The organism is Pseudomonas sp. MPC6 (genome assembly GCF_006094435.1).
Lineage (GTDB): Bacteria > Pseudomonadota > Gammaproteobacteria > Pseudomonadales > Pseudomonadaceae > Aquipseudomonas.
Map to the genome: position 1 here is coordinate 4,856,868 of NZ_CP034783.1, position 115,343 is coordinate 4,972,210.

A 115,343-nucleotide genomic window follows, 5' to 3' on the forward strand; every position below is an offset into this window, starting at 1 on the left:
ATGGCCACGCCGACCCGGACTTCCGGGCCGACGCCCAGCTCGATCAGTTTGTGGGCCAGGCGATTGGCCTGGGTGTCGAGTTCGGCGTACGTCAGTTGCTTGTGGGCGAAGGTCACCGCCAGTGCCGTCGGGTTTGCCGCGACTTGTTGGCTGATCAGCTCGTGAATGCACAGGTCCTGGGCAAAGCTTTCGTCTGCGCGATTCCAGTCATGCACGATGCGCTGATATTCGGTTTTTTCCAGCAGTGGCAAATCGCTGATGCGCTGCTGCGAATTGCTGACCATGCCTTGCAGCAGGTGCGTCCAGTGCTGCGCCATGCGCGCGATGGTGACAGCGTCGAACAGGTCGTTGGCGTAGGTCAGCGCGGCGTGCAGCTTGCCGCGCTTCTCATAAGTGTCCAGGGTCAGGTCGAATTGCGTGGTGCGCCCTTCCCACTCGATCACGCCCAACGCCAGGCCGGACGCAGTGCTAACGGTGGAGATATCCGCGACCTGCGGCTGGTGGTTGTACATCACCTGGAACAGCGGCGTGTGGCTGAGGCTGCGCTCGAGTTTCAGCGCTTCGACCAGGCGCTCGAACGGCAGGTCCTGATGGGCCTGGGCGCCGAGGGCGCTTTCCTTGATCCCGCGCAGCAACGCATCGACGCGGGTCTGGCCGTCGAGCTGGGTGCGCAGCACCTGGGTGTTGACGAAGAAGCCGATCAGGCCTTCGATGTCGGCGCGGTTGCGGTTGGCGATCGGCACGCCAACGCGAATGTCGGTCTGCCCGGTGTAGCGATGCAGCAGCACGTTGAAGGCGCCGAGCAGCAGCATGAATAACGTGATGTTGTGCTTCTGCGCCGTGGTGCGCAGCTGCTCGGCCAATTGCGCGTCGACCGCGAATTCGTAGCGGGTGCCGCGATAGCTCGGCATCGCCGGGCGCGGGTGATCGGTGGGCAGCTCCAGTACCGGGTGTTCGCTGCCCAATTGCGCCTGCCAGTAATCGAGCTGACGTGCCTGCTCCCCCGCCTCCAGCCAGCGACGCTGCCACAAGGCGTAGTCGCTGTACTGGATCGGCAAGGGCGCGAGTTGCGGCTGGGTGCCCGCCTCGAAGGCGTCGTAGCAGCGGATGAATTCGTCGATCAGCACGTTCATCGACCAGCCGTCGGACACGATGTGGTGCAGGGTCAGCAGCAGGACGTGCTCCTGCTCGGCGAGTTTGAGCAAGGTGACGCGCAGCAAGGGGCCGACTGACAGATCAAAGGGCAGCACGGATTGCTGTTCGGCTGCTTGGGCGACTGCCTGTTCGCGCTCTTTAGCCGGCAAGGCGCTGAAATCCACATGATCTATGACCAGCGGCGCGCTGGATGGCACTTGCAGCAAGGTGTCATCGGCCTGGCACTGGAACACGGTGCGCAGGGTTTCATGACGCGCCACCAGACTGGCGAAGGCTTGCTCCAGGGCAGACAGGTTCAACCGCCCGGTCAGGCGCACCGCGCCCGGCAGGTTGTACGCGCCGCTTTGCGGGTCCAGCTGCCAGAGAAACCACATCCGCTGCTGGGCGTACGACAGCGCCTGGCGATCGTCGGCCTCGACCCCGGCGGGAATCGGGAAGCGGGCGAAATCAACGCCCTCCTTGTGCAAGGCCGCAAGGAACATCTGGCGCTTTTCCAGCGGCAACCCGATAAACCGGCGAGCAAGTTTCAAGGAGTCTTCAGCATTCATTTCTGGGTATCCGGATCAGTGGCGGGAAGCACAAAGGTACGTCGTCCCTATAAAACGAATGCAGACCGGAAAAATTAGCGAATGAGAACAAGTATCAGAAAGGAGCTGGATTGTGGGTGGGCGGGGATGGCCCCCTGTAGGAGCTGGCTTGCCAGCGAAGGGGCCAGCACATTCAACATCGATGTCCACTGATCCGACGCCTTCGCTGGCAAGCCAGCTCCTACAGTGGGCGGTGGGTCAGGCGATATTGATGTCGCCTGGGATGGCCTCTTCGCTGGCAAGCCAGCTCCTACAGGGGTGGCGGCGGGTCGGGCATCAGAGATGCGCTCTGGGCTGGTGATCGAGGGGTCAGGCGCTGGCGGCCATGGCGTGCCGCCGATGATGAACTTCCAGCTGATCCTTGATCACCCGCAACACCTTGGCCTCGTGCTCATGGATGAAAAAGTGCCCGCCGGCCAGCATGTCCACGGAAAAACTGCCGCGGGTTTCCTTGCGCCAGCCGATCAATTGCTCGGTGGTGGCGCGGTCAGTCGTGCCGCCGAGCACGTGCACCGGGCACTTGAGCAACGGCCGCTGCACCGGTTCGAAACGCCCGCACAACAGGAAATCGGCGCGCAGCACTGGCAGCGTCAAGTTCATCAGCTCTTCATTGGCCAGGACTTCTTCGCTGGTGCCGTTGAGCGTGCGCAATTGCTCGATCAGCTCGGCATCGGTCTTTGGTTCTGCGAAACCCCGATCGTAGTCGGCCCGCATCGTCGGCGCAGCGGTGCCTGAAGCGAACAATGCCACCGGCTCCGGCAAGCCCAGCAAGCGCAAGGCATGGGCCATTTCACAAGCGAGCAATGCGCCCAGGCTATGGCCGAACACCGCATAGGGTGCCTTGAGCGTGGTTTTCTGTTCATGGGCCAGTTGCAGCGCCAGGCGCCGCATGTCGGTGTGCAAGGGTTCGCCAAACCGCGCGCCACGGCCCGGCAGCTCGACGGGCTGAAGCTTGAGCCACTGCGGCAACTTGCGCCGCCAGCGGCTATAGACCATGGCGCTCGCGCCTGAATAGGGCAGGCACAGCAATGTCAGCTGGGTCACCGGGCTTACCTCGATAGTTGTCTGTATAAGAGAACGGATGAGCGCCAGAGGAAATTAGTTGTACAAATCATCCTGTGGGAGCGGCGGTGCGACGATTCGACTTGCCCGCTTACAGGAGATTTTCGGTGAACACGAATTCGGGGAGCGACGCCGACCCCATGTAGGAGCCGGCTTGCCGGCGAAGACGGCGGCACATTCAGTAGAGATGTTTACTGACAGACCGCATTCGCTGGCAATCCAGCTCCTAACTTTGATCTCTATTTCAAATAACGATGGCTTTGGACTGCAGAACCGAGCACCACGGCCCCGGCCCCGATCGCCACCCAGAACCCGCTGCGGGCGCCAAAGGCATCCACCAGCCACCCCGAACTGGCCGCGCCGATCGCCACACCAATGCTCAACCCGGTCACCAGCCAGGTCAGGCCCTCGGTGAGCTTGGCCGGCGGTACGATTCGCTCCACCAACGCCATCGCTACAATCAGTGTCGGCGCGAAAAACAGCCCGGCCACGAACACCGCCAGCGACAACCCGAGAATGTTCGCCGCCAGCAGCAACGGCAAGGTGGTCACCGCCGTCGCCACCCCGCCATACAGGAACAACCGGGGCAACGGCACTTTCAAGCGCAACGCGCCGAACGCCAGCCCGGCCATGCACGAACCGACGGCATACACCGACAGCACAATGCTCGCCGCCGCCGGTTGCCCCTGCTGCTGGGCGAAGGCGACGCTGACCACATCGATCACGCCGACGATGGTGCCCATGGCGATCATCAACAGCACCAGCCATTGGATCTCGCTGGAACGAATGATCGAAGCCTGATGGTGTTCTTCATGGGGATGCACCGGCGGCTCGGTGGCGCGTTGCAGGACAAGCGCGGTGACTCCGAGCGCCAGCATCAGCAACGCCGCCAAGGGTCCGGCTTCGGGAAACGCCACCACGCACAACCCTACCGACAACGGCGGCCCGACGATAAAACAGACCTCGTCGAGCACCGACTCCAGGGCATAGGCGGTTTGCAGCTGGGGCTGACCGCGATACAACTCGGTCCAGCGGGCCCGCACCATCGCCGACATGCTCGGCATGCAACCGGCCAGCGCGGCGAACAGGAACAAGGTCCAGTTCGGCGCCTGCAGGCGGGTACAGAGCAACACCAGCAACAGCGCCCCGCCACCGACCAGCGCCGAGACCGGCAAAATGCGCCGCTGCCCGAAACGGTCCACCAGGCGTGAAACCTGCGGTGCGCAAAATGCCGTCGCCAGGGCAAACGTCGCGGCCACCGCACCCGCCAATCCGTACCCGCCCTGCAGTTGCGAGAGCATGGTGATCAGGCCGATGCCGGTCATGGAAATCGGCATGCGCGCGATCATCCCGGCCAGTACAAAAGCCCGGGCGCCAGGGGCTTTGAATAGCTCGCGGTAGGGGTTTGCCATGGGGTGCAGGTCTCGACAAGGGCCTGCAAGTTGCCATAAGGCCGATCGTGGGGGAAGCAGGTAATTGTTGGCTGAATGTGAACGCCTTGAAGATCAAAAGATCGCAGCCTGCGGCAGCGCCTGCTCCTTCACTTGCGTACCGCTGGATTGTGGAAAACGCCGGCCCTTGTAGGAGCCGGCTTGCTGGCGAAGGCGTCTTCATGGGCGCTGCAAGCCTCAAGGCCGCCTTCGCTGCGGTGCGGCGATCCGAAAAGCCAGCGCCTGCAGAGAGTCGGAATGCCAAAATTTTGTGAATAAACGCGGTCAATGCAAGCGCTGCCGCAGGCTGCGATCTTTTGATCTGCCGCTGAACTCTTGATGCATTTGCCCAGTCAGCTACTTAGGCCCTCAACTCAAGGTGCTGACATTTATGCAGCTTTCCCTCGACCAACAAGTCGCCCTGGTCACCGGCGCCAGTTCCGGCATCGGCGCCGCGGCTGCCAAGGCCTTGGCCGCTGCCGGTGCCGCAGTGGTGATCAACTACCATTCCCAGGCTGAACCCGCCGAAGCACTGGCCCGGCAGATCAATGATGAAGGTGGCCGCGCCATCGCCATCGGTGCCGACGTTTCCAAAGAGGACGACGTCGAACGACTGTTTGCGCAAACCCTTGACGCCTTCGGTTATCTGGACATTCTGGTGGCCAATTCCGGTATGCAGAAAGACGCCGCCACCGTCGACATGACCCTCGCCGACTGGAACCAGGTGATCGGTGTCAACCTCACCGGGCAGTTCCTCTGCGCCCGTGCCGCCCTGCGTATTTTCAACCGGCAAGGTGTTCGCGAAGGCGTGTCCCGGGCCGCCGGCAAGATCATCCACATGAGCTCGGTGCACCAGCGCATCCCCTGGGCCGGTCACGTCAACTACGCCGCGTCCAAAGGTGGCGTCGACATGCTGATGCAGACCCTGGCCCAGGAAGTCAGCCACCAGCGAATCCGCGTCAACGGCATCGCGCCGGGGGCGATTCGCACCGCGATCAACCGTTGCGAAACTGAAGGCGCCGCCGAGCGGGAACTGCTCAAGCTCATCCCTTACGGCCGGGTCGGCGAGGTCGAAGATATCGCCAGTGCGGTGGTCTTCCTCGCCTGCGATGCCTCCGACTACATCGTCGGCACCACCTTGTTCATCGACGGCGGCATGAGCCTCTATCCGGAGTTTCGCGGCAATGGCTGATCATCCTCTTGAACGACAAAGCGCCATCGACGCCCACGGCATCATCGGCGACATGCGCAGCGCGGCGCTGGTCAACGACCAGGGCAGCGTGGACTTTTTCTGCTGGCCGGAATTCGATAGTCCGTCGATCTTCTGCTCGCTGCTGGACACGCCCGAGGCGGGTATTTTCCAACTGGCGCCAGACCTGCCCGACGCCCGCCGCGAGCAGATTTACCTGCCGGACACCAACGTGCTGCAAACCCGCTGGCTCAGCGAGCACGCGGTGGTCGAGGTCACCGACCTGCTGCCCATCGGCGACAGCGAGGATGATCTGCCGGTGTTGATGCGGCGGGTGCGGGTGGTCAGTGGCCGGGTCACCTTTCATATGCGTTGCGCCGTGCGGCACGATTACGCCCGCGCCCAGACCCGTGCGCGCCTGGATGAACAACACGTGATCTTCGAGGCCAGCGATCAGCCATCCCTGCGCCTGACTTCGGATCAGCCGTTGCGCATTGATGGCAACGCGGCGGTTGCCGAATTCACCCTGGAACAGGACCAGCATGCCGAGTTCCTGCTCGGCGGCATCGACGATCCGCGTTTCAAGGAAGGAGGCGCCACCCTGTGCCTGGAGCGCACCCTGAAGTTCTGGCGCGACTGGTCCGGCCAATCCAATTACCGGGGGCGCTGGCGGGAAATGGTCAATCGCTCGGCCCTGGCCCTGAAGCTGCTGACCTCGCGCAAACACGGGGCAATCGTCGCTGCCGCCACCTTCGGTCTGCCGGAAACGCCTGGCGGCGAGCGCAACTGGGACTATCGCTACACCTGGATCCGCGATGCGTCATTTACCGTCTACGCCTTCATGCGCCTGGGATACGTCCAGGAAGCCAACGACTACATGCGCTGGTTGCGCGGGCGAGTCAGCGATTGCCACGGCAAGCCGATGAAAATCAACATCCTCTACGGCATCGACGGTCGCCAGGAGTTGCCGGAAACCGAACTGTCGCACCTGTCCGGCCATGGCGGCGCGGTGCCAGTGCGTATTGGCAATCAAGCTTATGATCAGATCCAGCTCGACATCTTCGGCGAACTGATGGACGCGGTGTACCTGGTCAATAAATACGGCGACGCCATCTCCCATGAGGGCTGGAAACACGCCGTGGAAGTGGTTGATCAAGTCTGCGAAACCTGGGAGCAAAAAGATGTGGGCATCTGGGAAATGCGCGGTGAGCAACATCACTTCCTGCACTCGCGGCTGATGTGCTGGGTAGCCCTGGACCGCGCCATCCGTCTCGCCTCCAAACGCTCGTTGCCCGCCCCGTTCGCTCGCTGGGACCAGACCCGCCAGGCGATCTACGCCGACATCTGGGAAAATTTCTGGAACGAGGAACGTGGGCACTTCGTCCAGCACATCGGCGGCACCGCCCTCGACGGTTCGATGCTGTTGATGCCGCTGGTGCGCTTCGTCAGCGCCAAGGATCCGCGCTGGCTGTCGACCCTGCAAGCCATTGAAAAAACCCTGGTACGCGACGGCATGGTCTACCGCTACCGCAACGAAGACAGCGGGATCGACGGCCTCGCCGGCACCGAAGGCGCGTTTGCCGCCTGCTCGTTCTGGTACGTCGAATGCCTGGCCCGGGCGGGTCAGGTGGAGAAGGCCCATCTGGAATTTGAACAACTGCTGAGGTTTGCCAATCCGCTGGGGTTGTATGCCGAAGAATTCGACAGCCATGCCCGGCACCTGGGCAACACACCGCAAGCGCTGACGCATCTGGCGCTGATCAGCGCGGCGTGTTTTCTCGATCGAAAATTGAGTGGGGAAAAGAATTACTGGCAGCCATAAGACCGCGTCGCCCCCTTCGCGAGCAAGCTCGCTCCCACATTAATCGCGAGTGAACACACGAGTTGAGAACACCTCGGAGCAAATGTGGGAGATTCTATGTTGCAGGGGAACCCTGCAACCTTAAATTCGGCTGGTATTCGCTTTGGTTTTTCATGAGTGCGAATGCCACCCGGCACAGCTTGCGGGCGAGAATGACCAGGGCTTGGGTTTTTGCCAAGCCTCTGGCCAGATAGGACTCATAATACGGTTTCCAGGTGGCGGAAGCCGAAGCCTGACGGTGGTTGAGGAGCACTGCAGGCGTCGGGCATAACATTCCCGAAGAAGCGCCCGACGCGACGGTCAAGGCATTACTGGATCTGCTTGAGCACTGACGGAAAAACGCTCGCGATAGGCCTGCGGCGTCACGCCCATGGCTCGCAGGAAACTGCGTCGGAGTGTCTCTTCACTGCCGAACCCGCACTGCATCGCCACCCGTTTGATCGGCACGCCGGTGTCGCTGAGCAAGCGCCGGGCGGTTTCGACCCGGATCAGTTCGATCGCCCGGGCCGGGGTCTGACCGGTGTCGGCGCGGTAGTGGCGCACGAAGCTGCGCTCGCTCATGCCGGCCTGCAGGGCCAGGGTCGGGATGCCGAGGTCCATGGTGAGGTTTTCGCTGATCCAGGCGTGAAGGTCGTCGAAACGGTTACCCTCCTTCTGCAAGGACAGGGTCACGCTGAACTGTGACTGGCCACCCGGACGCTTGAGGAATACCACCAGTTGCCGGGCGACTTCCAGGGCCATGCTGCGGCCGAGGTCTTCTTCGACCATGGCCAGCGCCAGGTCGATACCGGCAGTGACGCCGGCCGAGGTCCACACCGGCCCGTCGTTGATGAAGATCGGATTGGGTTCGACCCGCAAGCGTGGATGCTGCTGCGCCAACTGCTCGCAGCGGGTCCAGTGGGTCACCACCCGCCGGCCATCGAGCCAGCCGCTGGCCGCCAGCAAAAACGCCCCGGTACAGACCGATGACACCCGCCGACACCCCGCTGCATGTTCACGCACCCAAGCCACCAGCGACGCATCTTCCGCCGCGGCATAGACACCCCAGCCGCCAGCGATGACCAAGGTGTCACTGCCCCCATCGGGCAACTGTTCGGCCAGCAGCGCCAGCCCCGCGGACGACATCACCGCCCCACCGCCGCTGGCGATGACTGTCGGCGCATAGGGCGGCGGTAAACCTTTTTGGCCAGCAATGTCGTTGGCCGAGGCGAACACCTGCAACGGGCCGGTGACATCGAGCAGTTGCACCTTGGCAAAGGCGAGGACGCGGATGATTTTCGGCATTTTGGCGTAATTCGTGGGGTGATTGGCGTATGCGCCAAATCCTACGAGCCTAGAGTGAAGCCGTCCACCCACTTCAGGAGAAAAACATCATGACGTTGCAGATCGGTTTTCTGTTGTTCCCCCAGCTTCAGCAACTGGACCTGACCGGCCCATACGACGTGCTGGCCTCGCTGCCGGACGTGAAGGTGCATTTGATCTGGAAGAACCTGGTGCCGGTCACTGCGAGCACCGGCCTGGTGCTGAAACCGACCGTTACCTTCGACGATTGCCCGGCCCTGGATGTGATCTGCATTCCCGGCGGCAGCGGCGTCGGGCCGCTGATGGAGGATGACGAGACGCTGGACTTCATCAAGGCTCAGGCGGCTAATGCGCGTTATGTCACGTCGGTGTGCACCGGCGCGCTGGTGCTCGGCGCAGCGGGTCTGCTCAAGGGCAAGCGTGCCACGACTCACTGGGCCTATCACGACCTGCTCACACCCTTGGGCGCCATTGCGGTGAAGGACCGGGTCGTGCGCGACGGCAATCTGCTGACCGGTGGCGGGATCACCGCCGGGATCGATTTTGCCCTGACCCTCGCGGCTGAGTTGTTTGATGAGGACACGGCGCAACTGGTGCAGTTGCAGCTGGAATACGCGCCGGCACCGCCGTTTGCTTCGGGCAGTCCTGAAACGGCCCCGGGCAGCGTGCTGGAGCAAGCCCGGCAGCGGGCGGCCGATTCGTTGAAATTACGCGGCGAAATCACCGCACGAGCAGCCGCGAAGCTCGATCAGATGCCTGCACGCTGATCCATTCCGGCCGGCAGTCAGTCATGGCTGCCGGTGTTCCTGGGCCAGAGTGATGCACTGAGGACTTTCTGTCGGTCACAAAAAAACCCGCCGAAGCGGGTTTCTCAAGACCATACGACATCCTGTCTACGGCCATCCAGGCCTATGGTCGATCATCCGTGATCCTGAGTGCATCCTGCTACTCAGTTGATGGATCCAGAATAAGTGCATTGCCCAGGCATGAACAGAGGACATACCAGCACCCTGGTGTAAGCGATTGACCATTAAAGTCTAAAGTTCGCAGGGGCATTTCAAACGGACGAAAAAAAACCCGCCGAAGCGGGTTTCCCAAGACCATGGTCGACTCCCTGTCGGAAGCGTTCCTTGCGATGGTCGATCATCCGTGATCCTGAAGTACTTCCTGTGCTTCAGTTGATGAGGTGATAGTACGCTTCGGATCCAATCGGTAATAGACGACATCGTTACCATCGCGTGTAAGACATTCGCTATACCCACCCTGTCGAATAACCTTGAGCACTTCAAATAGCCACTTCAAATAGCGAGCATGGAAGCCGCGAGTTCCGCGACTTGCCGCTGACCTTGGGCAGCCAGGGCGTCCGGCACCAGCGCCCAGCGTTTCAACCAGGGTTCGAACATGCAGCGATCACTCTCCCTGATGTTCGCGAGCCTTGGCGGTGGTTTTCAGAAATTCTTCGATGTTGCTCATCTGCTCATCCCAGCCACGGCTGTCCATGCGGAATGCCTTGAGCCTGCGGCTCTGCGGTATGTGGTCAAACCCGGACTCGGTGACCTTGAGCAAGGTGCCCTCATCCATGTCCTCGAGCTCGAACTTCACCAATGTGGTGGGTTCCTGGGAATAATCGACGTCCGGTTCTACGGCATAGGGGTGCCAGCGAAACGAAAACACCCGCTCCGGCTCGACCCGCTCTACCAGTACATTCCACAGCAAGTGCTCATACCCGGGGTAGGTAATCTGCCCCTGGGTCCATTCGCCGGCGACAAAACGCTTGCCTTCCAGCGCCACGCCAAACCATTGGCCGAACGCTTCGGCATTGGCCAGCACACGCCACACGTGCGAACGCGGCGATTTGAGCAGGATCTTCCTTTCGATGCGATCTGATGCTGGATTCATAAGTCACCTCCTGTACTGAACAGTAGGCCTGTAAGACCACAAGACCACCCCTAAGTTGAATCAATCGGGCTGCGCAAGCAACCCTGTCTGTAGTATTCGGCTGCATTTACGGCGGTAAGTTCGCAATTTCCCTGCATTTCTCCCTTCAGCACAGGGGGTCTCTAGGGGTTGGCCATCTGCTTGGCTACACTGCGCTCTATTTCCATGCCCACAGCGAGAATCTTCATGCACCCACGCGTCCTTCTGGCGTTGACTCCTTTGCTGTTCGCCCCCCTTGCCCATGCCGCAGACTGCGACAATGCCGCGGATCAGGTATCGATGAACCAGTGCGCGGCGCAGCAGCACAAGGAGGCGGATAAGGAGTTGAATGCGCTTTACCAACAGATCACTGCGCGATTGAAGGCCAATCCCGAGAGCAAAAAGCTAATGGTGGGGGCGCAGCGAGCGTGGGTTTCGTTTCGGGATGCCGAATGCAGGTTTTCCGCCTCGGCGGTGGAAGGAGGCAGTGCTTATCCGCTGATCCACGGCAATTGCATCACTGACCTGACCAAGGCGCGGGTGGAGACGTTCAAGAATTACTTGAAGTGTCAGGAGGGGGATTTGGGGTGCCCGGTGCCTGGGCAGTAAGTTCTCGAGTGCTTTTGAGGACCTCTTCGCTGGCAAGCCAGCTCCTACAAGTTCTGCGTGATCTCTTGTAGGAGCCGGCTTGCCGGCGAAGGCGTCAGTGCAGTCGCCGCATCACCGGACAAATATCTGCGCAGTGGTGATCGCCATATCCCCACCCGGCAATTTGATGCTGCCGATCTGCTTCATGGTCTCGGGATCGAAGATCGCCACATCGTTGAACGTCCCGGCCAGGTAGATCTTGCTCCCGTCCTTGTTGAAGGAAATGCAGTAGTAGGAGTGATCCAGTGTCGCCGCCTGGAGCATTTTCTTCTGCTTGATGTCGTACTTGGCCAGACGGTTGAGTACGCCGAACATCAGGTTCGGATCCTTCGGTGAGCGCATGCCGCTGAAGTAGATTTCCGTCAGCGGGCCGAAGTCGGTGGTTTCGGTCTTGCCGGTTTTCAGGTCGATGCTGAACAGCCCGTAAAGGTACTCGGCGGTGGCCGGGTCCTGCTTTTTGTCCTTGAATTTCGCCGCGGTGTAGAGCAGCGAAAAATCATGTCGATACGTCTGCTGGTTCCACACGTAAAGCACGTCCGGCGCACTGTAGTTCGCGCGCTTCCAGTGACGGCTCGGAATCAGCACGTCGAACTTGCCGGTCTTGACATCGACCTTGTAGATATCCGCCCCCGCCACATACAGCGTGCCGTCGTCGCCACTCTGCATGATGGTCAACTGGCGGGGCGCAGGGAAACTGCGCAGCGGCTTGGCGTCCAGGCCGGCGTCGGTGGCGTAGACGTCCAGCCTCGGCTGTTGCACTTCGTAGCGATCGTTGAGCATCAGCGTCGGGTTGGCGATGGTGAACAATTCCTTGCCGTCGTGACTGACGGTGAAGGCGAACATGGACCTGGCTTTTTCCCCCGGCTTTTGGGTGATGCTGGCGTGGAACACCTGCTTGCAGCTGTCCAGTTCGACGCCGTAGACATCGGCGTAATGATTGTTCAGCACGTAGGCGGTCTTGCGGTCCGGCGACAACTGCACGCTGCCGGGACCAAAGGCGTCGGGCATCTTGCAGGTCTTGAACAGGGTGTCCGTGGCCAGGTCGATCACGTGCAGGTTGTTCGGGTAATTGGTGGTCACCATGTACTCGTGACCGGTTTCGAGCGCAGTGTTTTCATCCGCCAGAACGCTGAGCGAACAGGCGCTCAGGACGGCGAACGCGGCCAGGCCGCAGGCTTTGATGCTGTGCATGGGGAATCCTTCTTATCTGTCCGGCTGCTTTCTATGGACGATCATTTGTCTTTTGGAAAGACAGTCCCGAGGTTGCGCCAATTGTCGTTGGACGCCTGGGCATCCTTGTTCCAGTCCGGGTAGGTGCTCATCATGTCGGGCACCTGGGCCGGCCACCAGCAAGGGTCGGAGCAGCCATACAGGTCGGCTTCCATCGGCTGGCACAGCGACGACACGCCGCCAAAGGCGTCGATTTCCCAGCCCGGGTCGGTGGTCGAGGCACAACCGGCGACGGAACTCATCGCCACCACTTCTTCGATGCGGTTTTCGGCCGCGGCCTCGTCGAGTTTCAGCGCCTTGTTATTGATTGCCTTGAGATGTTTCATATCAGTGAGCCTTGCGCGGAGTGATGTAGCTGCTGATAAACGCAGGGTTGTGGGCCATGATCCGGGTGTAGACCTCGATGCCGAAGTCGACCCAGTCACGCATCAGTTCGCAGTAGTGATAGGTCGGGTGGGTCGGGTCGCCGTAACGGGCGTAACTCTCGTGGTAGCAGCCGCCGGAGCACAGGTTGCGGATCTGGCAGTCTTCGCAGCCGGTGTTGCTGCGGTCCAGGCGCTGGGACAGGAAGTCGTTCAGCTCGACCTGTTTCACACCGCTGTGGACGTTGCCGAAGGTCGGCAACGATGACCCGGTAAAGCGGTGGCACAGGTTCAGCTCGCCCTTGTGATCCACCGCCAGCATCTTCAGGCCCGCGCCGCAGGGCAGGGCTTTCTTGTGGCCTTCGTGGATGTCGGTGATCAGTTGGTGCAGGTTGGAGAACCCGATGTTGCGGTGCTCCAGTGCCGCTTCCAGGTAACGCCGACCGAGCCTCTTCATGCTGGCGAAGACCTCGATCAGTTCGTCGCTGGAGAGGTTGAAGGTACTGATGTCGCCGGAGGTCACCGGGGCAAACCCGACCTCGGCAAACCCCAGTTCGTTGAACAGGTGATCCCAGATGGTTTCGACGTCGGTGACGCCGGTGGTCAAGGTCACCCGCGCACCGACCGGGCGGCTGTTGTAGCGCGACAGCAGCATCTCGGCCTTGCGCCGCACCACGTCATACGTGCCCTGCCCGCCCACGGTGATGCGGTTGCGGTCATGCACGGTTTTTGGTCCGTCGATGCTGACCGAGAGCCCGAACCGGTGGGCATTCAGGTAGTCCACGGTCTCCTCGGTAAGCAACGTGGCGTTGGTGGTCATCACGAATTCGACGAACTTGCCCGCCTCGCGGAACCGCTTTTCACAATAGTCGACCATGTACTCGATCAGCTTGCGATTGCTCAGCGGCTCGCCACCGAAGAAGACCACGGTGAAACGCTCTTCATCCGGGGATTCGCGCAGCAGCATTTCCACCGACGCGACCGCAGTATCGATGTCCATTTTCTTGCCGGCCGAGGGCTTGTCGAGGTCTTCCTTGTAGCAGTAGGTGCAGCTCAGGTTGCAGCCGGTGTTGACGTTGAGCACCACGGTATTGATCGCCGTGCGCTCGACCCGCTTGGTGCCGATGTCCGGGGTCAGCGGCGAGCCGTCGCTGACCAGTTCCAGGGACATCAACTCGCGCAGGGTCTCGGTGATTTCTTCACCGTTGAAGCGCGCGGCCAAGCGCTGGATCAGGTCGTCCGAGGTACAGCCTGGGCCGCGCAAGGTGTCGATGATGGTGCCCGTCAGCTCATCGCTGGCGAACAGCGAACTGCTGGGGATGTGGAACAGCATGCGGTCGGCGTCGACGTGCACTTCGTGCAGGTTGCGTTCGACCAGATTCAAGATAGCGCCCATTGCAAACCTCCTGTGCAACCCCCGTTTGACGGGGCTTGCGGTCATTCCGAAAAGTGTCTGAAAACCGATGGAATCGGCCAACTCATGGAATGGGTGGATTGTTCCAGCGTTGCACGGTGACGATCATCTGGCCTTCGCCGGTCAGGGATTTCCCTGCGTCGTCGACAGCGGCGATCACCTTGAGGTTGCCGGCATTGTTGGTGGACATTTTGCGTTGCGGGTTCGGTCCGGCATCGCCCGGTGTGAACACGCCGGCGTCAGCCTGCATGGTGCCGGCAAACTTGACGTCTTCATCTTCCCTGGCCCGATCGTCGAAGGCTTCGACCGACCACTGCGCCGGGAACACGCCGATACGGAACGGCTTGCCATCGGTGCCCTTGCCCCAGGCTTCGGCATCGAACCTGCCCTGGACTTTCGGCGTCGAGCCACCGCCGTCCCCGACTCGCGCCACCGAGAATGCGGGCACGACCTTGACTTGGGCAATCTTGCTGTAGACCGACAGGGTCGCGCCTTTCAGCGTGCCGACGGTGACGTTGCGCAGGCCTGGCTGGGCATTGGCAGCGGCCTTGAGCCTGACTTTTATCCGTTCCGGGGTCTGCTCGACGACTTCGACCACTGTCACACCTTTGCCAAAGTCTGGCTTGCCGGTGAGACCGCTGCCGATCAGGGTGACTTCAGTCTCGGCGCCAGCCTTCAGGTAACCCGGCTGCACCGCCAGCAAACGACTGCTGCCCTGCTTGGCGGCGACAAAGTCGAGACCGCGCTCATCGTGCTCGGCCTCGAACATCCGGCCCTGCATCGCGTTGCCTTGGGCGGCGAACACCTGGCGCATGGTCACGCCGTCGATGGTCACGTTGCCACGCCATTCGTAGCCGGTGTAGAGAATCGCGCTGCCGTCGCCGTTGAACGGGCTGCCGTCGGCGTATTGGCCTTTGACGCTGACCTTGAACGTGTCTCCCGCATCGGCGGTGACGCTCATCACCCCCGCCAGCTCGCCTTTGCCTGGCAAGTGGCCACTGAAGCTCCAGTCGCCCACCAACGTCTCGGCTTTCGGCGCGCCGGCCTGCCATTTTTTCCAGGCCGGGTTGTCCAGCGGATAACGCTTGGCCAACAGCGGCACCATTTCCTTGCGGGCCAGGTCGAACCAGTCGCGGTCACGGGACAGGGCCTGGTATTCCAGGGACGGCCATTGGCCGAGATGGAAATTCACCAGACGCTCCCATTCCTGGGCCGGACGCCGTTGCAGGGCAACCCGCGCACCGGAGTGGCAGCGGCCGCACATCTGGCTGGTCTGGTCGTCGAATTTCTCGACGGTATTGAGCCGCCGCTCCAGCGCATAACGTACGCCGTCGGTCTCGCTTGGCGCCAGGCCTTGGGTGTCGGCCAGGTATTTGACCAGGGTGCGGCGGTCGTCATCGCTGATCTGCAAACCGTGCATGGTTTGCATCCGGGCGATGCTCATCAGCCAGCCTTCCGGGGTCTTGCGCTGGTGACTGATACGGCTCAGGGCATTGTCGGCTTCGGGGGTATGACAGCCCTGACAGGTTTCCTTGAGGATGGTCTGGGCGTCGCGAGCTGCCAGGCTGTAGGGCGAATGCAGCGCCACACAGGCCGCCAATGCCAGCAAGCTGGCGCTCAGGCCTGATCGGAGTTTTCTCTTCATCAACGTCGAACCTCGCACGGTGCTTTCTTATTTTTGTGGCTTCTCGTTTTTATGGTTTCTGCCGTCGGCGGCGGACCGCTGACGGAGGCAAGAGAAACGTCTGAGATGAGCAATACACGGAGCGTGCCAGCTTACCGATAACCTTTTCTATCAAGCAGTTACGTGAGGACAAGGCCTGCGAGTCGCGGCTGGACGAGATCGACGGCGTCTAATATCGCGACAGGTGTAGCACTCTGAGACAGCATAGTTGCCGCCGCCGGAACAGTTCATCGACCGACGATTGACGACAACCCGGCGCAGGTGCGAAATGGGTATTCACCGATTGCCGACAGGGGATACAAAATGGCAAGCATCACTGTCCTGGCGGGGGACTTTCTGCAGGGTGATGGAGAGTACAGGGACGGCGTTTTCACCCTCAGGACGGCGCTTCACCCGTGGCCCGGCATTACCCTGGCGCTCTCTTCATTCAAGAGCGTAGAAGTGGCCAACGAGGGCTCGATCAACAACATCAAGGATGCCATCGGCTTCGGCGTCGCCGGCGCCATGCTGCTCGGTCCCATCGGGGCCATTGCCGGTTTCATGTTGGCCGGCAAGGAAACCGAAGTGACTTTTCTGGCGACACTCAAGGATGACAGGAAGCTGCTCGCTGCCGTGAATGGCAGCACCTATGATGAGATTTACCGGCAGTTTTCCAGCTGATCGATCAGCGCAGGCCGCACCGGATCCCGACGGTGCGGCCTGACGCCCATTCAGATGCTATAGGTGGGGTGAATGCTTTTGTGCGCCTCGATTTCCTGTCGCAGTTCCGCCACCAGCGAGGCGATGGCATGGGGACTGTCCAGTGTCCACAGGGGCACATGGGTCGCCACCAGGTCCACTTGGCCAGTCATGCAGTCGCAGACCCGAATAGTCAGGGACTGGTCTGCCTCCATGACGCACGTGCACACGGCGGGCAGCATTTGGTGTTCGATGATGTTTTGAATTTCCAGGGTTGAAAGGAACATTACTACCTCCCTCGCGCCAGATAGGTTGCCGGATGAACGGTTCGTCATTTCATCCACCGAGCCAGAAAATTCTATTCCTCAATAATGAGACCCTCAAGGTCGCAACCCGGTTGCTCGTCGTCTCATATTGTCGCAATTTGCAACAGTCCCGCCGCCCCTCGATCCCTTTGAGTGCCCCTGAACCCCGCCGACAAAGGGCGGCCTGGCACTTTGCGGGCACTTGGCACAGCCATTGCGAAAGCGCTGTTCTCACGAACAACAAGAGGCCTCGCCATGTCCCTCCCCTATCTGCTTCCCGCCACCTCGGCATTCATCCAGCGCGCCCCGCGCATGCTTATCGGCGGTGACTGGGTCGAAGCCGCCGACGGTCAGACCATGCCCCTGCACAACCCGGCCACCGGCGAAGTGCTGTGCGTGGTGCCACGGGCCACACCTGAAGATGTCGACCGCGCCGTACTTGCCGCCCGCCAGGCGTTCGACGATTCGGCCTGGACCCGCACCCGGCCGCGGGAGCGGCAGAACCTGCTGTGGAAACTCGCCGACCTGATGGAGCGCGACGCCGAACTGCTGGCGCAACTGGAATGCCTGAACAACGGCAAAAGTGCCGCGGTGGCCCAGGTCATGGACGTGCAGCTGTCCATCGACTTCCTGCGCTACATGGCCGGCTGGGCGACCAAGATCGAAGGTTCCAGCGTCGAAGTGTCGATGCCGTTGATGCCCAACGATCAGTTCCACAGTTTCATCCGTCGCGAAGCCGTGGGCGTGGTCGGCGCGATCGTCGCCTGGAACTTCCCGCTGCTGCTGGCCTGCTGGAAACTCGGCCCGGCCCTGGCCACCGGCTGCACCGTGGTGCTCAAGCCCGCCGACGAAACCCCGTTGACCGCGCTCAAGCTGGCCGAACTGGTGCTGGAAGCCGGTTATCCCGAAGGCGTATTCAACGTGGTGACCGGCACGGGCATCACTGCAGGTTCGGCGCTGACCCACAACCCGCTGGTGGACAAGCTGACCTTCACCGGTTCCACCGCCGTGGGCAAGCAGATCGGCAAGATCGCGATGGACTCCATGACCCGGGTTACCCTGGAACTGGGCGGCAAATCCCCTACCATCGTCATGGCCGATGCCGACCTCAAGACCGCCGCCGCGGGCGCCGCCAGCGCGATTTTCTTCAATCAGGGCCAGGTGTGCTGTGCCGGGTCCAGGCTGTATGTGCAGCGCAAGCACTTCGACAATGTCGTGGCGGACATCGCCGACATCGCCAACGCCATGAAGCTCGGCAACGGCCTGGACCCGAGCGTCGAGATGGGGCCGTTGATCTCGGCGCGCCAGCAGGAGCGGGTTTACCGTTACATCGAAATGGGCCGGGAAAGTGGCGCGACCATCGCCTGCGGCGGCGAGCAGTTCGGGCCGGGGTTCTTCGTCAAGCCGACGGTGATTGTCGATGTCGATCAGAAGCACTCGCTGGTGCAGGAAGAAATCTTCGGCCCGGTGCTGGTGGCGATTCCGTTCGACGACGAAGCCGATGCGTTGCGCATGGCCAATGACAGCCCCTACGGGTTGGGCGCGAGCGTCTGGTCCAATGACCTGGCGGCGGTCCACCGGATGATTCCGCGGATCAAGTCGGGTTCGGTGTGGGTCAACTGTCACAGTGCCCTGGACCCGGCGCTGCCGTTCGGCGGGTACAAGATGTCGGGGGTCGGGCGAGAGATGGGGTATGCGGCGATCGAGCATTACACCGAGTTGAAGTCGGTGTTGATCAAGCTGTGACCCGCTATCCGAGGGAATGGCAACGATAACGCGTTCGACCTGAGCGAACGCGGCCCTCTGTAGGAGCGAGCTTGCTCGCGATGGTCTCAATGGCGACGCGTTTATTCAGGATGAACGCGTTATCGTTGACGTCCTTCGCGAGCAAGCTCGCTCCTACAGGGGGGGCGAGTTTGTTCAGGAATAACGCGTCAGAACGGCAGTTTCATCCCCGGTGGCAGTTGCATGCCCGCGGTCATGTTGCCCATCTTGTCCTGGCTGTTGGCTTCGATCTTGCGCACGGCATCGTTGACGGCGGCGGCGAATACCGCTTCCAGCATTTCCTTGTCGTCTTCGCTCAAGCCTTCGACCAGGCTTGGGTCGATGGTCACGCGCTTGACGTCGTGACGACCGGTCATGACCACGGTGACCATGTCGCCGCCGGCTTTACCGATCACTTCGGCGTTGGCCAGTTCTTCCTGCATCTTGGCCATTTTTTCCTGCATCTGCTGCGCCTGCTTCATCAGGCCGGCCATGCCACCCTTCATCATGGTAATCACCTCAAAGTACTTGGATAAAAACAGTGTCCAGCCGTTGGGGCCAAACGCCTTCAGTTATTAGCCCTGACTGACCAGGGCGTCGACAGGTTCAATAGTATCGTTACGGACCACCGCACCGAACTGCTGCATCATTTGCTGGATGAACGGATCACCATGGATCGATTCCTCGGCCTCGCGCTGACGATTGACACGACGGCGGGACGCGGCCTGGGCTGGCGTTTCCTGCTCGGGCTTGATCAGCTCCATGCTCAGGCTCAGCGTGCGCCCGTGATGTTGGTTCAGCGCATCGTTGAGACGACGTTGCTGGGTCGCGTTGAACAAGGCGCTGTGGGCCGGGTCCAGGTGCAACAGCCAGTTGTCGCCATCGACCGCGATCAGGGTGCAGTTGGCGGCGATGCTACCGGTCATGCCGGAGATCGGCAATTTCGGGAACAGCTCCAGCCACTGCAGGGCCAGGCCGGTCGCCGGCATGGCGGCCGGTTCCGGTTCGGGCTCCGGAGCCGGCTCGGCGGCATGCTCGCTGGCCAGCTCGTCCAGGTAACTGTAGGACGAATCGATGTCCGGCTCGATGTAATCCTCGTCCAGCGGCGGCTCGTCGTCCTGGTCCATGCCCGGCGTCGCAGCCTCGACTTCGCTCACGGAGGGTTCCGGGATCGGCGCAGCGGCCCACTCCGGGGCGTCCGGCACGACGCTGTCGGGCGTCGGTAGTGGCATCGGCGGCAATTCGGGTTGTTCAGCAGCCGTTTCCAGAACCGGTTCGACCGCGGGCTGCTGGACGACTTCAGGTTCTACCGGGTCGTTCCAAGGCAGGTCGACGACCGCCTCGACCGCTACCGCCTCAATAATCGGCTCCGGCACAACGATCGGTGCAACGGCTGCCTGCACCGGAGCTGGAGCTGGAGCTGGAGCTGGAGCAACTACCGGCGCAACCGGCGCAGAGACGACTGGTGCAACTGCCACAGCCGCTACCGGCGCAACCACTCGCGCGGCAGCCACTGAATGGGCGGAATCAACTGTGGCCTGGCTGATCCCTACTGTCTTTAGCGGCTGCCTCGGGGCGTCGGCGGTGTCTGCCGGCCGGAACGCGAGCATGCGCAGCAGGACCATTTCGAAACCACCCCGGGGGTCCGGCGCCAGCGGCAAATCGCGGCGACCGATCAGGCCCATCTGGTAGTAGAACTGCACGTCTTCGGCAGGCAGTGCCTGGGCCAGTGCCAACACCCGATCGCGGTCGCCGTGACCGTTGTCGACGCCTTCAGGCAAGGCCTGGGCAATAGCGACGCGGTGTAGCACGTTGAGAATTTCCGAGAGCACGCCGTTCCAGTCCGGGCCTTGTTCAGCCAGGTGACGCACGGCTTCGAGCAACGCCTTGGCGTCGCCCTCGATCAGCGCATGCAAAACGTCGTAGACCTGGCCGTGATCGAGCGTGCCGAGCATCGCCCGCACGTCGGCGGCCATGACCTTGCCTTCACCAAACGCGATCGCCTGGTCGGTCAGGCTCATGGCATCGCGCATCGACCCATCGGCGGCGCGGCCCAGCAGCCACAGCGCATCGTCTTCGAACGGCACGTTCTCGACACTCAACACGTGGGTCAAATGCTCGACCACGCGCTCCGGCGTCATGTTTTTCAGGGAGAACTGCAGGCATCGCGACAGAATCGTTGCAGGAAGTTTCTGCGGGTCGGTGGTGGCCAGGATGAACTTGACGTAGGGCGGCGGCTCTTCGAGGGTTTTCAACAGCGCATTGAAGGAATGGCTGGACAGCATGTGCACTTCGTCGATCAGGTAGACCTTGAAGCGCCCGCGACTCGGGGCGTACTGCACATTGTCGAGCAGCTCGCGGGTGTCTTCGACCTTGGTCCGGCTCGCGGCGTCGATCTCGATCAGGTCGACGAAACGGCCTTCATCGATCTCACGGCACACCGAGCACTCGCCGCAAGGCGTCGACGTGATACCTGTTTCACAGTTCAGGCATTTGGCGATGATCCGCGCGATGGTGGTCTTGCCCACGCCGCGGGTACCGGTGAACAGATAGGCATGGTGCAGCCGCTGGCTGTCCAAGGCATTGATCAGAGCCTTGAGCACATGGGTCTGGCCGACCATTTCGCCGAACGAGCGCGGACGCCATTTACGTGCAAGAACCTGATAACTCATCGAAAACCGTCGCAACTAAGGAACAGAAGCGGCTAATGCTAGCGGAGCAAGGCCGAAATTGCATCCGGTGTGCTCGTCTAATCTGGCTAAGATGCACTTCGAGGGCTTTTATCGGCCAGGGATTGTTCAGGACCGGAGCGTTTATGCGGCTCGCCTTGGGGGCATTACTGTTGATGAGCTGGAGTTCGGCGGGCGCCGAAGCGCCGCTGCGCTTCGTGTTGCCCGACAGTTGGGCAATGCCGATGGTCCAACTGGAACGCGGCCGCCCGACCCAGGGTATTTTGCATGACCACAGCTATAACTACCCGACCCGGCTTTATGTGGGTGCGGAGCCCTCCGCTGGCGAGGCGAACAAACGATAGGCTGTGGGAGCAAGCCCGCTCCCACATTTTGATCTTCTTAGGCCTGATAAATAGGTTCAGGCTGTCTGCTGCTGTACCCGCCATTGCAGCGGCGCAACATACCCTTGTACCCAGGCCGACACTTCCTCCGGCGGCATCGGTCGTGCGATGCAATGGCCCTGGGCAACGTCGCAGCCCAGCCGCATCAGCAATTCACCCTGCTCGATACTGTCCAGCCCCTCGGCGACCACTTGCCGCCCGAACGCCCGGGCCAGGCCGATGACTGCGGTGGTCAATGCCAGGTCATCTCGATCATGAAGAATGTCGCGGACAAAGGACTTATCGATATTGATGGTCTGGGTCCGCAATCGCTTGAGGTAACTCAGCGACGAATATCCGGTACCGAAATCCCCCAGTGAAAACCGCACGCCCAACGCCTGGCAAGCCTGCAGACAGGCACTGACATGTTGAATATTCTCGACCGCCACCGATTCGACAATTTCCAGGTCGAGCATCTGCGGTGCAACCTGGGCATGCCGGGCGAGCATCTCACCGAGCCGGTCGACGAAATCCGCCCGCTGAAAATGACGCGCCGCGATATTGATGCTCACCGGCCAGCCCTGCCCCGCCTGCTGCCAGCGGTGCAGCTGTGAAAGCACTTGATCCATGACCCATTCACCAATATCGATGATCAGGTCCGTCTCCTCGACCAACGGCAGAAAATTCCGAGAGGGCACCATGCCATCCTGAGGGTGTTCCCAGCGCAACACGGCCTGGAAACCGACGACCTCGCCGCGACGCATGCTCACCCGAGGCTGGAAGTGCAAACGCAATTCTCCCGCCAGCAGCCCCTGACGCACTCGCTCGATGGTCTGGTGCGTGACCTTGACTTCCCGATCCCGGTACACGTCGTATAGATGAAAACGATTGCGCCCACCCTGCTTGGCCAGGTACATCGCCTGATCGGCATGACGCAGCAGGGTTTCGGCATCTTCGTTGTCGTGGGGGAACAGCGTGACGCCAATGCTGGCAAACACATTGAGCTCTTTGCCAAGCAGCGTATACGGCGCCGAAATCGCGCCCAACACCCGGTTCAGTGCCGCGCGCATCTCCGGCAGATCACGCACGTAACGCAGCACCAGCACAAACTCGTCACCCGCCAGCCTGGCCACCACGTCTTCGCCGCGCACGATGCTGCGCAGTCGCTTGGCCACTTCCACCAGCAACAGGTCGCCACTGGCATGCCCGTAGCCATCGTTGACCGCCTTGAAGCCGTCGAGATCGACCATGCACACCGCCAGCGGGATGTTTTCCTGGCGCGAGAACTCGAGGGCCTGATCCAGCAAATCCGAGAGAAACGCGCGATTGGGCAGTCCGGTCAGCACATCGTGACCCACCCGCCATTGCAAGGAATGCAGCAGTTGACGTTTTTCGCTGATGTCGAAACGAATCGACAGGTAACGATCAACCTTTCCAGTAGCGTCATCGAGTACCGGCACCATGGTGCTTTCGACCCAATACAGGCTGCCGTCCTTTGCCCGATTGCAAATCTCGCCTTTCCAGACGCTGCCCAGCGCGATGGTACGCCACAGGCCAGCGAAGAATTCAGCCGAGTGCAGGCCCGAGTTGAGCAAACGATGGTTCTGCCCCAGCAGTTCCTCGCGGCTATAACCGGACACCGCACAGAACTGATCGTTGACGTAGGTGATCCGGCCGCTCAGGTCCGTCTCGGAAAAAATAGCGGCTGCATCCACCGCCCTGCGGTATTTCTCATCCATGAGTCAGGCTCGTTGTGGCTAGCGGTGGCACCGCTCGACCAGTGCAGGATGCCCGGAAGAGATGTTTTGTGATGGATTGCGCAGAAACACGTGGTCACTCCATGAACAGCGTTTGATGGCCCCGGACAGCCGAAGATCACCTAATCTGAAAGGCCGTGCGAAAGGACAAAAAAGACCAATTCAGCTAGCATTTCTACAAGGTTCAAGCGCGGCTTTGGGTCTGCCTGCTTGCCCTGAATGAGAACGCATGCTGGCTTTTTAGCATCGCGCCCGCGTTCAACAACAGGTCATCGAAAGTCTTTTCGGATCGGCAATTCTACGAAATGCATCACATTTTGCAAGATAAGGTGATGGATCATGCGGTTGTCATGAACCAAATCTATCGTTAAGTTCTTGATTCCAAATGGGAATTAAGCGATGCACATTTCAAGTTTGGGTCCAGCCATCCGGCGTTACCGCAAGGTCGCGGGGCTTACTCAGGCTGAACTCGGCGAAAAAACCGGTTTTGACCCCAAAACCATCAGTCGCTTCGAAACCGGCACCTATACCCCCAGCGTGGACGCCCTGTTCCTGCTTTCCGAGGTGCTGGGAGTGAAGCTGAAAGCCTTTTTTGCCGATCCGGGCGATGAAGATGAACAGCGGGCGTACCTGTTTGGCGTCATTCATAAAGCCAGCCCAAAGGAACTGGGAAAGCTGATTGCGGCGGTCGATCAGGCCTTGTCCAAGCCTTAGTGCCAGGAATGGAAAAAGGAGGCCGACTTGTTGGTTCGACAGGTCGGCCTCCTTTTTCAGGTATGACTTCAACAACCGGAAACGACAAAAGATCCGCCTGGACGATATCCATGGCAGAGCAACAGGAAAGTAGTTTTAAGCAGATAACGCGAGAGGGATTCGCGGCCCGTTAAGGTGGTAACCCCACCAGCCACACCCCGGCACACAATGTTCCCGCTGTGGCTGCTTCCTTCCGGATCTGACCAGGTTCACGGGTAATCGTTGCGGGGGGACCGATGGGGTCACCATAACGACACTCACCAGTTGGCGAGCCGCGCCATTGTACCTATCTGAGACGAAGTTACAACCGTTCGGCCAGATTAAAAAAAATGAGTCGGCTCAAGGACATGCAGTGAGCTTTAAAAAGATCGCAGCCTCGCTTCGCGGGGCGGCTCCTACAGGGAGCGGTATGCATCCGAAGGTTGCGATCGCCTGATCTATTGCGCCAACACCTCATCCGCCCTGCCCCCCTCCTGCTGGATCACCAGGTGGATGAAGTGCAGCTTGGCGATCACCGCCGGTGGCAGGACGAACGGATAGAAATCCGGCTGACCCATGCTGCGCGACAGTTCGTTGAGCATGCCGGCCAGTTCGATCCAGGCGTTGACGAAGGACAGGAACGCCGCGCCTCCGGGATGCTGCGGGTCGTAGAGGGTGCTGGAGGGAAAGGGCTGGTAGTCGAAGTCCAGTTCCCGGGCGCTCATGCCGAACCCCAATGCGGTGTCCACGGCGTCCATCATGTGCAGATAGTGCGCCCAGGTTTCGGCCCAGTCTTCCCACGGGTGCATGCTCGCGTAGGCGCTGACGTACTGTTGTTGCCAGGCGAGCGGCGCGCCTTGTTGATAGTGTTGTTCGAGGGCCTCGGCGTAGCTGGCGCGTTCGTCGCCGAACAGGCCGCGGAACGGTTCCAGCCAATGACTGTTGGCGATCAGCCGGTCCCAGTAGTAATGCCCGACCTCGTGACGAAAGTGCCCGAGCAGCGTGCGATACGGTTCGTGCATCTGCACCCGGACCTGTTCGCGATGGGCGTCGTCGGCTTCCTTGATGTCGAGGGTGATCAGGCCGTTGGCGTGGCCGGTGGTCGGGGGTTGGCCTTCGAGGTCGACGCCGATGAAGTCAAAGGCCAGGCCGCGCGCTTCATCCTGGTTTTTTGCAATCACCTGCAAGCCAAGGCTGACCAACTGCGCGACCAGGCGCCGCTTGGCGGTTTCGACCTTGCGCCAGCGTTCGGGGTTTTCGGCAATCGACAGGTCGGGAATGGTGTGGTTCAGGCTGCAGGCGATGCACAGCGCGTCATGGTCGTTGGCGGGGAGCAGCCAGTTGCAGGCAGCCGGGGAGTCGAGATTGGCGCAGCGGCGGAAGATACCCGCCTCGGGATCGGCGTCGAGCAGCCAGGTGTCTGCGTGCACGCCGGGCTGCAGCGAGGACAGGCGGCCCTGCTCGGGTTGATAACCCAGGGCCGCCGAACAGGCCAGGCACTGGCTGTTGCGGAAGAACAGCGACTGCCCGCACCGGCACTGCCAGACTTTGCTGTTGCGCGAGCTCTCGGCCATGAACGGCGCGGCGATGCGTGAGCTGAGCTGTTCGAAGAAGCGGTACATGGCGATCTCTCCCTGGGACTGGCCAAGACTAGATCATGAATGGGTATCGATCGTTCCCGATTTTTGTGAGAGGGCTGATATTGCTTTCGCTGGCAAGCCAGCTCCTACAGGGGGTTGGCGTTGACCACAATTCATCTGTACACCGGTGATCCCTGTAGGAGCTGGCTTGCCAGCGAATGGCATCACACGGAAATACCATGCTTGCCCAGGAACACGACAAACGCTTCTTCATCCAGCACCTTCAACCCCAGCTCATTGGCCTTGGTCAACTTGGAACCGGCACCCGGCCCGGCGACCACGCAGTGGGTCTTGGCCGACACCGAGCCCGCCACCTTGGCACCCAGGCTTTCGAGTTTGTCCTTGGCCACCTCGCGGCTCATCAGCTCCAGCGAACCGGTCAACACCCAGGTCTGCCCGGCCAGCGGCAAGCCTTCGACGACTTTTTTCTCGCTCTGCCAGTGCATGCCGAAATCGCTCAGCTGCTTTTCGGCGGCCTCAGCGAGCTGGCGATTAGCCGCCTGCGCGAAAAACTCCCGAACCGCATTCGCCTGCTTCTCCGGCAATGCCTGACGCATGTCCAGCCAGTCGGCGTTCATCACCGCCTCCAGCGAACCGAACTTGTCAGCCAGCTTCTGCGCCCCGCCCGGGCCTACCGAGGGAATGTGCAGCTTGTCGAGGAAGCCGCCGAGGGTGGTGCTGGCGGAAAATTCGGCGCCCAGCTCGCCCTGGTCCTGGATCTGCAGGCCGTGCTTGAGCAGTTCCTTGATCACCTGCTGGTTGTGCGCATCTTCGAAGAAGCTGTGGATCTCGTGCGCCACTTCCAGGCCGACATCCGGCAAGTAGGTGAGCACTTGCGGCAAGGCCTGCTGGACCCGCTCCAGCGAGCCGAGGGAGCGTGCCAGCACCTTGGCGGTCTCTTCGCCGACGTCGGGAATCCCCAAGGCGTAGATGAAGCGCGCCAGGCTTGGTTGCTTGCTGTCTTCGATCGCACTGAGCAGTTTTTTGCTCGACAGTTCGGCAAACCCTTCCAGGTCGACAATATCGTCGAACTTCAAGGCATACAGATCGGCCGGCGAACTCACCAGGCCTTCGTCCACCAGTTGCTCGACGCTCTTGTCGCCCAGGCCTTCGATGTCCATGGCGCGACGGGAGACGAAGTGAATGATCGCCTGCTTGAGTTGCGCGCCGCAGGCCAGCCGACCGACGCAGCGGTACACCGCGCCTTCGCTGATGGTCTCGCGCCCCTTGCTGCGCTTGACCAGTTGCGTGCGCTCGACATGGGAGCCGCACACCGGGCACTGCTCGGGAATCTGCACCGGCCGCGCGTTATCCGGGCGGCGCTCGGTGATCACTTGCACCACCTGCGGAATCACGTCGCCGGCACGCCGGATGATCACCGTGTCGCCGATCATCAAGCCCAGGCGCGCGACCTCGTCCATGTTGTGCAAGGTCGCATTGGCGACGGTGACGCCGGCCACCTTGACCGGTTTCAAGCGCGCCACCGGCGTCACCGCGCCAGTGCGGCCCACCTGGAACTCCACATCGAGCAACTCGGTGAGTTCTTCCATGGCCGGGAATTTGTGCGCGATGGCCCAGCGCGGTTCGCGCGCGCGAAAACCCAGTTCACGCTGGGAGGCAATGCTGTTGACCTTGAACACCACGCCGTCGATTTCATAAGTCAGCGCATTACGGCGCTCACCGATGTCGCGGTAGTAATCCAGGCATTCATCGATGCCGTACGCCAGTTTCAGTTCATGGCTGATCGGCAGGCCCCAGGCCTGGAGCTGCTTGAGATTGCCAATGTGCGTGTCGGCAATATCCGCTGAGATCTGGCCGATGCCGTAGCAGCAGAATTCCAGAGGACGGTTGGCAGTGATCTTCGAATCCAGCTGGCGCAAGCTGCCCGCCGCCGCGTTGCGCGGATTGGCAAAGGTCTTGCCGCCGACTTCCAGCTGCGTGGCGTTGAGCCGCTCGAAACCGGCCTTGGACATGAAAACTTCACCGCGCACCTCCAGGGTCGCCGGCCAGCCGCTGCCGTGCAGTTTGAGCGGGATGTTGCGTACCGTGCGCACATTGACGCTGATGTCTTCACCGGTGGTGCCATCGCCGCGGGTCGCGCCGCGCACCAGCACGCCATCCTGATACAACAGACTGACCGCCAGGCCGTCGAGCTTGGGTTCACAACTGTATTCCACCGCGGCGGCGCTGCCGAACAAGTCGCCGCTCGGCAGATCCAGGCCTTCGGTGACCCGGCGATCGAACTCGCGCATGTCGGTTTCTTCGAAGGCGTTGCCGAGGCTGAGCATCGGCACTTCGTGGCGCACCTGGGTGAACGCCGACAGCGCCGCGCTGCCGACGCGCTGGGTCGGCGAATCGCTGGTGATCAATTCGGGGTTGGCCGCTTCGAGGGCCTTGAGCTCGTGGAACAACCGATCGTATTCGGCGTCCGGAATGCTCGGCTCGTCCAGCACGTGGTAGCGATAGTTGTGCTGATCCAGCTCAGCGCGCAGCTCTAGAATGCGTTTGTTGGCGGCGGTCATGGGTGTTCTCTCATAAAGCAAAAGAGCAGCCGAGGCTGCTCAATCTGTTGAAGCGGCGGAGATTCATTGTAGGAGCCAGGCTTGCCGGCGAAGGCGTACGTGAGATCGCCTTCGCCGGCAAGCCGGCTCCTACAGATCAGCGCTTCTGGGTCAAGGCGCGGCGTTCGAATTCGACGATGCGCTGACGGTAATGCTCGATCGTCTGGGCAGTCAACACGCTGCGCTGGTCGTCTTTCAGTTCGCCGTTCAGTTCCTGGGACAGCTTGCGCGCCGCCGCCACCATCACGTCGAAGGCTTGCTTGGGATGACGCGGGCCCGGCAGGCCGAGGAAGAAGCTCACCGCCGGCGTGCTGAAGTGATCGATGTCGTCCAGGTCGAAAACGCCGGGCTTGACCGCGTTGGCCATCGAGAACAGGACTTCGCCGTTGCCGGCCATGCTTTCGTGGCGGTGGAAAATATCCATTTCGCCGAAGCGCAGGCCGCTTTCCAGAATATTCTGCAACAGCGCCGGGCCCTTGAAGCCGGCAGCGTCGCGGCAGATCACACTGATCACCAGCACTTCTTCGGCTTGCGGCTGCTCCCTGTCGCTGGTCGAGGCCGAGGCCTTGGTGTCGTCAGGGTAATCGTCGTCACGGCTGCTGAAGCTCGGACCGCCTTCCAGGTCCAGGTTGAGGTCACCCTGGGATGGCTCGCCGCGCTTGCCGCGCTTGGCGCCTGATTCGCGCTGTTCACGGGCCGGCATGCTCACCGACGGCAGATCGTGCTCGTCCAGGTGCGGTTCCTTATGGGTATCCAACACCCGGGGCGGGCCCAACAGCTCGGCACTGGTGTCCTCGTCAGGCAAATTGGACAAATTCCGGTCAAGACGGAATTTCAGTTTCCCCTTGCCGCCGCGCATGCGCCGCCAGCCGTCGAAAAGAATCCCGGCAATGACAATAATGCCGATGAGGATCAGCCACTCGCGCAGACCGATTTCCATGTAATCCCGTGCCTCTATAAAAAATGCTGAAAAATAAGGGGTTTACAGCTGGTAAACCGCTTTAAAACGTGGCGCCAACTCTATGTTCTGACAGGCGTTTTGCCCACGCATACGATAAATTGACATTAAACTAGCACGACCAAAGGCAACTTTACACCGTCTGTCTCGTGGCTTGCGCGAATATGTCGACTGGCCAGCAACCAGCGTCCGGTAATTCGTCCCGCTTCTGACGAATACCTGGGCTGCGTTGTCCTGCAAGCCCGCGACTCAGGCCTCGACCATCGCCATCGCCTCCTCGACATCCACCGCCACCAGCCGCGAACAACCCGGCTCGTGCATCGTCACCCCCATCAGTTGATCGGCCATTTCCATGGCGATCTTGTTGTGGGTGATGTAGATGAATTGCACCGTCTGCGACATCTCCTTTACCAGCCGTGCGTAGCGTCCAACGTTAGCGTCATCCAGTGGCGCGTCAACCTCGTCGAGCATGCAGAACGGCGCCGGATTCAACTTGAAGATGGCAAATACCAGGGCCAATGCGGTCAGGGCTTTTTCGCCACCGGAGAGCAAATGGATGGTGCTGTTCTTCTTTCCTGGCGGCCGCGCCATGATCGTTACCCCTGTATCGAGTAGATCTTCGCCCGTCAGTTCCAAATACGCGCTGCCGCCACCGAAAACTTTTGGGAAAAGGGCCTGAATACCGGCATTGATCTGATCAAAGGTATCCTTGAAGCGGTTTCGGGTTTCCTTGTCGATCTTGCGAATCACATTCTCGAGGGTGTCCAGCGCTTCCACCAGATCGTCGTTCTGCGCATCCAGATACCGTTTGCGCTCGGATTGTTGCTGGTATTCGTCGATGGCCGCCAGGTTGATCGCGCCCAGGCGCTGGATCCGCGCCGCGATGCGCTCGAGTTCCTCCTCGGCGTCTTTCTCGTTGGCCCCGGCCACCAGGGTGGCAAGCACGCCGTGCAGGTCGTAGCCGTCCTCGTGCAACTGATCTTCGAGGGCCTTGCGGCGCACGGTCAGGGCTTGCCATTCCATGCGCTGTTGCTCGAGCTGGCCGCGGATCAATTGCGATTGCTGCTCGGCCTGGTTACGTCGTTTTTCCGCTTCGCGCAATTGGCGATCGGCATCTTCCAGGGCGATCTGCGCAGTCTTGAGTTCTTCGTCGACGGTCACGCGCTTGTCGAGCAATTCTTCGAGCTTGAGGCGCAACTCTTCCAGCGGTGCCTCACCCTCCTCCAGATTGAGGCTCAGCTGTTCGCGTTTTTCGGTCAGGCGCTCGGCCTGCATTTCCAGCCGTTCCAGCGCCTGGCGCGTGGAATCGTGCTGGGCCTTGAGCGAACCCAGGCGCACCGCCAGTTGATGCGCGTGATCCTTGTGCTGCCGGGCTTCCTGGCGCACCCGATCGAGGCGCTCGCGCAGGCTGTCGCGCTGGGCCAGCAGCAACTCACGCTGCTCGGTATCGAGCGCCATGCTGTCGAGGGCGTCCTGCAATTGCAGGCGTGCTTCGCCGATATTTTCGTGCTCCAGCGCGCGTTGCTCGCCGAGCTCGACCAGCTCTTCGTCCAGACGGGTACGACGCAATGTCAGCTGCTCGACCTTGGCTTTACCGGCCGACAACTGGGCTTTCAATTCGCCCTGCTGGCGGGCTTCGTCCTGCAGCAGACGGCGCAGATGCTCGCGACCGTTTTCCTGCTGGCGTTGCTGGGCCCGCAGGTTCTGCAGGCGGGTTTCCAGGGTTTCCACCGTGGCTTCGCGTACTTCGCGCTCAAGGCCCAGGCGCTGGATTTCCTGGCCACGGGCCAGCACCCCACTTTCCGCTTCGCTGGCCCTACGCACGCGCAAGAAGTGCGGGCCGACCCAGTAGCCGTCGCGGCTGATCAGGCTTTGGCCGGCGGTCAATTGACTGCGCAGGGCCAGGGCTTGTTCGAGAGTTTCAATCGGTTTGACTTGCCCCAACCAGGGCGACAGATCGATCTGCGCCTCGACCTTGTCGAGCAGGCTGCCGGCGATGCGCACGCCATCGCTGGCGGGGCTGAGCAAGCGCAGATCGCCCTGGGCAAACCCGGCCAGGTCGAAAGCGGCAAAATCGTCCACCAGCACCGCTTGCAGATCGGCGCCGAGCGCGGTCTCCACCGCCAGCTCCCAACCGGCTTGCACCTTCAGGCCTTCGGCCAGGCGCGGGCGATCCGCCAGGTGCTGTTCGCGCAGCCATTCGGCGGTGCCGGTGCCGGGATCGAGCGCGGCTTGCTGCAAGGCTTCCAGGGAAGCGAGGCGCCCGTTGAGGCGCTGCAAATCACCCTGGGCCTGCTGCTGCGCCGACAGCGCTTGCTGCAGTTCCTGACGCAGTTGCTCCAGGCGTTCGACCTGGGCTTCTTCGCTGGCCTGCAAGTCTTCCAGGGTCGCTTCACTCGCGGCCAACTGCTCGCCGAGCTCGAGAATCGCCGCGTCTTCCGGATCCGCCGAGAGCAAGGCGCGCTCTTCGCCAAGGCGCTTCTGTCGATCGGCCAGGCGCTCCATGCTGGTTTCCAGCTGCTGGATCCGCGACTGCTGGACTTCCGCCTGCCGCCGGGGTTCGGCCGCCGTGAGGTTGAAGGTGTCCCACTGCTCCTGCCAGCCGTGCATGGTGGTTTCGGACTCTTCCAGCGCGGCGGCAGCCTCTTCGGCGGCGGCGCTGGTGACTTCCTGTTCCGGGGTGAGCATGTCCAGCTCTTCGCCCAGGGTCAGCAGCAACGTGCGGTCGTGGCCCAGATGAGATTCGGTTTCGAGGCGCGCGCGCTCGGCTTCCTTCAAGTCATCCTGCAACTGACGCAAGCGCTGTTGTCCGTGCTGGATACTCTGCTCGACCCGGGCGATGTCGCCGCCGACCGAATAGAAGCGCCCCTGCACCAGATTGAAGCGTTCGGACAGGTCGTGGTGCCCGTCACGCAGGCGCTCGATCGCCGCATCGGCATTGCGCTGCTCGGCCACCAGGGCTTCGAAAGTGATTTCCTGGGTGCCGATGATCGCTTCACGCTGGCCGACCTGTTCGTTCAATGCCTGCCAGCGCAGGGCCGACAACTGGGCCTTGAGCTGCCGCTCCTCGCCTTTGTATTCCTGATACTTCTTCGCCGCCTCGGCCTGGCGGTGCAGCCGTTCGAGCTGACGTTCGAGCTCTTCGCGCAGGTCGGTCAGGCGGGCGAGGTTTTCGTGGGTGCGGCGGATGCGGTTTTCGGTCTCGCGTCGGCGCTCCTTGTACTTGGAGATGCCGGCCGCTTCTTCGATGAAATTGCGCAGGTCTTCGGGCTTGGCTTCGATAAGCTTGGAGATCATCCCCTGCTCGATGATCGAATAGCTGCGCGGGCCGAGGCCGGTACCGAGAAAGATGTCGGTAATGTCACGACGGCGGCACTTGCTGCCGTTGAGGAAGTAGCTGTTCTGGCTGTCCCGGGTGACTTTGCGGCGAATCGAAATTTCGGCGTAGGCCGCGTATTCGCCGATCAAGGTGCCATCGGAGTTGTCGAACACCAGCTCGATGCTCGCCTGGCTCACCGGTTTGCGGCTGGTGGAGCCGTTGAAGATGACGTCGGTCATCGACTCGCCGCGCAAGTTCTTGGCCGAGCTCTCGCCCATCACCCAACGGACGGCGTCGATGATGTTCGACTTGCCGCACCCGTTGGGCCCGACCACCGCCGCCATGTTACTGGGGAAGTTCACCGTGGTCGGGTCGACGAAGGATTTGAACCCCGCCAGCTTGATGCACTTGAGCCGCACGCTTAAGCGTCCGTCAGGGCGGAAACCACCAGATCGCAGCTGCGCTGGGCGTAGGCCGTCAGCACCTCGCGGATCTGCGGAAAGTCACGGGCCAGCACGGCGGCGAGCAGGCGCTCGAACAGTTCGAGGAACTCGCTCATCGACGCCTTGCGCTGGTCCAGGGCGAGAAAATACGCACGGCTCATGGCCGGCTGCAGGTTCTCGACGGTTTCCTGCAAGTACGGGTTATTGGCAAACGGGTACGCGGCGCGCATCACGTTGAAGCTGTCATCGACGAAGGTGCGGATGTCCTGGCGTTCGTAGCTGGCGGTCAGGCGCTGCTGGATTTGCACGAACGGCGCCATGTCGGCCTGGACTTGCCAGCCGCTGGCTACGGCGTTGCCGAGCAGGATGTACAACTCGCTCATCAGCGTGCACAGGCTCTGCACCTTGTGCACGGTGAGTTCGGTGACGTGGGCGCCCCGTCGCGGCAGGATCGCGACCAGGTGGCGCCGCTCGAGGATCAGCAAGGCTTCGCGAACCGAACCGCGGCTGACATTGAGGGCCAGCGTGACCTTCTGTTCCTGGATGCGCTCTCCGGGCTTCATTTCGCCGCGAATGATGCGTTCGGCGAGGTGGTGAGCGATTTGCTCGGCGAGGCTGTCCGGCGCCTTGAACGTCATGGTTGTCCTTCAAACTCTTCGATTTGCACAAGCGGCGCAGTGTAGCGCAATTGATCCGTCAGGGCGGAGTGCCCGTCCGGTGGTTTTTGGCACGATTCAAGCAAAAAGCAGGCTGGCGAACGAGGGTCAATAATGAAGATAACCGGTCGTTGATCGACATTTGATAATTTTCTGACCTTTAAGTCAGAAAATCATTGACCGAAAAGTCAGACCTGCTAAATTCGGTTCATGTCGGTTAACAACAATAATGAGTCTGCGAGGCCTTCCGTGATCCAGTTTTTACTTAACCAGGAACTCCGTAGCGAGCACGCCCTGGACCCGAACCTGACCGTGCTCAATTATCTGCGCGACCATGTGGGCAAACCCGGCACCAAAGAAGGCTGCGCCAGCGGTGACTGTGGCGCCTGCACCGTGGTGGTTGGCGAACTGCAGACCGATGACGACGGCCGCGAGCACATTCGCTACCGCAGCCTCAATTCATGCCTGACCTTTGTTTCGTCGCTGCATGGCAAACAACTGATCAGCGTTGAAGACCTCAAGCACCAGGGCGAACTGCACAGCGTGCAGAAAGCCATGGTCGAGTGCCACGGCTCGCAGTGCGGCTTCTGCACCCCGGGCTTCGTCATGTCGCTGTTCGCCCTGCAAAAGAACAGCGACGCGCCCGACGCCCACAAGGCTCACGAAGCGTTGGCGGGCAACCTGTGCCGCTGCACCGGTTACCGGCCGATTCTGCAAGCCGCCGAACAGTCCTGCTGCGGCCAGCAGACTGACCAGTTCGATGCCCGTGAAGCCGACACCATCGCCCGCTTGAAAGCCATCGCGCCTACCGACATCGGCGAGCTCAACAGTGGCGACAAGCGTTGCCTGGTGCCGCTGACCGTGGCCGACCTGGCCGACCTCTACGACGCTTATCCACAAGCGCGTCTGCTGGCCGGCGGTACCGACCTGGCGCTGGAAGTCACGCAGTTCCATCGTGCCCTGCCGGTGATGATCTACGTCGGCAACGTCGCCGAGATGAAGCGCATCGAAGTGTTCGACGATCGCCTGGAAATCGGCGCCGCCACCGCCCTCTCCGATTGCTATGACGCCTTGAAGACCGAGTACCCGGACTTCGGCGAACTGCTGCAGCGTTTCGCCTCGTTGCAGATCCGCAACCAGGGCACCCTCGGCGGCAACATCGGCAACGCTTCGCCGATTGGTGACTCGCCACCGCTGCTGATTGCCCTGGGTGCGCAGATCGTTTTGTGCAAGGGCGAGACCCGCCGCACCCTGGCGCTGGAAGATTACTTTATCGATTACCGCGTGACGGCGCGCCAGGAAAGCGAGTTCATCGAGAAGATCATCGTGCCCCGCGCCAGCGTCGAACAACTGTTCCGTGCTTATAAAGTGTCCAAGCGTCTGGACGATGACATTTCCGCGGTCTGCGCCGCGTTCAACCTGCGCATCGACAACGGCGTGATTGCCGACGCTCGCCTGGCTTTTGGTGGCATGGCGGCCATCCCGAAACGCGCCAGTCACTGCGAAGCCGTGTTGCTCGGCTCACCGTTCAACCACGCCACCGTCGAACGCGCCTGCGCCGCACTGGCCGAAGACTTCACGCCGCTCTCGGACTTCCGCGCCAGCAAGGAATACCGCCTGCTCAGCGCGCAGAACCTGCTGCGCAAATACTTTATCGAACTGCAAACACCGCACATCGAGACTCGGGTGACCGCTTATGTCTAATCATCACGCCGTAGAGAAGACCCAGGCCGAACTGGCTGAACTGTTCGCCAAGGACCTGACCACCGGTGTCGGCCGCAGCGTCAAGCACGACAGCGCCGCCAAGCATGTGTCCGGCGAAGCGCAGTACATCGACGATCGGCTGGAATTCCCCAATCAGCTGCACGTTTACGCACGGTTGTCGGACCGCGCCCACGCGAAAATCATCAGCATCGACACCCAGCCCTGCTACGCCTTCGAAGGCGTGCGCATCGCCATCACCCATAAAGACGTGCCGGGCCTGAAAGACATCGGCCCGTTGCTGCCGGGCGATCCGCTGCTGGCCATCGATGACGTGCAGTTCGTCGGCCAACCGGTGCTCGCCGTCGCGGCGAAAGACCTGGAAACCGCACGCAAAGCCGCGATGGCCGCGATCATCGAATACGAAGATCTCGAACCGGTTCTGGATGTGGTCGAAGCCCTGCGCAAACGCCACTTCGTGCTCGACAGCCACACCCATCAGCGAGGCGATTCGGCATCGGCGCTGGCCAGCGCCGAGCATCGCATTCAAGGCACGCTGCACATCGGCGGCCAGGAACACTTCTACCTCGAAACGCAGATCTCTTCGGTGATGCCGACCGAAGACGGCGGCATGATCGTGTACTGCTCGACCCAGAACCCCACCGAAGTGCAAAAACTCGTCGCCGAAGTACTCGACGTGTCGATGAACAAGATCGTCGTCGACATGCGCCGCATGGGCGGCGGGTTCGGCGGCAAGGAAACCCAGGCGGCCAGCCCGGCGTGCCTGTGCGCGGTGATCGCGCACCTCACCGGCCAGCCGACCAAAATGCGCCTGCCGCGCGTCGAAGACATGCTGATGACCGGCAAGCGTCACCCGTTCTACGTCGAATACGACGTCGGCTTCGACAGCACCGGTCGCCTGCACGGCATCGCCCTGGAACTGGCCGGCAACTGCGGTTGCTCGCCCGATTTGTCGGCGTCGATTGTCGACCGTGCGATGTTCCACGCCGACAACTCGTATTACCTGGGCGATGCGACCATCAACGGTCACCGCTGCAAGACCAACACTGCGTCGAACACCGCTTACCGTGGCTTCGGCGGCCCGCAAGGGATGGTCGCGATCGAAGAAGTGATGGACGCGATTGCCCGCCACCTGGCCCTGGATCCGCTGGCGGTGCGCAAGGCCAACTACTACGGCAAGACCGAGCGCAACGTCACCCACTACTACCAGACCGTCGAGCACAACATGCTCGAGGAAATGACCGCCGAACTGGAACAAAGCAGCCAGTACGCCGAGCGCCGTGAAGCGATCCGTCGCTACAACGCCAACAGCCCGATCCTGAAAAAAGGCCTGGCGCTGACCCCGGTGAAATTCGGGATTTCCTTCACCGCCAGCTTCCTTAACCAGGCCGGCGCCTTGATCCACGTCTACACCGACGGCAGCATCCACCTGAACCATGGCGGCACGGAAATGGGCCAGGGTCTCAACACCAAGGTTGCGCAGGTGGTGGCCGAAGTGTTCCAGGTGGAAATGGACCGCGTGCAGATCACCGCGACCAACACCGACAAGGTGCCGAACACCTCGCCGACCGCCGCGTCCAGTGGTGCCGACCTCAACGGTAAAGCCGCGCAGAACGCCGCTGAAATCATCAAGCAACGCCTGGTTGAATTTGCCGCGCGGCACTACAAGGTCAGCGAAGAAGACGTGGAGTTCCACAACGGTCACGTGCGGGTTCGCGATCACATCCTGACCTTCGAAGCGCTGATCCAGCAGGCGTATTTCGCCCAGGTGTCGCTGTCGAGCACCGGGTTCTACAAGACCCCGAAAATCTACTACGACCGCAGCCAGGCCCGTGGTCGGCCATTCTACTACTACGCCTTTGGCGCGGCCTGTTGCGAGGTGATCGTCGACACCCTGACCGGCGAGTACAAGATGCTGCGCACCGACATCCTCCACGACGTCGGCGACTCGTTGAACCCGGCCATCGACATCGGCCAGGTCGAGGGTGGTTTCATCCAGGGCATGGGCTGGCTGACCATGGAAGAGCTTGTCTGGAATGCCAAGGGCAAGCTGATGACCAACGGTCCGGCGAGCTACAAGATCCCGGCGGTGGCGGACATGCCGCTGGATTTGCGGGTGAAGCTGGTGGAAAACCGCAAGAACCCGGAAGACACGGTGTTTCATTCCAAGGCCGTGGGTGAACCGCCGTTCATGCTGGGGATTGCGTCGTGGTGTGCGATCAAGGACGCCGTGGCGAGCCTGGGCGACTACCGGCATCAACCGAAAATCGACGCGCCGGCGACGCCGGAGCGGGTGTTGTGGGGGTGTGAGCAGATGCGGCAGTTGACGGTGGCGAAGGCTGTCGAGGCTGAGCCGGAGTTGGCTTCGCTCTAAGACCGAGGCGCCTGGATCGCCAGCAAGCCGGCTCCTACAGATCGGTGGTGAATCGCGGTCATGTGAACGACGCGACCCCTGTAGGAGCTGGCTTGCCAGCGAAGAGGCCCGAACAGACAACACTGATGTCGAGGTGAAACATGTACAACTGGATCGACGCCCTCGCCGACCTGCAATCAAAGGGTGAACCCTGCGTGCTGGTGACCATCATCGAAGAGCTCGGCTCGACGCCGCGCAATGCCGGCTCGAAGATGGTCATCAGCGCCACCCAGGCCTTCGACACCATCGGTGGCGGGCATCTGGAATACAAGGCCATGCAGCTCGGCCGCGAGATGCTCGCCAGCGGCAAGCAGGACACTCATCTGGAGCGCTTCAGCCTCGGCGCCAGCCTCGGCCAGTGCTGTGGCGGCGTAACCGTACTGCTGTTCGAACCGATGGGCCAGGTCCAGGCACAGATCGCCGTGTTCGGCGCCGGCCATGTCGGTCGCGCGCTGGTGCCGCTGCTCGCCAGCCTGCCCTGCCGGGTGCGCTGGATCGACTCGCGGGAAGCGGAATTTCCGCAACGGATCCCCCATGGCGTACGCCAGATCGTCAGCGAAGAACCGGTCGATGAAATCGACGACCTGCCCGCCGGCAGCTACTGCATCGTCATGACCCACAACCACCAGCTCGACCTGGAACTCACCGCCGCGATCCTCAAGCGCAACGACTTCGCCTACTTCGGCCTGATCGGTTCGAAGACCAAACGGGTGAAATTCGAACACCGCCTGCGTGAACGAGGCTTCGACAACGCCGTGCTGCAACGCATGCGCTGCCCCATGGGTATCGGCGAAGTCAAAGGCAAGCTGCCTGTGGAAATCGCCATCTCCATCGCCGGTGAAATCATCGCCACCTATAACGCCGATTTCGGCCAGCAGACGGCCAGCGCCGGATCCTCGATTGCCAAGCTGCTGCCTGCATCACGCCGCAGTCAGGCCACGAACCTGAAAGCGTCAAACTGATAAGCCTCATAACTAGAGAATGACCATGCCTCTGACTCGCAAAGCCTACCGCGCCGCCATTCTGCACAGCATCGCCGATCCCGCCGAAGTGGGGATCGAAGCCTCCTACGAGTATTTTGAAGACGGTCTGCTGGTGATTGATAACGGCAAGATCAGCGCCCTGGGTCACGCCAGCGAACTGCTGCCGACCCTGCCGGCCGACATCGAGATCACCCATTACCAGGATGCGCTGATTACCCCAGGCTTTATCGACACCCACATCCACCTGCCGCAAACCGGCATGGTCGGCGCCTACGGCGAGCAACTGCTGGACTGGCTCAACACCTACACCTTCCCCTGCGAAAGCCAGTTCGCCGACAAGGCCCACGCCGATGAAGTCGCGGACATTTTCATCAAGGAACTGCTGCGCAACGGCACCACCACCGCGCTGGTGTTCGGCAGCGTGCACCCGCAATCGGTGAACTCGTTCTTCGAGGCCGCCGAACAGCTGGACCTGCGGATGATCGCCGGCAAGGTGATGATGGATCGCAACGCGCCGGACTACCTGACCGACACCGCCGAATCCAGTTATGTCGAAAGCAAGGCGCTGATCGAGCGCTGGCACGGCAAGGGCCGTCTGCACTACGCGGTCACCCCGCGTTTTGCACCGACCAGCACCCCGGAGCAACTGACCCTGGCCGGGCAGTTACTGGGTGAATACCCGGACCTGTACATGCAGACCCACATCAGCGAAAACCTCAAGGAAGTCGAATGGGTCAAGGAACTGTTCCCGGAGCGCAAGGGCTACCTGGACGTTTACGATCACTACCAGCTGCTGGGTGAGCGCTCGGTGTTCGCCCACGGCGTGCACCTGTGCGACGACGAGTGCGCCCGGCTGGCAGAAACCGGCTCGGCCATCGCCTTCTGCCCGACCTCGAACTTCTTCCTCGGCAGCGGCCTGTTCAACCTGCCCATGGCCGAGAAGCACAAGCTGAATGTCGGCCTGGGGACGGACGTCGGCGGCGGCACCAGTTTCTCGCTGCTGCAAACGTTGAACGAAGCGTACAAGGTCATGCAGATGCAGGGGGCGCGTTTGAGCCCGTTCAAATCGCTCTACCTGGCCACCCTCGGCGGGGCGCGTGCGCTGCGCCTGGAAGACAGGATCGGTACGTTGCTGCCGGGTACCGATGCAGACTTCCTGGTGCTGGACTACAACGCCACGCCGTTGCTGAGCTATCGCTTGAAGCAGGCCACCAACATTGCCGAGACCTTGTTCGTGTTGATGACGCTGGGGGATGACCGGACGGTGTTGCAGACCTATGCGGCGGGGAATCTGGTGCATCAGCGTTAAGTTAATTCGAGCATAAAAAATCCCCCGCAATCGTTGGTTGCGGGGGATTTTTTGTGCTGTAGGAGCAAGCTTGCTCGCGATGGTCGTTAACGATTACGCGTGAAGCCTGACACCCCGTGGCGTCCTCAAGCCCATCGCGAGCAAGCTCGCTCCTACAGTTTGGCCACAGGCCGCCCCGGTTTCTTCGTCTGCAACAAATGCGAGAACACCGCATGCAGGTCATCCGACGCACTTTCCTCGTCAAGGTTGAGCTTGCTGTCGATGTGATTCATGTGATGCATCATCAAATCCACCGCCAGCTCGGCGTTGCGTGCTTCGATGGCGTTGATCAGCTGGGTGTGTTCGTCGTAGGAGCAGTGGGAACGGTTGCCGCTTTCGTACTGGGCGATGATCAGCGAAGTCTGCGACACCAGGCTGCGCTGGAAGCTGATCAAGGGGGCATTCTTCGCCGCTTCGGCCAACTTCAGATGGAACTCGCCCGACAGACGGATACCGGCACCCCGATCGCCACGGGAGAAGCTGTCGCGCTCGTCGTCGACCATCTGGCGCAATTCGGCGATCTCTTCGGCAGTGGCGTGCTGCACGGCCAGTTCAGTGATCGCGCGCTCTACCAGGCGCCGGGCCAGGAACACCTGGCGGGCTTCTTCCACACTCGGGCTGGCGACGACTGCGCCGCGGTTCGGACGCAGCAGCACGACGCCTTCATGGGCCAGGCGCGACAGCGCACGGCGGATGATGGTGCGACTGACCCCGAAAATTTCCCCCAGCGCTTCTTCGCTCAACTTGGTGCCGGGCGCCAGACGCTGTTCGAGGATGGCCTCGAAGATATGCGCGTAGACAATATCGTCCTGGGTACCGCTGCGCCCGGCTTTGCCTGCGCGCGGTTGTTTCTTTAGGGGCTGCAACTGTTCGTTCATGGGCACTCGAGTCGGTAGAACGGCGGCGAATTGACCGTGACTGTAATACGGCACAGTGGGTCACTGGCAAGTATCGCGTAAAAAACACGGCGATTGTACACAATGACCGGTGGCAACACGACTGTACGGCTGTTTGCCGCCTTGGCTGTATTGCAACGGTCCGTTACGTTTGAGTTTAGGCTTGATCGCAGAATCCGTGGTTTTCGCGATCCCCTGAAGGAGCTGGCTTGCCAGCGAAGGCGGCCTTGAGCCTTGCAGCGCCCATGAAGACGCCTTCGCTGGCAAGCCAGCTCCTACAGTTGATCGCGTTGCCCTGGATATTTTCGTACGAATAAGGAACACCGCTGTCATGACCGACGCCACGCACACGCAACTTCGCCCTTTGGCCGACACCTCGCCTTCGGCCATCGTCGCCGGCTTCATCGCGATGATGACCGGCTACACCAGCTCCCTGGTGCTGATGTTCCAGGCCGGGCAAGCGGCGGGCCTGACCAGCGGGCAGATTTCATCGTGGATCTGGGCGATCTCGATCGGCATGGCGGTGTGCTCTATCGGCCTGTCGTTGCGTTATCGCACGCCGATCACCATCGCCTGGTCGACCCCCGGCGCGGCCTTGCTGATTACCAGCCTGGGCGGCGTGAGCTACGGCGAAGCCATCGGCGCCTACATCACCTGCGCGGTACTGGTGACGGTCTGCGGTTTGACCGGCAGCTTCGAGCGCCTGGTGAAAAAGATTCCGGCCTCATTGGCCGCGGCCTTGCTGGCCGGGATTCTGTTCAAGATCGGCAGCGAAATCTTTGTCGCCGCGCAACACCGCACCGCGCTGGTGCTGGGGATGTTCTTCACTTACCTGCTGGTCAAGCGCCTGTCCCCGCGATATGCGGTGCTGGCGGCATTGCTGATCGGCACGGCGCTGTCGGGTTTGATGGGGTTGCTGGATTTCAGCGGTTTCCATCTGGAACTGGCGACGCCGGTCTGGACCACGCCGCACTTCTCCCTGGCCGCGACCATCAGCATCGGCATCCCGCTGTTCGTGGTGGCGATGACGTCGCAGAACATGCCGGGCATCGCCGTATTGCGCGCCGATGGTTACACCGTGCCAGCCTCGCCACTGATCACCACCACCGGCATCGCCTCGTTGCTGCTGGCCCCCTTCGGCTCCCACGGGATCAACCTGGCGGCCATCAGCGCAGCGATCTGCACCGGGCCCCACGCCCATGAGGATCGCCAAAAGCGCTACACGGCAGCCGTCTGGTGCGGGATTTTCTACGGGATCGCCGGGGTATTTGGCGCCACGCTGGCGGCACTGTTTGCCGCATTGCCTAAAGAGCTGGTGCTGTCGATCGCCGCGCTGGCGCTGTTCGGGTCGATCATCAATGGCTTGAGCATTGCCATGAGTGAAGTGAAGGAACGTGAAGCGGCGCTGATTACCTTCATGGTCACGGCATCGGGATTGACGCTGTTTTCCATCGGGTCGGCATTCTGGGGGATTGTGGCGGGGGTGTTGACGCTGGTGATTCTGAATTGGCGTAAAGCCTGATCCTTGTAGGAGCGAGCTTGCTCGCGAAGAACCCGAGGACGACGCGTTCATCCAGACAGCACGCGTTATCGTTAACGTCCATCGCGAGCAAGCTCGCTCCTACAAAAAACACATAAAAAAAACGGCGACCCTTGGGTCGCCGTTTTTCATGACATCAAGCTACCGGATTGATCGGCTTTTCCGGGTACCAGACGTCGATCAGCGGGCTGACAGTCGCTTCGGTCAGTTCGCTGCGGCCCTTGAGCCAGGCTTCAACAGCGGCACGCTGCTCTTCGGACACCGAGCCACGCTTCTGCAGGCAAACCAGACCGAAGTCGTCGCCGCCAACATAGCCCAGGCCGTTGGCTTCCATGGCTTCTTTGAGGAATGCGTCGAGGAAAGCATCAATGGCTTCATCAGCCAAATCTTCTTTGAAATCCAGGTTCAGCTCGAAACCCAGCTCTTGAAATTCATCGACGCACAGTTTTTTGCGCAGACGCTGGGAACGGTTAGTCGCCATTGGAACAATCCTCATAAGTAATAACGGGCGGCACTTTAGCAGTTTAAACCGCCGATTGCCCGTCTCTCGGCGGCGCCACGCCTACCGTCGGTAAAAAATAGCGCAATTGAAGGCCTGGCACGGCACAAGCCGCTACAGCTTGGGGCATAATGCCGACACTTTCATGACCACTGAGGGAATTCATTTTCATGCCCTCGTCTTTTTCCCCTCGCCTGTAGGGTTTTATTGCACATGATCAAGTCTTTGCGCCCATTGTTGCTGGCCGGTTTACTGCTTCCCCTGGCCTTCCCCGTTTCCGCCGCGTCAATCAACACCGGGCTGTCGCCCAACGTCGAAAAGGCCATCAAGGCCAGCAAAATGCCGAACAGCGCCCTGTCGCTGGTGATGATCCCGCTCAACGGCCCTGGCATCCCGACCATTTACAACGCTGACGTCTCGGTCAATCCGGCCTCGACCATGAAGCTGGTCACCACTTACGCGGCCCTGGAAATGCTCGGCCCGAACCATCAGTGGAAAACCGAGTTCTACACCGACGGCACCCTCAGCGGCGGCATCCTCAACGGTAATCTCTACCTCAAGGGCGGCGGCGACCCCAAGCTGAACATGGAAAAACTCTGGCTGCTGATGCGCGACCTGCGCGCCAACGGCGTGACGCAAGTCACCGGCGACCTGGTGCTGGACCGCAACTTCTTCATGCAACCGCAACTGCCCGAGTTCAACGACGACGGCAATGACGACAACAAGCCGTTCCTGGTCAAGCCCGACTCGCTGCTGGTCAACCTCAAGGCCCTGCGATTTGTCGCGCGCAACGACAATGGCCGGGTGTTGGTGTCGGTGGAGCCGCCGATCGCCAGCATTCGCATCGAAAACCAGGTCAAGGCGATCAATTCCAAGCAATGCACCGGGGGCGTTAGGTACAACCCGGTCACCCAGGCCGACGGCAGCGTGACCGTGACTGTCGGCGGCCAGCTGGGCGATGGCTGCAGCTCCCAGACCTACCTGTCGCTGCTCGACCACGCGACCTATACCGCGGGTGCGGTACGGGCGATCTGGAAGGAGTTGGGTGGCAGCATTCAAGGCAAGGATGTGCTGGCGCCAACCCCGAAAACCGCCAAGGTCCTGGCCCGCGCCTTCTCGCCGGACCTGGCGGAAATCATCCGCGACATCAACAAATACAGTAACAACACCATGGCCCAGCAGCTGTTCCTGAGCCTGGGCCAGAAATACCGCACCGACGCCGACGGTGACGACGCCAAGGCCGCCCAGCGTGTGGTACGGCAGTGGCTGGCGAAGAAAGGCATCACCGCGCCGCACCTGGTGATGGAGAACGGCTCCGGCCTGTCCCGTGCAGAACGTGTGAGCGCGCGGGAAATGGCGGCCATGTTGCAAGCCGCATGGCGCAGCCCGTATTCCGCCGAGTTCATCAGCTCGATGCCGATTGCCGGCACCGACGGCACGATGCGCAAACGCCTGAAGACCACCGCAATGCGCGGTGAGGCCCACGTCAAGACCGGCACACTGAACACGGTACGGGCGATCTCCGGCTACAGCCGCGACATCAATGGCAACACCTGGGCGGTGGTGGCGATCCTCAACGACAAGGCACCGTTTGGCGCTTCCTCGGTGCTGGACCAGGTGCTGCTGGACTTGTATCGCCAGCCGAAACTGCCGGAAACGGCTTCGGTGTTGTAACAGACACCACGGATTCCCGGTGTAGGAGCAAGCTTGCTCGCGAAGGCGGTGTGTCAGTCGACATTAATGTTGAATGACACACCGCCTTCGCTGGCAAGCCAGCTCCTACAGGGGATATGCGTAGGGGGATGTGTACAGCCTTTAGTCCATCTCGCTTTCAACCCGGTCCCGCCCCGCCTGTTTCGCCGCATAAACCCCGGAATCCGCCCGCAGCAGCAGCTCATCCGCCCCCTCCCCGACCTGCCAGCTGGCAATGCCGAAACTCGCGGTGACGATCCCGACGTCGTCGATCGGTGTGTTGCGCAACCCTTGCCACAACTCCAGCGCCAACACATGGGCCTGTTTGCCGTCGATACCGGGGCAGAGCACCATGAACTCCTCGCCACCCAGGCGACAGAACACGTCAGAGCGGCGCAGCCGATGGCCGATGCGGTCGCAGACTGCCTGCAACACCCGATCGCCCACGGCGTGGCCATGCTGGTCATTGATGCGCTTGAAGTGGTCGATATCGAGCATGATCACCGATAACTTACCGCCACCACGCTCGACCCGGGCCATTTCGATCGTCAGGCGTTCCTGGAAATAGCGGCGGTTGTGGATCCCGGTCAGGGAGTCCGTGACCGACAGCGCCCGCAGTTCTTCCTCGACCCGTTTCAGGTCGGAAATGTCCGAAATGTAGCCATGCCAGAGTACACCGCCGCCGGGCAGTTCCTCCGGGGTCGCCTCGCCACGGACCCAGCGCAGGCCGCGCACGGGCAATAGCACGCGATACTCTTCGCGCCACGGGCTGAGGGTGTCTGCCGACGCCCGGATCGAGGCGCGGACCCGGGTTGTGTCCTGGGGATGAATCCGGGTGAAAATCGTTTCGGCATTGAGCAACAACACGTCGGGTTCCAGCTCATAGATCTCACGGATCCCATCGCTGGCGTAAATCACACTGAAGCGCCCGTCGAACTCCATCTTGAATTGGTAGATGCCGCCGGGCACGTGGGCGCTGAGTTTCTTCAGTAACAAATCCCGAGCCGCCAAGGCTTCGTGGACCCGCTTGCGCTCGGTGATGTCGATGCAGATTGCCAGGTGACCGACCCACAGGCCTTGCTCATCGAGCACGGGCGTAGCCAGCATGTTCACCGTCAGATGGCTGCCGTCGCTACGCAGCAGCGTCCACTCCCGCGCTTCGTGACCGCCCTCTTCACCGCCCTCGACCAACATCGCCTGGCAGGTCGGAATCGGCTTGCCATAACGCGCGCTCAACTCCGCCGAGCGCGCCATGAGTTCACGGGGCAGGTGCAGGTTTTCCAGGGTCATATGGCCCACCGCCTGCGCGCTGGTGTAGCCGAGCATTTGCTCCGCACCGGCGTTGAACGTGCTGATGATGCCCCGCAGGTCGGTGGCGATGATCGCGACCTGCGTCGCGGCATCCAGCACGCCCCGCAGCTGGCCATGGGTGCCGCGCAGCTCCTGTTCACGGGCGCGCAGTTCGTGGGTGCGCTGTTCGACCATTGTCAACGCCCGCTGACGCTGACTGACCAGCACGTAAAGCAAGGCACTGAGCAACACACTGAGCAAACCGCCCAGCACCACCAGGCTGGTCACCGAAGAATGGTTGGCCTCCAGAAAAGCCTCGCTGGGCAGTATGTCGACCTGATAGTCGCGGTCGGCCATTCGCAGCAACCGGGTCGCCGACAATTCGCTGGTCGCCGGCGTATTGACCGATTCGAACAGCGCTTCGTGCTGATCGACTGTGGATAAGTCGAGGATGCGCACCGAGAGAAAATCATGATCCGCCTCGGGCAACCCGTCCGCCAGCAGCTGGCGCATGCTGATGACCGCCATCACATAGCCGTAGGGTTTGCCTGCCGCCGAACCCGCGCTGTTGCGTGACATCACTGGCGCCAACAGCAGCACACCGCGCGCATAAGCCGGTTCGATACTGATCAGGTGCAGCGGCTGCGACACCGCCATGCCGCCCAACGCATCCGCGCGCTCAAGTGTGGCGCGACGCAAAGGCTGGGCCAGCAAGTCATAACCCAGTGGCGAGCCGAGCCTGCTCCGGGTCTGGCTGAAGAGTACCGGCACGTACTCATCGCGCTCGGCCGCCAGTTGCAGCTGACCGTCGGCAACGAGTTCGCGGATGGTGAAATCAGGCAGCCCTTCGTCGCGCACCTGACGCTCGAATGCCGGCCGTTCGGTGCGGGTCACCCGCCGAGCGAACGAGTACGCCTGGGTTCGGTGAAGCAAAGGTTGGGTGTAACCGTCGAATTCCTCACGGGACACCGAGTCGGAATTGGCGAAGAACCGGCGCAGGCCATCGAGGCGCTGCACCTGGTCTTCGAAGCGTTCTTCGATACGGCTGTAACGCTCGCTGGCCAGCAGCTGGAAGCGTTGCCGCAATTGTTGATGAAACAGATTCAGCGTCGACCAGGCCAGCAATCCCGTGAGAATCCCGCCGACGAGCAACACCAGCAGCGCGACCAGCCAGGCCGAGACGTCTTCACTGATAAACCCCAGGATCTTTGGGCGCACGGCGTTCAACGACATAGACGCAACTCGAGACGCCAGGTGCGGAAAAGCCCATTGGCTACCTTGAGTTATAGCTATTAGCCACTAACTTCACCAGTCCTTGTAGGAGCGAGGCTTGCCCGCGAACCAGGCGCCGCGGTGTCGCTGTAACACCGCGTCATCGTTCTTCGCCGGCAAGCCTGGCTCCTACAGGTGTTCCAATCGATTCAAGCGTCAGCGCGCCATGATTTTCCAGGCGCGGTGGATCTTGCCGTTACGGGCGAAATCCGGATCAATGGTCTGGGCGGTGATTTCCTCGACCGCGTAACGCTCGGCAAGGTTCTCCTCCAGGGTGAACTTGCGGAAGTTGTTGGAGAAGTACAACACCCCACCCGGTGCCAGCCGCGCCATGGCCAGGTCGATCAGTTGCACCTGGTCCCGTTGCACGTCGAAGATGCCTTCCATGCGCTTGGAGTTGGAGAAGGTCGGCGGGTCGATGAAGATCAGGTCGTACTCGTCACGGCAGGCGTCGAGCCAGACCATCACGTCGCCCTGCTCCAGCCGGTTCTTGTCGGAGAAGCCATTGAGCGACAGGTTGCGACGCGCCCAGTCCAGGTAGGTTTTCGACAAGTCGACGCTGGTGGTGCTGCGCGCACCGCCTTTTGCCGCATGGACGCTGGCGGTCGCGGTGTAGCAATACAGGTTGAGGAAGCGCTTGCCGGCCGCCTCTTTCTGGATTCGCATGCGCATCGGCCGGTGGTCAAGGAACAGCCCGGTGTCGAGGTAGTCAGTGAGGTTGACCAGCAGCTTCACGCCACCTTCGTTGACCTCGACGAACTTGCCCTGGGCCGCCTGGCGCTCGTACTGCTTGGTGCCGCTCTGACGCTCGCGACGCTTGACCACCACGCGGCTCTTGTCGATGTTCAACGCCTGCGGAATGGCGGCGAGGGCATCGAACATGCGTGCCGAGGCTTTTTCCGGGTCGATGGATTTCGGCGCGGCGTATTCCTGGACGTGGACCCAATCCTGATACAGGTCGATGGCCATGGAGTATTCCGGCATGTCGGCGTCATACACGCGATAGCAGTCGATGCCTTCACGCTTGACCCACTTGCCCAGGGCCTTGAGGTTCTTTTGCAGGCGGTTGGCAAACATCTGCCCGCCTTCGCTCAGGCGCGGTTGCTCGACCACCACCGGCGCCGGTTTGATCGGGTTGCCGTTCTTGTTGTACTTCTCATACTTGCCGGGTGCCACATCGTTGTCGGCAACCTCGACTTCGGCTTGCTCACGCTCAACCTGACGCTGTTCCGGGGTGCGTCGCTCGCCGGTGACGAACTGGTCTGGCGTGACCTTGATCAGCAGCAATTTGCACGGCAAGGCGCCGTTCCAGAATGAATATTGTTTGTGGCTGCGAATCCCCATGCGCTTGCCCAGGTCCGGGGCGCCGGTGAACACGGCGGCTTCCCAGTTCAGGCAGGCCTGACGCAGACGTTCGCCGAGGTTCTGGTACAGGTAGAGCAAGCTCGCCTCGTCACCCAGACGTTCGCCGTACGGCGGGTTGCAGATCACCAGGCCTTTCTGGTTCTGGTCCGGACGCGGTTCGAAAGTACCGACTTCGCCCTGGTAGATCTTGATCCACTCGCTCAGGCCGGCGCGCTCGACGTTGTTGCGGCCCGGTTGAATCAGGCGCGGGTCGGCTTCGTAACCGCGAATCCACAGGGGTGGCTTGGCCAGGCCGGCTGCGCAACGCTCGGTGGCTTCCTCGTGAAGTTTTTTCCACAGCGCTGGCACGTGACCGAGCCAGGCGGTAAAGCCCCACTGTTCGCGACGCAGGTTCGGCGCCATGTCGGCAGCGATCATCGCCGCTTCCACCAGGAAGGTACCGACACCGCACATCGGGTCAGCCAGGGCGCCGCCGTCGGCAGCAATCCGTGGCCAGCCGGAACGGATCAGGATCGCCGCCGCGAGGTTTTCCTTCAACGGCGCCGCCCCCTGCTGCAAGCGATAGCCGCGCTGGTGCAGGCTGTGGCCGGAGAGGTCGAGGGAGAGAATCGCTTCGCCGCGATCCAGGCGCAGGTGAATGCGCAGGTCCGGGTTGAGCTTGTCGATGGAGGGACGGTCGCCCTGCGGGGTACGCAGTTTGTCGACGATGGCGTCCTTGACCTTCAGGGCGCCGAAGTGGGTGTTGTCGATCCCCGAGCCGTGACCGCTGAACTCGACGGCCAGGGTGCCGTCATTGAGCATGTGGTCTTGCCACTCGATATCGAGCACACCGTGGTAGAGGTCTTCGGCATCCTTCATCGGGAAACGCTTGAGCACCAGCAGCACCCGGTTCGCCAGACGCGACCACAGGCACAGGCGATAGGCGGTTTCCATGGTTGCCATGCCGCGCACGGCAGAGGTGTGCTCACGCGCTTCTTCAAGGCCAAGCCCGACGGCTTCCTCGATAAGCAGGCCTTCAAGGCCTTTGGGGCAAGTGAGGAAGAGTTCGAAACGATCGGACATGGGAATTCCAGAACCTTTAGCTGAGTGGACCGGCAACGCATTGCCGGCCCGGTTTTCAATCAGGCGCTTTTCTAAAAGAACGCCCGCGTGGCACGAAGGTGTGCCGTCCCACCGGTGCTGCTCCGGTCAAAGGAGCTTAGATGCACAGGTAGATAAAAAAGTTGAAGCAACAAAATGTCATAAATCGACCCTTCGTCGAATAATGCCCCGCGTAATGCGAGCCATTCTCAGCAAAGGATTAACCCCATCATCTAGCGCAGGGCCCGATCATACCGGGGTTTGACCAATCACAGGCGGACAAACATCGTGTTACTTATTGCCTTACCATCTTTATCGTTACGTCCTTATGACAAAACGATCATTCCCTCGATGTGACGCATTGGTTAGAACTCAACACAGGTTGACGTCGCAACGGCGTCAACACCTTGGCTCGCGACGCCGGCAGCGAGCCCCAACGGCAGGAGTTTTTCTGCCAGACCTCAATTGAGGTCGACGCGATACATACAGTCAACAAGTGAGGGCAACACCCTATGAGAAGACTTAAGCGTGATCCGTTGGAAAGAGCATTTTTGCGCGGATATCAATATGGCGTTGGTGGCAAATCCCGTGAGCTTTGCCCATTTACTCTACCGTCGGTACGCCAAGCCTGGATTAACGGCTGGCGAGAAGGACGCGGCGACAACTGGGACGGTATGACCGGCACTGCGGGAATCCACAGACTCAACGAACTTCACGCCGTCGGCTAAGACAGGGCACAACACTCCGACACGACAATCTGATTACGTAAAAACTTACCACGCACGCCCCATCCGGGCGGCGGGCTCCGGCCCAAGGGCTCCCTCGAGGAGCCCTTTTTTATGCCATCGCCTGTCGGACACCTTCCCCTGTAGGTACCAGGCTTGCCGGCGAAGAACGCTAACGCGGTACAACAGATACACCGCGGCGCCTGGTTCGCGGGCAAGCCTCGCTCCTACAGGGATCAGCGCAGGGCTGCTATGGCGTCCACGGACTCGCGAATCAACGCCGGGCCTTTATAGATGAAGCCGGAATACAGCTGCACCAGGCTCGCCCCCGCCGCGATTTTCTCGGCCGCGTGCTTGCCTTCGGTGATACCGCCCACGGCAATGATCGGCAAGCGACCGGCCAGTTCCGCCGCCAGCACTTTCACCGTGTGGGTGCTCTTCTCGCGAACCGGTGCGCCGGACAGGCCGCCCGCCTCGTCCCCGTACTCCATGCCTTCGACGCCGACACGGCTCAGGGTGGTGTTGGTGGCGATGACCGCATCCATCCCGGTTTCGATCAACGCTTGAGCGACCTGAACGGTTTCTTCGTCGGTCATGTCCGGGGCGATCTTGATCGCCAGCGGCACATGTTTACCGTGACGCAGAGCCAGTTCCGCCCGACGCGTGGCCAGGTCGGCCAGCAACTGCTTGAGCGAGTCGCCGAACTGCAGGCTGCGCAAGCCCGGGGTGTTCGGCGAGCTGACGTTGACCGTCACGTAGCTGGCGTGGGCGTAGACCTTGTCCAGGCAGATCAGGTAGTCGTCGACCGCACGCTCGACCGGCGTATCGAAATTCTTGCCGATATTGATCCCCAGCACGCCCTTGTACTTGGCCGCGGCCACGCGGGCCAACAGGTGATCGACGCCGAGGTTGTTGAAACCCATGCGGTTGATGATCGCCTCGGCTTCCGGCAGACGGAAAATCCGTGGCTTCGGGTTGCCGGGTTGCGGACGCGGGGTGATGGTGCCGATTTCGACAAAGCCGAAACCCAGCTGGGCAAAACCGTCGATGGCCGCGCCATTCTTGTCGAGACCGGCGGCCAGGCCCACCGGATTCGGAAAGTCCAGGCCCATGACGGTCACCGGCATTTTCGCCGGTGCCTTGCACAGCAAGCCGTTGAGGCCCAAACGCCCGCCCGCGCCGATCAGGTCCAGGGACAGATCGTGGGAGGTTTCCGGGGAAAGTTGGAACAACAGCTGACGGGCCAGGGTGTACATGGGCGGCTTTGACTCGATTGGCGGCGAAATGAGGCGGCGATTATAGCCGGGCATCGGGGGTGCAGGCGAGGCACGCGGCAAAAACAGCCGGCGATGGCATATGCCTTGCACCGTCACTGGCATCAGCACCCATGCCAACGGCGGGATGGGTCGAAAGACAAAGGCGTCGTCACCTGGTCTTGCTCTGGCAAAGCCGGTACGGCGCTTTTTTATGGAAGGTGTTTACCCATGATTGAAATTCCAGCCAACCCCCTGGCCTGGGTCCATGGCAGCGATGCCCCGGAAAAGACCGAGATCAACCTGGGCTTCATGGCCCTGAGCGACTGCGCTTCGGTGGTGGTCGCAGCCACCCAGGGATTCGCCCAACCCTATGGCCTGACCCTGAACCTCAAACGCCAGTCGTCGTGGGCCAATCTGCGGGACAAACTGGTCAGCGGCGAACTCGACGCCGCTCACAGCCTGTACGGCTTGATGTATGCGGTTCACTTGGGGATAGGCGGAGTGGCTGCGACCGACATGGCCGTGTTGATGGGCCTGAACCAGAACGGCCAGAGCATCAACCTGTCCCATGGCTTGCAGGCCCTTGGCGTGACCAGTCCTGAAGCACTGGAGCGGCACGTGCACCAAAGTCGCCCAAAACTCACCTTTGCCCAAACGTTTCCAACCGGCACCCACGCCATGTGGCTGTATTACTGGCTGGCCAGCCAGGGCATCCACCCGTTGCACGACGTCGACAGCGTCGTGGTGCCGCCGCCGCAAATGGTCGCGCACCTGCAAGCGGGACGCATCGACGGCTTTTGCGTCGGCGAACCCTGGTCCGCCAGTGCGGTGAAGCAGAATCTCGGTTTTACCATGGCGACGACGCAAACCATCTGGCCCGATCACCCGGAAAAAGTCCTCGGCTGCACCCGCACCTTCGTCGAGCAATACCCCAACACCGCACGGGCGCTGGTGATGGCGATCCTGGAGGCCAGCCGCTTCATCGAAGCCAGCACCGAGAATCGCCGCGGCACCGCCCAATTGCTCAGCGCGGCGCAATACCTGGACGCGCCACTCGACTGCATCGAACCGCGCTTGCTCGGCGACTATGCCGATGGCCTCGGCAATCGCTGGCAGGACCCGCACGCTCTGCGCTTGCATGGCGCTGGCGAGGTCAACTTGCCTTACTTGTCCGACGGCATGTGGTTCATGACCCAGTTCCGCCGCTGGGGCCTGTTGCGCGACGATCCGGATTATCTCGCCGTGGCGCGTCAGGTGCAGCAACTAGACTTGTACCGAGAGGCCGCCACTGCAGTCGGGGTCGCCGTCGGCAGTCAGCCGATGCGCAGCAGCCAGTTGATCGACGGCAAGGTCTGGGACGGCTCGGACCCTGCCGGCTATGCCCGCAGCTTCAAGCTACATGCCATGAGCGACAGCTCACCGCTTTTCGCCAGCCGCTGACAGGAGACTGCAAATATGTTGCGAATCCTGCTGATCAACGACACCGCGAAGAAAGTCGGTCGCCTGAAAGCGGCCCTGACCGAAGCCGGGTTCGAAGTAATAGACGAATCAGGCCTGACCATCGACTTGCCCGCGCGCGTCGAAACGGTGCGTCCGGACGTGATCCTGATCGATACCGAGTCACCGAGCCGCGATGTCATGGAGCAAGTGGTGCTGGTGAGCCGCGATCAACCGCGGCCGATCGTGATGTTTACCGACGAGCATGACCCGGACGTGATGCGCCAGGCGATCAAGTCCGGGGTCAGTGCCTATATCGTCGAAGGCATTCACGCACAACGCTTGCAGCCGATTCTCGACGTCGCCATGGCGCGCTTTGAAAGTGACCAGGCCCTGCGTGCGCAACTGCACGCCCGGGACCAGCAACTGGCCGAGCGCAAGCGCATCGAGCTGGCCAAGGGGTTGCTGATGAAGATGAAGGACTGCAACGAGGAACAGGCCTACACCCTGATGCGCCGCCAGGCGATGAGTCGCCAGCAGAAGCTGATTCAGGTGGCGGAGCAGATTATTGCGATGAGTGAGCTGCTGGGCTGAAGGCTTATGGCGCCTGTCTGGGCGCCTTCGCGGGCAAGCCTCGCGCCTACAGATGGCGTCGAATTCAATAGGATGAACGACACAAATCCCGTAGGAGCGAGGCTTGCCCGCGAACAGCAGCAACCCGACCTCAGAGTGTTGGCACAGATCTCGCTAGGTAATCACCACAGGTAACCAACGGCGGTTGCCCCACCTACGACAAAGACGTCGCTCACCCCATTCGCTCCTGGCGAATCGGGTGGCGGCGTTTTTTTTGTTTTGGCCCCGCAGCCCGGGGCCGGTGGTGCGGCCGCATGCGGCGCCCCACTTGCAAGCTCATGACTCCTTCTCGAGACGACTAACAGCTGAGGTGCGCGATGAATTCAAGCTTCTGGAAATCCGGCCATACCCCGACCCTGTTCGCGGCCTTCCTCTATTTCGACCTGAGTTTCATGGTCTGGTACCTGCTCGGCCCGCTGGCGGTGCAGATCGCCGCCGACTTGCAATTGACCACCCAACAACGCGGGCTAGTGGTCGCCACGCCTATCCTGGCCGGGGCTATCCTGCGCTTTGTGATGGGCCTGCTGGCTGACCGCCTGTCGCCCAAGACCGCCGGCCTGATCGGCCAGGTGATCGTCATCAGCGCGCTGTTCGTCGCCTGGAAACACGGGATTCACAGTTATGAACAAGCGCTGCTGCTGGGCCTGTTCCTCGGCATGGCCGGCGCCTCCTTCGCCGTGGCACTGCCGCTGGCCTCGCAGTGGTACCCGCCGCAGCATCAAGGCAAAGCCATGGGCATCGCCGGCGCCGGCAACTCGGGCACCGTCCTCGCCGCCCTGATCGCCCCGGTGCTGGCCGCTTCGTTTGGCTGGAGCAACGTGTTCGGCTTCGCCCTGATTCCGTTGATCCTGACCATCATCACCTTTGCCTGGCTAGCCAAGAACGCCCCGGAACGGCCGAAAGCCAAGTCCGTGTCCGACTACTTCAAGGCCCTGGGCGACCGCGACAGCTGGTGGTTCATGTTCTTCTACAGCGTGACCTTCGGCGGCTTCATCGGCCTGGCCAGCGCCCTGCCCGGCTACTTCAACGACCAGTACGGCCTGAGCCCGGTGACCGCCGGTTATTACACTGCGGCCTGTGTGTTCGGTGGCAGCCTGATGCGTCCGTTGGGCGGCGCCCTGGCCGACCGTTTCGGCGGGATTCGCACACTGCTGGCGATGTACACCGTGGCCGTGATCTGCATTGCGGCAGTAGGCTTCAATCTGCCGAGTTCCTACGCCGCCTTGGCGCTTTTCGTCTGCACCATGCTCGGCCTGGGTGCGGGTAATGGCGCGGTATTCCAGCTGGTTCCGCAGCGCTTCCGTCGGGAAATCGGCGTGATGACCGGCTTGATCGGCATGGCCGGCGGTATCGGTGGCTTCGCGCTGGCGGCCGGCATGGGTGCGATCAAGCAAAGCACCGGCAGCTATCAGCTGGCACTGTGGTTGTTCGCCAGCCTCGGGGTCCTTGCCTGGTTCGGCCTGCACGGGGTGAAACGTCGCTGGAGAACCACCTGGGGTTCGGCGGCCGTCACCGCTGCACGGGTGTGAGGGCGCAATGAGCCTGCAATTGAGTTTCGCCGAAGCGAGCGCCATCGGCCCTCGCGAGGAGAACCAGGACGCCCTGCGCCTGGTCACTCCGACCCCGGCGCTGGCGGCGAGCAAAGGTTACCTGTTCGCCATCGCCGACGGCGTCAGCCAGTGCGCCGATGGCGGCCTGGCCGCCCGCTCGACCTTGCAGGCCCTGGCGCTGGACTACTACGCCACCCCGGAAACCTGGGGTGTCGCCCAGGCGCTGGATCGCTTGTTGCTGGCACAGAATCGCTGGTTGCAGGCCAACGGTGGAGGGCAACCCTTGCTCACCACCGTCAGCGCTTTGGTCGTGCGCGGCAGGCGCTTCACCCTGGCCCATGTCGGCGATTGCCGGGTCTATCGCTGGCACGCCGACGCGTTGCAACGGGTGAGCGAGGATCATGTCTGGGACCAGCCGGGCATGCAGCATGTACTCAAACGGGCGCTGGGGCTGGATCAGCACCTGGTGCTGGATTTTCTCGAGGGTGAATTGCGCGTCGACGAGAGCTTCGTGCTGCTCAGCGATGGGATCTGGGCCGTGCTGGGCGATACCGCGATTGCGGCGATCCTGCGCGATCAGCCCGATCTGCAAAGCGCCGCGCAGACCCTGGTCAGCGCGGCGCATCTGGCCGGCAGCCAGGACAATGCCAGCGCCTTGCTGGTGCGGGTCGATGCCTTGGGTGAAACCAGCATCGGCGACGCCTTGATTCATTTGCGGCAATGGCCGCTGCCGCCCGCACTGAAACCGGGCCAGGCCTTCGAGGGCTGGCAGGTCGAAGGAATACTCGGGCAGAGCCAGCAATCGCTGCTGTATCGGGTTCGCGACGGGCAACAACAGCCCTGGTTATTGAAAACCTTGCCCGGCGCATTGCGCGATGACCACCTGGCGGGGCAAGCGTTGCTGTCGGAGGAATGGTTTCTCAAACGCGTCGCCGGACGGCACTTCCCTGAAGTCCACGCCGCCAGCCAGCGTCAGCATTTGTACTACGTGATGCGTGAATACTCGGGGACGACTCTGGCGCAACTGCAGGAAAAAGCCGGACCGCTGCCCTTGGCCCAATGGCTGGACCTGTCCGAACGCCTGCTGCGGGCGGTGGGCATGCTGCACCGACGGCAAATTTTCCATCGCGATATCAAACCGGAGAACCTGCTGCTGGGGGACGACGGTGAGTTGCGCCTGCTGGACTTCGGCCTCGCCTACTGCCCCGGCCTGTCCGAAGACCAGCCCTCGACCCTGCCCGGAACGCCCAGTTACATCGCGCCGGAAGCCTTTGGCGGGGGCGCACCGACGCCGCAACAGGATCTGTATGCCGTGGGCGTGACCTTGTATTTCCTGCTCACCGGGCACTATCCCTATGGCGAAATCGAAGCGTTCCAGCGCCCGCGATTTGGCGTGCCGGTCAGTGCCAGCCGCTACCGACCCGACCTGCCGGAATGGATTGCACAAAGCCTGGACCGCGGCGTTGCGGCGGATCCGGATCAGCGCTTTGAAACGGCGGAAGAATGGTTGCTGCTATTGGAACAGGGCGAGCGGCGCAGCCTGAGCGTGCGGCCCAGACCCTTGCTGGAGCGCGAGCCGCTGAAGGTCTGGCGGACCTTGGCGCTGGTGTCGTTGGTGGTGAATCTGGTGTTGTTGGTGTTGGTGTTCCACTGTTCCTGATGTCATCACGCCCCTCGCCACAGGCTTCATATGCCCCACGACCGAGCGACCCGCCTCGAATCGGTGCACAAACATTGAAGCTGATCCTGAATTCCCGCTCGAAGCCCGCTAATACCGCGCATTTCGCCACTTGGCACAACCACTGCATTACCTCTCTCAACTGACATAAAGCCCAACCTTCAACGACGAAGGCTGCGCTGCCCGAGAGAACGGGATAAAGGACAAAGGCGTCCTCGCCAGGCAACTGGCGGGATGCCTTTTTTTGTTTGCGCAAAATTTGTCGAGCAAGACCTGAAAGCCCCGACGGGGCAGGTCGGAGCTCCCCGGAGAATCCGATGAAAAAGCTGAAACTGGTGATGATCGGCAACGGCATAGCCGGGGTTCGCACCCTGGAAGCATGCGCCTTGAACCTGTGCAATTGCCTTGGAGCTGTTCGCCCACATTGCGGGCCATGTTCAACAGCACTCTGAGACCCTGTGACCGCTTTGGAGGCATTTTCCTGTGCGAGCCCTAACATCCAAACCGTAAACACTCCACGCGACCTATACGCGCCTCCAGCGCCGTCGCACAGGATCAGTAACTAGTGAATGAGAGAGATCAATGCCCGGGCTCAACGACAGCGCGGTATTTGGCCTGTGACGATCCCCGGCGAACCGTTCGCCGTCAACCCGTGAGGAAAAACACTATGAGCGCAAAAGTCTGGCTGGTGGGTGCGGGTCCTGGCGACCCGGAATTGCTGACCCTGAAAGCGGTACGGGCACTGCGAGAAGCGGATGTGGTGCTGATCGATGATCTGGTCAATCCCGCGGTGCTGGAACATTGTCCCCAGGCGCGGATCATTCCCGTGGGCAAGCGCGGCGGCTGTCGCTCCACGCCCCAGGCGTTCATCCATCGCCTGATGCTGCGGTATGCCCGCCAGGGTAAATGCGTGGTGCGGCTCAAGGGTGGCGATCCGTGCATTTTTGGCCGGGGCGGTGAAGAGGCGCAGTGGTTACGCGAACGTGGCGTCGAGGCGGAGCTGGTCAATGGCATCACGGCCGGGCTTGCCGGTGCGACGCAGTGCGATATTCCGTTGACCCTGCGCGGCGTTGCGCGGGGCGTGACGCTGGTCACTGCCCATACCCAGGATGGCAGCAGCCTGAACTGGCAAGCCTTGGCCCAGGGCGGCACGACGCTGGTGATCTACATGGGGGTGGCGAAGCTGAGCGAGATCCGCGAGCAGCTGCTGGCCGGCGGCATGGCGGCGGATATGCCGGTGGCGATGATTGAAAACGCGTCACTGCCGCATCAGCGGGAATGTCGGAGCGATCTGACGGCCATGGAGGGAGATGCCTGCGCCTTTGAGTTGAAGAGCCCGGCGATCCTGGTGATCGGTGCTGTGGCGGCGTGTGATGAGATGAAAAGAGCGGCAGCCCCTGCATCGGTTCGGCGTGCATCCTTGTAGGCGCTGTGGCGGCTTGGGGAGATCAAAAGAGCGCCGCCCCCCCAAACCGCCAACCGCCAAACCAAGGTTGAAACCCCAAATCGCAGACAAAGAAAAGCCCGGCCGAAGCCGGGCTTTTCAGAGCTGCGAGCTAATTACTTAGCCTGAGCTTCAACCTGCGCTTCTACGCGACGGTTTACAGCACGGCCAGCTTCAGTAGCGTTGTCGGCAACTGGGCGGGATTCGCCGTAGCCAACAGACTGAACGCGGGACGATTCAACACCGTACTGGTTGGTCAGAACTTGCTTAACGGCGTTTGCACGACGCTCGGACAGTTTCTGGTTGTAAGCGTCAGGACCGACGGAGTCAGTGTGACCTTCAACAGTGGTGCTGGTCGATGGGTACTGCTTCATGAAGTCAGCGAGGTTCTTGATGTCGCCGTAGCTGTTAGGCTTGACTACCGACTTGTCGAAGTCGAACTTCACGTCCAGCTCAACACGAACAACTTCAGCAACTGCCGGGCAGCCATCAGCGTCAACAGTTACGTTGGCTGGGGTATCCGGGCACTTGTCAACGTTGTCGCACACGCCATCGTTGTCGCTGTCGGAGCAGACTTCAGCCGGAGCTGGAACTGGAGCAGCAGCAGGCTTGGAGCCGCCACCGAAGTTCACACCGATACCGACGCTTGGAGCCCACTCGGTGTCGCCCTGGTCGATGTTGTATTGAGCTTCAACGCCAGCACGGGCGTAGAAGTTCTCGGTGAAGTACAGCTTGGCACCGCCGCCAACGTTGGCGAAGGTGGAACGGTTGCGACCGTTCGAGCCGTTCTGATCAATGCTCTGATCGGAGAAGCCAGCCGAGACGTACGGACGGACCATGTCGCCTGGGTTGTTGAAGTGGTACAGAGCGTCCAGAGCGGTGTTGGCGCCCTTGATGTTCTGGCCGGAATCAGAACGAACGTTGTGCACTTCGTCGTAAGCCAGACGCAGTTCAACGTCGTCGGTCAGGAAGTAACCTACGGAACCGCCGAACAGGTTGCCGTTGTTCTTGAAGTTACGAGCGCTGTCGAATTGTTCTTTCTTTGCGAAGCCTTCGATTTCAACTGCGCCTTGGCCTTGTGCCAGAGCGCCGAACGAAGTGGCGGCAATCAAAGAACCAATGGCCAAGCCCAAGGTGTTTTTCAGTTTCATCCGTTAAATCCCCATCTGGTGATTGTGAAGCAGTCCCGCAAACCGGGGGACAACTCGGCGGCAAGTCTATCAGAACTTGCCTACACGTAAGAGATATTTGCGCTGAACTAAGTTTCAGCAACGCCTGCAAATTTCTCACGCAATTTGTCTAGAGCACGTTTGTAACGCATTTTTGTCGCACTCAAACCCATGTGCATGATGTCTGCGATCTCCTGAAATTCCAGCTCTGCGACAAATCGTAGCACCAGAATTTCTCGGTCGATCGGATTCACATACACTAACCAGCGATCAAGTCCACCCTTTTCCTCGGGTTTCGGCGCCTTCTCTTCAGACGCTTCCTCTAGGGGGTCCAGACTCAAAGCGTCCATCAAGCGACGCTTTCGCCGTTCTTTCCGATACTGCGTGATGCATTCGTTGTACGTGATGCTATATAGCCATGTCTTGAACTTCGATTTGCCCTCGAAGTTCTTCAACCCATACAACACCTTCAACATCACTTCCTGACAGACATCGTCTGCGTCGCGATCGTTCCCAAGATACCGTGCACAGACGTTAAATAATGTTCTCTGGTAACGCCGCATCAGTTCTTCATAGGCGCGCGTTACGTGAAACAGCTCGGTGTGCGAGCGCGCGACCAACTCCTCATCAGAGAGCTCGCGGGGGTCGTAGCGCGTAGAGAGCGATTGAGCTTTATTCAAAACAAGTCAGGGCCGACAGTCAGGTCAATGTCCGCCGCGGCCCTTGCGGGCTTTCAGCGGCGGCATACATTAGCAGGGTTTGCCGGGTTAGCGGCTACTCACATGCTGCTCCAGGAGGATCCGATTGGAGAGAGAGACTAGCTCACCCTCATCGGTCAGCAATGTGGTTTTAACCGTGCCGATCTCTTCGATCTGACCTTCGACCTCGCCAACGCTCACTTGTTGCCCAACCTGATACAACTCACGCACATAGATTCCCGCAAGAATCTGCCCGGCAATTTCCCGGCTTCCCAGTCCCATGGCCAGCGCAACCGCCAGACCAACGGTAATCAAAACGATCACAATCACATGGTTGAGCAGGTCAGTCTTGACCTCCAACTGGCTGATCGCGACCGAAATACTGATGATAATCACCAGGCCTTGGGCAATTCGCCCCAGGCCGGCAGCGTAATCAAGTCCTACACCCTCTGCCGCTCCACGCACCAGCCCATTGGCCAATTGCGCCAGCAACACACCCACCAGCAGCACCAGCGCGGCACCGAATACCTTTGGCAAATATAGCGCAAGCATATCCAGCGTAGCTGAAACTCGTTCAAGTCCAAGGGATTCTGCGGCCGAAACCAAAAAAATCAACAGGACGAACCAGTAGACGATCTTGCCGATCAACGTCGAGATCGGCACTTGCAGACCGGCCCGGGACAGCAATTTGGTCAGGCCGGTACCGCCCATCAGACGATCGAGTCCCAGCTTGGCGAGCAACTTGGACAACAAAGTGTCCAAAAGTTTCGCAACGACGAAACCCAACAGCAAAACAACCAGTGCACCGAACAGGTTCGGGATGAAATTCGCAACCTTGGTCCATAACGCAGTCATTGCAGTGACGAGGCTCTGAGTCCAGAGATCAAGTTCCATATTCAATCAGCCTTATCTGCAGTGCGAGCGGTAGGTTTACGGTGACGGGAGACCGGCGAGACATGGGCCGATCCGTTATTCAGGGCGATCATCAGCGCGGGCAGCCAGCGGCCCAGCAGGCTGAACAGATCACCGGCACCGACCTGGCGGTTGGCGGTTTTCAGTACACGGCCAAGGCACGCATCGTCGTCCCGGGTAGACGGTGACGCCTTGAGCATGTCACGCAAAGACTGTTCGAACGGATCGTGCATACGCACCTCTCGTGATGTCTGTGAAAAGACGCGATCAAATTTGCCCGGGTCACATGGCACACCGTCAGACCCAGCGCAAACGTCGGAATAACCACCACTGCCCCAGTGCCACCGAGAGCATCAGCGCACAGGCGACGAGGAAGCCATAGGGGCTTTCGGAGAAGGGAATTCCGCCGACGTTGATCCCCAGCAGACCGGTCAGAAAACTCATCGGCAAAAAGATCCCGGTGATGATCCCGAAGCGGTACATCGTGCGGTTCATGCGCACGCTCAAACGTCTATCTTCGGCCTCGAGGACCAGCCCCACCCGCTCCCGGGTCAATTCCAGCTCCTCGAGATAGCGGGTCAGGCTGTTGTTCAATTCGTTCCAGTAATCACCATCGTCCTCGACGAACCAGGGCAGTTTTATCCGCGTCAGCTGACCGAAAATATCCCGTTGCGGAGCGAGAAAGCGCTTCAGCGCAGCGGCCCTGCGACGGATCTGCAAAATGGCTCCATGCTCGGGAGTATACCGTTCGTCGGCATCCAGCTTTTCTTCTTCCTCATCGACCACTTCCGAGAGGCAGCTGACCAGATCCTGCACCTTGTTGGTGAGGTACTGAGCCATATAAAGGATGAGTTCGGAGGCGGTTTTCGGCCCTTTGCCTTCGGCGAGCTGCACCAGCAGTTCGTCGGTGGCGCGCAATGGCCGCAAGCGCAGGGAAATGATCCGCTGGGCCGAGGCGAAGATCCGCACCGACACCATGTCTTCCGGCTCGGCCCCGGGATTGAGGTTGACCCCACGCAAAAACAGCAGCAGTTCGAAGTCCGGCAGCGGCAAAAGACGCGGCCGGGTGTTCTCTTCGAGCAGCAGGTCACAGCTGAATTCGCTCAGGCCGCTGGATTTACGCAGCCAGGTCCGGGTTTGCGGGTGGCTGCGATCCCAGTGCAGCCACAGGCTTTCATGAGCCCGCAGCTGCAAGTCATCGAGTTCAGTCCGGGCTATCGAACGCGCACCGCCTTTACCGTCCAGCACCAGGGCATGTACCAGCCCCCATTGCGCGTTTTCTTCCTCGAACATCCTCACTCCTTTGTGGGTACGCCAGCTTATTCGGGCATTTCAAGCGGGCTTGGCGAGATGATCACGCCGTTGTTGTCCGCATAAATGTAATGGCCCGGATGGAACGTCACGCCCGCAAAGGTCACGGCCACGTTGAGATCGCCGATACCGCGCTTGTCGGTCTTCATCGGGTGACTGGCCAAGGCCTGAACCCCCAATTCGGTTTGCGCGATGACATCGACGTCGCGGATGCAACCGTAGATCAGCAGCCCTTCCCAGCCGTTTTTCGCGGCTTTCTCGGCCAGCAAGTCGCCCAACAGTGCGCGGCGCAGGGAGCCGCCGCCATCGACTACCAATACCTTGCCGTCACCCTTGAGCTCGACCTGCTCCTTGACCAGCGAGTTGTCTTCGAAGCACTTGATGGTCACGATTTCGCCGCCGAAGGAGTCATGGCCGCCGAAGTTGCTGAACATCGGTTCCAGCACCTGCACCAGCTCCGGATAGGCGTCGCACAGGTCAGGCGTGAGGTAATGTTTCATCGAGAAACTCCTGTAAAGAGGAAGGCAAGCACGAACATCACTGAGGGCAGATCAATCGAAAATGACCGAAACAACTCAACGCGTCATATCTTAGCCGCAAGCCGATGAGAGCGAAATGCCCTTGTTAGAGCATCAGGCCCGGATCGCAGTGGCAAAATCCGATTTTTCGCCCAGCAAAGGTGTGCGCTGATCCGCCAGCCAGCGTGCCACCAATGGCCAGACTTCGGTCTGGGCCGCTTTGCTGACGAGCATTTCCACGTGACCGAAATTATCGCCAAAGCCCTGTTCGCGACCCAGGGTGATGAATTGTTTGTGCTCGGACCCCAGCTGATCGAACAGCTTACGGCAGGCCCAGGCGGGATCCTGATGGTCACCCGTGGCACTCACGGCCAGCACTGGCAACTGGACGTCGGCCAGTCCGGCCCACCAATCCTTGTCGGCATCGCCAAAACGGCCGAACAGGCCATACCAGCGCATGCTTTCCAGGGCCAGGCCGATCGGTTCGTCTTCCGGGCCGCGCTTGAGCCGCGAGCCGGACAGTTGCGCGAAACGCTTGAGAATAAAGCGCCCGCTCCACTCCACCGGCGGAAATTTCAATGGCCAGTAGGTTCGGCTGACCTGTGTACCGAAAAATGCCGCAGAAGCCACGACCGATTCGCCGATGTACTCGCCGCCCAATGCCGCGGCCAGTGTGATGCCGCCGAGGGAGTGACCGATCCAGTGCGGGACCTGGTCGCTTTGCTCGCGCACAAAGGCGCCAATGGCAGGCAGATCGTATCGAGCGTAGTCGGCAACGCGGTTATTACGATAGTTCTGGTTGCGCTGGGACAAGCCATGGCCGCGCATTTCCGCGATCCACACATCGAAGCCCTGGCGCGCCAGATAGGCGCCCAGACCCAAGCCCTTTGGGGAAAACCAGAACCGTCGATTGGAAAAGCTGCCGTGCAACAGGATCACCGGCACGCCACGCACGGCGGGCTCGTCGGCCATGCCGAGACGTGTCACAGCCAGTTCGACGGTGCCGTCGGGGCTGTTGCCAGGTTTCAAACGATAGACGTCTTCGCTCAGATCACCGCGTCGTTCGGCGCTGATCAGGGCGACAGGAAATAGGTGGCTGCTGCTTTGCATAATGCTCTTGCACAAAAAAGGGCGGCTTCCAGAGGAGCCCGCCCTACTTGAAATCTTAAAGCCCCGGCCGACAAACCGGGGCTTCATTCTGTAGGAGCGAGCTTGCTCGCGATGGGCTTCAGGACGACGCGTCTATCCAGCAGAGGCGCGTTATCGTTAGCGTCCATCGCGAGCAAGCTTGCTCCTACAACAACATCATCATCAAGCCTGAGCTTGACCTTCAGCCAGGAAGAACCAGGTTTCCAGCACGGAATCGGGGTTCAACGAAACGCTTTCAATGCCCTGTTCCATCAGCCATTTGGCCAGGTCAGGGTGGTCCGAAGGGCCCTGACCGCAGATGCCGATGTACTTGCCAGCCTTGTTACAGGCCTGAATCGCGTTGGCCAGCAGCTTCTTGACCGCCGGATTACGCTCGTCGAACAGGTGCGCGATGATCCCGGAGTCACGGTCCAGGCCCAGGGTCAGCTGGGTCAGGTCGTTGGAGCCGATGGAGAAACCGTCGAAGAACTCGAGGAATTCTTCAGCCAGGATCGCGTTGGACGGCAGTTCGCACATCATGATGATGCGCAGACCATTCTCGCCGCGAGCCAGGCCATTTTCGGCCAACAGATCGATCACTTGGCTGGCTTCGCCCAGTGTACGGACGAACGGCACCATGATTTCAACGTTGGTCAGGCCCATCTCGTTGCGCACGCGCTTGAGCGCGCGGCACTCGAGTTCGAAGCAGTCACGGAACGCTTCGCTGATGTAACGCGAAGCACCGCGGAAGCCCAGCATCGGGTTTTCTTCTTCCGGCTCGTAGAGCTTGCCGCCGATCAGGTTGGCGTATTCGTTGGACTTGAAGTCCGACAGTCGCACGATGACCTTTTTCGGGGTGAACGCGGCGGCCAGGGTGCTGATGCCTTCAACCAGCTTGTCGACATAGAAGCCAACCGGGTCGTCATAACCGGCGATGCGCTTGTCGACGCTGTCCTTGATGTCCTGCGGCAGGCCGTCGTAGTTCAACAGCGCTTTAGGGTGCACGCCGATCATGCGGTTGATGATGAATTCCAGGCGGGCCAGGCCCACACCGGCGTTCGGCAGTTGCGCGAAGTCGAAGGCGCGGTCCGGGTTGCCGACGTTCATCATGATCTTGAACGGCAGATCCGGCATGGCATCCACGGAGTTTTTCTTGATGTCGAAGCCCAGTTCGCCTTCGAAGATGTAACCGGTGTCGCCTTCAGCGCAGGACACGGTCACGCCCTGGCCGTCTTGCAACAGCTGGGTGGCGTTGCCGCAACCGACCACGGCCGGGATGCCCAGCTCGCGAGCGATGATCGCTGCGTGGCAGGTACGGCCGCCACGGTTGGTGACGATGGCGCTGGCGCGCTTCATGACCGGTTCCCAGTCCGGGTCGGTCATGTCGGAGACCAGCACGTCGCCTGGCTGGACCTTGTCCATCTCGGACACGTCCTTGATGATGCGGACCTTGCCGGCGCCGATGCGCTGGCCGATGGCGCGACCTTCCACCAGCACGGTGCCGGTTTCTTTCAACAGGTAGCGTTCCATGACGTTGGCCGAGGTACGGCTCTTCACGGTTTCAGGACGGGCCTGAACGATGTAGAGCTTGCCGTCGTCGCCGTCTTTGGCCCATTCGATGTCCATCGGGCACTTGTAGTGCTTCTCGATGATCATCGCTTGCTTGGCCAGTTCGCTGACTTCGGCATCGCTCAGGCAGAAACGGGCGCGATCGGCCTTGTCGACGTCGATGGTCTTGACCGATTTACCGGCCGTGGCGACTTCGCCGTAGATCATCTTGATGGCCTTGCTGCCCAGGTTGCGACGCAGGATGGCCGGACGACCGGCAGCCAGCGTGCCTTTGTGGACATAGAACTCATCCGGGTTCACCGCGCCTTGTACGACGGTTTCACCCAGGCCGTAGGCGCCGGTGATGAACACCACGTCACGGAAGCCCGATTCGGTATCGAGGGTGAACATCACCCCGGCGGTGCCGGTTTCGGAGCGGACCATGCGCTGCACGCCGGCCGACAGGGCTACCAGCTTGTGGTCGAAGCCCTGGTGGACGCGGTAGGAAATGGCGCGGTCGTTGAACAAAGAGGCAAACACCTCCTTGGCGGCGCGAATGACGTTTTCGACGCCACGGATGTTCAGGAAGGTTTCCTGCTGACCGGCGAAGGAAGCGTCCGGCAGGTCTTCAGCGGTAGCCGAAGAGCGCACGGCCACGGCCATGTCAGGGTTGCCGGCCGACAGCGTGGCGAACGCGGTGCGGATTTCGGCGTTGAGTTTCTCGGGGAATTCGGCTTCCATGATCCATTGGCGGATCTGCGCACCGGTCTTGGCCAGGGCGTTCACATCTTCGACGTCCAGCGCATCGAGCGCGGCATGGATCTGATCGTTCAGGCCGCTCAGCTCAAGAAAATCACGATAAGCCTGAGCTGTCGTGGCGAAGCCACCGGGCACCGATACACCGGCACCGGCCAGGTTACTGATCATCTCGCCCAGGGATGCGTTCTTGCCCCCTACGTGCTCCACATCATGGACGCCGAGCTTATCGAGGGAAACTACGTACTCTACCAAGGTGATCTCTCCACTAACTGTGTTGGATAAGCTCAGAAGCCGGCTGCTCCAGGGAGCGTTTGCCAGCTGTATGGCCTGGACCTGGAAAATAAGTGAGAATGCGGGCCACTGGCGGCCGGCAAATCGCGCCTATCATATCCAAGAATGAACATTAGCTTAAGGCCCAAGGTGCAAATGAAACGATCTGCCTTCTTTATTTCCGACGGCACCGGCATCACAGCGGAAACCCTCGGCCAAAGCCTTCTGGCGCAGTTCGAAAACATTACCTTCAGCAAATTCACGCGACCGTACATCGACAACGCGGATAAAGCGCGGGCCATGGTACAACAAATCAACAAAGCCGCCGAAAACGACGGCTTCCGGCCGATCATCTTCGACACCATCGTCAATCAGGACATCCGTGAGATCCTCGCAACGTCCAATGGTTTCATGATCGACATTTTCTCGACCTTTCTGGCGCCTCTTGAACAGGAATTGACCGAGCATTCTTCCTACACCGTCGGCAAGTCCCACTCCATCGGCAGCAATTCCAATTACATGGAGCGGATCGAGGCGGTGAACTTCGCCCTGGACAACGACGATGGCGCCCGTACCCACTATTACGACAAGGCCGACCTGATCCTGGTGGGCGTGTCCCGTTGCGGCAAAACCCCGACCTGCCTGTACATGGCCATGCAATTCGGCATCCGCGCGGCCAACTACCCGCTGACCGAAGACGACATGGAGCGCCTGCAACTGCCGACGGCCCTGCGCACCCACCAGCACAAGCTGTTCGGCCTGACCATCGACCCGGACCGCCTCACCGCGATCCGCCACGAGCGCAAGCCCAACAGCCGCTATTCGAGCTATGCCCAGTGCGAGTTCGAAGTGCGCGAGGTGGAGAACCTGTTCCGCCGCGAGAACATCCCGCACATCAACTCCACGCATTTCTCCGTCGAGGAAATTTCGGCGAAGATTCTGGTGGAAAAAGGGGTTGAGCGGCGGTTCAAGTAATTTTTTAGCGCCTGCCCGGCCGCCATAGCCGTAGGAGCCAGGCTTGCCGGCGATGGCGCACTCGAGGACGCCTTCGCCGGCAAGCCTGGCTCCTACGGCTATGGCGTCAGATCACGAATAAATCGACGAACCGGTTCACCGGTGTGGCCTCCAGCTTCGCCTGGTCCTTGCATAGTGCAAAGATCTCGGCGCTGCGCTGCACCGTAAACCGCGTCGCCAGGTTCGCCTTGAACTTGTCCTCGAGCAGCGGGATGCCGTCGGCACGGCGCCGACGATGGCCGATCGGGTACTCGACCACCACGTTTTCGGTGCTCGAACCGTCCTTGAAAAACACCTGCACCGCATTGGCGATGGAGCGTTTATCGGCTTCCAGGTATTCGCGGGTGTAGCGCGGATCTTCGACGATGACCATTTTTTCGCGCAACACGTCGATGATCGGATGGGCGGCATGGAAGTCGTCTTCGTATTGCTCGGCCACCAGATTGCCGAACGCCAACGGCACGGCCGTCATGTACTGGATGCAGTGATCACGGTCGGCGGCATTGGCCAGCGGGCCGACCTTGGAGATGATGCGGATCGCCGATTCGTGGGTGGTGATGACGATCCTGTCGATTTCGTGCAGGCGATTCCTGACTTGCGGATGCAGGGTCACCGCCGCTTCGCAGGCGGTTTGCGCGTGGAATTCGGCGGGGAAGCTGATTTTAAACAGCACGTTTTCCATCACGTAGCTGCCGAATGACCGGGAGAAACTGAAAATCCGCTGGTCTTCTGGCTTGAGCGCCAGATCGTTGTTGGTGTGGCTGAACAATACGTCGTAAAAGCCCCACTGCCTGGCGGTCAACACGCCGGGGATCCCCATTTCACCGCGCATCGCGATGTCCGCCAGACGCACGCCACGGCTGGATGCATCGCCCGCCGCCCAGGATTTTCGCGACCCGGCATTCGGTGCATGCCGATAAGTACGCAACGCCTGGCCATCGGCAAAAGCGTGGGACAACGCCGCCAGCAACTGCTCGCGATTGGCCCCCATGAGTTTGGCGGTGACGGCGGTCGAGGCGACTTTCACCAGGATGACGTGATCCAGTCCTACGCGATTGAAGGAGTTTTCCAGCGCGATGATGCCCTGGATCTCATGGGCCATGATCATGGCTTCAAGCACCGCGCGAACGGTCAGCGGTGCGTCGCCATTGGCCACGCGCTTTTGCGACAGGTGGTCCGCCACCGCGAGAATGCCACCCAGGTTATCGGACGGATGGCCCCATTCGGCGGCGAGCCAGGTGTCGTTGTAGTCGAGCCAGCGGACGATGCAACCGATGTCCCAGGCCGCCTTGACTGGATCGAGACGGTAGCTGGTGCCGGGAACCCGAGCGCCAAAGGGGACGACGGTGCCTTCCACAATGGGACCGAGGTGTTTGGTGCATTCTGGGAAGCGCAGGGCCAGCAGGCCGCAGCCGAGGGTGTCCATCAGGCAGTTGCGGGCGGTGTCCAGGGCTTCTCTGGATTCGATGTTGAAGGTCAGGACGTAATCGGCGATGTCCTGCAGAACCCTGTCGTAGTCGGGGCGGTTGTTCAGGTCGACGTTGGCGCTCATGTTCGATTCACTCTTGAAGTGGTTCGTTGATGGGACCTCGGTTCAGGTTTCAATCTCAGCCGGTCGCTACTTTCTTATTGTGAAATGCAATCCCCTGTAGGAGCTGGCTTGCCAGCGAAGAATTCGAAAGCGCCGCGTTTTATCAGGAACCACGCGTTTTCGTTAACGACCTTCGCTGGCAAGCCAGCTCCTACAGGGGGGGGCGGTGTCACAGGCAACAGTGATGTTGGATGTGCTGGCCTCTTCGCTGGCAAGCCAGCTCCTACAGGGGGTTTGTGTCGGTTAGAAGGAATCACCCGGCACGCGGACGTAGCCTTCCATCAATACCCGCGCGCTGCGGCTCATGATGGCCTTGTTCACGGTCCATTCACCGTTTACCAGGCTGGCCTCCGCGCCCACCCGCAGGGTGCCGGACGGATGGCCGAAGCGCACAGCGTTGCGTTCGATACCGCCCGCGGCGAGGTTCACCAGGGTGCCGGAGATCGCTGCAGCCGTACCGATCGCCACGGCCGCCGTGCCCATCATCGCGTGGTGCAGCTTGCCCATGGACAGTGCGCGCACCAGCAGGTCGACATCGCCCGCCGCAATCGCCTTGCCGCTGGACGCCACGTAGTCGGCCGGTTTGGCCACAAAGGCGACCTTGGGCGTGTGCTGACGCTTGGCCGCTTCGTCCAGATCCTTGATCAAGCCCATGCGCAACGCGCCGTAAGCCCGAATGGTCTCGAACATCAGCAGGGCTTTCGGGTCGCCGTTGATCGCGCCTTGCAACTCGGTGCCGGTGTAGCCGATGTCTTCGGCATTGACGAAGATGGTCGGGATGCCGGCATTGATCATGGTCGCCTTGAAGGTCCCGACCCCGGGCACTTCCAGATCATCCACCAGGTTGCCGGTGGGGAACATCGAACCGCCGCCGCCCTCTTCTTCCGCCGCCGGGTCCATGAATTCGACTTGCACTTCGGCGGCCGGGAAGGTCACGCCGTCGAGTTCGAAATCACCGGTTTCCTGCACTTCACCGTTGGTGATCGGCACATGGGCGATGATGGTCTTGCCGATGTTGGCCTGCCACACGCGAACCACGGCCACGCCGTTGTGCGGGATGCGGCTGGAATCCACCAGGCCGTTGCTGATGGCAAACGAACCGACCGCCGCCGACAGGTTGCCGCAGTTGCCGCTCCAGTCGACGAACGGCTTGTCGATGGAGACCTGGCCGAACAGGTAATCGACGTCGTGATCGGCCTTGATGCTTTTCGACAGGATCACGGTTTTGCTGGTGCTGGAAGTCGCGCCGCCCATGCCGTCGATTTGCTTGTCGTACGGGTCGGGGCTGCCGATCACGCGCAACAACAGCGCATCGCGCGCCGGGCCGGGAATCTGTGCCGCTTCGGGCAGGTCTTTCAGGCTGAAGAACACGCCTTTGCTGGTGCCGCCACGCATGTAGGTGGCGGGGATTTTGATCTGCGGTGCGAAATGAGTTGCCTGAGCCATGGTGCTCTTTACTCCTTGCTAAAACAGACACGGGACTTGAAGTCCCGTGTTTGCATGTCGCGATTTAAACGGCTACCGCCGATTCTTCGAGGAAGTCCTGGGCGAAGCGTTGCAACACGCCGCCGGCCTCGTAGATCGACACTTCTTCGGCGGTGTCGAGACGGCAGGTCACCGGCACTTCGACGCGTTCGCCATTCTTGCGGTTGATCACCAGCGTCAGCTCGGCACGCGGCGTGCGTTCGCCGATCACGTCGTAGGTTTCGCTACCGTCGATGTTCAGCGTGTGGCGGTCGGTGCCCGGCTTGAACTCCAGCGGCAACACGCCCATGCCCACCAGGTTGGTGCGGTGGATGCGTTCGAAGCCTTCGGCCGCAATCGCTTCCACACCCGCCAGGCGCACGCCCTTCGCCGCCCAGTCCCGGGACGAACCCTGACCGTAGTCGGCGCCGGCGATGATGATCAGCGGCTGCTTGCGTTCCATGTAGGTTTCGATGGCTTCCCACATGCGCATCACTTGGCCTTCCGGCTCGACGCGGGCCAAGGAACCCTGCTTGACCTTGCCGTTTTCCCGGACCATTTCGTTGAACAGTTTCGGGTTGGCGAAGGTGGCGCGTTGCGCGGTCAAATGGTCGCCCCTATGAGTCGCGTAGGAGTTGAAGTCTTCCTCCGGCAGGCCCATTTTCGCCAGGTATTCGCCGGCGGCGCTGTCGAGCATGATTGCGTTGGAAGGCGACAGGTGATCGGTGGTGATGTTGTCCGGCAGCACCGCCAGCGGACGCATGCCCTTGAGCGGACGCGCGCCGGCCAGTGCGCCTTCCCAGTACGGCGGACGGCGGATGTAGGTGCTCATCTCGCGCCAGTCGTACAGCGGGGTCACTTTCGGACCGGTGTCTTCGTGGATGGCGAACATCGGGATGTAGACCTGGCGGAACTGCTCCGGCTTGACCGAGGCCTTGACCACCGAGTCGATTTCTTCGTCGCTCGGCCAGATGTCTTTCAGGCGGATTTCCTTGCCATCCACCACGCCCAGCACATCTTTTTCGATGTCGAAACGGATGGTGCCGGCGATGGCGTAAGCGACCACCAGTGGCGGCGAGGCAAGGAAGGCGTTCTTGGCGTACGGGTGGATCCGGCCGTCGAAGTTGCGGTTGCCGGACAGCACGGCGGTGGCGTACAGGTCGCGGTCGATGATCTCTTGCTGGATCACCGGGTCTAGGGCGCCGGACATGCCGTTGCACGTGGTGCAGGCGAAGGCGACGATGCCGAAACCGAGTTGCTCCAGCTCGCTGGTCAGGCCGGCCTCGTCGAGGTACAGCGCAACGGTTTTCGAACCCGGCGCCAGGGACGATTTGACCCATGGCTTGCGGGTGAGGCCGAGCTTGTTGGCATTGCGCGCCAACAGGCCGGCGGCAATCACGTTGCGCGGGTTGCTGGTGTTGGTGCAACTGGTGATGGCGGCGATGATCACCGCACCGTCCGGCATCTGGCCGGGCACTTCGGTCCACTGGCCGGAGATCCCCTGGGCGGCGAGATCCGAGGTCGCGACGCGAGCATGCGGGTTGCTCGGGCCGGCCATGTTGCGCACCACCGAGGACAGGTCAAAGGTCAACCCGCGCTCGTATTGCGCGCCCTTCAGGCTGTCGGCCCACAGGCCGGTAATCTTGGCGTAGTTCTCGACCAGCTGTACCTGTTCGTCTTCGCGACCGGTGAGCTTGAGGTAGTCGATGGTTTGCTGGTCGATGTAGAACATCGCCGCAGTGGCACCGTATTCCGGGGCCATGTTGGAAATGGTCGCGCGGTCGCCGAGGGTCAGCGCCGAGGCGCCTTCGCCAAAGAACTCCAGCCACGCGCCGACGACTTTTTGCTGGCGCAGGAACTCGGTCAGCGCCAGCACCATGTCGGTGGCGGTAATGCCCGGCTGCAGCTTGCCGGTCAGTTCGACGCCAACGCTTTCCGGCAGACGCATCCACGACGCGCGGCCGAGCATCACGCTCTCGGCTTCCAGGCCACCGACGCCGATGGCGATCACGCCCAGCGCATCGACATGCGGGGTGTGGCTGTCGGTGCCGACGCAGGTATCCGGGAATGCCACGCCATCACGCACCTGGATCACCGGAGACATTTTCTCCAGGTTGATCTGGTGCATGATGCCGTTGCCCGGCGGAATCACATCGACGTTCTTGAAGGCTTTTTTGGTCCAGTTGATGAAGTGGAAGCGGTCTTCGTTGCGACGGTCTTCGATGGCGCGGTTTTTCTCGAACGCTTCCGGGTCGAAGCCACCACGTTCGACGGCCAGGGAGTGGTCGACGATCAATTGCGTCGGCACCACCGGGTTGACTTGCGCCGGGTCACCGCCTTGCAGGGCGATGGCGTCACGCAGGCCGGCGAGGTCCACAAGGGCGGTCTGGCCGAGAATGTCGTGGCACACCACGCGAGCCGGGAACCAGGGGAAATCGAGGTCGCGTTTGCGCTCGATGAATTGCTTCAGCGATTCGGTGAGCGTGGCCGGGTCACAGCGACGCACCAGGTTTTCCGCCAGCACGCGGGAGGTGTACGGCAGAGTGTCGTAGGCGCCGGGCTGGATGGCCTCGACAGCCGCACGGACGTCAAAGTAATCCAGATGGCTGCCGGGCAGCGGTTTGCGGAATTCAGTGTTCATCGTCAGGGACTCGGTCACGGTGGTTACAAAGGGTGGGGCGTGGCACAGGATTTGAATTGAAACCCGCCTCCTGTAGGAGCTGGCTTGCCAGCGAAGGCGGCGTGTCAGGCGACATGAATGTCGGATGTGACGACCTCTTCGCTGCGATGCGGCGACCCGACAAGCCAGCTCCTACAGGGGTTTCCGGTTCATTCAGCAACCAGTGCCGGTGCCCACCGGTCAGCGTTGTTCGATTGGCACGAACTTGCGCTGTTCGACGCCGGTGTACTCGGCGCTCGGGCGGATGATGCGGTTGTTGGCACGTTGCTCAAACACATGCGCCGCCCAGCCGGTCAGGCGCGAGCAAACGAATATCGGGGTGAACAACTTGGTTGGAATGCCCATGAAGTGATACGTCGACGCATGGTAGAAGTCGGCGTTCGGGAACAGTTTCTTCTGCTCCCACATGGTCTTGTCGATGGCTTCGGAAACCGGGAACAGCACCGTGTCGCCCACTTCGTCAGCGAGTTTTTTCGACCAGGCCTTGATCACCTCGTTGCGCGGATCGTTGTCCTTATAGATCGCGTGACCGAAGCCCATGATCTTGTCCTTGCGCTCGAGCATGCCGAGGGTGCCCTTGATCGCGTCCTCCGGCGAACTGAAACGTTCGATCATTTCCATCGCCGCTTCGTTGGCGCCGCCGTGCAGCGGACCGCGCAAAGTACCGATGGCCGCCGTGACGCAGGAAAACAGATCAGACAGCGTCGAGGCGCAAACCCGCGCGGCGAAGGTCGAGGCGTTGAATTCGTGTTCCGCATAGAGGATCAGCGAAACGTTCATCACCTTGACGTGCAACTCGCTCGGTTTCTTGTCGTGCAGCAGGTGCAGGAAGTGACCGCCGATGGTTTGTTCGTCGCTTACGCAGTCGATGCGCTTGCCGTCGTGGCTGAAGCGATACCAGTAGCACATGATCGCCGGGAACGCGGCCAGCAGGCGGTCGGTCTTGTCGTGCTGCTCGGAGAAGTCGTTCTCCGGTTCGATGTTGCCCAGGAACGAGCAACCGGTGCGCATCACGTCCATCGGGTGGGCGTCGGCGGGGATGCGTTCCAGCACTTCTTTCAAGGCTTGCGGCAGGTCGCGCAGCTTGCCCAGTTTGCTGATGTAGGCGGCGAGTTGCGCTTGGGTCGGCAGCTCGCCGTAAAGCAGCAGGTAGGCCACTTCTTCGAATTGGGCGTCAGCCGCCAGTTCGCGAACGTCGTAGCCACGATAGGTCAGGCCTGCGCCCGACTGGCCCACGGTGGACAGTGCGGTTTGCCCGGCAACCTGGCCACGGAGCCCGGCGCCACTGAGTACTTTTGCTTCGGCCATTGCTGTCTCCAGTTTTCTTGAATTTGTCAGGGAATCGGCAAATACCCGGATCGGGATTCACTCCGACCTTGTAGGAGCGAGTTTGCTCGCGATGGTGGATCGTGCACCCTGGTGTATCTGGGGCCACGCGTTATCGTTAACGTCCATCGCGAGCAAGCTCGCTCCTACAGGGAGTCGTTACTTCTTGGCGGCGAACAACGCATCGAGCTTCTGCTCGAAGGTGTGGTAATCGATGCGATCGTAAAGCTCCATGCGCGTCTGCATGGTGTCGATCACGTTCTGTTGCGTGCCGTCGCGGCGGATCGCGGTGTAGACGTTTTCCGCGGCCTTGTTCATCGCGCGGAAGGCCGACAGCGGGTACAGCACCAGCGACACATCGGCGCCTGCGAGCTGTTCGGTGGTGTACAGCGGCGTCGCGCCGAACTCGGTGATGTTGGCCAGGATCGGCGCTTTCACGCGGCTGGCGAACAGCTTGTACATCTCCAGTTCAGTGATGGCTTCCGGGAAGATCATGTCGGCACCGGCTTCGATGCACGCTTCAGCGCGCTCCAGGGCCGATTCCAGTCCTTCCACCGCCAGGGCGTCGGTGCGGGCCATGATCACGAAGCTGTCGTCGGTACGAGCATCGACCGCGGCCTTGATGCGATCGACCATTTCCTGCAGGGACACGATCTCTTTATTAGGGCGGTGACCGCAGCGCTTGGCGCCGACCTGGTCTTCGATGTGAATCGCCGCCGCGCCGAACTTGATCATCGACTTGACGGTGCGCGCGACGTTGAACGCCGAGGAACCGAAACCGGTGTCCACGTCCACCAGCAGCGGCAGGTCGCAGACGTCGGTGATGCGACGCACATCGGTCAGCACGTCATCGAGCCCGGTTATGCCCAGGTCCGGCACGCCGAGGGAGCCGGCAGCCACCCCGCCACCGGACAGATAGATAGCCTTGAATCCGGCGCGCTTGGCCAGCAGTGCATGGTTGGCGTTGATCGCACCAACGACTTGCAGCGGATGTTCGCTGGCGACCGCATCGCGGAAACGCTGGCCTGGAGTGCTCTTGTTGGAACTCATGACTCACCTCGTTCAGTGGCTGTCGGGTTAACGCCGTCCTGGTAGTGACGGGCGATATTGCGTTTGGAGGCGCCGATGTGGCGGCGCATCAACAACTCGGCCAGCTCACCGTCACGGTCGGCAATGGCGTCGAGAATCCGGTGGTGCTCGGCAAAGGCCTGGCGTGGCCGATTGGGCGTGGTGGAAAACTGGATGCGATACATGCGCACCAGTTGATAGAGCTCGCCGCAAAGCATTTGCGTCAGGGTGCGGTTGCCGCTGCCCTGGATGATTCGGTAATGGAAGTCGAAATCGCCTTCCTGCTGGTAGTAACCGACGCCGGCCTGGAACGCCGCATCGCGCTCGTGGGTTTCGAGGACCCGGCGCAGTTCGTCGATTTCTTCAAGGGTCATGCGTTCGGCTGCCAGGCGGCAGGCCATGCCTTCGAGGGACTCGCGGATTTCGTAGAGTTCCAGCAGCTCGGCGTGGTTGAGCGAGACCACCCGTGCGCCGACGTGCGGTATGCGCACCAACAGGCGCTGGCCTTCCAGGCGGTGAATCGCCTCACGCAACGGGCCGCGGCTGATGCCGTAGGTGCGCGCCAGTTCCGGCTCGGAGATCTTGCTGCCCGGAGCGATTTCGCCTTTGACGATGGCCGCCTGAATGCGTCGGAAGACATTCTCGGAAAGGGTTTCCGAATCGTCCTGCGCAATGACCGGCGGATCGAGTTGATCCAGCATATTGTCGACACCTTGATAACCAATGCCGCAAAAACTAACGAATACAGGCCGTATAGTCAAAGGATAATTAGGTATTGTCGACAATCGTCTAATAACCGACTGCATTCCATCAACGCAGCCGCACGGTTTACAGCCACCCGCCAGCGCTGGCGCCATAAAACCACCGTGCTAGAATGCCGGCCGCATTTGTTTGTGACATCTGCACGGCTTGTCATAGTTGATAGGCATACGAGGGAGCTTGCGCAGCGATGCCAGGGCCTTGAATTGAAGTATCGACCGCCGCGCCCCAGGATTTATGAGACTCAAGCCCTTCCCCGCATTCCTCTTTATGCTTTGCCTGCCCGGTTATGCCGCGGCGGGGGAAAAAACCGTGTACGGCCTCAACGAGTACGCCTCGCTGGACGGCATTAACCTGGAAGTCGCCGCCAAACTCGACACCGGAGCGAAAACCGCCTCCCTGAGTGCCCGCGACATCAAACGTTTCAAACGCAATGGCGAGTCCTGGGTGCGCTTCTACCTGGCCATCGACGCCGCCCATTCGCACCCGATCGAACGGCCGCTGGCCCGGGTCAGCAAGATCAAGCGCAGGGCCGGTGACTACGACCCGGAAGCCGGCAAGAAGTACACCGCCCGTCCGGTGATCGAGCTCGATATCTGTATGGGTTCGGCTTTACGCAGCATCGAAGTGAACTTGACCGACCGAAGCGCCTTCCAATACCCGCTCTTGATCGGCTCCGAAGCCCTGAAACGCTTCGATGCGCTGGTCGACCCCAGCCTTAAATACGCTGCTGGCAAACCCGCCTGCGCCACCGACGCACATACCGCAGAGTAATTCCAATGCGCTCTCTTACCCTCCACCTGAAATTCCTGATCGCCATCCTGGTGGTGCTGGGCATTTCAGTTACGGCCTATCAGATCTTTGTGCTCGGGATTCCCGTGACCGAAGACGCCACCGACGACTTGTGGAACATCGACGCCAAGGTCGAATTCGTCGCCAGCACCAAGGACCCGGTCAAGATCCAGATGTTCGTGCCGCCGCTGAGCCGCGATTACGTCAGCCTCAACGAGAGTTTCATCTCCAATAACTACGGCGTGGCGGTGAACCGGGTTGACGGCAACCGCAAGGTCACCTGGTCGGCGCGTCGGGCCAAGGGCAACCAGACTCTTTATTACCGCCTGGTGCTGACCAAGCGTTACAGCGGCGAAAAATTGAAGATCAAAGGCCCGACCTTCCGTGACAGCATGGTCGTGGAAGGCCCGGAAAAAATCGCCGCCGAAGCCCTGCTCGCGCCGATCCGCCAGCACTCGGCCGACGTCGAGACCTTCATTGGCGAAGCCATCAAACGCGTCAATAACGTCAACGATGACAATGTGAAGCTGCTGTTGGGCGGCGATCCGTCCGTCGGGCACAAAGCCAAAATCGTCGAACTGCTGCTGTCCATCGCCCACGTGCCGGTGGAAAAGGTCCACACCATTCGCCTGGTGGCCGACCAGCCGCAAACCCCGGAACTCTGGCTGCGCAGCTTCAACGGCACCGACTGGCTGTACTTCAACCCGGAAACCGGCGAGCAGGGCCTGCCCACCGACCGCCTGCTGTGGTGGACCGGCGACGAAAACCTGATCACCGTCGATGGCGGCAAGAAGGCCACTGTGACCTTCAGCATGAACAACAGCGAAATGAACGCCATTCGCCTGGCCAAGCTGACCGACGAAAACACCGACGCCAACTTCCTCGAATACTCGCTGTACGGCCTGCCGCTGCAAACCCAGCAGACCTTCATGATCATGGTGATGATCCCGATCGGCGTGCTGGTAATCCTGATCCTGCGCAACCTGATCGGCATCCAGACCCTGGGCACTTTCACCCCGGTGCTGATCGCCCTGGCCTTCCGCGAAACCCAGCTCGGCTTCGGCATCGTGCTGTTTACCATCATCACGGCCCTGGGCCTGTCGCTGCGTTCCTACCTTGAACACCTGAAGCTGCAGATGCTGCCGAGGCTGTCGGTGGTGCTGACCTTCGTGGTGGTGCTGATCGCGACGATCAGCCTGCTTAGCCATAAACTCGGCCTGGAACGCGGGTTGTCGGTCGCGCTGTTCCCGATGGTGATTCTGACCATGACCATCGAACGCCTGTCGATCACCTGGGAAGAACGCGGCGGCGGCCATGCCATGAAGGTAGCGATCGGCACGTTGTTCGCCGCGGCCCTGGCGCACTTGATCATGAGCGTTCCGGAGCTGGTGTACTTCGTGTTCACCTTCCCGGCGATCCTGTTGATCCTGGTGGGCTTCATGCTGGCGATGGGGCGTTATCGCGGCTACCGCCTGACCGAACTGGTGCGCTTCAAGGCCTTCCTGAAGAAGGCTGACGCCTGATGTTCGGCCTCTGGAAGACCTGGAAGGCCCTGGAAGCCCGGGGCATCATGGGCATCAATCGGCGCAACGCGGACTATGTGCTCAAGTACAACAAGCGCAGCCTGTACCCGATCGTCGATGACAAGATCATCACCAAGGAGCGCGCCATCGCCGCCGGCATCCATGTGCCGGAATTGTATGGCGTGATCTCCACCGAGAAGGAAATCGACAACCTCGACGCGATCATCGGCGGGCGCAACGACTTCGTGGTGAAACCGGCCCAGGGCGCCGGCGGTGACGGCATCCTGGTGATCGCCGACCGCTTCGAGGGGCGCTACCGCACGGTGTCCGGCAAGATCATCAGCCACGAGGAAATCGAGCACCAGATTTCCAGCATCCTGACCGGCCTTTATTCGCTGGGCGGTCATCGCGACCGGGCGCTGATCGAATACCGCGTGACCCCGGACCAGATCTTCAAGAGCATCAGCTACGAGGGCGTGCCGGACATCCGCATCATCGTGCTGATGGGCTACCCGGTCATGGCCATGCTGCGCTTGCCGACCCGTCAGTCCGGCGGCAAGGCCAACCTGCACCAGGGCGCCATCGGCGTCGGTGTGGACCTCGCCACCGGCCTGACCCTGCGCGGCACCTGGCTGAACAACATCATCACCAAGCACCCGGACACCACCAACGCGGTGGACGGCGTGCAATTGCCCTATTGGGACGGTTTCATGAAACTCGCCGCCGGCTGCTATGAGCTGTGCGGGCTGGGTTACATCGGGGTCGACATGGTGCTGGACCAGGAAAAAGGCCCGCTGATTCTTGAACTCAACGCCCGTCCCGGGCTGAACATCCAGATTGCCAATGATTGCGGCCTGACATTGCGTACCCATGCCGTTGAAGCGCGGCTTGAAGCATTGAAGACTCGCGGGATCAGCGAAACGGTTGCGGAACGGGTGGAGTTTGTCCAAGAGATGTTCGGGCATATTCCCGGGGTCGAGGGCTGATCCAAGACCGAGTCGCACCCTTCGCTGGCAAGCCAGCTCCTACAGGGATGGCGCTGAACCTTGTAGGAGCTGGCTTGCCAGCGAAGACGGCCTCACTGCCAACACACCCACCCAACCCTGCCGCCAATCTGCCAATCCCCGACTTCCCCTCTAGGAGCAATTCCCAGAGAAGACTACAATCGCCACCCCGCCTCGATGGCTGATCCGCCCCGCCCATGTTGACCTGTTCCGTACACCCGCTCCCCTATCTCGCCAATCCCGCCGACTACTTCGCGGCGATTCGTCATGCCCCCGGTGCCGTACTGCTCGACAGTGGTCGGCCGACTGCCGATCGCGGTCGTTATGACCTGCTCAGCGCCTGGCCGCTGGAACAACTGGCCGTATTGCCTGACGAAAGCGGCAGCGATTTCCTGCAGCGCCTGCGCGACAACCTGACACGGCTGGGTGAAGCCGCGCTGCCGTTTGACCTGCCTTTCGCCGGCGGCCTGATCGGCTACCTGAGCTATGACTTCGGTCGTCACCTGGAGCATCTGCCGAGCCTGGCGCAGGACGACCTGCAATTGCCGGATGCGCGTTTCGGGCTCTATGCCTGGGCACTGATCAGCGATCACCAACTCGAGACCAGTCAGCTGGTGTTTCACCCGACGCTGATCGACAGCGAGCGACAACGGCTGATCGCCTTGTTCAGCCAGCCCGGGATCGAGCCGGTCGAGCCTTTCACACTGAAAGCACCGATGAGCGCCGACTTGAGCGCTGATGAGTATCGCCACGCGCTGGAGCGCATCCAGCACTATATCCAGGCCGGCGACTGCTATCAGGTCAACTTCGCCCAGCGCTTCCGCGCGCAATGCCAGGGCGACCCCTGGGCCGCCTACTGCGCGTTGCGCGCCGCCTGCCCGACGCCGTTTTCCGGCTTCCAGAGCCTGCCCGATGGCGGCGCGGTGTTGAGCCTTTCGCCAGAGCGTTTCGTCAAAGTCAGCGAGCGCCATGTGGAAACCCGCCCGATCAAGGGCACCCGCCCTCGCGGCCTGACCGCCGGCGAAGATGCGGCGAACGCCGCCGAACTGCTGGCCAGTCCCAAGGACCGCGCGGAAAACCTGATGATCGTCGACTTGCTGCGCAACGACCTCGGCCGCACTTGCCGCATCGGCTCGGTGCGGGTGCCGGAGTTGTTCAGCCTGGAAAGCTACCCGAACGTGCATCACCTGGTGAGCAGCGTGACCGGGGAACTGGCGGATGACCGGGACGCCCTGGACCTGATCGCCGGCAGCTTCCCGGGCGGATCGATTACCGGCGCGCCGAAGATTCGGGCGATGCAGATCATCGACGAGCTGGAACCGACGCGTCGTGGCTTGTATTGCGGTTCGTTGCTGTACCTGGACGTGCGCGGCGAGATGGACAGCTCCATCGCCATTCGCAGCTTGCTGGTGAAGGATGGGCAGGTCTGTTGCTGGGGCGGCGGCGGGATCGTCGCCGATTCCGAGTGGCAGGCCGAGTATCAGGAGTCGATTACCAAGGTGAAGGTGTTGCTCGATACCTTGCAGAATCTTTAAGAGCTTCGCCGGCAAGCCGGCTCCTACAGGTTTTCTGCCGCCCCCCAATTATGCGGTCAACAAATAGCTGTAGGAGCCGGCTTGCCGGCGAAGGCGCCCTCGAAATCGACTACAGACTCAGGGCCCGATTGGAGGCCTTGATGAACTCCTGCTTCAGCGCTTCAAAGCTGTGCACCGCCGGGAACTGTGGAAACTCGCGAATCACATTGTCCGGCGCATGGAACAGAATCCCTGCATCCGCCTCGCCCAGCATCGTGGTGTCGTTGTAGGAATCCCCCGCCGCAATCACCCGATAGTAGAGGCTCTTGAAGGCCAATACCGACTGGCGCTTGGGATCGCGCTGACGCAACTGATAGCTCGTCACCCGACCGGAGTCATCCGTGATCAGGCGGTGGCAAAGCAGGGTCGGGAAGCCCAGTTGACGCATCAGCGGCTGGGAGAATTCGTAGAAGGTGTCCGACAGAATCACCACCTGAAACCGCTCACGCAGCCAGTCGACGAACTCGACGGCACCGTCCAGCGGCTTGAGCGTGGCGATCACTTCCTGGATGTCGGACAGCTTCAGGCCGTGCTCATCGAGGATCCGCAGGCGCTGCTTCATCAACACGTCGTAGTCGGGGATGTCCCGGGTGGTGGCCCTGAGGGAGTCGATCCCGGTTTTTTCGGCAAAGGCGATCCAGATTTCCGGGACCAGCACACCTTCAAGATCCAGACAGGCAATTTCCACGAGACACTCCCATTTGTATTGATTATTGAGTCGAGCGAGCAAAAAGACTGCCGAACTCTAGCGACTCGGGCGGGCCTGCGCAACGCAGAGGGCGCACCAGCCGCTGCAGGATTTTGTTACCATTAGCCCCATATAGAGCGCCCAGCGCCACCGACCTGTAGGAAGCCGCCCTGATGAGCCCATCGTTCGATGTCGTGGAACTCGCCACGACCTATGCCAACAAATCCGCCCAAGACATCCTGAAACTCGCGTTCGCCGAGTTCGGCGATGACCTGTGGATATCTTTCAGCGGCGCCGAAGACGTGGTGCTGGTGGACATGGCCTGGAAGCTGAACAAAAACGTCAAGGTATTCAGCCTCGACACCGGCCGCCTGCACCCCGAGACCTACCGTTTCATCGATCAGGTGCGCGAGCACTACCAGATCGAGATCGAGCTGGTGTCACCGGACTACACGAAACTTGAACCCTTCGTGAAGGAAAAAGGCCTGTTCAGTTTCTATAAGGACGGCCATGGCGAATGCTGCGGCATCCGCAAGATCGAGCCGCTGCGTCGCAAGTTGTCCGGCGTGACGGCCTGGGCCACCGGCCAGCGTCGAGACCAGAGCCCGGGTACCCGCAGCGCCGTCGCGGTGATGGAAATCGACACCGCGTTTTCGACGCCGGAACGCACCCTGTACAAATTCAACCCGCTGGCACAGATGACCAGTGAAGAGATCTGGGGTTACATCCGCATGCTCGAGCTGCCGTACAACAGCCTGCACGAACGCGGCTTCATCAGCATTGGCTGCGAACCTTGCACCCGTCCGGTGCTTCCGAACCAGCACGAGCGTGAAGGTCGCTGGTGGTGGGAAGAAGCGACGCAGAAAGAATGCGGGTTGCATGCGGGGAATATCATCAGCAAGTCCAAGGCGTAATTCCTCGGCCTGATGCAATCCCCTGCAGGAGCGAGCTTGCTCCGGGCGGCGTTCCGCCGATGAACCTGAGGAAGCAGCGGGGGTGTCAGGCTTGCCGCGTTATCGTTGACGACCATCGCGGGCAAGCCCGCTCCTACAGGTTCTGTGATGAGCCTGAAAAATGTGTACACACGAATGTCACCATAGGTGCCATTTGTGTGTGCACTTTTAGTTTCAACGCCCCAAAAAGTTACACCCTCCTTGCCTGACTTTCCCAGCGACCTTTCTCCCCAAACCCCGCCAATAAATAAATACCTGTTCGATCGGTCAATTTATATTTATTTATTTTCAGTTACTTAGCCAAACCAGATAACAAAACGGAATTAGCGCCCCAGTTGTTAGCTCGGTAACTGGCATAGATCTGGCTTTAGTGCATACATGTTTTGTATACAATCACAGCAAAACATAAACACACTTTAGATCCGCAAGCCTGAAGCGCCCTATCCCGTACAGGCTGCAGATGCCCCGTAATCAATGATGCTTACTGCCCCGCGACGAAGATTTGTCGAGCCTTCGCTCATGCACAGTCATCGCGGCGCCAAGCTTCAGGAGCCTGCCGGAATGCGTACTAGCCTCTCCAATAACAACATCGCGCTGGATCTGCCCTCCTCTTACCCCGAACCCGCCACCCTCGATCAACGGTTTCAAGCACCTGTAGTACTCAGCCCACGCCTGCACAACAAAGACCTCGCACCGACCAAGGCCGAAGGTCGGCGCTGGGGCCGCTACAGCATCTTTGCCCTGTGGACCAACGACGTTCACAACATCGCCAACTACTCCTTCGCCATCGGCCTGTATGCCTTGGGCCTGGGTGGCTGGCAGATTCTGCTGTCCCTGGGTATCGGTGCGGCACTGGTGTACGGCTTCATGAACCTGTCCGGTTACATGGGCCAGAAAACCGGCGTGCCGTTCCCGGTCATCAGCCGGATCAGTTTCGGTATTCACGGGGCGCAGATTCCTGCATTGATCCGCGCCATCATCGCCATCGCCTGGTTCGGGATTCAGACGTACCTGGCGTCCGTGGTCCTGCGCGTGCTGCTGACGGCGGTGCATCCCGGGTTTGCCGACTACGACCACGATTCGATCCTTGGCTTGTCGAGCCTGGGCTGGATATGTTTCGTGGCGATCTGGCTAGTGCAACTGGCGATCCTCGCCTATGGCATGGAAATGGTGCGGCGCTACGAGGCATTTGCCGGACCGGTGATTTTGCTGACCGTCGCCTCCCTCGCCGGGTGGATGTACTTCCAGGCCGACGCAACCATCGCCTGGTCGATCCGCGAACAGCTGACCGGCGGCGAGATGTGGCGCAACATCTTTGCCGGCGGTGCACTGTGGCTGTCGATCTACGGCACGCTGATTCTGAATTTCTGTGACTTCGCCCGCTCTTCGCCGTGCCGCAAGACAATCAAGGTCGGCAATTTCTGGGGCTTGCCGGTGAATATCCTGGTGTTTGCCAGCATCACCGTCCTGCTCTGCGGTGCGCAATTCCAGATCAATGGCCGGATCATCGAAAGCCCGACCGAAATCATCGCCTCGATTCCCAACACTTTCTTCCTGGTGCTCGGCTGCCTGGCCTTCCTGATCGTGACCGTAGCGGTGAACATCATGGCCAACTTTGTCGCCCCGGCGTTCGTGCTCAGCAACCTGGCGCCCAAATACCTGACGTTCCGTCGCGCCGGGCTGATCAGTGCGACCATTGCCGTGCTGATCCTGCCCTGGAACCTCTACAACAGTCCGCTGGTGATCGTGTATTTCCTGTCCGGCCTCGGCGCCTTGCTCGGCCCGTTGTACGGAGTGATCATGGTCGACTACTGGCTTGTACGAAAAGCACAGGTCAATGTGCCGCAGCTGTACAGTGAAGATCCCAACGGCGCCTATTACTACAGCCGCGGGGTCAATCTGCGCGCCGTGGCGGCGTTCATTCCTGCAGCGCTGATCGCCATCGTCCTCGCGCTGGTGCCGGGTTTCCACAGCGTATCGCCCTTCTCCTGGCTGATTGGCGCGGGTATCGCCGCCATGCTCTACCTGATCATCACCAAACGGCAGCCGCACTACGCCGACGTCAGCGGCGAATCCATCGCGGTCGACAACGCCAGTCATTAATCCCGTGACGGCCCGGCACTGCCGGGCCGCAGAACCATCCGTCATAAGGACTTTCCATGCGCATTCTCGTGGTCAACGTCAACACCACCGAATCCATCACCCAAGCGATCGCCCGCTCGGCGCAGTCCGTGGCCGCGCCCGGCACCGAAATCATCGGCCTGACGCCCTACTTCGGCGCCGAGTCCATCGAAGGCAACTTTGAAAGCTACCTGGCCGCCATCGCTGTGATGGATCGGGTACTGGCCTACGACCAGCCTTTCGACGCAGTGATCCAGGCTGGTTACGGCGAGCACGGTCGCGAAGGGTTACAGGAGTTGCTCAACGTGCCGGTGGTGGATATCACCGATGCGGCCGCCAGCACCGCGATGTTCCTGGGCCATGCCTATTCGGTGGTCACGACGCTGGACCGCACCGTGCCGCTGATCGAGGATCGTCTCAAGCTGTCGGGGCTCTGGGACCGCTGTGCGTCAGTGCGCGCCAGTGGCTTGGCCGTGCTGGAGCTGGAGTCCGATCCAGAGCGCGCACTGGAGGCCATTGTCCGTCAGGCGGAACTGGCGGTGCTTGAGGACAAGGCCGAGGTGATTTGCCTGGGATGCGGCGGCATGGCCGGGCTGGACGAGCAGATTCGTCAGCGTACGGGGGTGCCGGTGGTGGATGGTGTGACGGCGGCGGTGACGATTGCCGAATCGTTGGTGCGGCTGGGGCTGTCGACGTCGAAGGTGCGGACTTATGCGACACCGCGGCCGAAGAAAATTGTCGGTTGGCCGGGGCGGTTTGGCCGATAAACCGCGTTATCGTTCTTCGCGGGCAAGCCACGCTCCCACAGGGTTTTGTGTCGTTTACATGACCGTGGCAAGACACAAACCCTGTGGGAGCGGGCTTGCTCGCGATGGCCACACCTCGGTTCAGAGTCAGGCTCAAACCGCACTGAACCGCTGCCCCAACCCCCGCTCCGCAAACTGCTCGATAATGAAATCGACAAACGCCCGGGTCTTGCCCGGCAGCAGTTTGTGCTCAGCGTAATAGATAGAAATGTTGCCATCGTCGACATACCACTGCGGCAACACCCGCTGCAGAGTCCCGGCCTCCAGATAACTCAAAGCGAACGGCATGCTCACCAGCGCGATGCCCAGGCCCTGGGCTGCAGTGGCGCAGGCAGCCTCGGAATCACTCATGGTCATCCGCGCCTTGAGCGTCAACGGACTGTGTTGTTGGGTGCGACTGGTCAACTGCCAGGAGCGCACGCGACCGGTTTGCGGCGATCGAATCAGGATCCCGTCATGATGCTGGAGATCATCGGGCTCGACGATAGCTCCACGCTGCGCCAGGTAGTCGCCTGACGCCACCAGCACCCGATGCGCCGGCGTCAGCTTGCGCGCCACCACGCCCTGAGGCAGTTCGAATCCCCCGCCAATGGCCGCGTCGAAGCCCTGGGCGATCAGGTCGACTTGCCGGTTATCGAAATGCCAGTCCGGGTTGATGGCCGGAAACCGTCGCAGAAACTCTCCGAGCAACGGCACGATGTACAAGCGTCCGAACACGGTGCCCATGCTGACTTTTAATGTGCCCGCCGGTCGACCTTCGGCGCTGGCCAGGTTGGCCACGGCATTCTGGATCGTCAGCAGGCTGGCGCTGACCTCGCCGAGAAACAGATGACCGGCTTCGGTCAATGTCAGGCTGCGGGTGCTGCGCTGGAACAGCCGCACCCCCAATCGAGCCTCGAGCTTGGCCACGCTCTTGCCCACCGCCGCCGGGGTCAGGCTCAAGCGCCGCGCGGCCTCGGCAAAGCTGCCGACCTCGGCACTGCGCACGAAGCATTCGATACTGCTGAAGGTTTCCATATCAACCACTATAAACTTCTGGTTTACACCGACTATCGCAATTACCGTCTACACAGCCGGTAATCCTGAATCGATACTAGGCTCCATCAACCGAGACACCTCGCCTCGGGACTTGGAGATCGATATGACTACTCACAACCTCAGCGGCAAAGTGGCGTTGATTCAAGGCGGTTCCCGCGGTATCGGCGCAGCCATCGTCAAACGCCTGGCCGCTGAAGGCGCGACGGTCGCCTTCACCTACGTCAGCTCGACGGCCAAGGCCGAAGAATTGCAGGACAGCATCACCGCCAAGGGCGGCAAGGCCTTGGCCATCAAGGCTGACAGTGCCGACGCCGAAGCCATTCGCAGCGCCGTCACTGCCACAGTCGAAGCCTTCGGTCGCCTGGATATCCTGGTCAATAACGCGGGTGTATTGGCGGTCGCACCGCTGGAAGACTTCACCCTCGAAGACTTCGACCAGACCCTGGCGATCAACGTGCGCAGCGTATTCATCGCCACCCAGGCCGCCGCCCGACATATGACCGAAGGCGGTCGTATCATCAACATCGGCAGCACCAACGCCGAGCGCATGCCCTTCGCCGGCGGTGGGCCCTACGCCATGAGCAAATCGGCGCTGGTCGGCCTGACCAAAGGCCTGTCTCGCGATCTTGGCCCACGGGGCATCACCATCAACAACGTGCAACCCGGTCCCGTCGACACCGACATGAACCCGGCCAGCGGCGACTTCGCCGAGAGCCTGATACCGTTGATGGCGGTAGGCCGTTATGGCCAAGTGGAAGAAATCGCCAGTTTTGTCGCCTACCTGGTGGGCCCCGAAGCCGGCTACATCACCGGGGCCAGCCTGACCATCGACGGTGGTTTCGGCGCCTGACACCGCTCAGTCAACCGCAGCCCTCTGTAGGAGACCGGCTTGCCGGCGAAGGCAATCTGTCAGTCGACATCAATGTTGACTAACACTCCGTCTTCGCCAGCAAGCCGGTCTCGCTCCTACATTTCCCCCATCAAGCCCAGTCGAGATGCGGCAAACCACAGGCACTCGGATTGAACGCCTTCAGCGTACGAAGAATGCCATCGGCGTGTGCGTACTTTTCGTCGGCCATCGCCGCATCCGGAATCGCAATCGCCGTCATCCCCGCCGCTTTCGCCGCCGTGACACCGAACGGCGAATCTTCGAACACCAGGCAGTCCCCGGGCAATACACCCAGGCGGCGCGCAGCGGTGAGGAAAATATCCGGCGCGGGTTTGGCCGCGCCGACTTCCGGATCGTCAGCGGTGACGATGAAGTCGAACAATGCAAACCAGTCTTGGTGCAAGGTGGTTTTCTGGCCAAACGACTGACGCGAAGAACTGGTGCCCACCGCGATCGGAATGTTGTTGGCCTTCAGATGCCGAACCAGTTCCTGGGCGCCCGGCATCGCCAGCGCCGCTGGAAAACGCTCGCGCATCAGCGGTTCACGGATCTGCAGAAACTCTTCGGCCGTAATCGGCAGGTCCAGCGCCTCGACCACATACCGCGCCAGATCACCCGCGCCACGGCCGATGATGTTCTGTTTGACGCTCCAGTCGAAGGTCCGCCCGTAACGCCCGGCAATGATGGAGGTGACTTCGGTGTAGATGCCCTCGGTGTCCAGCAGCAAGCCGTCCATATCGAAAATCACGGCCTTTATCGGGCCGAATTCATTCAGCGCAGCATTCATCGCATCTGATCCGTTTTCAATGACATCCCGGAGAATCAGGCAACGCCCGGTCCGTGATTGATTAAAGGGTTCAGCAGCATAACGAGCGCGGCCGTCATAGAGCAACGGCAACACGCCCGACGAATGCAAAAACCTGTGCTGGAGGATGACCGCGATTCAGCGATCACTCCCCCGACAACACGCCGGCCACCGCCAAGGCTGTCAATTTTGACCTGATCATGGTGCGACTCCTTTAAAATTTGCTCACCTGATTTCTGGCAGCCTGCGCGTTTTAAAGGTGCCGCTTGATCGACCGGCGGCGAGGACGTGCGTCAACTCGGCTCGTTGGAGCCGTCGTTACCGGCAATGTCCGGATCATCAGGTGCAGCTTCGACATCAGTGTCAGTGCGCCGCACATCATCGTTGGGCACTTGTTCCACTCCCGCGTCGTCATCCGGCGGGCGCTGGTCGCGGGGAAGCGGGTCGGTTGGAGAAGGCAGCGGGTATTCAGGCGTGTCGTCGATATCGGAATCTTTGGGGTCAGCGTTCATGAAACACCTCTCAGGGGGCCTGAAACCAGGTCCTGAACTTTCGATGACAGCACATCGGCCACGGTTCGATCAGGCGGACGATCGGTCAGCCTGATCCCGGGGGCTGATCATTGTTCGTCTTCGTCTTCATCCTCTTCTTCATATTCAGTATTGCCCACGTCGCCGGCGTCATCGGAATCGTTGAGCGGCACCGTCGCGTCATCCATCAGGGAGCCAGGGTCTTCATTGCCGGGATCGTTGATGAACGGGAGCCCGCTTGGGCCTTTTTCTTCCTTGCCTTCGGTTTCAGGCGTCATGGCAGTCCTCGCAACAATCAGGGAGTGTATGAAGTTCGAGGCGGCCGCCAGACAATCGTTCCGCTACAGGGCCACAGATACGACAAACCCGGCACCAGGCCGGGTTTGCGCGTTGATTGCGGGTCGAATCAGTGATTTTTGTTCTTGTTCCTGTGCTTATTCTTGTGCTTGTGCTTATGGCCGTTGCCGGAATGGGAACTGCCGCTGTCGGTCCCCAGGTTATTACCCACCGCACCACCCGCCGCACCGCCCAGGCCTGCGCCGATGGTCGAGCCGGTCGAACCACCGAGACTGTTACCAATCACCGAGCCGCCAGCCGAGCCCAAACCGCCGCCAATGGCCGCTTCGGTCCGACTGCCTTTGGGGGCACCTACCGCACTGCCTGCCGCGCCGCCGACGCCGGCACCAATCGCCGCCCCCGTGCTGCCGCCCATTTGCTGGCCGACCACGTTACCCAGCGCACCGCCAATACCACCACCTACGGCAGCCGTGCCGTCACCGGCAGCCATTGCTCCTTGAGCGACTAAAAGTCCCAGAACGACTGTGGACAATGTCAAACGCATGATATGAACCTCTGATTCCGTATCGGGGGGGAAGAACGCACTACGGATGGGCGAGAGTCTAGCACCCGCGCCCGCTGAATCCGGTCAGCGATAAGTGTTGGACCGCTGGCGAATCGAAGAGTAAGGGCACAGAAACATCCAGATACTAAAAGCCCGGCATTCAAGCCGGGCTCAGAAGCGATCGCGCAGGATCAGTGACGCTTGTGACCCTTGGCCAGGTTGCTGCCCACGCCGCCGCCCAATGCACCGCCCAGGCCCGCGCCGATGGTCGAACCGGTCTTGCCGCCCAGGCTGTTGCCGATCACCGAACCGCCCGCCGCGCCGACACCGCCGCCAATGGCGGCCTTGGTCCGGCTGCCTTTGCGTGCGGCCACCGCACTGCCCGCTGCGCCGGCCACACCGGCACCAATCGCCGCGCCGGTGCTGCCGCCCATGTTCTGGCCGACCACATTACCCAGCGCACCACCCAGGCCGCCACCCAGCGCGGCAGTGCCATCGCCGGCCGCCATCGCACCTTGAGCAACCAAAAGTCCCAGAACCAGAGCAGGCAGAGTCAAACGCATAACGAGAACCTCAAAAAAGGGGGAACCGAAAGGTCGGTCATTGAATACTTTTGAGGAGGCAACGACCCGGATAAACGGTCACAACCTCACTATCAGCGACGGTTTGACAGCGTTTTCGTGAAAGGTTTTATGACAGGCAAAAAAAAGCCCGCTGGGGAAACGGGCTGGAGTATTGCTTTCTAACGGATGAGCTGAGACTACGTCGATGGGTGTGAAAAGTTTGTGAAAGATTTCGTGGAAAACACTTTCCGGCAATTATTTAACCGACGCCTGAAAAACCTCGCTCGATGACGGGGTTGGCGGGTGCGTTACTTCCTGGACAGTGCCGCTACCTTGGGTAAAAATTTCGCCTTCGGCCCAGGGCGCGCCATGGATTTCATCTTGTCGTTGCGGGTCTGGTCTTCGCCGAAGCCCGCGACATAATCGATCTGCCCACATCGCACGCAGTTGTTGATCGGAAACTCTGCGCCGTCGTCTTCGATATACGGATCAGCCATATCTTCGCCCCTCTCAAAAACGGGATCGACACCGGCAAGCCCTTTTGCCTGAATAATATCGATCGCCAAGGCGTTTCAGACTAGCCGGTCATTACTGGACTTGTAATTCAGATGACCCCGTCCCCGACGAATGGCCGGCGCGACTCACTTCAGCTTGAACGCCGTCCCGGTCACGAATACCACTACCATCGCGCCCTTCCCGGCCGGCATGCTGATCTCGTCATCCAGTCCCGCCACCGCATCCGCCTGCAGCGCCCGCGCGAAAAAAAGCCCAGCATTTGGCTGGGCTTGGAAATTCTCAACGTTAATCTTCAGGGGTGTTTTTCCGCTGAAGAACTCGCCCTTTTGATCGCTTCTGCCTTCTCAATAACATCCCGTTGAGAAGCAATGGCTTTGCTGATCACAGTGTTATAGACATCCCGCCTGGTATCAGCAGATGCCTTCGTGAAGAAGTCGGTCAAGGGACTGGATGCCCCGTCGTTAGCTACGCTCATACACTTGAACTCCGGATAAAAGCTCTACAAGCTCGAATTGATCATAGGGGTCGGGAATCAGAGGGTCAATCTGCTCCACGCTGACACCCCGTTCAAAAAATGAAGCCGTACCATCGTTATTCTTGATAATCAGGTCCACGTAAAATCGTTCGCCGTAACATCTCCGAAGCTCGACTACATTCCTCCTCGCGGCAAGATACTGCGCGACAAAAGTATCCAATGGGATGTTGCGTCCTTCCGTAATCTCTCTGGCTTGAACAAACTGCCAAGCAAGCCTCGGCTCCTGATAAACGTAAATAACCTGTGCAATTCGTTGGCTAGCCAAAACTCTACTTATGTTTCGCTTCGCAACGTCGATGCTCGCTAGCGTTCCATCGAGCAGAAACGAAATCCGCTTTTCAAAGACCCTGTCCAAAACGCGTTCCAGTATTTTCGTCACGGCGCGGTGATACAGATAAAAATTTCCACCTGAGTACCCCGGAATCAAGCATCTATAGTCATCAGGATCAATTCGTAAGATTTTCTTTGCCGTACACCCCGCAACACCCTGCTCAAGCATCTCCACCAAACCTTTTGATATCTCGGTTTTCCCTGCCCCTGGCGAGCCAGCCATGAACACGGTCAGTGGAGACGCTTCCGAAGGAAATGCATCGGTATCAGCAATTGTCCTCGCTAACCTCGCGCGGTTTGTTTTGGCGAACTCAAACGCCTCCTCTTCTACGGCTTTTTCTTCGGGAGTCATTTTCAGTGCTCGGTTCATTCGCAGTTTCAGCGTGTTCCCGGCCGTCTAGCAGTGGACTTGACTATCAGTCTTCCCGGATATCTTGAGTGTCAGTGCTTTGAGCATGAACCAAAGAAGGGATGAAGAAATAGTCGGCGGGACACTTAAACTGACCTGCAAACGGCGACAATGAAAGCCAGCACATTCCGAATAGCATGTAGGAATCGGCTACAGCATGCAGAACCTACAAATGGATTTACGGCAGTGACCGGTAAACAACTTGCCCAACAGCGGTCTGTCGCTTGGCACGCATCCCCCGTCAATGCAACCTGGAAAGATGCTGAGCCAACGCTTCAAACGCCGGCAACGTCACCGGATCATTGGCCGAATTAGCGGCAACCGGATGGGACGCATAACGAACGATCACCATCTCGGCCTTCGGGTCGACATATATACGCTGCCCATGCACTCCCCGCGCCATGAAGGCGCCGCCTTCCTTGTTCGTCACCCACCACATCGAGCGGTAGCTCCAGCCCTTGAGCAAGTCATAACCGGCCTTGGCAAATGCCTGCTTGTCGCCGCCATGGCGGATGTCGTCCACCACCGTTTTGGGCACGATCTGCTGACCGTTGAACGCGCCATCATTGCGCAACATCTCGCCAAACCGGGCCAGGTCGCGCAAGCCGGTGTTCAAGCCGCCGCCGGCAAACGGGGTGCCGATGGAGTCCACAGTGAAATAGGCATCCTGCTCCGCCCCCAGCCGACTCCAGATCCGCTCGGACAGCAACTGCGCGACGTTACGACCGGTCACTCGAGCGATGACCCAGCCCAATACGTCGGAGTTGACGGTTTTGTAGGCGAACGCGCTGCCATGCTCGCCTTGCAGCTGCACCGTCTGCAAAAACTCGTAGTAGCTTCGCGGTCCCGTGTAGTCCTTTGGCTTGGGCAAGGGACTGCCGGCTTTGGCATGGGCCCAGACTTCGGCGTTCGGGTCGGCGTAGTCCTCGCTGTATTTGAGTGCAGTCGTCATATCCAGAACCTGACGCACCGTGGCACTGCCAAACGCCGAGTTCGCCAGTTCGGGGACGTAGTCGGCGACGTGCTTATCCGCGTCGATTCGCCCTTCAGCCACCAACATCGCCCCTAACGTGCCGACCACGGACTTGGTCACCGACATCGCCGCATGCTGGCCTTCAGGCTTCAGCACGCCAAAGTAACGTTCGTAGACCACCTTGCCGCGATGCATCACCACAATCCCGTCGGTGTAGGTGGCCGCAAGGGATTGCTCCCACGTCATCGATGCCTTTGCGCCGAGCGGGACGAAGCCGAGGGCGTCGATGTCGCTGCGCAACGCCGATTGCAGGGGAACCGGGGCGCCAAGTCCTCGCGAGACGTTGATGGTCGGCATGAGTTGGCGGAAGTTCGACACACTCCAGCGCATCGCCGGGAACTGGTAATAGCTGCCATCCTCGAAGCGCAGGGTGCGATCGGCGGGCGGTGGGGAGCCCATCATCCAACCTAGTGTCGCCGGGTCGCTGGCGGCGGCGTCGGGGAAGGTTGTGGGAGTGGATGCGGTGCTGAGGGATGACAGGAAGGCCGTCAATACGGCTGTGAAGGACACCGCCAGGCGGCGGGAGGAGATGCGGGGGTGAGACATGGTGTCGATTCCATTCGAGGGAATCGGGCAGTTTAACAGGTGGACGCAGAGGCTGAAGGTAGGCCTTGCGAAGGAGACGCAGCAGGCATGACCTCTCCAGATTGCTCCAAGGCCAGACGATGCAGAGTCGTAGCTGCGAGTTCGAGATCATTTCCCCATGTCACGTCCAATCCCCACTCGCCCACCGCAACCTTGCCGAACAGCTTCAGGTCTTTCAGCGGCTGAGCACGGGAAAGGTCTTGATGTGTTCGGTAACATCAACGGTATGCCGTTTGCCGTTATTCCACTCGATATCAAGGGCATGTTTGCCGGCAACTGGTTGCACAGCAGAAATGCGAAGCTTGCTGGTCATTAGTCAGTTCCTCCGGTTTTGCTCAGGTAGCCATAAAGCAATGCCAGAGAAATTTTTTCCCTAGCACAACCTACGTTTTTTCAGCTATGTCCCCGGTCCATAAAAGTCGCCAAAAATCATAAAACCCCTGACTTCACTTTAACCCAACGCGCTCTTATCGAAGGGGCGCTGAACGTGGCCGGACACCAAGCACTTGCCCTTAAAATACAAAACGCCCGATGCAGTGCATCGGGCGTTGGGGTGAAACAGGTGTAAACCTGTCTCAGGGCTGCACAGCAGTCGGTTAACCGATGCTCACGCCGTGGGATTCAGCCAGGGGCTTCAGGCCGCCGGCGAAACCTTGGCCGATGGCCTTGAACTTGAACTCTTCACCGCTGCGGTACAGCTCGCCAAAAATCATGGCGGTCTCGGTAGAAGCATCCTCACTCAGGTCGTAGCGAGCCAGCTCTTTGCCGTCCGCTTTGTTCACAACGCGAATATAGGCGTTGGCAACCTGACCGAAGCTCTGCTTGCGCTCTACCGAATCGTGGATGGTCACAGCGAAGACGAGTTTCTTCACCGCAGCGGCCAAGCCATTCAACTTCACGGTGACTTGTTCGTCGTCGCCTTCGCCATCGCCCGATTGGTTATCCCCCATGTGCTCGACCGAACCGTCGGCAGATTTCTTGTTGTTGTAGAAGATGAAGCTTGCGTCATCGAGCACCTTGCCATTCTCGCCGACGATGAAGATCGAAGCGTCGAGATCGAACTTGGCGCCATCAGTAACGCGCGGGTCCCAGCCCAGTCCAACGATTACTTCGGTCAGGCCGGGGGCCTCTTTCGACAGCGAGACATTGCCGCCTTTAGTCAGACTTACAGCCATTTTCAGATTCCTTGTTCCGTGGGTTCGATCTAGCGTTCATGCCGGTGATCTCGCTGGCGACTCCAGGCCGCCAGCGAAACCTTGGTCCAACGGCACAGGTTTAAAAATTCATGCCGAACGAATTTGCCAGCGCCTTCAAGCCGCCAGCGAAGCCTTGGCCAACGGCGCGGAATTTCCACTCGCCGTTGTTGCGGTAAAGTTCGGCGAAAATCATTGCCGTTTCGGTCGAGGCATCTTCGGCCAGATCGTAGCGAACGACTTCAGCGCCGGTCACTTCGTTGGCGATGCGGATGAAAGAACCACCCACTTGGCCGAAGTTCTGCTTGCGACCCTCTGCATCGTGGATGGTCACGATGAATGCGATCTTGTCGACGTCGGCAGGTACGCGGCTCAAGTCGACTTTCAACACTTCGTCGTCACCATCGCCAGCGCCGGTGCGGTTGTCGCCGGTATGCTCAACCGAGCCGTCGACGCTCTTCAACTGGTTGTAGAACACGAAGTCAGCGTCGCTGCGCACCTTGCCGTTTGCACCCAACAGGAAGGCGCTGGCATCCAGGTCGAACTCAACGCCATCGGTGGCGCGAGGATCCCAACCCAGACCGATCAGGAGCTTGGTCAAGCTCGCATCGGTTTTCGTGAGAGACAGGTTGCCGCCTTTTTGAAGTGTCAGTGCCATGGGTCGAGCTCCTTGTGGTAAATGCCAGTGCTCAGTTGCTTTCGGGCTGAGCGGCTTGTTTGTCAGGGAAGATCCAGCTCGCGACGATGCCGATGACCAGAACCACCATAACGATCAACAAGCTGGTGTTAGCGTCAATGTTGTAGCCGTGATGGAACATGTGGTCGGTCGCATTCAAGCCGAGCTTGACCGCGATGAAGAACAGCAATGCGACGACTGCTTTCTCCAGGTGGACCAGGTAACGCTTTGACGCTTCGAGGACGAAGTACATGGTCCGCAAGCCCAGGATGGCGAACAGCATGGCGGAATAGACGATCAGGGGTTCACGGCTCACCGCGATGATCGCTGGAACGGAGTCAAATGCGAAGAGGACATCAGACACTTCAGCAACCACCAGGCAGAGGAATAGCGGCGTAGCGAAGATGGTGCCTTTTGCCGCCAGCGTCATGCCTTTGTTTTCTGGCTTCTTGAGCTCTACTTCCAGGGCCTTGCGAGTCACGAAGAAGTTATGGCCGTACAGCTTTGGCCACACTGGGAACAGCTTCTGTGCGAAGCGATAAGCCATGTGTTTGGAATAGTCTTCTTCCTCTTCGCCATCACCTTTGGCGCGCAGCATCATGACTGCAGTCCACGCAACGATCAGCGCGAATACAATCTCAACCCAGGGTCCGAAGGCCAAGAGACCGGTGCCGATAGCAACGAAAATGCCGCGGAACACGATAGCGCCGATGATGCCCCAGTACAGAACGCGATGGCGCAGGCCATCCGGCACCTTGAACCAGGCGAATATCGCCATGAATACGAACAGGTTGTCCACGCTCAGGACTTTCTCCAGGGCGTAACCGGTTACGAAAAGACTTGCGACTTCCGGGCCATGCTCAACGTACAGGAAACCTGCAAACGCTAGCGAGATGGCGATCCAGAAGACCGACCATATCGAAGCTTTGGCCAGCGAAATTGGCTTGTCGCCACGATGAGTGACCATGTCGAGCAGAAGCGCGCCAACCGCGATCCCGACGAATACAGCCATGGTCAGCGGAGGGAATCCGATTTGAGTAGCTTCCACGGTACCGCTCCTTAGAGTTCGAAATCGGCTGGGTCGAGGCCCAGCTCAAGGCAGATCGAGCGACAGGCCGCTTTTTCCTGTTCGTCGAAGTCGCCATCCGATGCACCAACGGAACATACGACCCGGACCAACAGGCGAGCAGCGCCATCGTTGCCTTTGAGCTTGCCGACAACCTTCAGCGCTTCAGCCCGACCGATCTGCACGTCGAACTCGAACTTCGTGCAGTGATCGTTGAAGGAATTGATCACGTCCTTGAGGTCGAAGACTTTCAGTTCAGGCGAGTGGGTGATAAATCCAATCATCTTCGACTTCTCAGCCGCCGAGATGTCGTTATCCGCCGCCGCGACGAGGGCGCAACCTGCGGTGGTGGCATCCATGAACTTTTGATTCTTGAATTTCGCGACCTCGGTGGTCAGCGTTTCTCGAGCTTTCGCCGCGTTCGTTTTAAGCCATGCAAGCATTTGAGTTCCCCTCAAGAGGCAGGGTCAGAGGACCCTCCAAAATTCCTATTTCGAGCCGGCTTTCCAGCTCATGCCCCAACCGTAAGCCTTGTCCACCGCGGAATGCCCTCGGTGGAAATCCACTCGCCGGGAGACCTTGACTGCGCCGTTGACGTTTTCCAGCATGGCGATCGCGCACATGGCGTCACGCCCACCCTCCTCGTTGAGACGGACCTCAATGTCTGGCTGACCGGGAATGTAGATAGTCACCACCCCATCAGTCGCTTTCCAGTCAGGCGCCCCCTCGTAGATGAAGGCGAAGACCAGGATGCGACGCACCTCACTCCACTTCACCCCGTTGATGTGCAGCCACTCCCCTCCGGCAACAGAGCCTGTCCGGTCGTCGCCCATCAACTGGATGTAAGGTGCATGCTCCAAGCTGCCGAATGATTCGCCCAATGCTTGAATCGCGCCCTTGCGACCATCCTGGAGTTCGTAGAGACAGCCGACGTCGAGGTCGATGGATTTGCTACGGCTGAAGAAACCGCCGCCGCTGCCCTTGTTCCAGTCCAGGTTCACTTTGATTTCGCCGAAACCGGCAGCCGTTTTCTCTAGGCTGATCGAGGGGCGTGCCTTGTCGAGGGTCACCTTGCTCAGGCTGACCGAAGACTTCGGTGCGGCTGGCGGGACCGGGACAGGCTGGGGAGCGGCTTGAGCGGGGGCCGGCGTCGGGGCGGCGACTTCGACACCAAAATGTTTGGCCAGGGGTTCCAGGCCTCCGGCAAAGCCTTGGGCCACGCAGCGGAATTTCCACTCGCCCTGGCGGCGATAGAACTCGCCAAGGATGAGTGCAGTTTCCTTCATGCCAGCTGTCGGAAGTTGAGCTTCAACCCCGCCTGACACCGTGACCGAGAGCTGCGAGACACGGTCGAAGCTGGCTTTGTTCTCATAGATCGTGGCCGTCAAAGCCACTTTCTCGACAGCCGCTTCCAGACGGCTCAAATCAAGGGTAAACACGGCGCGACCGGCTGCCGACTCAGTCATCTGCACCGCGCCACCCAGCACACTGGTTTGCCCGTAGAAACACATATCGCCGTCGCCACGGACTTTGCCTGCTGAGCCCAGCGCGAAGGCCGAGACATCAATTTCAGCCCCGGGAATCGGCGAGTAGCTGATGTCCACGCGAAGCTGGCCAGTGGCAACCGCTGCGTTACCACCCGGTAGGAGAGTCGCCATCAGCGCACGGCCTGAACAGCCAGGCTCACCAGATCATCTGCAGTGCGGCCGTTGGTCACCTTGCCGATTGCCTTGAATTCCCAGCCACCACTTTCGCGTACCAGGCTCGCCATGACGATGCCGGTATGACCGCCACGCTCGGACAGGTTGAAACGTGCCAGCTCCGACTTGTTGCCCGCGTTCACGATACGGCAGTAGGCGTTTTCCACTTTCTCGAATGTCTGCCCGGTGAAGCTGTTTACGGTGAACACCAGATACTTGACCGACGCAGGCAGGCGCTGCAGGTCAACGTAAATGGTTTCATCGTCACCATTACCGTCACCCGTGCGGTTGTCGCCCGAGTGCTTGATCGAACCATCCTGGGACTGCAGTTGGCGAAACCACACCAGATCAATGGATTTCAGGTCGCTGTCGAGGAGGATGCAGGAAGCGTCAAGATCGATCGCGCCGCCGCTGCCCATCAGCTTGCCAAGGAAGCCGGCTTTCACCGGATCCCAGCCGAGGCCGAGGCTGATATTGGTCAGTCCACCGCCAGCCGTTTTTTCCAGCGAGATGGATTGGTTTTTGCTCAGAGTAAGTGCCATCTGTACTTTCCTTGTTGACCTTCAGTGTTCGCGAGGTGATCAGGTTTGACCGACATTCGCAGGTTGGTGAGGGCAACATCGCCCGCACCTCAATTCCCGACCTGGGTCCTGTACTGGCGTCCACGACGCCACGCAGGATGAAACTGTCGCCAGTGCGCTTCTTGCGCCGCGGCCAACAATTCATGGTCGCCACGGGTGTCACCCCATGCCTTGAGATGGTATTGACCCAGCGGTCCATAGACCGCCTCGAGCCTGAACACCTTGTTCTCGCACCTGCAGTTGTTGCCGGCGATGCGCCCGGTCAGCACGCCATCGACCACCTCAAGCTCCGTGCCGATCAGCTTGACGCCTAGGCGATCCGCGAAAGGTTGAAGCACCAGGACGGGAGATGCAGAGCACAGGGTTACCATGGCACCGGCCTCCCTCTCGGCGGCAAGGGATGGTAACCCTGAAGGGCGCATCAACCGGATCCAAAACTCCGTACAAAACATTTCTGCTTGCTGCCGTACCCACGCAGCTTCAACGCCAGTCAGAAACATGCTGATCAAATGCGCCTTGAGTTGGTCTCGATTCATGCGCCGCGCGAGGAAACGAATGCCCGGTAGCGTGAGCATCAGCATGCGTCGACTGAACGCTCGCGTGCCAAAGGCAAACTTGAGGAATGAGACGAAGCTGTCATACCGGGTGAGGGTGCCGTCGAAGTCAAAGACCGACAGCACCTTCTTCCCGCGCACATCCGTTTCGAGCAATGGCTGTGTCATCGAACAGCCTCGGCCAAGCGGATCGGCGGCTCGCCGCTGCCGACTTCTGCTTGCTTCACGCCGTGCCACTGCGCACGCTCGAGGATCTTGACTGCCCACTTGTAGTGGGTCGCAGGCTCACACATCACATCGTTGTGCTTGAACACGGCGGGGGCAACGTCGCTGACGATCAGCTTCGCGCTGTTCAGGTCTTCGAGGCTGACGCGCAAAGTGTCCTGGATGATGCTGATCTGGCTGGGATGAATCGCGGTCTTGCCGACCAGGCCATGGGCGATATCCAGCTCCAGCTCTTCTTTCAGCAAGTCCGGCGTTGCGAGCTGCTCGAATACAGGGGCGGTCAGGGCAAAGCCCTGCGAGCCCATGATCCCGGCCAACATCGGTATGACGAAGCTCATCGGCGTCTGGTACAGCGTTGTCGCAGGGTTGCGTCGGAGGCCCAGACACCCCATCAAATCGTTCCCGCCAATGCGCAGGGCAATGATTCGCTGGTCAAGGTTGGCCTTGAGCGCATGGCCCAATTCGACCATCGCCCCCGGATTGAATACGTCGTGAGTTTCCAGGGTCGGCATCAGGAACAGGTCAGGGTTGGTGACCGCCCGTTCCCATGCGACCAGGTTACGCAGCGTCAGTTTCGGCACGACAAACCCGTCAACGTGCCGCATCAGCGGCCACTCATTCAGTACGGCCGCCATTTGCGAATCTCGAGGACGGACGAACAACAGCGGACCCTCCGCGGGGCGGCCACCACGTTGATCAATCGCCGTCAGCAGGTTATGCAGATTGCGCAGCGCAGTGTCGACATCGATGTCCGCCACTGCGTCTTCCAGGCAAACCACCAGCGACCGAAGCTCTGGCAGCTTCCTGCGAAAAACGACGTCGAGCAGATCCACTCGCGTGGCCGGCATATAGAGCGTGGCCCCGAGGGCGTAGGGAGAGCGCCTCTGCATCAGCTCAAGCTCCGAATGATGGTCACCGCCCGGTAAGGCCCCAGATCAGCACCGGCCTCCTCCACGGTAACGCCCGCCCCCTCGGTAAGGTGCAGCAACAGCTGAACGTCACTGTCGCGGCGATCCCGGACCAGGACCCGGTCAGGTACACGGCGCAGTACGGCACGGGTAGCCTCGGCGATTCCCGGTTTCACCCGGTTCGGATTCGAGATATCAAAACGTCTGGCCAACGACTCGACCACCGCTGAAGCGGCTGCCTGGAGTTCCAGTCTTTGACTGACTGTCCACGGCGATGCCTGGGCCACCGCCCCTGATGCCCGGCGCTTCGTCTCAATCTGCTCGATGAAATCACGGGTCACATCGTGCTCTCGCAGGTGGTCGTAGACCACGCAACCATGCAGTCCGCCATCGACTGGCCAGATAGAGCGCGAGACGAGGCCGGAAACAGTGGCCCCCAAAATGCCGGACGGAATGACCCAGTCCTCCGCCGAGGCCGATAGCCAGGCTCGGCCGCAAGGGTCGGCCAGCACCACTAACCGTGGATCTGTCGGGAAGCGCGAGTCGCCATTCAGGCTGCGCTTGATCTCGGCAGAAATCGCCCCTTTGCCCGTCCAGCCGTCGACAAACACGATGTTCTCGGCACCATGGGCCTGGATGATCGCTTCCAGCGCAACGGTGTCGATCCCGCGGTCCCGGACGATGCTGATTCCATAGTGGTAGGTGTTACGGCCCATGTCGATGAGCGCGCGGCGCAGCAGTACACCCAGCGGGAGGCCTGCACGCACGAAGGACACCAGCACAATGCAAGCGCCGGCGCAGGCCTCGTTCAATGCAAGCGCCAGGGATTGAACGTCCGTGGCCATACGCGTGCCATTCTGCGCAAGTGCCCGCTCGTATAGCGCCTGGTGAACGGCAGTCGGAGCGCTCTCCAGACTGATCATCTCGGAGTAGTGCTTCTGCCTGGTCTGGATCAGACGCTCCTTCTCGACGACATCCGTTACTTGCATCTGCACCGGCTGCAGTAGGAAGTGCACGTCTTCAGGTGCGTAGCTGCCGCTGCCCACGGTGTTGAGGTGGCGAACAGGCTCAACCATTGATCACGCCCCCCACCAGCCTGGCCAGCTGGCTACGCGCCGGGGTGGCCCACAGGTGACACTCATCCATGAAGCCCAGGTCGGTGATGCTGTCGCCAAAGCCCAGCACGGGACGTTCGCCATTGACCTCGCGGTCACGGCGCAGCCATTCCTGAACGGCCACACGCTTGGACAGGCCAGCCGGCAGGAAGGCCAGATTATTACTGTTGCCATGGACGTGCATACCGTCCAACAGCCCTCGAGCCCGGACTTCAGCCAGTACCAAGTTCAGCACATCGTCATTGGATTCGTTGTGTTTGGTCACCACGTAGTTGCGCAAACCTTCCTCTTCGACCACCCAACCGCGCAACGAGATGCCAAGCTCCTTGCCGATTGCCAGCGTCGCCTCGCTCAGGGCCGGCAGGCGATTCTGGAAGCTGTCGAGCGTCTCGCACATGTAGGCATGCCAGTCATGATCGAGCCTTCCATCAGGACCAAGAATCACGCCGCCGTGTGAGCATACGGCGCCGAGGCTGAAAGGCAGTTTCACTCGACTGTAGGCTTCGACGCTGCGGGCAGTGACAGGCACGACATCGGCGGTCGCCAGCAACCATTCAGCAAAAGACTTCTGAACGGTGCTCATGTAGCCATTCGGTTGGCCGTCCACATCAAGGGTCGCTGGATGGCGTGGCGCGCCTGGCGGCATCTTGCGAGCGGTTTGAAACAACGTGTCATCGAGGTCGATCAACACCAGGGGGCGATTACTGCTCATCGACGATGACCTCAGCCTTCAGGGCAGCAACCAATTCAGCGGGGACGGCCTGGGCCGGGGTCTCCGAACAGATCAGCACGCGGTCAAACTGACCGGGGCTGACGTTGTAGAGGAAGTTGGGGATGCCGAGACCATAGTTATCCGAAAACGACAATGCGTGCCCGATGGCATGGCCAAGCGCGATGGGCGAGCGGCTCGTGGAACTGAAATGCACATCGGCGCCAGCACGTTCCAGGCGCTCGGCGAGGAGGAAGGGACGCCAGACGAACTCACTGGTGCCGACCACGAGGACCCGCTCACCTGCTGCGACCTGCAGCTCGGGTGCCAGGGTGTCCTCGACATTGCGCACGCCCAGACGGCCCCAGTCGTTTCCTGGCGACAGCGGCCACACGCCAGCGGCGATGGTGCCTACGGAGGGCATTTGCGGTAACGGGGCGTCGATATCTTCGATAAAGCGGTAGGCCCCCTGTAACAGGGAAACCTGATCGGTGGAGGTGCCAATGGTGTTGCGCACAGCCCCGCCGGACCAATCCGTCAGAACGCAGGTGACGACCCGTTCGACCTTGCTCAGGCCGGCATCGACCAGCGCGCGGTGCAGATTGATGAACGTCTTGCCGGTGGATGCTTCGTCGTCGACCAGCACCAGCGAACGGGCGTTCAACATCATTTCCCGCACATCGGGATCGACGGGCAGGTGGATCAGGTGCGCACTGGCGTGACTGTGCTCTTCTTCGAATCGAGCGAACAGTTCGGTACCCGTCGGGTGACGCGTACTGACCATGTAGACGGCATCGGGGCGGCTGGCGCTGAAGGCACGATGAACACCGGCGCCGAGGCCGACTGCCGTCTCGGCCATGCCAATCACGAGCACAGGGCCTGGCAAGTCGGCAGGAATTTTCGCCGCCAGGTTTTCAAAGCTTGCGTTCATCACCGACGGCCGCACGGGGATGTGACGTCCCAGGACTTTGGACACAAACAGGAACGCACGCTTCGGGTTACGGCGCTCGGCAAATCCGAACAGTGCGTCGGGGGCGATGACACATTCTTCGACGTTGACGTCGAGTCGCCCGCGCACCAGTTGCGCGCTAAGCATTTTTGTCGCGGCGTTACGTTCCATGAACACATTCCTAGGTTGGCGGAGGTCGATAACCTGACGCCTCTTCCGTGGGCTTCAAATCAAAACGGGGTTACGGATTGCTGGCTTCGATCCGCCACGGCCGATACTGGAACAGCAACGGTAAGGGCCTTCACGCGCACCCCCGACCGCCAGACGGTCGCCGGTTCCTTCAGCCCCAGCCGGCGAGCGGCAAAGATTCCTGGCAGGTTTGTTCCAGTCGCACGGGTGTAACCGATACCGCCCGAGTAGCGAGGATTGATTTCCAGAAGGTGAGGCTTGCCGTTGGCGTCATCGCGCGTCTGTACATTGACGATACCGTCACAGTTGAAGTGCTGTGCGGCCTCGAGCGCCAGCTCCACCGCTGCGCCGTCGCGCTCGAATGTCTGATACAGGCCTTCTTTGCGCCGACCGACAAAGGCCACTGGATGACCTGCCTCACACACCATATCAACCGAACATTCGTTACCGGCCATGTAGGGCATCACGAGCATCGGTGGTCGGGCGGAGCCCGCGCAGTAGGCCTGCAGGTAGGTCTCGAAGCGCACTTCACGCGCGTCCGGATTGGCAAAGCAACGAAAAGGATCAGCGTCTTGGGTAAATCGCCAGAAGCCTTGACCATAGATCCCGACTGCAGGCTTGATGCAAACCTCTCCCACTGCCGAAAGGGTTTCATAGGCAGCAGCCAGTTCCCTGGCGTCAGTCACAGTGATTGCAGGTACGCAGGCCAGGCCTGCGCGCTCTGCCTCAGCGGTGAATAGACTCTTGTCGTCGACCCTGTTGAAGGTGTCGATCGATAGTCCACCCGTCACAAGGACCAGGCCCGATGCTTCGAACCGGGGCCGGGCCCGTTCAAATACACTGCCCTCACGCCCGGCCAGGATGACCTTGATGTTGTTCGCCCGAGCGGTTTGAATCACCCATTCGATACGTTCCAGGTTGTCCTTCGGCTCCTTGAGGCCGACATCGGCGAGCCCGGTGATTTCGGGACGGTCTTGACGGTGGGAAGCAAAAATCTTCACAGCAGCTGGCAACGCCTCGCGTGCGCCAATGATGATATCGCGCTGGCTGGATTGCCCTTCGAGTAACCAGATCATGTGGAGCTCCTGAAAGATTTGCACGTCCGCCGCCGCTGCCCTCCTCTGAGATAACAGCGGCCTGAACTCCAATGGAAAGGAGGGGACGATAACGGTCCGATCTGTGACTGAAGGCGATGCGTGGCGCCGATGCCAACTTGTTAAAAAAATCCTGATCAAACAACGGCTCGCGAATAAGTGTGCGAATGTTTCTAAATAGATAAAAACCGAAACATCTCTTTACATAAGTGCCCGTTGGATTATTACGCCGACCAATAATAATCAGTTTGTTCCTCGTTAACTCGGCCAGACTTACCTTGTATCAATATTCCGCGTTTAATAGCCCCGACACGACGCTGCACACACTAAGTCAATTCATGTCGGGTTTCTGTGTGTTATCGAGCATGCCGGACAGTAAATCGTTTCAACGAATGTCTACGGTCAGATATCGGGCCCAGTCAGAATTAAACACTGTCCGTGATCGGCGGAATTGGGGCAGAATTCCGCTAATTAAAAACGGAGTGCGTACATGAAGTGGTTAAAGGGGTTGGTACTGGGTGCGATCTTCCTGGTAGTCGGTGCTAGCGCGCTAGGGCTTTACTACGTGCTGCCTCGACACGAGGTGGTATTGATCACCGGCGTCGAAGTCAAGCGCGTCGACAACGACGGCGTGATCAATGCCGAGAACCCTGCGGACGGCCCAACCCGGGATGTCTACTTCATCAATACCGAGGACCCGGACACGAAGCAGGTCGTGGTCTATCGCAACGAAGATACCGGCTGGAGCTTCCCCTGGTACTTCAAGTTCGACTCCGCCGATGTGCAGGCCAAGGCCCAGGGTTATTCCCGCGATGCCCAACAGCTGGCGCTCATCCGCTACTACGGCTGGCGGATCAAGATCCTGTCGGTCTTCCCTAACATTACTCACATCGAAGCAACGACTAGCCGAAATCAGCCGTTCCCGTGGTTCAACACAATTTTCTTTAGCGTGACGACATTGTTGCTGCTTGTTGTCGCCGTTGTCTTACGGCGCCGCCTGAAACGCCGTGGCGACATGGCGATGAACTGATCACCCGGGGGGCTGGTGCAAACGATCGAGGCAAGCGGTATCAAGCCCATCCGGCGGCCCCCAAAAATCCTTATCTGGACCCACTTGTCAGGCGAGCGCATCTGACTCGCCCTTTTTTTCAGACGCCAGAAACCACAAAACCCCTGATTTCTCACGAAATCAGGGGTTTTGCTTACATCGAATTTGGCGGTGAAGGAGAGATTCGAACTCTCGATACAATTTCTTGTATACACACTTTCCAGGCGTGCTCCTTAAGCCACTCGGACACTTCACCGTATCTCTTCAAACAAGTTCTGTCTGTCGAGGCGCGCTAATGTAGTCGAAAGCTTTTCCGATGGCAAACTTTTTTTGCAGAATTTTCATGCGGTTAGCGATTTAGTCGTGGCGACGGGTTTCGGGCCATGGCAAACCTGCCAATCTCCGGCTCGCCGCCCCCTTCTCTATAGAGGGCAATGCACGGCCAGCATGGCCGGCTACGCCTGGCGGGCGGCGAAAGGGTGACTGGCGGGTCAGTCATAGCGCTTTACCTGGCCTATGGCGCTGGGTAACGTCTGCCCTACTTCATTGAAAGGAATAGCGTCATGAGTGAGTTGATTTCCTACCATCTCGAAGACGGTATCGCGACCCTGACCTTGAGCAATGGCAAGGTCAATGCGATCTCGCCAGACGTGATCGCTGCATTTAATGCTGCGCTGGATCAGGCGGTGACTGATCGCGCAGTGGTGATCATTACCGGTACGCCCGGGATTCTGTCCGGCGGTTACGACTTGAAGGTGATGACGTCCGGCCCTGTACAAGCGGTGGCGCTGGTGACGGCCGGTTCGACCCTGGCCCGTCGCCTGTTGGCGCACCCGTTCCCGGTGGTCGTGGCGTGCCCTGGGCATGCGGTGGCCAAGGGGGCCTTCCTGCTGCTGTCGGCCGACTATCGCATTGGTGTCGATGGCCCGTTCAGCATTGGTCTGAACGAGGTGCAGATCGGCATGACCATGCACCACGCCGGCATCGAGATCGCCCGAGATCGTTTGGGTAAATCGGCGTTTCACCGTTCAGTGATCAATGGCGAGATGTTCAATCCGCAGAGCGCGGTGGATGCCGGTTTCCTTGATCTGGTGGTGTCGGCCGAAGAGTTGCAGGGTGCGGCGTTGGCTGCGGCGCGTCAGTTGAAGAAGATCAATATGACGGCGCACAAGAACACCAAGCTCAAGGCGCGCAAGGTACTGCTGGAGACGCTGGATAACGCGATCGTCCTGGATCAGGAGCATTTGGGGTAAGCCCAGTGCTGCACTGTTGAATGGCCTGACTATCGTGGCGTGATGCTGTTTATGGTGACGGCGATTTTTGGGGGGTTGGGTTGGTTTGGTTTGGTTTGGTCGGGGCACATATCCGTTTCTGCGGTAACGGCTACTTGGGGTTCCGCCCTTACGGCGGGGGCCCCCTGCGCAACGCCTGCGTTCGGCCTCTGGGAAAGGGGCGGCAGATCTGAAGCCAAAGCAACAGCAACGGCAACTTCAGCGAACCCGGTGCTGGGCATCACACAGTTCAACTGTAGGAGCTGGCTTGCCAGCGAAAGCGGTGGGTCAGCTGAAAAATTTTTTGACTGAACGGACGCCTTCGCCGGCAAGCCGGCTCCTACAGAGGATTGGCGTACGGCTTTTGCTTTTCACCACTCATCAGGCCGAGCGTTAGCTCGCCTGCAGCTTTTGATCTTGATGCACCGCCCCCTCAAGAGGCCGAGTGGCAAGTGACCCGCCGTAAGGGCGGAACCATAAGCGGCCGTTACCGCAGAAACGGATATACACACAATCCACATCGCTCATCTCGCCCCCGTTGAAAATCCTACAGCCCCCCCTAAACCGCACCTGACCGATAACCCGGAAACATGCGCTCAAACATCGCCCATCTCCTGACGCCATAGCGGCAATTGCCGAACACAATGCACATCCGTACACTGCGCCACCTTTTGTCCCGGTGGGGCCTGTAGATGCTGTTTGTGTTTCGCATGTTATTGATGGGGCTGCATTTTATTCTGGCAGGTGTACTTGGCGTACTGCTCGGCCTGTGTCGCCCGTTCAATCCGGATAACAGCCGATTGTGCGCGCGCCTGTATGCGTGGCCGGCGATGTGTATCTTGGGTTTACGGGTGAAGGCCGAAGTCGGGCCGCTGATGGATAAACCCGACAGCTGCGTGATCATCGCCAACCACCAGTCCAACTACGACCTGTTCGTGTTCGGCAATGTAGTGCCGCGCCGCACCGTGTGCATCGGCAAAAAAAGCCTGAAATGGGTGCCGCTGTTCGGCCAGCTGTTCTGGCTGGCGGGCAATGTGTTGATTGATCGTGGCAATGCGCAAAAGGCGCGGCAGTCGATGCTGACCACCACCCATACCCTGCAAAATGAAGACACCTCGATCTGGGTGTTCCCGGAAGGCACGCGCAATCTCGGCGAAGCGTTGTTGCCGTTCAAGAAAGGCGCGTTCCAGATGGCAATTGCGGCGGGCGTGCCGATCGTGCCGGTGTGTGTCAGCACCTACGTCAAACACATGCGTTTGAACCGCTGGCGCAGTGGGAAAATTCTGATCCGCTCGCTGCCAGCGATTCCTACGGCTGGATTGAGCCTGGATGACATGCCGCTGCTGATCGAGCAGTGCCGTGAGCAGATGCGCGAGTGCATCGCCTCGATGGACCGACAGCTGCAAGCCGCTTGAAGGAAGACCCGCCTGGTGCGGGTTTTCTTTTGCCCGTAAGCTTTTTGCCTGCGAACTCTGCAGACTTTGCTGACTCTCAAGCAGCAGACAAGGCTAAGCTGAACATTGCCTGCCACTGCCATCTGCTTTTAAGAAGTGAACCACCATCATGGGTAGAGTTGTTGCTGCTGCGGTTTATAGCGCCGGTAAAAAAGTCACCAATATCACCCTCGACGAAGGCGCAGCCTGGGCAGCCAAGCCCGGCCACTTTGTGTGGATCGGCCTGGAAGAGCCGAACGCTCAGGAGCTGTTCAATCTGCAACGCCAGTTCAACCTGCATGAACTGGCCATCGAAGACGCCCTGGAAAAACACAGCCGACCGAAACTCGAGACCTTCGGCGACGCTCTGTTTATCGTCACCTATTCGCCGATCCGCCATGAAGGCAAACTGGAGTTCATCGAGACTCACATCTTTGCCGGCACCGGCTACATCATTACCGCACGCAATGGTCACTCCGCGTCCTACGCCTATGTCCGCCAGCGCTGCGAGGCGCGTCCGCTGTTGCTGGAGCACGGCGAAGACTTCGTGCTCTATGCCATCCTCGACTTCGTGATCGAAAACTACCAGCCCGTGGGCGAAGCGATCCATGCCGAGATCGATGAGCTGGAGACCAATGTCATGTGCGGTTCCCTGAACGAGCGCGACATTCAAAAACTCCACAGTCTGCGCCGTGATGTCCTGCGGCTGCGCCGTTACGCGGCACCGATGGTGGAAATCGGCGAGGAACTGCAGAAACTGAGTTTCCCGTTCATCGACAAGAACATGCGCCCGTACTTTCGCGATGTGCAGATCCACGTGACACGGCAGATGGAAGACCTGACAACCCTGGCGGATATTGCCAGTCAGACGATCGAGGTCGGGGTGTTGCTTGAGGCGTCACGCCAAAGCGTGGTGCAGCGCAAGTTTGCGGCATGGGCGGCGATTCTGGCGTTCCCGACCGCGGTGGCGGGGATTTACGGGATGAACTTCCAGAACATGCCCGAGTTGACCTGGCATTACGGGTATTTCGGGGTATTGGGGTTTATTGCGGTGGGGTGTGTGAGTTTGTGGACGAGTTTCAAAAAATCCGGGTGGTTGTAGCCGACACCGGGGCGTCTGTGACATTCGCTGCGGTGCGGCGATCCGACAAGCCAGCTCCTACAGGGGATTTATGATCAACACAAAACACCTGTAGGAGCTGGCTTGCCAGCGAAGCTTTTAGCTTGGCGCCGTATCCGGCTTATGCGCCACAAACCGCATCATCCACTCCGCCACCGTAGCGCCATGGTGCTGATGCTCCAGGCTGGCCACGCCCTTCTGATAAATCTGCTCGCCCAGCGCCTCCTGACGAATCTCCAGCAACGCCCGCGAGTAATCGTGGATGAATTCCGGATGCCCCTGGAAGCACAGCACCTGATCGTTGATGTGATACGCGGCGAACGGGCAGAAATCGCTCGAGGCAATGACGGTGGCGTTTTCCGGTAACGATGTCACCTGGTCCTGGTGACTGATCAACAACGTCAGCTCTTCCCGCACCGGGCTCATCCACGGCGCCTTGGCGGCGAGCTTGTAGTTATGCGTGCCGACGCCCCAACCCTGGGTCGCGCGCTCGCTCTTGCCGCCCAGCAGCAATGCCAGCAACTGATGGCCGAAGCACACGCCCAGCAATTTGTCGCCGCGCTCATAGCGCTTGAGCAGGTAAGCCCTGAGGGTTTCGATCCAAGGGTCGGTACCGAAGGAATCGGCCTTGCTGCCCGTGACCAGGTAAGCGTCAAAGGTCAGTTCATCGCCGGGATATTCGCCTTGCATCACGTTGTAGACGGTGAACTCGGCCGCGATCGGTTGCTGCGAAAACAGACGCTGGAACATCTGCCCGTAACCCTGATACTGATCGACCAGTTCTGGACGCAGAATGTCGGTTTCCAGAATGCAGATGCGTAACGACATAAAAAATACCTGACACATGATGGGAATAATGCACATCCAGAGCGTGCCTCGAAACACGGTGGCAAGGCAAGCCCCGGAATGCGTCATCGGTCCCTTAGAACGCCTGCCCTTTCGCGGCTTTCTCCAGCAATAGCGCGGGCGGCGCGAATCGCTCGCCATATTGCCCGGCCAGGTACTGGGCGCGGGCGACGAAATCCTGCACGCCGTACTGGTTGATGAACTGCAGTGCGCCGCCGGTCCAGGCCGCGAAGCCGATACCGAAGATCGAGCCGACGTTGGCATCCGCCGTCGAGGTCAGCACGCCCTCCTCCAGGCAGCGCACGGTTTCGATGGCTTGCACGAACAGCAGCCGGTCGCGCACGTCCTGCGGCGAAATCTGCCTGCCGTGTTGCTCGAAACGGCTTTTCAGCCCCGGCCACAGATGCTTCTGGCCACCGGCCGGATACTCGTAGAAACCGCCTCCAGCGGCCTTCCCCGGACGCTTGTACTCGTTGAGCAGCAAATCAATCACGGCGAACGCCGGGTGCTCGACCAGCGGTTTTCCTTCGGCTTGCAGGTCTTTGGCGGTTTGCTGGCGGATATGGCTCATGAGGCTGAGGGACACTTCGTCAGAGATCGCCAGAGGTCCGACAGGCATGCCGGCCTTGCGAGCCTCGGTCTCGATCATCGGCGCGCTGATGCCTTCGCCGAGCATGGCGATGCCTTCATGGGTGAAGGTGCCGAACACCCGCGAAGTGAAGAACCCGCGACCGTCGTTGACCACAATCGGGGTCTTGTTGATTTGCAGGACGAAATCGAACCCGCGCGCCAGGGTTTCGTCGCTGGTGTTGGTACCCTTGATGATTTCCACCAGGGGCATTTTGTCTACGGGGCTGAAGAAATGCAGGCCGATGAACTTGCTCTGGTCCGGCACTGCCGTGGCCAGCCCGCTGATCGGCAGGGTTGACGTGTTGGAGGCGATCACCGCGTCCGCGCCGACGATTTTTTGCGCCGCCAATGAGACCTTGGCCTTCAGTTCCCGGTCTTCAAACACCGCCTCGATGATCAGGTCGCACCCGGCCAGGTCCGCATCGCTTTGCGTGGTATGGATTCGCGCCAGAACTTCCTCGCGCTGTTCGGTACTCATCTGACCGCGCGCGACTTCTTTGTCCAGCAGCGCCGCCGAATGCGCCTTGCCCTTCTGCGCTGCGGCAAGGTTGATGTCCTTGAGCACCACTTCAATACCGGCCGCGGCGCTGACAAAAGCGATGCCGGCGCCCATCATCCCGGCACCCAGCACCCCGACTTTTTTAGTGACGCAGGGTGCAAAACCCTGGGGCCGCGAACCGCCGGCATTGATTTCGTTGAGCTGGAACCAGAAGGTGCCGATCAGATTCTTCGCTACCTGGCCGGTGGTCAATTCGGTGAAGTAGCGGGTTTCGATCAAGTGCGCCGTGTCGAAATCCACCTGGGCGCCCTCGACCGCGGCACACAGGATTTTCTCCGGGGCGGGCATCGTGCCTTGGGTTTTATTGCGCAAAATCGCCGGTGCAATCGCCAGCATCTGGGCGACTTTCGGATTCGACGGGGTACCGCCGGGAATCTGATAACCCTTTACATCCCAACGCTGCACCGCCGTCGGGTTGGCGACAATCCAGGTCCGCGCCTTGACCAGCAGCTCATCGTGATCGCTCGCCAGTTGATCAATCAATCCCGCCTGCAACGCCTGTTGCGGCCGCACTTTTTTACCTTCGAGCAAATACGGCAGGGCTTTTTCCAGACCGAGCATGCGTACCATGCGCACGACTCCGCCGCCGCCCGGCAGCAGGCCGAGGGTCACTTCCGGCAGGCCGAGTTGCACGGATGGATGGTCCAGCGCCACGCGATGATGGCAGGCCAGGCAGATTTCCCAACCACCGCCCAGCGCTGCGCCGTTGATCGCGGCGACCACCGGTTTGCCCAGGGTTTCCAGGGTGCGCAGTTGCCCCTTGAGGTTAAGCACCATGGCATAAAAGGCCTTGGCTTCGGGCTTGCCGACCTTGATCAGTTCATTGAGGTCGCCGCCGGCGAAGAAGGTTTTCTTCGCCGAGGTAATGATGATGCCGGCAATGGCCTCCTTGTCGGCGATCAGTCGGGCGACGCAGGCAGCCATGGCGTCGCGGTACACCGCGTTCATGGTATTGGCGCTCTGGCCCGGCATGTCGATGGTCAGGACGACGATCCCGTCCTGGCCCTTTTCGTAATGAATGGCTTCGCTCATGACACTATTTCCTTGAAGTCGGGGCTCAGAGGCGTTCGATAATGGTGGCAATGCCCATGCCGCCGCCGACGCACAGCGTCGCGAGGCCATAACGCAGGCGACGGGTTTCCAGTTCATCGAGCAGCGTGCCGAGGATCGCGCACCCGGTGGCTCCGAGCGGGTGGCCCATGGCGATGGAGCCGCCGTTGACGTTGACCTTGTCCGGGTCGATGGCCATGTCCTTGATGAATTTCAGCACCACGGAGGCGAAGGCTTCGTTGACTTCGAACAGGTCGATGTCCTGGACCCGCAACCCGGCCTTGGCCAGTGCCTTGCGCGTGGCCGGCGCAGGGCCGGTAAGCATGATGGTCGGATCGGTGCTGGTGACCGCCGTGGCGACTATCCGTGCCCGGGGTTGCAGGCCGAGCGCCCGGCCTTTGGCTTCGGAACCGATCAGCATCAAGGCTGCGCCATCGACGATCCCGGAACTGTTGCCCGGCGTGTGCACGTGGTCGATTCGTTCCACGTGGCTGTAGACCCGCAGCGCGGTGGCGTCGAAGCCCATTTGCCCGATCATCTCGAAACTCGGCTTGAGCTTGCCCAAGCCTTCCAGGGTCGACTCGGCGCGGATGAACTCATCGTGATCGAGCAGGATGATGCCGTTCTGATCCTGCACCGGCACCAGTGACTTGCTGAACGAACCGTCCGCGCGCGCCCGTGCGGCCTTCTGCTGGGAGTGCAGCGCATAGGCATCGACGTCCTGGCGACTGAAGCCTTCAATCGTGGCGATCAGGTCGGCGCCCACGCCTTGAGGGGTGAAATGACTCTGCAGGTTGGTTTCCGGGTCCAGTGCCCAGGCACCGCCGTCGCTGCCCATGGGCACGCGCGACATCGATTCGACGCCGCCGACCACGACCAGGTCTTCGAAGCCGGAACGGACTTTCATCGCACCGAGGTTTACGGCTTCCAGCCCTGAGGCGCAGAAGCGGTTGATCTGCACACCTGCCACGCTGACATCCCAATCGGCCATCTGGGTCGCGGTTTTGGCGATGTCGGCGCCTTGATCGCCGACCGGCGTTACGCAGCCGAGCACCACGTCATCGACCTGGCTGGTGTCGAGCGAGGTGCGCTGTTGCAACGCCCTGAGCAACCCGGCCACCAGGTTCACCGGTTTGACGCTGTGCAAGGCGCCATCGGCCTTGCCCTTGCCCCGGGGCGTGCGTAACGCGTCGAAAATCAAAGCTTGGGTCATGACGTCCTCGAACCTGGTGGTGAGTGGGTACTCAAGATCAACAGATCGCAGCCTGCGGCAGCTCCTGCAGGGGATCGCGTTCATATGCGGGAGCTGCCGCAGGCTGCGATCTGTTGATCTCTCACCTTATGCCGAGCCGCAACCGATTCAATGACCGCAACGCTCAGCCGCGTTGACGCTCACGCTCACACTCAGACGGACGGTAGTCCGTCATGGGATTAACCGATTCAGGACACCGAGCTGTCTAGCAAACGGGCGCCCAAGAAGCTGGCAATAGGCCTCATACCTTTTTAATAGTAATTAGCGACCACACCATATGAAATGGATCTAAACCAAGCGTGACGCGGGCTCTAATGTGAAGTTGTACGAAGTTGTCGTCGGGTTTTGCCGAGGCGCTCGTCCTACAGGAAGTGCAACGCCTTGCCGTCATGGAGCTATGCAGGCAGGCATCAGGAAATAACAACAAAAAGGCGGTCAGCCATGTTCAAGCAATCGAAAGTACGTCAAGCCGGGCTCATTCTATTTGCCACCACGCTATTGTTGATTTTGCCGAACCTGACCAAGGTCATCGGTTAGTCGGTCATTTAAAAATACGGCGTAAGTAGTTTATTTTCATATCGCCTCATTAAAAATGTGACTGGCTCGCTACCCGGGTCAGCGTGGGTGTGCCAACCTTTGTGGCACTTGCACGACATGGAAGGCGATCACTTGAAAACACTTATGCTGTTCGGGGCCTTGCTGCTGAGCACGCCCCTCTTTGCCGCACAGCTCAACCTGGAGCTGGGTGCGAACAGTCGCAACTGGCAGACCGCAGAGTTGCTCAAGCATCCTCAGGTTCAGACCATCACCATCACCAACGACGTTTCCTACAAACGGGACATGAGCTATCGCGCTGTGCCGTTGGCGGCCTTGTTGACGGGTATCCAGCCTGAAGA

The 115,343-nt window shown here is 60.5% G+C and carries 98 protein-coding genes, 1 tRNA gene, 1 other RNA gene and 2 pseudogenes (2 of these 102 cut by a window edge); 36 read left to right on the top strand and 66 right to left on the bottom strand.

The genetic code is table 11. From position 1 onward, the window contains the following. The 3 genes from ELQ88_RS24395 to ELQ88_RS24405 form a co-directional block, all read right to left on the bottom strand. Positions 1-1,703, bottom strand: partial view of a non-ribosomal peptide synthetase gene (locus tag ELQ88_RS24395; RefSeq protein ID WP_138968312.1) — the 5' portion only. Its footprint begins 9,268 nt before the window's first position; 1,703 of the gene's 10,971 nt are visible here — the first part of the coding sequence; the start codon lies at positions 1,701-1,703; its stop codon lies off the left edge, out of view. A gap of 348 nt (positions 1,704-2,051) precedes the next feature. Further along, positions 2,052-2,786 carry an alpha/beta fold hydrolase gene (locus ELQ88_RS24400; RefSeq protein ID WP_138968314.1) on the bottom strand — a complete coding sequence of 245 codons (735 nt, stop codon included), beginning with the start codon at positions 2,784-2,786 and terminating at the stop codon, positions 2,052-2,054. 257 nt (positions 2,787-3,043) lie between these two features. Further along, entirely contained in the window at positions 3,044-4,216 is a 1,173-nt protein-coding gene (locus tag ELQ88_RS24405) for an MFS transporter (protein ID WP_138968316.1), read from the bottom strand. Positions 4,217-4,625: 409 nt separating this feature from the next. Here ELQ88_RS24405 and ELQ88_RS24410 point away from each other — a divergent pair, with 409 nt between their 5' ends. Both ELQ88_RS24410 and ELQ88_RS24415 read left to right on the top strand, forming a co-directional pair. Then, positions 4,626-5,426 (top strand): SDR family oxidoreductase, encoded by an 801-nt coding sequence (locus ELQ88_RS24410; RefSeq protein WP_138968318.1) that lies wholly within the window; start codon positions 4,626-4,628, stop codon positions 5,424-5,426. After that, positions 5,419-7,245, top strand: coding sequence for a glycoside hydrolase family 15 protein (locus ELQ88_RS24415; protein WP_138968320.1), 1,827 nt, complete (start codon positions 5,419-5,421; stop codon positions 7,243-7,245). The genes ELQ88_RS24410 and ELQ88_RS24415 overlap by 8 nt, the downstream gene beginning before the upstream one ends. A 94-nt stretch (positions 7,246-7,339) precedes the next feature. Here the strand turns inward: ELQ88_RS24415 and ELQ88_RS34815 are convergent. Continuing rightward, positions 7,340-7,501, bottom strand: a pseudogene (locus ELQ88_RS34815) (IS110 family transposase); the annotation flags it as partial. Positions 7,502-7,584: 83 nt separating this feature from the next. Continuing rightward, positions 7,585-8,568 (bottom strand): GlxA family transcriptional regulator, encoded by a 984-nt coding sequence (locus ELQ88_RS24425; protein ID WP_138968321.1) that lies wholly within the window; start codon positions 8,566-8,568, stop codon positions 7,585-7,587. A gap of 89 nt (positions 8,569-8,657) precedes the next feature. Here ELQ88_RS24425 and inhA point away from each other — a divergent pair, with 89 nt between their 5' ends. Beyond that, positions 8,658-9,353, top strand: a complete 696-nt coding sequence (gene inhA / locus ELQ88_RS24430; RefSeq protein WP_138968323.1) for an isonitrile hydratase — start codon at positions 8,658-8,660, stop codon at positions 9,351-9,353. Positions 9,354-9,996: 643 nt separating this feature from the next. Here inhA and ELQ88_RS24435 read toward each other — a convergent pair. After that, on the bottom strand, positions 9,997-10,485 hold the full coding sequence (locus ELQ88_RS24435) for an SRPBCC family protein (protein ID WP_128871268.1): 489 nt from the start codon (positions 10,483-10,485) through the stop codon (positions 9,997-9,999). 225 nt (positions 10,486-10,710) lie between these two features. Between ELQ88_RS24435 and ELQ88_RS24440 the strand changes: the two genes are divergently transcribed. Beyond that, positions 10,711-11,112 (top strand): lysozyme inhibitor LprI family protein, encoded by a 402-nt coding sequence (locus ELQ88_RS24440; RefSeq protein ID WP_138968325.1) that lies wholly within the window; start codon positions 10,711-10,713, stop codon positions 11,110-11,112. Between the two features lie 111 nt (positions 11,113-11,223). On the opposite strand, the gene peaD is transcribed toward ELQ88_RS24440, so the two are convergent. From peaD to peaA, 4 genes are all read right to left on the bottom strand, one after another. Continuing rightward, a complete protein-coding gene (peaD, locus tag ELQ88_RS24445) occupies positions 11,224-12,342 on the bottom strand; it encodes a quinohemoprotein amine dehydrogenase subunit beta (RefSeq protein WP_128871270.1) in 1,119 nt (372 codons plus the stop codon). Between the two features lie 41 nt (positions 12,343-12,383). Beyond that, positions 12,384-12,707: a quinohemoprotein amine dehydrogenase subunit gamma gene (gene qhpC, locus ELQ88_RS24450; protein ID WP_008027961.1), complete on the bottom strand. Its 324-nt coding sequence runs from the start codon at positions 12,705-12,707 to the stop codon at positions 12,384-12,386. Position 12,708: 1 nt separating this feature from the next. Next, positions 12,709-14,139, bottom strand: coding sequence for a quinohemoprotein amine dehydrogenase maturation protein (gene peaB, locus ELQ88_RS24455; protein ID WP_128871271.1), 1,431 nt, complete (start codon positions 14,137-14,139; stop codon positions 12,709-12,711). 82 nt (positions 14,140-14,221) lie between these two features. Then, a complete protein-coding gene (gene peaA, locus ELQ88_RS24460; protein ID WP_138968327.1) occupies positions 14,222-15,802 on the bottom strand; it encodes a quinohemoprotein amine dehydrogenase subunit alpha in 1,581 nt (526 codons plus the stop codon). 342 nt (positions 15,803-16,144) lie between these two features. On the opposite strand from peaA, the gene ELQ88_RS24465 reads away from it, so the two are divergent. Further along, positions 16,145-16,501 (top strand): hypothetical protein, encoded by a 357-nt coding sequence (locus ELQ88_RS24465; protein WP_128871273.1) that lies wholly within the window; start codon positions 16,145-16,147, stop codon positions 16,499-16,501. A gap of 50 nt (positions 16,502-16,551) precedes the next feature. Here the strand turns inward: ELQ88_RS24465 and ELQ88_RS24470 are convergent, their stop codons facing one another. Continuing rightward, on the bottom strand, positions 16,552-16,806 hold the full coding sequence (locus ELQ88_RS24470) for a DUF1652 domain-containing protein (RefSeq protein WP_138968329.1): 255 nt from the start codon (positions 16,804-16,806) through the stop codon (positions 16,552-16,554). Between the two features lie 273 nt (positions 16,807-17,079). On the opposite strand from ELQ88_RS24470, the gene ELQ88_RS24475 reads away from it, so the two are divergent. Continuing rightward, entirely contained in the window at positions 17,080-18,570 is a 1,491-nt protein-coding gene (locus ELQ88_RS24475) for an aldehyde dehydrogenase family protein (RefSeq protein ID WP_138968331.1), read from the top strand. A gap of 188 nt (positions 18,571-18,758) precedes the next feature. On the opposite strand, the gene ELQ88_RS24480 is transcribed toward ELQ88_RS24475, so the two are convergent. Then, positions 18,759-19,097 carry a YbaB/EbfC family nucleoid-associated protein gene (locus ELQ88_RS24480; RefSeq protein ID WP_128871276.1) on the bottom strand — a complete coding sequence of 113 codons (339 nt, stop codon included), beginning with the start codon at positions 19,095-19,097 and terminating at the stop codon, positions 18,759-18,761. A 66-nt stretch (positions 19,098-19,163) separates the two neighbouring features. Further along, the gene (gene dnaX, locus ELQ88_RS24485; RefSeq protein WP_138968333.1) at positions 19,164-21,260 is read right to left on the bottom strand and encodes a DNA polymerase III subunit gamma/tau; all 2,097 of its coding nucleotides are present in this window, start codon (positions 21,258-21,260) and stop codon (positions 19,164-19,166) included. Between the two features lie 143 nt (positions 21,261-21,403). Between dnaX and ELQ88_RS24490 the strand changes: the two are divergent. Beyond that, positions 21,404-21,592 (top strand): annotated as a pseudogene (locus ELQ88_RS24490) (amino acid ABC transporter substrate-binding protein); the annotation flags it as partial. Positions 21,593-21,678: 86 nt separating this feature from the next. On the opposite strand, the gene ELQ88_RS24495 reads toward ELQ88_RS24490, so the two are convergent. After that, positions 21,679-23,379 (bottom strand): GGDEF and EAL domain-containing protein, encoded by a 1,701-nt coding sequence (locus ELQ88_RS24495; protein ID WP_138968335.1) that lies wholly within the window; start codon positions 23,377-23,379, stop codon positions 21,679-21,681. Between the two features lie 417 nt (positions 23,380-23,796). On the opposite strand from ELQ88_RS24495, the gene ELQ88_RS24500 reads away from it, so the two are divergent. Then, positions 23,797-24,111 (top strand): helix-turn-helix transcriptional regulator, encoded by a 315-nt coding sequence (locus ELQ88_RS24500; RefSeq protein WP_064678859.1) that lies wholly within the window; start codon positions 23,797-23,799, stop codon positions 24,109-24,111. Positions 24,112-24,292: 181 nt separating this feature from the next. On the opposite strand, the gene ffs is transcribed toward ELQ88_RS24500, so the two are convergent. From ffs to ELQ88_RS24530, 6 genes are all read right to left on the bottom strand, one after another. Beyond that, positions 24,293-24,389: signal recognition particle sRNA small type (gene ffs, locus ELQ88_RS24505), an RNA gene on the bottom strand. Between the two features lie 198 nt (positions 24,390-24,587). After that, positions 24,588-25,751, bottom strand: a complete 1,164-nt coding sequence (locus ELQ88_RS24510) for a putative zinc-binding metallopeptidase (protein WP_138968337.1) — start codon at positions 25,749-25,751, stop codon at positions 24,588-24,590. A 182-nt stretch (positions 25,752-25,933) separates the two neighbouring features. Then, a complete protein-coding gene (gene ligA, locus ELQ88_RS24515; RefSeq protein ID WP_138968339.1) occupies positions 25,934-28,291 on the bottom strand; it encodes an NAD-dependent DNA ligase LigA in 2,358 nt (785 codons plus the stop codon). Between the two features lie 136 nt (positions 28,292-28,427). Continuing rightward, entirely contained in the window at positions 28,428-29,270 is an 843-nt protein-coding gene (gene zipA, locus ELQ88_RS24520) for a cell division protein ZipA (protein WP_128869561.1), read from the bottom strand. Positions 29,271-29,537: 267 nt separating this feature from the next. Continuing rightward, on the bottom strand, positions 29,538-33,026 hold the full coding sequence (gene smc / locus ELQ88_RS24525; protein ID WP_138968340.1) for a chromosome segregation protein SMC: 3,489 nt from the start codon (positions 33,024-33,026) through the stop codon (positions 29,538-29,540). Positions 33,027-33,028: 2 nt separating this feature from the next. Next, positions 33,029-33,688 carry a GntR family transcriptional regulator gene (locus ELQ88_RS24530; RefSeq protein WP_128869560.1) on the bottom strand — a complete coding sequence of 220 codons (660 nt, stop codon included), beginning with the start codon at positions 33,686-33,688 and terminating at the stop codon, positions 33,029-33,031. A gap of 267 nt (positions 33,689-33,955) precedes the next feature. Between ELQ88_RS24530 and xdhA the strand changes: the two genes are divergently transcribed. From xdhA to guaD, 4 genes are all read left to right on the top strand, one after another. Further along, on the top strand, positions 33,956-35,410 hold the full coding sequence (xdhA, locus tag ELQ88_RS24535; RefSeq protein ID WP_138968342.1) for a xanthine dehydrogenase small subunit: 1,455 nt from the start codon (positions 33,956-33,958) through the stop codon (positions 35,408-35,410). Then, complete coding sequence (xdhB, locus tag ELQ88_RS24540; protein ID WP_138968344.1) at positions 35,403-37,802, top strand: xanthine dehydrogenase molybdopterin binding subunit; 2,400 nt, start codon at positions 35,403-35,405, stop codon at positions 37,800-37,802. Before xdhA ends, xdhB begins: the two co-directional genes overlap by 8 nt. A gap of 140 nt (positions 37,803-37,942) precedes the next feature. Next, positions 37,943-38,803, top strand: a complete 861-nt coding sequence (xdhC, locus tag ELQ88_RS24545) for a xanthine dehydrogenase accessory protein XdhC (RefSeq protein WP_138968346.1) — start codon at positions 37,943-37,945, stop codon at positions 38,801-38,803. A 25-nt stretch (positions 38,804-38,828) separates the two neighbouring features. Then, on the top strand, positions 38,829-40,133 hold the full coding sequence (guaD, locus tag ELQ88_RS24550) for a guanine deaminase (RefSeq protein WP_138968348.1): 1,305 nt from the start codon (positions 38,829-38,831) through the stop codon (positions 40,131-40,133). Positions 40,134-40,285: 152 nt separating this feature from the next. Here the strand turns inward: guaD and ELQ88_RS24555 are convergent, their stop codons facing one another. Beyond that, a complete protein-coding gene (locus ELQ88_RS24555; protein ID WP_138968350.1) occupies positions 40,286-41,050 on the bottom strand; it encodes a GntR family transcriptional regulator in 765 nt (254 codons plus the stop codon). Positions 41,051-41,399: 349 nt separating this feature from the next. On the opposite strand from ELQ88_RS24555, the gene ELQ88_RS24560 reads away from it, so the two are divergent. Next, positions 41,400-42,590, top strand: coding sequence for a benzoate/H(+) symporter BenE family transporter (locus ELQ88_RS24560; RefSeq protein WP_128870624.1), 1,191 nt, complete (start codon positions 41,400-41,402; stop codon positions 42,588-42,590). 154 nt (positions 42,591-42,744) lie between these two features. Here the strand turns inward: ELQ88_RS24560 and ELQ88_RS24565 are convergent, their stop codons facing one another. Next, on the bottom strand, positions 42,745-43,089 hold the full coding sequence (locus tag ELQ88_RS24565) for a YggL family protein (RefSeq protein ID WP_007896965.1): 345 nt from the start codon (positions 43,087-43,089) through the stop codon (positions 42,745-42,747). A 231-nt stretch (positions 43,090-43,320) separates the two neighbouring features. On the opposite strand from ELQ88_RS24565, the gene dacB reads away from it, so the two are divergent. Further along, positions 43,321-44,781: a D-alanyl-D-alanine carboxypeptidase/D-alanyl-D-alanine-endopeptidase gene (gene dacB, locus ELQ88_RS24570; protein WP_138968352.1), complete on the top strand. Its 1,461-nt coding sequence runs from the start codon at positions 43,321-43,323 to the stop codon at positions 44,779-44,781. A gap of 141 nt (positions 44,782-44,922) precedes the next feature. Here dacB and ELQ88_RS24575 read toward each other — a convergent pair whose 3' ends face one another. Then, positions 44,923-47,322, bottom strand: coding sequence for a diguanylate cyclase (locus ELQ88_RS24575; protein WP_138968354.1), 2,400 nt, complete (start codon positions 47,320-47,322; stop codon positions 44,923-44,925). Positions 47,323-47,517: 195 nt separating this feature from the next. After that, positions 47,518-49,788: a bifunctional 23S rRNA (guanine(2069)-N(7))-methyltransferase RlmK/23S rRNA (guanine(2445)-N(2))-methyltransferase RlmL gene (rlmKL, locus tag ELQ88_RS24580; RefSeq protein ID WP_128870627.1), complete on the bottom strand. Its 2,271-nt coding sequence runs from the start codon at positions 49,786-49,788 to the stop codon at positions 47,518-47,520. 530 nt (positions 49,789-50,318) lie between these two features. On the opposite strand from rlmKL, the gene ELQ88_RS24585 reads away from it, so the two are divergent. Then, the gene (locus tag ELQ88_RS24585; RefSeq protein WP_003223300.1) at positions 50,319-50,534 is read left to right on the top strand and encodes a ribosome modulation factor; all 216 of its coding nucleotides are present in this window, start codon (positions 50,319-50,321) and stop codon (positions 50,532-50,534) included. Between the two features lie 233 nt (positions 50,535-50,767). Here the strand turns inward: ELQ88_RS24585 and ELQ88_RS24590 are convergent, their stop codons facing one another. Continuing rightward, the gene (locus ELQ88_RS24590; protein ID WP_128870628.1) at positions 50,768-51,787 is read right to left on the bottom strand and encodes a quinone-dependent dihydroorotate dehydrogenase; all 1,020 of its coding nucleotides are present in this window, start codon (positions 51,785-51,787) and stop codon (positions 50,768-50,770) included. A 228-nt stretch (positions 51,788-52,015) separates the two neighbouring features. On the opposite strand from ELQ88_RS24590, the gene ELQ88_RS24595 reads away from it, so the two are divergent. From ELQ88_RS24595 to cobA, 6 genes are all read left to right on the top strand, one after another. After that, positions 52,016-53,227: a CmpA/NrtA family ABC transporter substrate-binding protein gene (locus ELQ88_RS24595; protein ID WP_138968356.1), complete on the top strand. Its 1,212-nt coding sequence runs from the start codon at positions 52,016-52,018 to the stop codon at positions 53,225-53,227. A gap of 15 nt (positions 53,228-53,242) precedes the next feature. Then, the gene (locus tag ELQ88_RS24600) at positions 53,243-53,818 is read left to right on the top strand and encodes an ANTAR domain-containing protein (protein ID WP_128870630.1); all 576 of its coding nucleotides are present in this window, start codon (positions 53,243-53,245) and stop codon (positions 53,816-53,818) included. 356 nt (positions 53,819-54,174) lie between these two features. Further along, positions 54,175-55,386: a nitrate/nitrite transporter gene (locus ELQ88_RS24605; protein ID WP_138968358.1), complete on the top strand. Its 1,212-nt coding sequence runs from the start codon at positions 54,175-54,177 to the stop codon at positions 55,384-55,386. 7 nt (positions 55,387-55,393) lie between these two features. Continuing rightward, entirely contained in the window at positions 55,394-57,067 is a 1,674-nt protein-coding gene (locus ELQ88_RS24610; RefSeq protein WP_138968360.1) for a bifunctional protein-serine/threonine kinase/phosphatase, read from the top strand. Between the two features lie 335 nt (positions 57,068-57,402). Further along, positions 57,403-57,537, top strand: a complete 135-nt coding sequence (locus ELQ88_RS34985; protein WP_263597806.1) for a hypothetical protein — start codon at positions 57,403-57,405, stop codon at positions 57,535-57,537. A 215-nt stretch (positions 57,538-57,752) separates the two neighbouring features. Next, a complete protein-coding gene (gene cobA / locus ELQ88_RS24615) occupies positions 57,753-58,511 on the top strand; it encodes a uroporphyrinogen-III C-methyltransferase (RefSeq protein WP_128870631.1) in 759 nt (252 codons plus the stop codon). Between the two features lie 134 nt (positions 58,512-58,645). Here cobA and ELQ88_RS24620 read toward each other — a convergent pair whose 3' ends face one another. The 8 genes from ELQ88_RS24620 to ppsA form a co-directional block, all read right to left on the bottom strand. Beyond that, positions 58,646-59,680, bottom strand: a complete 1,035-nt coding sequence (locus ELQ88_RS24620; RefSeq protein WP_128870632.1) for an OmpA family protein — start codon at positions 59,678-59,680, stop codon at positions 58,646-58,648. A 107-nt stretch (positions 59,681-59,787) separates the two neighbouring features. Then, positions 59,788-60,378: an RNA polymerase sigma factor SigX gene (gene sigX, locus ELQ88_RS24625; protein WP_064678884.1), complete on the bottom strand. Its 591-nt coding sequence runs from the start codon at positions 60,376-60,378 to the stop codon at positions 59,788-59,790. Positions 60,379-60,465: 87 nt separating this feature from the next. Beyond that, positions 60,466-61,290: a mechanosensitive ion channel domain-containing protein gene (locus tag ELQ88_RS24630; protein ID WP_064678885.1), complete on the bottom strand. Its 825-nt coding sequence runs from the start codon at positions 61,288-61,290 to the stop codon at positions 60,466-60,468. 2 nt (positions 61,291-61,292) lie between these two features. Beyond that, positions 61,293-61,541, bottom strand: a complete 249-nt coding sequence (locus tag ELQ88_RS24635) for a hypothetical protein (protein WP_064678886.1) — start codon at positions 61,539-61,541, stop codon at positions 61,293-61,295. 64 nt (positions 61,542-61,605) lie between these two features. After that, positions 61,606-62,601, bottom strand: a complete 996-nt coding sequence (locus ELQ88_RS24640; RefSeq protein WP_128870634.1) for a zinc transporter ZntB — start codon at positions 62,599-62,601, stop codon at positions 61,606-61,608. 26 nt (positions 62,602-62,627) lie between these two features. Then, positions 62,628-63,119 carry a ribonuclease E activity regulator RraA gene (gene rraA, locus ELQ88_RS24645; protein WP_128870635.1) on the bottom strand — a complete coding sequence of 164 codons (492 nt, stop codon included), beginning with the start codon at positions 63,117-63,119 and terminating at the stop codon, positions 62,628-62,630. A gap of 132 nt (positions 63,120-63,251) precedes the next feature. After that, entirely contained in the window at positions 63,252-64,247 is a 996-nt protein-coding gene (locus ELQ88_RS24650; protein WP_138968362.1) for an alpha/beta fold hydrolase, read from the bottom strand. A 201-nt stretch (positions 64,248-64,448) separates the two neighbouring features. After that, on the bottom strand, positions 64,449-66,824 hold the full coding sequence (gene ppsA, locus ELQ88_RS24655; RefSeq protein ID WP_128870637.1) for a phosphoenolpyruvate synthase: 2,376 nt from the start codon (positions 66,822-66,824) through the stop codon (positions 64,449-64,451). A gap of 174 nt (positions 66,825-66,998) precedes the next feature. Here ppsA and ELQ88_RS24660 point away from each other — a divergent pair, with 174 nt between their 5' ends. Beyond that, positions 66,999-67,817, top strand: coding sequence for a pyruvate, water dikinase regulatory protein (locus tag ELQ88_RS24660; RefSeq protein WP_064678891.1), 819 nt, complete (start codon positions 66,999-67,001; stop codon positions 67,815-67,817). 106 nt (positions 67,818-67,923) lie between these two features. On the opposite strand, the gene prpD is transcribed toward ELQ88_RS24660, so the two are convergent. The 6 genes from prpD to ELQ88_RS24695 all read right to left on the bottom strand — a co-directional run bounded on the left by prpD (position 67,924) and on the right by ELQ88_RS24695 (position 76,683). Further along, the gene (gene prpD, locus ELQ88_RS24665; RefSeq protein WP_128870638.1) at positions 67,924-69,408 is read right to left on the bottom strand and encodes a 2-methylcitrate dehydratase; all 1,485 of its coding nucleotides are present in this window, start codon (positions 69,406-69,408) and stop codon (positions 67,924-67,926) included. 282 nt (positions 69,409-69,690) lie between these two features. Continuing rightward, positions 69,691-70,893: a 2-methylaconitate cis-trans isomerase PrpF gene (gene prpF / locus ELQ88_RS24675; protein WP_138968366.1), complete on the bottom strand. Its 1,203-nt coding sequence runs from the start codon at positions 70,891-70,893 to the stop codon at positions 69,691-69,693. Between the two features lie 64 nt (positions 70,894-70,957). Continuing rightward, complete coding sequence (gene acnD, locus ELQ88_RS24680; protein WP_138968368.1) at positions 70,958-73,552, bottom strand: Fe/S-dependent 2-methylisocitrate dehydratase AcnD; 2,595 nt, start codon at positions 73,550-73,552, stop codon at positions 70,958-70,960. A gap of 219 nt (positions 73,553-73,771) precedes the next feature. After that, complete coding sequence (gene prpC / locus ELQ88_RS24685) at positions 73,772-74,899, bottom strand: 2-methylcitrate synthase (protein ID WP_128870640.1); 1,128 nt, start codon at positions 74,897-74,899, stop codon at positions 73,772-73,774. A gap of 177 nt (positions 74,900-75,076) precedes the next feature. After that, entirely contained in the window at positions 75,077-75,967 is an 891-nt protein-coding gene (prpB, locus tag ELQ88_RS24690; protein WP_064678896.1) for a methylisocitrate lyase, read from the bottom strand. Beyond that, the gene (locus ELQ88_RS24695) at positions 75,964-76,683 is read right to left on the bottom strand and encodes a GntR family transcriptional regulator (RefSeq protein WP_178084770.1); all 720 of its coding nucleotides are present in this window, start codon (positions 76,681-76,683) and stop codon (positions 75,964-75,966) included. Before ELQ88_RS24695 ends, prpB begins: the two co-directional genes overlap by 4 nt. A 298-nt stretch (positions 76,684-76,981) precedes the next feature. On the opposite strand from ELQ88_RS24695, the gene ELQ88_RS24700 reads away from it, so the two are divergent. From ELQ88_RS24700 to pabB, 4 genes are all read left to right on the top strand, one after another. Then, a complete protein-coding gene (locus ELQ88_RS24700) occupies positions 76,982-77,518 on the top strand; it encodes an ATP-dependent zinc protease (RefSeq protein ID WP_128870642.1) in 537 nt (178 codons plus the stop codon). 5 nt (positions 77,519-77,523) lie between these two features. After that, positions 77,524-79,059, top strand: a complete 1,536-nt coding sequence (locus ELQ88_RS24705; protein ID WP_138968370.1) for an inactive transglutaminase family protein — start codon at positions 77,524-77,526, stop codon at positions 79,057-79,059. Next, positions 79,059-80,045, top strand: a complete 987-nt coding sequence (locus ELQ88_RS24710) for an alpha-L-glutamate ligase-like protein (protein WP_138968372.1) — start codon at positions 79,059-79,061, stop codon at positions 80,043-80,045. Before ELQ88_RS24705 ends, ELQ88_RS24710 begins: the two co-directional genes overlap by 1 nt. A gap of 215 nt (positions 80,046-80,260) precedes the next feature. Beyond that, positions 80,261-81,598 (top strand): aminodeoxychorismate synthase component I, encoded by a 1,338-nt coding sequence (pabB, locus tag ELQ88_RS24715; protein ID WP_138968374.1) that lies wholly within the window; start codon positions 80,261-80,263, stop codon positions 81,596-81,598. Between the two features lie 109 nt (positions 81,599-81,707). Here pabB and thrH read toward each other — a convergent pair whose 3' ends face one another. Next, entirely contained in the window at positions 81,708-82,325 is a 618-nt protein-coding gene (thrH, locus tag ELQ88_RS24720; protein ID WP_128873406.1) for a bifunctional phosphoserine phosphatase/homoserine phosphotransferase ThrH, read from the bottom strand. Positions 82,326-82,498: 173 nt separating this feature from the next. Here thrH and ELQ88_RS24725 point away from each other — a divergent pair, with 173 nt between their 5' ends. From ELQ88_RS24725 to ELQ88_RS24735, 3 genes are all read left to right on the top strand, one after another. Continuing rightward, positions 82,499-83,239, top strand: coding sequence for a phosphoadenylyl-sulfate reductase (locus ELQ88_RS24725; protein WP_128873405.1), 741 nt, complete (start codon positions 82,499-82,501; stop codon positions 83,237-83,239). Positions 83,240-83,839: 600 nt separating this feature from the next. Next, positions 83,840-85,381: an NCS1 family nucleobase:cation symporter-1 gene (locus tag ELQ88_RS24730; RefSeq protein WP_138968376.1), complete on the top strand. Its 1,542-nt coding sequence runs from the start codon at positions 83,840-83,842 to the stop codon at positions 85,379-85,381. A 56-nt stretch (positions 85,382-85,437) separates the two neighbouring features. Further along, complete coding sequence (locus tag ELQ88_RS24735) at positions 85,438-86,166, top strand: aspartate/glutamate racemase family protein (protein WP_128873402.1); 729 nt, start codon at positions 85,438-85,440, stop codon at positions 86,164-86,166. Positions 86,167-86,298: 132 nt separating this feature from the next. On the opposite strand, the gene ELQ88_RS24740 is transcribed toward ELQ88_RS24735, so the two are convergent. Then, on the bottom strand, positions 86,299-87,222 hold the full coding sequence (locus tag ELQ88_RS24740) for a LysR family transcriptional regulator (RefSeq protein WP_138968377.1): 924 nt from the start codon (positions 87,220-87,222) through the stop codon (positions 86,299-86,301). A 124-nt stretch (positions 87,223-87,346) separates the two neighbouring features. Between ELQ88_RS24740 and ELQ88_RS24745 the strand changes: the two genes are divergently transcribed. Beyond that, the gene (locus ELQ88_RS24745) at positions 87,347-88,093 is read left to right on the top strand and encodes a 3-oxoacyl-ACP reductase family protein (protein WP_138968379.1); all 747 of its coding nucleotides are present in this window, start codon (positions 87,347-87,349) and stop codon (positions 88,091-88,093) included. Between the two features lie 130 nt (positions 88,094-88,223). Here the strand turns inward: ELQ88_RS24745 and ELQ88_RS24750 are convergent, their stop codons facing one another. The 6 genes from ELQ88_RS24750 to ELQ88_RS24775 form a co-directional block, all read right to left on the bottom strand. Next, a complete protein-coding gene (locus ELQ88_RS24750) occupies positions 88,224-88,919 on the bottom strand; it encodes an HAD-IA family hydrolase (RefSeq protein ID WP_128873400.1) in 696 nt (231 codons plus the stop codon). Between the two features lie 311 nt (positions 88,920-89,230). Continuing rightward, positions 89,231-89,449, bottom strand: a complete 219-nt coding sequence (locus ELQ88_RS24755; protein WP_128873399.1) for a hypothetical protein — start codon at positions 89,447-89,449, stop codon at positions 89,231-89,233. A 107-nt stretch (positions 89,450-89,556) separates the two neighbouring features. Next, complete coding sequence (locus ELQ88_RS24760; RefSeq protein WP_128873398.1) at positions 89,557-89,745, bottom strand: hypothetical protein; 189 nt, start codon at positions 89,743-89,745, stop codon at positions 89,557-89,559. 128 nt (positions 89,746-89,873) lie between these two features. Next, on the bottom strand, positions 89,874-90,308 hold the full coding sequence (locus ELQ88_RS24765) for a glycine zipper domain-containing protein (protein ID WP_128873397.1): 435 nt from the start codon (positions 90,306-90,308) through the stop codon (positions 89,874-89,876). A 191-nt stretch (positions 90,309-90,499) separates the two neighbouring features. Further along, positions 90,500-90,871, bottom strand: coding sequence for a bacteriocin (locus tag ELQ88_RS24770; RefSeq protein WP_128873396.1), 372 nt, complete (start codon positions 90,869-90,871; stop codon positions 90,500-90,502). A gap of 308 nt (positions 90,872-91,179) precedes the next feature. After that, positions 91,180-91,368 (bottom strand): hypothetical protein, encoded by a 189-nt coding sequence (locus ELQ88_RS24775; protein WP_128873412.1) that lies wholly within the window; start codon positions 91,366-91,368, stop codon positions 91,180-91,182. 111 nt (positions 91,369-91,479) lie between these two features. Here ELQ88_RS24775 and ELQ88_RS34190 point away from each other — a divergent pair, with 111 nt between their 5' ends. Beyond that, the gene (locus ELQ88_RS34190; protein ID WP_161599982.1) at positions 91,480-91,749 is read left to right on the top strand and encodes a hypothetical protein; all 270 of its coding nucleotides are present in this window, start codon (positions 91,480-91,482) and stop codon (positions 91,747-91,749) included. Positions 91,750-91,848: 99 nt separating this feature from the next. On the opposite strand, the gene ELQ88_RS24785 is transcribed toward ELQ88_RS34190, so the two are convergent. The 15 genes from ELQ88_RS24785 to ELQ88_RS24850 form a co-directional block, all read right to left on the bottom strand. After that, positions 91,849-92,604, bottom strand: a complete 756-nt coding sequence (locus ELQ88_RS24785; RefSeq protein WP_138968381.1) for a zeta toxin family protein — start codon at positions 92,602-92,604, stop codon at positions 91,849-91,851. Positions 92,605-92,902: 298 nt separating this feature from the next. Next, positions 92,903-94,240, bottom strand: a complete 1,338-nt coding sequence (locus ELQ88_RS24790; protein WP_138968383.1) for a serine hydrolase — start codon at positions 94,238-94,240, stop codon at positions 92,903-92,905. Positions 94,241-94,454: 214 nt separating this feature from the next. Continuing rightward, positions 94,455-94,592 carry a hypothetical protein gene (locus ELQ88_RS34195; protein WP_161599983.1) on the bottom strand — a complete coding sequence of 46 codons (138 nt, stop codon included), beginning with the start codon at positions 94,590-94,592 and terminating at the stop codon, positions 94,455-94,457. Positions 94,593-94,875: 283 nt separating this feature from the next. Next, positions 94,876-95,454: a TerD family protein gene (locus ELQ88_RS24795; RefSeq protein WP_128873391.1), complete on the bottom strand. Its 579-nt coding sequence runs from the start codon at positions 95,452-95,454 to the stop codon at positions 94,876-94,878. Positions 95,455-95,554: 100 nt separating this feature from the next. After that, positions 95,555-96,130 carry a TerD family protein gene (locus ELQ88_RS24800; RefSeq protein WP_128873390.1) on the bottom strand — a complete coding sequence of 192 codons (576 nt, stop codon included), beginning with the start codon at positions 96,128-96,130 and terminating at the stop codon, positions 95,555-95,557. Positions 96,131-96,161: 31 nt separating this feature from the next. Further along, a complete protein-coding gene (locus ELQ88_RS24805; protein ID WP_128873389.1) occupies positions 96,162-97,196 on the bottom strand; it encodes a TerC/Alx family metal homeostasis membrane protein in 1,035 nt (344 codons plus the stop codon). 11 nt (positions 97,197-97,207) lie between these two features. Further along, positions 97,208-97,657 carry a tellurite resistance TerB family protein gene (locus tag ELQ88_RS24810; protein WP_138968385.1) on the bottom strand — a complete coding sequence of 150 codons (450 nt, stop codon included), beginning with the start codon at positions 97,655-97,657 and terminating at the stop codon, positions 97,208-97,210. Positions 97,658-97,702: 45 nt separating this feature from the next. Next, positions 97,703-98,872, bottom strand: a complete 1,170-nt coding sequence (locus ELQ88_RS24815; protein ID WP_128873388.1) for a TerD family protein — start codon at positions 98,870-98,872, stop codon at positions 97,703-97,705. Beyond that, positions 98,872-99,456 carry a TerD family protein gene (locus ELQ88_RS24820; protein ID WP_138968387.1) on the bottom strand — a complete coding sequence of 195 codons (585 nt, stop codon included), beginning with the start codon at positions 99,454-99,456 and terminating at the stop codon, positions 98,872-98,874. The genes ELQ88_RS24815 and ELQ88_RS24820 overlap by 1 nt, the downstream gene beginning before the upstream one ends. An 89-nt stretch (positions 99,457-99,545) precedes the next feature. Then, the gene (locus ELQ88_RS24825; protein ID WP_138968389.1) at positions 99,546-100,217 is read right to left on the bottom strand and encodes an HAD family hydrolase; all 672 of its coding nucleotides are present in this window, start codon (positions 100,215-100,217) and stop codon (positions 99,546-99,548) included. Next, on the bottom strand, positions 100,214-101,164 hold the full coding sequence (locus ELQ88_RS24830) for an HpcH/HpaI aldolase/citrate lyase family protein (RefSeq protein ID WP_138968391.1): 951 nt from the start codon (positions 101,162-101,164) through the stop codon (positions 100,214-100,216). Before ELQ88_RS24830 ends, ELQ88_RS24825 begins: the two co-directional genes overlap by 4 nt. Continuing rightward, positions 101,164-102,258 (bottom strand): cysteine protease StiP family protein, encoded by a 1,095-nt coding sequence (locus ELQ88_RS24835; RefSeq protein ID WP_128873384.1) that lies wholly within the window; start codon positions 102,256-102,258, stop codon positions 101,164-101,166. The genes ELQ88_RS24830 and ELQ88_RS24835 overlap by 1 nt, the downstream gene beginning before the upstream one ends. After that, on the bottom strand, positions 102,251-103,009 hold the full coding sequence (locus tag ELQ88_RS24840) for a trehalose phosphatase (protein ID WP_138968393.1): 759 nt from the start codon (positions 103,007-103,009) through the stop codon (positions 102,251-102,253). The genes ELQ88_RS24835 and ELQ88_RS24840 overlap by 8 nt, the downstream gene beginning before the upstream one ends. Then, positions 102,999-104,126, bottom strand: coding sequence for a phosphoribosyltransferase domain-containing protein (locus ELQ88_RS24845; RefSeq protein ID WP_138968395.1), 1,128 nt, complete (start codon positions 104,124-104,126; stop codon positions 102,999-103,001). Before ELQ88_RS24845 ends, ELQ88_RS24840 begins: the two co-directional genes overlap by 11 nt. Positions 104,127-104,185: 59 nt before the next feature. Next, positions 104,186-105,220, bottom strand: a complete 1,035-nt coding sequence (locus ELQ88_RS24850) for an ATP-grasp domain-containing protein (protein WP_138968397.1) — start codon at positions 105,218-105,220, stop codon at positions 104,186-104,188. Between the two features lie 508 nt (positions 105,221-105,728). On the opposite strand from ELQ88_RS24850, the gene ELQ88_RS24855 reads away from it, so the two are divergent. Continuing rightward, the gene (locus ELQ88_RS24855; RefSeq protein WP_138968399.1) at positions 105,729-106,268 is read left to right on the top strand and encodes a DUF1523 family protein; all 540 of its coding nucleotides are present in this window, start codon (positions 105,729-105,731) and stop codon (positions 106,266-106,268) included. Positions 106,269-106,452: 184 nt separating this feature from the next. Here ELQ88_RS24855 and ELQ88_RS24860 read toward each other — a convergent pair. After that, positions 106,453-106,542, bottom strand: a tRNA-Ser gene (locus ELQ88_RS24860). Positions 106,543-106,849: 307 nt separating this feature from the next. Here ELQ88_RS24860 and ELQ88_RS24865 point away from each other — a divergent pair. The 3 genes from ELQ88_RS24865 to ELQ88_RS24875 all read left to right on the top strand — a co-directional run bounded on the left by ELQ88_RS24865 (position 106,850) and on the right by ELQ88_RS24875 (position 110,092). Further along, complete coding sequence (locus ELQ88_RS24865) at positions 106,850-107,539, top strand: crotonase/enoyl-CoA hydratase family protein (protein WP_138968401.1); 690 nt, start codon at positions 106,850-106,852, stop codon at positions 107,537-107,539. 710 nt (positions 107,540-108,249) lie between these two features. Continuing rightward, a complete protein-coding gene (locus ELQ88_RS24870; RefSeq protein ID WP_138968403.1) occupies positions 108,250-108,972 on the top strand; it encodes a 1-acylglycerol-3-phosphate O-acyltransferase in 723 nt (240 codons plus the stop codon). Positions 108,973-109,120: 148 nt separating this feature from the next. Further along, positions 109,121-110,092, top strand: a complete 972-nt coding sequence (locus ELQ88_RS24875; RefSeq protein WP_138968405.1) for a magnesium and cobalt transport protein CorA — start codon at positions 109,121-109,123, stop codon at positions 110,090-110,092. A 117-nt stretch (positions 110,093-110,209) separates the two neighbouring features. On the opposite strand, the gene ELQ88_RS24880 is transcribed toward ELQ88_RS24875, so the two are convergent. The 3 genes from ELQ88_RS24880 to ELQ88_RS24890 all read right to left on the bottom strand — a co-directional run bounded on the left by ELQ88_RS24880 (position 110,210) and on the right by ELQ88_RS24890 (position 114,408). Continuing rightward, the gene (locus tag ELQ88_RS24880; RefSeq protein WP_138968407.1) at positions 110,210-110,938 is read right to left on the bottom strand and encodes an amidotransferase; all 729 of its coding nucleotides are present in this window, start codon (positions 110,936-110,938) and stop codon (positions 110,210-110,212) included. A 94-nt stretch (positions 110,939-111,032) separates the two neighbouring features. After that, positions 111,033-113,177: a 3-hydroxyacyl-CoA dehydrogenase NAD-binding domain-containing protein gene (locus ELQ88_RS24885; protein ID WP_138968409.1), complete on the bottom strand. Its 2,145-nt coding sequence runs from the start codon at positions 113,175-113,177 to the stop codon at positions 111,033-111,035. A gap of 25 nt (positions 113,178-113,202) precedes the next feature. Further along, positions 113,203-114,408, bottom strand: coding sequence for an acetyl-CoA C-acetyltransferase (locus ELQ88_RS24890; RefSeq protein WP_138968410.1), 1,206 nt, complete (start codon positions 114,406-114,408; stop codon positions 113,203-113,205). 693 nt (positions 114,409-115,101) lie between these two features. Between ELQ88_RS24890 and ELQ88_RS24895 the strand changes: the two genes are divergently transcribed. Continuing rightward, positions 115,102-115,343, top strand: partial view of a cytochrome c gene (locus ELQ88_RS24895; protein ID WP_138969575.1) — the start only. Its footprint extends 580 nt past the window's final position; 242 of the gene's 822 nt are visible here — the first part of the coding sequence; its start codon is at positions 115,102-115,104; its stop codon lies beyond the right edge, outside the window.

Coding starts and splice junctions, on each gene's coding strand:
- ELQ88_RS24875 (WP_138968405.1), top strand. CDS start 109,121: ATGGGTAGAGTTGTTGCTGCTGCGGTTTATAGCGCCGGTAAAAAAGTC.
- ELQ88_RS24510 (WP_138968337.1), bottom strand. CDS start 25,751: ATGTACCGCTTCTTCGAACAGCTCAGCTCACGCATCGCCGCGCCGTTC.
- ELQ88_RS24410 (WP_138968318.1), top strand. CDS start 4,626: ATGCAGCTTTCCCTCGACCAACAAGTCGCCCTGGTCACCGGCGCCAGT.
- zipA (WP_128869561.1), bottom strand. CDS start 29,270: ATGGAAATCGGTCTGCGCGAGTGGCTGATCCTCATCGGCATTATTGTC.
- prpB (WP_064678896.1), bottom strand. CDS start 75,967: ATGAGTTCCAACAAGAGCACTCCAGGCCAGCGTTTCCGCGATGCGGTC.
- ELQ88_RS24500 (WP_064678859.1), top strand. CDS start 23,797: ATGCACATTTCAAGTTTGGGTCCAGCCATCCGGCGTTACCGCAAGGTC.
- ELQ88_RS24470 (WP_138968329.1), bottom strand. CDS start 16,806: ATGTTCCTTTCAACCCTGGAAATTCAAAACATCATCGAACACCAAATG.
- xdhC (WP_138968346.1), top strand. CDS start 37,943: ATGTACAACTGGATCGACGCCCTCGCCGACCTGCAATCAAAGGGTGAA.
- ELQ88_RS24435 (WP_128871268.1), bottom strand. CDS start 10,485: ATGAATCCAGCATCAGATCGCATCGAAAGGAAGATCCTGCTCAAATCG.
- ELQ88_RS24610 (WP_138968360.1), top strand. CDS start 55,394: ATGAGCCTGCAATTGAGTTTCGCCGAAGCGAGCGCCATCGGCCCTCGC.
- ELQ88_RS24760 (WP_128873398.1), bottom strand. CDS start 89,745: ATGACGCCTGAAACCGAAGGCAAGGAAGAAAAAGGCCCAAGCGGGCTC.
- ELQ88_RS24835 (WP_128873384.1), bottom strand. CDS start 102,258: ATGGTTGAGCCTGTTCGCCACCTCAACACCGTGGGCAGCGGCAGCTAC.
- ELQ88_RS24785 (WP_138968381.1), bottom strand. CDS start 92,604: ATGACTCCCGAAGAAAAAGCCGTAGAAGAGGAGGCGTTTGAGTTCGCC.
- ELQ88_RS24705 (WP_138968370.1), top strand. CDS start 77,524: ATGCGCTCTCTTACCCTCCACCTGAAATTCCTGATCGCCATCCTGGTG.
- pabB (WP_138968374.1), top strand. CDS start 80,261: ATGTTGACCTGTTCCGTACACCCGCTCCCCTATCTCGCCAATCCCGCC.
- xdhB (WP_138968344.1), top strand. CDS start 35,403: ATGTCTAATCATCACGCCGTAGAGAAGACCCAGGCCGAACTGGCTGAA.
- ELQ88_RS24700 (WP_128870642.1), top strand. CDS start 76,982: ATGAGACTCAAGCCCTTCCCCGCATTCCTCTTTATGCTTTGCCTGCCC.
- peaB (WP_128871271.1), bottom strand. CDS start 14,139: ATGGGCGCTATCTTGAATCTGGTCGAACGCAACCTGCACGAAGTGCAC.
- ELQ88_RS24870 (WP_138968403.1), top strand. CDS start 108,250: ATGCTGTTTGTGTTTCGCATGTTATTGATGGGGCTGCATTTTATTCTG.
- rraA (WP_128870635.1), bottom strand. CDS start 63,119: ATGAAACATTACCTCACGCCTGACCTGTGCGACGCCTATCCGGAGCTG.
- ELQ88_RS24770 (WP_128873396.1), bottom strand. CDS start 90,871: ATGCGTTTGACTCTGCCTGCTCTGGTTCTGGGACTTTTGGTTGCTCAA.
- peaD (WP_128871270.1), bottom strand. CDS start 12,342: ATGCACAGCATCAAAGCCTGCGGCCTGGCCGCGTTCGCCGTCCTGAGC.
- ELQ88_RS24820 (WP_138968387.1), bottom strand. CDS start 99,456: ATGGCACTTACTCTGAGCAAAAACCAATCCATCTCGCTGGAAAAAACG.
- acnD (WP_138968368.1), bottom strand. CDS start 73,552: ATGAACACTGAATTCCGCAAACCGCTGCCCGGCAGCCATCTGGATTAC.
- ELQ88_RS24555 (WP_138968350.1), bottom strand. CDS start 41,050: ATGAACGAACAGTTGCAGCCCCTAAAGAAACAACCGCGCGCAGGCAAA.
- ELQ88_RS24585 (WP_003223300.1), top strand. CDS start 50,319: ATGAGAAGACTTAAGCGTGATCCGTTGGAAAGAGCATTTTTGCGCGGA.
- ELQ88_RS24765 (WP_128873397.1), bottom strand. CDS start 90,308: ATGCGTTTGACATTGTCCACAGTCGTTCTGGGACTTTTAGTCGCTCAA.
- ELQ88_RS34190 (WP_161599982.1), top strand. CDS start 91,480: ATGACCCCGTCCCCGACGAATGGCCGGCGCGACTCACTTCAGCTTGAA.
- ELQ88_RS24575 (WP_138968354.1), bottom strand. CDS start 47,322: ATGTCGTTGAACGCCGTGCGCCCAAAGATCCTGGGGTTTATCAGTGAA.
- ELQ88_RS24630 (WP_064678885.1), bottom strand. CDS start 61,290: ATGGAACTTGATCTCTGGACTCAGAGCCTCGTCACTGCAATGACTGCG.
- ELQ88_RS24865 (WP_138968401.1), top strand. CDS start 106,850: ATGAGTGAGTTGATTTCCTACCATCTCGAAGACGGTATCGCGACCCTG.
- ELQ88_RS24800 (WP_128873390.1), bottom strand. CDS start 96,130: ATGGCACTGACACTTCAAAAAGGCGGCAACCTGTCTCTCACGAAAACC.
- ELQ88_RS24830 (WP_138968391.1), bottom strand. CDS start 101,164: ATGCAGAGGCGCTCTCCCTACGCCCTCGGGGCCACGCTCTATATGCCG.
- ELQ88_RS24730 (WP_138968376.1), top strand. CDS start 83,840: ATGCGTACTAGCCTCTCCAATAACAACATCGCGCTGGATCTGCCCTCC.
- ELQ88_RS24740 (WP_138968377.1), bottom strand. CDS start 87,222: ATGGAAACCTTCAGCAGTATCGAATGCTTCGTGCGCAGTGCCGAGGTC.
- ELQ88_RS24415 (WP_138968320.1), top strand. CDS start 5,419: ATGGCTGATCATCCTCTTGAACGACAAAGCGCCATCGACGCCCACGGC.
- guaD (WP_138968348.1), top strand. CDS start 38,829: ATGCCTCTGACTCGCAAAGCCTACCGCGCCGCCATTCTGCACAGCATC.
- ELQ88_RS24605 (WP_138968358.1), top strand. CDS start 54,175: ATGAATTCAAGCTTCTGGAAATCCGGCCATACCCCGACCCTGTTCGCG.
- ELQ88_RS24855 (WP_138968399.1), top strand. CDS start 105,729: ATGAAGTGGTTAAAGGGGTTGGTACTGGGTGCGATCTTCCTGGTAGTC.
- ELQ88_RS24815 (WP_128873388.1), bottom strand. CDS start 98,872: ATGGCGACTCTCCTACCGGGTGGTAACGCAGCGGTTGCCACTGGCCAG.
- ELQ88_RS24560 (WP_128870624.1), top strand. CDS start 41,400: ATGACCGACGCCACGCACACGCAACTTCGCCCTTTGGCCGACACCTCG.
- prpD (WP_128870638.1), bottom strand. CDS start 69,408: ATGAGCGCCAACGTCGACCTGAACAACCGCCCCGACTACGACAGGGTT.
- ELQ88_RS24890 (WP_138968410.1), bottom strand. CDS start 114,408: ATGACCCAAGCTTTGATTTTCGACGCGTTACGCACGCCCCGGGGCAAG.
- ELQ88_RS24660 (WP_064678891.1), top strand. CDS start 66,999: ATGAAACGATCTGCCTTCTTTATTTCCGACGGCACCGGCATCACAGCG.
- cobA (WP_128870631.1), top strand. CDS start 57,753: ATGAGCGCAAAAGTCTGGCTGGTGGGTGCGGGTCCTGGCGACCCGGAA.
- ELQ88_RS24735 (WP_128873402.1), top strand. CDS start 85,438: ATGCGCATTCTCGTGGTCAACGTCAACACCACCGAATCCATCACCCAA.
- ELQ88_RS24595 (WP_138968356.1), top strand. CDS start 52,016: ATGATTGAAATTCCAGCCAACCCCCTGGCCTGGGTCCATGGCAGCGAT.
- ELQ88_RS24600 (WP_128870630.1), top strand. CDS start 53,243: ATGTTGCGAATCCTGCTGATCAACGACACCGCGAAGAAAGTCGGTCGC.
- ELQ88_RS24710 (WP_138968372.1), top strand. CDS start 79,059: ATGTTCGGCCTCTGGAAGACCTGGAAGGCCCTGGAAGCCCGGGGCATC.
- ELQ88_RS24755 (WP_128873399.1), bottom strand. CDS start 89,449: ATGAACGCTGACCCCAAAGATTCCGATATCGACGACACGCCTGAATAC.
- ELQ88_RS24590 (WP_128870628.1), bottom strand. CDS start 51,787: ATGTACACCCTGGCCCGTCAGCTGTTGTTCCAACTTTCCCCGGAAACC.
- ELQ88_RS24825 (WP_138968389.1), bottom strand. CDS start 100,217: ATGACACAGCCATTGCTCGAAACGGATGTGCGCGGGAAGAAGGTGCTG.
- ELQ88_RS24530 (WP_128869560.1), bottom strand. CDS start 33,688: ATGACGTTCAAGGCGCCGGACAGCCTCGCCGAGCAAATCGCTCACCAC.
- dnaX (WP_138968333.1), bottom strand. CDS start 21,260: ATGAGTTATCAGGTTCTTGCACGTAAATGGCGTCCGCGCTCGTTCGGC.
- ELQ88_RS24750 (WP_128873400.1), bottom strand. CDS start 88,919: ATGAATGCTGCGCTGAATGAATTCGGCCCGATAAAGGCCGTGATTTTC.
- ELQ88_RS24775 (WP_128873412.1), bottom strand. CDS start 91,368: ATGGCTGATCCGTATATCGAAGACGACGGCGCAGAGTTTCCGATCAAC.
- ELQ88_RS24465 (WP_128871273.1), top strand. CDS start 16,145: ATGGCAAGCATCACTGTCCTGGCGGGGGACTTTCTGCAGGGTGATGGA.
- ligA (WP_138968339.1), bottom strand. CDS start 28,291: ATGACCGCCGCCAACAAACGCATTCTAGAGCTGCGCGCTGAGCTGGAT.
- peaA (WP_138968327.1), bottom strand. CDS start 15,802: ATGAAGAGAAAACTCCGATCAGGCCTGAGCGCCAGCTTGCTGGCATTG.
- inhA (WP_138968323.1), top strand. CDS start 8,658: ATGACGTTGCAGATCGGTTTTCTGTTGTTCCCCCAGCTTCAGCAACTG.
- ELQ88_RS24795 (WP_128873391.1), bottom strand. CDS start 95,454: ATGGCTGTAAGTCTGACTAAAGGCGGCAATGTCTCGCTGTCGAAAGAG.
- rlmKL (WP_128870627.1), bottom strand. CDS start 49,788: ATGTCCGATCGTTTCGAACTCTTCCTCACTTGCCCCAAAGGCCTTGAA.
- ELQ88_RS34985 (WP_263597806.1), top strand. CDS start 57,403: ATGAAAAAGCTGAAACTGGTGATGATCGGCAACGGCATAGCCGGGGTT.
- ELQ88_RS24620 (WP_128870632.1), bottom strand. CDS start 59,680: ATGAAACTGAAAAACACCTTGGGCTTGGCCATTGGTTCTTTGATTGCC.
- ELQ88_RS24635 (WP_064678886.1), bottom strand. CDS start 61,541: ATGCACGATCCGTTCGAACAGTCTTTGCGTGACATGCTCAAGGCGTCA.
- ELQ88_RS24475 (WP_138968331.1), top strand. CDS start 17,080: ATGTCCCTCCCCTATCTGCTTCCCGCCACCTCGGCATTCATCCAGCGC.
- ELQ88_RS34195 (WP_161599983.1), bottom strand. CDS start 94,592: ATGACCAGCAAGCTTCGCATTTCTGCTGTGCAACCAGTTGCCGGCAAA.
- ELQ88_RS24725 (WP_128873405.1), top strand. CDS start 82,499: ATGAGCCCATCGTTCGATGTCGTGGAACTCGCCACGACCTATGCCAAC.
- ELQ88_RS24885 (WP_138968409.1), bottom strand. CDS start 113,177: ATGAGCGAAGCCATTCATTACGAAAAGGGCCAGGACGGGATCGTCGTC.
- ELQ88_RS24850 (WP_138968397.1), bottom strand. CDS start 105,220: ATGATCTGGTTACTCGAAGGGCAATCCAGCCAGCGCGATATCATCATT.
- ELQ88_RS24745 (WP_138968379.1), top strand. CDS start 87,347: ATGACTACTCACAACCTCAGCGGCAAAGTGGCGTTGATTCAAGGCGGT.
- ELQ88_RS24880 (WP_138968407.1), bottom strand. CDS start 110,938: ATGTCGTTACGCATCTGCATTCTGGAAACCGACATTCTGCGTCCAGAA.
- ELQ88_RS24640 (WP_128870634.1), bottom strand. CDS start 62,601: ATGTTCGAGGAAGAAAACGCGCAATGGGGGCTGGTACATGCCCTGGTG.
- ELQ88_RS24440 (WP_138968325.1), top strand. CDS start 10,711: ATGCACCCACGCGTCCTTCTGGCGTTGACTCCTTTGCTGTTCGCCCCC.
- ELQ88_RS24565 (WP_007896965.1), bottom strand. CDS start 43,089: ATGGCGACTAACCGTTCCCAGCGTCTGCGCAAAAAACTGTGCGTCGAT.
- prpC (WP_128870640.1), bottom strand. CDS start 74,899: ATGGCCGAAGCAAAAGTACTCAGTGGCGCCGGGCTCCGTGGCCAGGTT.
- ELQ88_RS24495 (WP_138968335.1), bottom strand. CDS start 23,379: ATGGATGAGAAATACCGCAGGGCGGTGGATGCAGCCGCTATTTTTTCC.
- ELQ88_RS24425 (WP_138968321.1), bottom strand. CDS start 8,568: ATGCCGAAAATCATCCGCGTCCTCGCCTTTGCCAAGGTGCAACTGCTC.
- ELQ88_RS24840 (WP_138968393.1), bottom strand. CDS start 103,009: ATGAGCAGTAATCGCCCCCTGGTGTTGATCGACCTCGATGACACGTTG.
- dacB (WP_138968352.1), top strand. CDS start 43,321: ATGATCAAGTCTTTGCGCCCATTGTTGCTGGCCGGTTTACTGCTTCCC.
- ELQ88_RS24845 (WP_138968395.1), bottom strand. CDS start 104,126: ATGGAACGTAACGCCGCGACAAAAATGCTTAGCGCGCAACTGGTGCGC.
- ELQ88_RS24480 (WP_128871276.1), bottom strand. CDS start 19,097: ATGATGAAGGGTGGCATGGCCGGCCTGATGAAGCAGGCGCAGCAGATG.
- ELQ88_RS24810 (WP_138968385.1), bottom strand. CDS start 97,657: ATGCTTGCATGGCTTAAAACGAACGCGGCGAAAGCTCGAGAAACGCTG.
- ELQ88_RS24790 (WP_138968383.1), bottom strand. CDS start 94,240: ATGTCTCACCCCCGCATCTCCTCCCGCCGCCTGGCGGTGTCCTTCACA.
- qhpC (WP_008027961.1), bottom strand. CDS start 12,707: ATGAAACATCTCAAGGCAATCAATAACAAGGCGCTGAAACTCGACGAG.
- prpF (WP_138968366.1), bottom strand. CDS start 70,893: ATGGCTCAGGCAACTCATTTCGCACCGCAGATCAAAATCCCCGCCACC.
- ELQ88_RS24650 (WP_138968362.1), bottom strand. CDS start 64,247: ATGCAAAGCAGCAGCCACCTATTTCCTGTCGCCCTGATCAGCGCCGAA.
- ELQ88_RS24405 (WP_138968316.1), bottom strand. CDS start 4,216: ATGGCAAACCCCTACCGCGAGCTATTCAAAGCCCCTGGCGCCCGGGCT.